Annotated in this window: 82 protein-coding genes and 1 riboswitch; of the genes, 34 read left to right on the top strand and 48 right to left on the bottom strand. The window is 48.2% G+C overall.

Annotated elements, in window-relative coordinates; all coding sequences use genetic code 11:
- Window positions 1-64: 64 nt before the first annotated feature.
- Both helD and ACFOGI_RS06275 read right to left on the bottom strand, forming a co-directional pair.
- Window positions 65-2,341 carry an RNA polymerase recycling motor HelD gene (gene helD / locus ACFOGI_RS06280; RefSeq protein ID WP_390270107.1) on the bottom strand — a complete coding sequence of 759 codons (2,277 nt, stop codon included), beginning with the start codon at window positions 2,339-2,341 and terminating at the stop codon, window positions 65-67.
- 1 nt (window position 2,342) lies between these two features.
- Window positions 2,343-2,516 carry a hypothetical protein gene (locus ACFOGI_RS06275; RefSeq protein ID WP_390270104.1) on the bottom strand — a complete coding sequence of 58 codons (174 nt, stop codon included), beginning with the start codon at window positions 2,514-2,516 and terminating at the stop codon, window positions 2,343-2,345.
- Window positions 2,517-2,639: 123 nt separating this feature from the next.
- Between ACFOGI_RS06275 and ACFOGI_RS06270 the strand changes: the two genes are divergently transcribed.
- Window positions 2,640-3,269 carry a class I SAM-dependent methyltransferase gene (locus ACFOGI_RS06270; RefSeq protein ID WP_390270101.1) on the top strand — a complete coding sequence of 210 codons (630 nt, stop codon included), beginning with the start codon at window positions 2,640-2,642 and terminating at the stop codon, window positions 3,267-3,269.
- A 180-nt stretch (window positions 3,270-3,449) separates the two neighbouring features.
- The gene (locus tag ACFOGI_RS06265) at window positions 3,450-4,505 is read left to right on the top strand and encodes an FUSC family protein (RefSeq protein WP_390270099.1); all 1,056 of its coding nucleotides are present in this window, start codon (window positions 3,450-3,452) and stop codon (window positions 4,503-4,505) included.
- 128 nt (window positions 4,506-4,633) lie between these two features.
- Here the strand turns inward: ACFOGI_RS06265 and ACFOGI_RS06260 are convergent, their stop codons facing one another.
- On the bottom strand, window positions 4,634-5,908 hold the full coding sequence (locus ACFOGI_RS06260; RefSeq protein WP_390270096.1) for an MFS transporter: 1,275 nt from the start codon (window positions 5,906-5,908) through the stop codon (window positions 4,634-4,636).
- Between the two features lie 219 nt (window positions 5,909-6,127).
- Window positions 6,128-7,549: an argininosuccinate lyase gene (gene argH, locus ACFOGI_RS06255; protein WP_390270093.1), complete on the bottom strand. Its 1,422-nt coding sequence runs from the start codon at window positions 7,547-7,549 to the stop codon at window positions 6,128-6,130.
- 274 nt (window positions 7,550-7,823) lie between these two features.
- On the opposite strand from argH, the gene ACFOGI_RS06250 reads away from it, so the two are divergent.
- The 4 genes from ACFOGI_RS06250 to ACFOGI_RS06235 all read left to right on the top strand — a co-directional run bounded on the left by ACFOGI_RS06250 (window position 7,824) and on the right by ACFOGI_RS06235 (window position 12,214).
- On the top strand, window positions 7,824-8,984 hold the full coding sequence (locus ACFOGI_RS06250; protein WP_390270091.1) for an ROK family transcriptional regulator: 1,161 nt from the start codon (window positions 7,824-7,826) through the stop codon (window positions 8,982-8,984).
- 50 nt (window positions 8,985-9,034) lie between these two features.
- The gene (locus ACFOGI_RS06245; protein WP_390270088.1) at window positions 9,035-10,357 is read left to right on the top strand and encodes an extracellular solute-binding protein; all 1,323 of its coding nucleotides are present in this window, start codon (window positions 9,035-9,037) and stop codon (window positions 10,355-10,357) included.
- A 64-nt stretch (window positions 10,358-10,421) separates the two neighbouring features.
- On the top strand, window positions 10,422-11,387 hold the full coding sequence (locus ACFOGI_RS06240) for a carbohydrate ABC transporter permease (protein WP_390270085.1): 966 nt from the start codon (window positions 10,422-10,424) through the stop codon (window positions 11,385-11,387).
- 17 nt (window positions 11,388-11,404) lie between these two features.
- Complete coding sequence (locus ACFOGI_RS06235) at window positions 11,405-12,214, top strand: carbohydrate ABC transporter permease (RefSeq protein ID WP_390270082.1); 810 nt, start codon at window positions 11,405-11,407, stop codon at window positions 12,212-12,214.
- 60 nt (window positions 12,215-12,274) lie between these two features.
- On the opposite strand, the gene ACFOGI_RS06230 is transcribed toward ACFOGI_RS06235, so the two are convergent.
- The 3 genes from ACFOGI_RS06230 to ACFOGI_RS06220 form a co-directional block, all read right to left on the bottom strand.
- A complete protein-coding gene (locus ACFOGI_RS06230) occupies window positions 12,275-14,776 on the bottom strand; it encodes an NEW3 domain-containing protein (protein WP_390270079.1) in 2,502 nt (833 codons plus the stop codon).
- Between the two features lie 298 nt (window positions 14,777-15,074).
- The gene (locus tag ACFOGI_RS06225; RefSeq protein ID WP_390270076.1) at window positions 15,075-16,223 is read right to left on the bottom strand and encodes a M20 family metallopeptidase; all 1,149 of its coding nucleotides are present in this window, start codon (window positions 16,221-16,223) and stop codon (window positions 15,075-15,077) included.
- Between the two features lie 24 nt (window positions 16,224-16,247).
- On the bottom strand, window positions 16,248-17,222 hold the full coding sequence (locus ACFOGI_RS06220) for an ATP-grasp domain-containing protein (protein WP_390270073.1): 975 nt from the start codon (window positions 17,220-17,222) through the stop codon (window positions 16,248-16,250).
- 161 nt (window positions 17,223-17,383) lie between these two features.
- On the opposite strand from ACFOGI_RS06220, the gene tatA (ACFOGI_RS06215) reads away from it, so the two are divergent.
- Window positions 17,384-17,575, top strand: a complete 192-nt coding sequence (gene tatA, locus ACFOGI_RS06215) for a twin-arginine translocase TatA/TatE family subunit (RefSeq protein ID WP_390270070.1) — start codon at window positions 17,384-17,386, stop codon at window positions 17,573-17,575.
- Window positions 17,576-17,724: 149 nt separating this feature from the next.
- Window positions 17,725-17,904, top strand: a complete 180-nt coding sequence (gene tatA / locus ACFOGI_RS06210) for a twin-arginine translocase TatA/TatE family subunit (protein ID WP_390270067.1) — start codon at window positions 17,725-17,727, stop codon at window positions 17,902-17,904.
- Between the two features lie 70 nt (window positions 17,905-17,974).
- Here the strand turns inward: tatA (ACFOGI_RS06210) and ACFOGI_RS06205 are convergent, their stop codons facing one another.
- On the bottom strand, window positions 17,975-18,229 hold the full coding sequence (locus tag ACFOGI_RS06205; RefSeq protein WP_390270064.1) for a DUF2164 domain-containing protein: 255 nt from the start codon (window positions 18,227-18,229) through the stop codon (window positions 17,975-17,977).
- A 100-nt stretch (window positions 18,230-18,329) separates the two neighbouring features.
- On the bottom strand, window positions 18,330-19,229 hold the full coding sequence (gene purU / locus ACFOGI_RS06200) for a formyltetrahydrofolate deformylase (RefSeq protein WP_390270061.1): 900 nt from the start codon (window positions 19,227-19,229) through the stop codon (window positions 18,330-18,332).
- A 179-nt stretch (window positions 19,230-19,408) separates the two neighbouring features.
- Between purU and ACFOGI_RS06195 the strand changes: the two genes are divergently transcribed.
- A complete protein-coding gene (locus ACFOGI_RS06195) occupies window positions 19,409-19,642 on the top strand; it encodes a TM2 domain-containing protein (RefSeq protein ID WP_390270112.1) in 234 nt (77 codons plus the stop codon).
- 633 nt (window positions 19,643-20,275) lie between these two features.
- On the opposite strand, the gene ACFOGI_RS06190 is transcribed toward ACFOGI_RS06195, so the two are convergent.
- The 6 genes from ACFOGI_RS06190 to ACFOGI_RS06165 all read right to left on the bottom strand — a co-directional run bounded on the left by ACFOGI_RS06190 (window position 20,276) and on the right by ACFOGI_RS06165 (window position 27,356).
- Window positions 20,276-21,811 carry a Na+/H+ antiporter NhaC family protein gene (locus ACFOGI_RS06190; RefSeq protein ID WP_390270058.1) on the bottom strand — a complete coding sequence of 512 codons (1,536 nt, stop codon included), beginning with the start codon at window positions 21,809-21,811 and terminating at the stop codon, window positions 20,276-20,278.
- 253 nt (window positions 21,812-22,064) lie between these two features.
- The gene (locus tag ACFOGI_RS06185; RefSeq protein WP_390270054.1) at window positions 22,065-22,334 is read right to left on the bottom strand and encodes a hypothetical protein; all 270 of its coding nucleotides are present in this window, start codon (window positions 22,332-22,334) and stop codon (window positions 22,065-22,067) included.
- A 147-nt stretch (window positions 22,335-22,481) separates the two neighbouring features.
- A complete protein-coding gene (locus ACFOGI_RS06180) occupies window positions 22,482-24,005 on the bottom strand; it encodes a hypothetical protein (RefSeq protein ID WP_390270052.1) in 1,524 nt (507 codons plus the stop codon).
- 102 nt (window positions 24,006-24,107) lie between these two features.
- Window positions 24,108-25,352, bottom strand: a complete 1,245-nt coding sequence (locus tag ACFOGI_RS06175) for a metal-dependent hydrolase family protein (RefSeq protein WP_390270049.1) — start codon at window positions 25,350-25,352, stop codon at window positions 24,108-24,110.
- A gap of 12 nt (window positions 25,353-25,364) precedes the next feature.
- Window positions 25,365-26,537 (bottom strand): hypothetical protein, encoded by a 1,173-nt coding sequence (locus tag ACFOGI_RS06170; protein ID WP_390270046.1) that lies wholly within the window; start codon window positions 26,535-26,537, stop codon window positions 25,365-25,367.
- A gap of 318 nt (window positions 26,538-26,855) precedes the next feature.
- Window positions 26,856-27,356 carry a cupin domain-containing protein gene (locus tag ACFOGI_RS06165; RefSeq protein ID WP_390270043.1) on the bottom strand — a complete coding sequence of 167 codons (501 nt, stop codon included), beginning with the start codon at window positions 27,354-27,356 and terminating at the stop codon, window positions 26,856-26,858.
- Window positions 27,357-27,508: 152 nt separating this feature from the next.
- Between ACFOGI_RS06165 and ACFOGI_RS06160 the strand changes: the two genes are divergently transcribed.
- Both ACFOGI_RS06160 and ACFOGI_RS06155 read left to right on the top strand, forming a co-directional pair.
- Entirely contained in the window at window positions 27,509-28,363 is an 855-nt protein-coding gene (locus ACFOGI_RS06160; RefSeq protein ID WP_390270040.1) for a YitT family protein, read from the top strand.
- Window positions 28,364-28,556: 193 nt separating this feature from the next.
- The gene (locus tag ACFOGI_RS06155; RefSeq protein WP_390270038.1) at window positions 28,557-29,588 is read left to right on the top strand and encodes a M14 family zinc carboxypeptidase; all 1,032 of its coding nucleotides are present in this window, start codon (window positions 28,557-28,559) and stop codon (window positions 29,586-29,588) included.
- A 44-nt stretch (window positions 29,589-29,632) separates the two neighbouring features.
- On the opposite strand, the gene ACFOGI_RS06150 is transcribed toward ACFOGI_RS06155, so the two are convergent.
- Window positions 29,633-29,974 carry a DUF4363 family protein gene (locus tag ACFOGI_RS06150; protein WP_390270035.1) on the bottom strand — a complete coding sequence of 114 codons (342 nt, stop codon included), beginning with the start codon at window positions 29,972-29,974 and terminating at the stop codon, window positions 29,633-29,635.
- Between the two features lie 84 nt (window positions 29,975-30,058).
- Here ACFOGI_RS06150 and ACFOGI_RS06145 point away from each other — a divergent pair, with 84 nt between their 5' ends.
- Together ACFOGI_RS06145 and ACFOGI_RS06140 are read left to right on the top strand one after the other, a co-directional pair.
- Window positions 30,059-30,925, top strand: coding sequence for a DUF421 domain-containing protein (locus ACFOGI_RS06145; protein WP_390270032.1), 867 nt, complete (start codon window positions 30,059-30,061; stop codon window positions 30,923-30,925).
- 169 nt (window positions 30,926-31,094) lie between these two features.
- Window positions 31,095-32,315 carry an EAL domain-containing protein gene (locus tag ACFOGI_RS06140; RefSeq protein ID WP_390270028.1) on the top strand — a complete coding sequence of 407 codons (1,221 nt, stop codon included), beginning with the start codon at window positions 31,095-31,097 and terminating at the stop codon, window positions 32,313-32,315.
- A 127-nt stretch (window positions 32,316-32,442) separates the two neighbouring features.
- Here ACFOGI_RS06140 and ACFOGI_RS06135 read toward each other — a convergent pair whose 3' ends face one another.
- The 5 genes from ACFOGI_RS06135 to ACFOGI_RS06115 all read right to left on the bottom strand — a co-directional run bounded on the left by ACFOGI_RS06135 (window position 32,443) and on the right by ACFOGI_RS06115 (window position 35,816).
- Window positions 32,443-33,636 (bottom strand): M14 family zinc carboxypeptidase, encoded by a 1,194-nt coding sequence (locus tag ACFOGI_RS06135; RefSeq protein ID WP_390270025.1) that lies wholly within the window; start codon window positions 33,634-33,636, stop codon window positions 32,443-32,445.
- Between the two features lie 257 nt (window positions 33,637-33,893).
- Window positions 33,894-34,520: a metal-dependent hydrolase gene (locus tag ACFOGI_RS06130; RefSeq protein ID WP_390270022.1), complete on the bottom strand. Its 627-nt coding sequence runs from the start codon at window positions 34,518-34,520 to the stop codon at window positions 33,894-33,896.
- Between the two features lie 26 nt (window positions 34,521-34,546).
- Window positions 34,547-34,807 carry a hypothetical protein gene (locus tag ACFOGI_RS06125; protein ID WP_390270018.1) on the bottom strand — a complete coding sequence of 87 codons (261 nt, stop codon included), beginning with the start codon at window positions 34,805-34,807 and terminating at the stop codon, window positions 34,547-34,549.
- A gap of 16 nt (window positions 34,808-34,823) precedes the next feature.
- Window positions 34,824-34,967, bottom strand: a complete 144-nt coding sequence (locus ACFOGI_RS06120; protein ID WP_390270014.1) for a hypothetical protein — start codon at window positions 34,965-34,967, stop codon at window positions 34,824-34,826.
- Between the two features lie 414 nt (window positions 34,968-35,381).
- A complete protein-coding gene (locus tag ACFOGI_RS06115) occupies window positions 35,382-35,816 on the bottom strand; it encodes a VanZ family protein (RefSeq protein WP_390270011.1) in 435 nt (144 codons plus the stop codon).
- A gap of 330 nt (window positions 35,817-36,146) precedes the next feature.
- On the opposite strand from ACFOGI_RS06115, the gene ACFOGI_RS06110 reads away from it, so the two are divergent.
- Window positions 36,147-37,478 carry a short-chain fatty acid transporter gene (locus ACFOGI_RS06110; protein ID WP_390270008.1) on the top strand — a complete coding sequence of 444 codons (1,332 nt, stop codon included), beginning with the start codon at window positions 36,147-36,149 and terminating at the stop codon, window positions 37,476-37,478.
- 58 nt (window positions 37,479-37,536) lie between these two features.
- Here the strand turns inward: ACFOGI_RS06110 and ACFOGI_RS06105 are convergent, their stop codons facing one another.
- Both ACFOGI_RS06105 and ACFOGI_RS06100 read right to left on the bottom strand, forming a co-directional pair.
- On the bottom strand, window positions 37,537-38,838 hold the full coding sequence (locus ACFOGI_RS06105) for a M20 family metallo-hydrolase (protein WP_390270005.1): 1,302 nt from the start codon (window positions 38,836-38,838) through the stop codon (window positions 37,537-37,539).
- 246 nt (window positions 38,839-39,084) lie between these two features.
- The gene (locus ACFOGI_RS06100) at window positions 39,085-40,992 is read right to left on the bottom strand and encodes an FUSC family protein (protein ID WP_390270002.1); all 1,908 of its coding nucleotides are present in this window, start codon (window positions 40,990-40,992) and stop codon (window positions 39,085-39,087) included.
- A gap of 307 nt (window positions 40,993-41,299) precedes the next feature.
- Here ACFOGI_RS06100 and ACFOGI_RS06095 point away from each other — a divergent pair, with 307 nt between their 5' ends.
- Window positions 41,300-42,358, top strand: a complete 1,059-nt coding sequence (locus ACFOGI_RS06095; RefSeq protein WP_390269998.1) for a metal ABC transporter solute-binding protein, Zn/Mn family — start codon at window positions 41,300-41,302, stop codon at window positions 42,356-42,358.
- 97 nt (window positions 42,359-42,455) lie between these two features.
- On the opposite strand, the gene ACFOGI_RS06090 is transcribed toward ACFOGI_RS06095, so the two are convergent.
- A complete protein-coding gene (locus tag ACFOGI_RS06090) occupies window positions 42,456-43,445 on the bottom strand; it encodes an ornithine cyclodeaminase family protein (RefSeq protein ID WP_390269995.1) in 990 nt (329 codons plus the stop codon).
- Window positions 43,446-43,465: 20 nt separating this feature from the next.
- Complete coding sequence (locus ACFOGI_RS06085) at window positions 43,466-44,785, bottom strand: MFS transporter (RefSeq protein ID WP_390269992.1); 1,320 nt, start codon at window positions 44,783-44,785, stop codon at window positions 43,466-43,468.
- 286 nt (window positions 44,786-45,071) lie between these two features.
- Here ACFOGI_RS06085 and ACFOGI_RS06080 point away from each other — a divergent pair, with 286 nt between their 5' ends.
- Together ACFOGI_RS06080 and ACFOGI_RS06075 are read left to right on the top strand one after the other, a co-directional pair.
- A complete protein-coding gene (locus ACFOGI_RS06080; protein ID WP_390269989.1) occupies window positions 45,072-45,614 on the top strand; it encodes a helix-turn-helix domain-containing protein in 543 nt (180 codons plus the stop codon).
- A 66-nt stretch (window positions 45,615-45,680) separates the two neighbouring features.
- Window positions 45,681-45,863 carry a hypothetical protein gene (locus ACFOGI_RS06075; RefSeq protein WP_390269986.1) on the top strand — a complete coding sequence of 61 codons (183 nt, stop codon included), beginning with the start codon at window positions 45,681-45,683 and terminating at the stop codon, window positions 45,861-45,863.
- A 51-nt stretch (window positions 45,864-45,914) separates the two neighbouring features.
- Here the strand turns inward: ACFOGI_RS06075 and ACFOGI_RS06070 are convergent, their stop codons facing one another.
- Window positions 45,915-46,763, bottom strand: coding sequence for a glycerophosphodiester phosphodiesterase (locus ACFOGI_RS06070; RefSeq protein ID WP_390269983.1), 849 nt, complete (start codon window positions 46,761-46,763; stop codon window positions 45,915-45,917).
- A gap of 211 nt (window positions 46,764-46,974) precedes the next feature.
- Between ACFOGI_RS06070 and ACFOGI_RS06065 the strand changes: the two genes are divergently transcribed.
- Window positions 46,975-47,427 carry a nucleoside deaminase gene (locus ACFOGI_RS06065; RefSeq protein ID WP_390269980.1) on the top strand — a complete coding sequence of 151 codons (453 nt, stop codon included), beginning with the start codon at window positions 46,975-46,977 and terminating at the stop codon, window positions 47,425-47,427.
- On the opposite strand, the gene ACFOGI_RS06060 is transcribed toward ACFOGI_RS06065, so the two are convergent.
- Window positions 47,319-47,804, bottom strand: coding sequence for a hypothetical protein (locus ACFOGI_RS06060; RefSeq protein ID WP_390269977.1), 486 nt, complete (start codon window positions 47,802-47,804; stop codon window positions 47,319-47,321). The two genes, ACFOGI_RS06065 and ACFOGI_RS06060, sit on opposite strands and share 109 nt — an antisense overlap.
- 142 nt (window positions 47,805-47,946) lie before the next feature.
- Here ACFOGI_RS06060 and ACFOGI_RS06055 point away from each other — a divergent pair, with 142 nt between their 5' ends.
- A complete protein-coding gene (locus tag ACFOGI_RS06055; protein WP_390269974.1) occupies window positions 47,947-48,336 on the top strand; it encodes a VOC family protein in 390 nt (129 codons plus the stop codon).
- Window positions 48,337-48,532: 196 nt separating this feature from the next.
- Entirely contained in the window at window positions 48,533-49,525 is a 993-nt protein-coding gene (locus ACFOGI_RS06050) for a DUF3231 family protein (RefSeq protein WP_390269971.1), read from the top strand.
- Between the two features lie 149 nt (window positions 49,526-49,674).
- Here ACFOGI_RS06050 and ACFOGI_RS06045 read toward each other — a convergent pair whose 3' ends face one another.
- The 5 genes from ACFOGI_RS06045 to ACFOGI_RS06025 all read right to left on the bottom strand — a co-directional run bounded on the left by ACFOGI_RS06045 (window position 49,675) and on the right by ACFOGI_RS06025 (window position 54,516).
- Entirely contained in the window at window positions 49,675-50,454 is a 780-nt protein-coding gene (locus tag ACFOGI_RS06045; RefSeq protein WP_390269969.1) for an energy-coupling factor transporter transmembrane component T family protein, read from the bottom strand.
- Window positions 50,438-52,000, bottom strand: a complete 1,563-nt coding sequence (locus tag ACFOGI_RS06040) for an ABC transporter ATP-binding protein (RefSeq protein WP_390269966.1) — start codon at window positions 51,998-52,000, stop codon at window positions 50,438-50,440. The genes ACFOGI_RS06045 and ACFOGI_RS06040 overlap by 17 nt, the downstream gene beginning before the upstream one ends.
- 16 nt (window positions 52,001-52,016) lie before the next feature.
- Complete coding sequence (locus tag ACFOGI_RS06035; protein WP_390269964.1) at window positions 52,017-52,622, bottom strand: ECF transporter S component; 606 nt, start codon at window positions 52,620-52,622, stop codon at window positions 52,017-52,019.
- Window positions 52,623-52,634: 12 nt separating this feature from the next.
- Complete coding sequence (locus ACFOGI_RS06030; RefSeq protein WP_390269961.1) at window positions 52,635-53,228, bottom strand: YkoF family thiamine/hydroxymethylpyrimidine-binding protein; 594 nt, start codon at window positions 53,226-53,228, stop codon at window positions 52,635-52,637.
- 90 nt (window positions 53,229-53,318) lie between these two features.
- A riboswitch (TPP riboswitch) is annotated at window positions 53,319-53,425 on the bottom strand.
- A gap of 212 nt (window positions 53,426-53,637) precedes the next feature.
- Complete coding sequence (locus tag ACFOGI_RS06025; RefSeq protein ID WP_390269957.1) at window positions 53,638-54,516, bottom strand: DMT family transporter; 879 nt, start codon at window positions 54,514-54,516, stop codon at window positions 53,638-53,640.
- 433 nt (window positions 54,517-54,949) lie between these two features.
- On the opposite strand from ACFOGI_RS06025, the gene ACFOGI_RS06020 reads away from it, so the two are divergent.
- A complete protein-coding gene (locus ACFOGI_RS06020) occupies window positions 54,950-55,132 on the top strand; it encodes a hypothetical protein (protein WP_390269954.1) in 183 nt (60 codons plus the stop codon).
- Between the two features lie 699 nt (window positions 55,133-55,831).
- Here the strand turns inward: ACFOGI_RS06020 and ACFOGI_RS06015 are convergent.
- The 8 genes from ACFOGI_RS06015 to ACFOGI_RS05980 all read right to left on the bottom strand — a co-directional run bounded on the left by ACFOGI_RS06015 (window position 55,832) and on the right by ACFOGI_RS05980 (window position 65,718).
- Window positions 55,832-56,362 (bottom strand): Rid family hydrolase, encoded by a 531-nt coding sequence (locus ACFOGI_RS06015; RefSeq protein ID WP_390269951.1) that lies wholly within the window; start codon window positions 56,360-56,362, stop codon window positions 55,832-55,834.
- A gap of 279 nt (window positions 56,363-56,641) precedes the next feature.
- Window positions 56,642-57,739, bottom strand: a complete 1,098-nt coding sequence (locus ACFOGI_RS06010; RefSeq protein WP_390269948.1) for an acetyl-CoA C-acyltransferase — start codon at window positions 57,737-57,739, stop codon at window positions 56,642-56,644.
- Window positions 57,736-59,175 carry an AMP-binding protein gene (locus tag ACFOGI_RS06005; RefSeq protein WP_390269946.1) on the bottom strand — a complete coding sequence of 480 codons (1,440 nt, stop codon included), beginning with the start codon at window positions 59,173-59,175 and terminating at the stop codon, window positions 57,736-57,738. Before ACFOGI_RS06005 ends, ACFOGI_RS06010 begins: the two co-directional genes overlap by 4 nt.
- Entirely contained in the window at window positions 59,172-59,738 is a 567-nt protein-coding gene (locus ACFOGI_RS06000; RefSeq protein ID WP_390269943.1) for a biotin transporter BioY, read from the bottom strand. Before ACFOGI_RS06000 ends, ACFOGI_RS06005 begins: the two co-directional genes overlap by 4 nt.
- A 337-nt stretch (window positions 59,739-60,075) precedes the next feature.
- Window positions 60,076-61,359 carry a GntP family permease gene (locus ACFOGI_RS05995; RefSeq protein WP_390269940.1) on the bottom strand — a complete coding sequence of 428 codons (1,284 nt, stop codon included), beginning with the start codon at window positions 61,357-61,359 and terminating at the stop codon, window positions 60,076-60,078.
- A gap of 41 nt (window positions 61,360-61,400) precedes the next feature.
- Entirely contained in the window at window positions 61,401-62,579 is a 1,179-nt protein-coding gene (locus tag ACFOGI_RS05990; protein WP_390269937.1) for an acetyl-CoA C-acetyltransferase, read from the bottom strand.
- Between the two features lie 649 nt (window positions 62,580-63,228).
- Window positions 63,229-64,005, bottom strand: coding sequence for a 3-hydroxybutyrate dehydrogenase (locus ACFOGI_RS05985; RefSeq protein WP_390269934.1), 777 nt, complete (start codon window positions 64,003-64,005; stop codon window positions 63,229-63,231).
- A 321-nt stretch (window positions 64,006-64,326) separates the two neighbouring features.
- The gene (locus tag ACFOGI_RS05980; protein WP_390269931.1) at window positions 64,327-65,718 is read right to left on the bottom strand and encodes a purine-cytosine permease family protein; all 1,392 of its coding nucleotides are present in this window, start codon (window positions 65,716-65,718) and stop codon (window positions 64,327-64,329) included.
- Window positions 65,719-66,052: 334 nt separating this feature from the next.
- Between ACFOGI_RS05980 and ACFOGI_RS05975 the strand changes: the two genes are divergently transcribed.
- Together ACFOGI_RS05975 and ACFOGI_RS05970 are read left to right on the top strand one after the other, a co-directional pair.
- Window positions 66,053-66,811, top strand: coding sequence for a sporulation protein (locus ACFOGI_RS05975; protein ID WP_390269928.1), 759 nt, complete (start codon window positions 66,053-66,055; stop codon window positions 66,809-66,811).
- Between the two features lie 442 nt (window positions 66,812-67,253).
- Complete coding sequence (locus ACFOGI_RS05970; RefSeq protein WP_390269925.1) at window positions 67,254-67,403, top strand: hypothetical protein; 150 nt, start codon at window positions 67,254-67,256, stop codon at window positions 67,401-67,403.
- A gap of 197 nt (window positions 67,404-67,600) precedes the next feature.
- Here the strand turns inward: ACFOGI_RS05970 and ACFOGI_RS05965 are convergent, their stop codons facing one another.
- From ACFOGI_RS05965 to ACFOGI_RS05940, 6 genes are all read right to left on the bottom strand, one after another.
- The gene (locus ACFOGI_RS05965) at window positions 67,601-68,962 is read right to left on the bottom strand and encodes a DUF2254 domain-containing protein (protein ID WP_390269922.1); all 1,362 of its coding nucleotides are present in this window, start codon (window positions 68,960-68,962) and stop codon (window positions 67,601-67,603) included.
- Window positions 68,963-69,347: 385 nt separating this feature from the next.
- The gene (locus ACFOGI_RS05960; RefSeq protein WP_390269919.1) at window positions 69,348-69,926 is read right to left on the bottom strand and encodes a hypothetical protein; all 579 of its coding nucleotides are present in this window, start codon (window positions 69,924-69,926) and stop codon (window positions 69,348-69,350) included.
- Window positions 69,927-69,992: 66 nt separating this feature from the next.
- On the bottom strand, window positions 69,993-70,241 hold the full coding sequence (locus ACFOGI_RS05955; RefSeq protein ID WP_390269916.1) for a DUF3953 domain-containing protein: 249 nt from the start codon (window positions 70,239-70,241) through the stop codon (window positions 69,993-69,995).
- Window positions 70,242-70,350: 109 nt separating this feature from the next.
- Entirely contained in the window at window positions 70,351-70,791 is a 441-nt protein-coding gene (locus ACFOGI_RS05950; RefSeq protein WP_390269913.1) for a VOC family protein, read from the bottom strand.
- Window positions 70,792-70,980: 189 nt separating this feature from the next.
- The gene (locus ACFOGI_RS05945; protein ID WP_390269910.1) at window positions 70,981-74,073 is read right to left on the bottom strand and encodes an AAA family ATPase; all 3,093 of its coding nucleotides are present in this window, start codon (window positions 74,071-74,073) and stop codon (window positions 70,981-70,983) included.
- Window positions 74,074-74,090: 17 nt separating this feature from the next.
- Window positions 74,091-75,290 (bottom strand): exonuclease SbcCD subunit D, encoded by a 1,200-nt coding sequence (locus ACFOGI_RS05940; protein ID WP_390269907.1) that lies wholly within the window; start codon window positions 75,288-75,290, stop codon window positions 74,091-74,093.
- Window positions 75,291-75,600: 310 nt separating this feature from the next.
- Here ACFOGI_RS05940 and ACFOGI_RS05935 point away from each other — a divergent pair, with 310 nt between their 5' ends.
- The 11 genes from ACFOGI_RS05935 (at window position 75,601) to ACFOGI_RS05885 (ending at window position 82,434) form a co-directional block, all read left to right on the top strand.
- The gene (locus ACFOGI_RS05935) at window positions 75,601-75,903 is read left to right on the top strand and encodes an urease subunit gamma (RefSeq protein ID WP_390269904.1); all 303 of its coding nucleotides are present in this window, start codon (window positions 75,601-75,603) and stop codon (window positions 75,901-75,903) included.
- An 11-nt stretch (window positions 75,904-75,914) separates the two neighbouring features.
- Window positions 75,915-76,247 (top strand): urease subunit beta, encoded by a 333-nt coding sequence (locus ACFOGI_RS05930; RefSeq protein ID WP_390269901.1) that lies wholly within the window; start codon window positions 75,915-75,917, stop codon window positions 76,245-76,247.
- Window positions 76,237-77,946, top strand: a complete 1,710-nt coding sequence (gene ureC / locus ACFOGI_RS05925) for an urease subunit alpha (RefSeq protein ID WP_390269898.1) — start codon at window positions 76,237-76,239, stop codon at window positions 77,944-77,946. The genes ACFOGI_RS05930 and ureC overlap by 11 nt, the downstream gene beginning before the upstream one ends.
- A gap of 11 nt (window positions 77,947-77,957) precedes the next feature.
- Complete coding sequence (locus tag ACFOGI_RS05920; protein WP_390269895.1) at window positions 77,958-78,413, top strand: urease accessory protein UreE; 456 nt, start codon at window positions 77,958-77,960, stop codon at window positions 78,411-78,413.
- Window positions 78,406-79,092 (top strand): urease accessory protein UreF, encoded by a 687-nt coding sequence (locus ACFOGI_RS05915; protein ID WP_390269892.1) that lies wholly within the window; start codon window positions 78,406-78,408, stop codon window positions 79,090-79,092. Before ACFOGI_RS05920 ends, ACFOGI_RS05915 begins: the two co-directional genes overlap by 8 nt.
- 12 nt (window positions 79,093-79,104) lie before the next feature.
- A complete protein-coding gene (gene ureG / locus ACFOGI_RS05910) occupies window positions 79,105-79,719 on the top strand; it encodes an urease accessory protein UreG (protein WP_390270110.1) in 615 nt (204 codons plus the stop codon).
- Window positions 79,667-80,557, top strand: coding sequence for an urease accessory protein UreD (locus ACFOGI_RS05905; protein ID WP_390269889.1), 891 nt, complete (start codon window positions 79,667-79,669; stop codon window positions 80,555-80,557). Before ureG ends, ACFOGI_RS05905 begins: the two co-directional genes overlap by 53 nt.
- A gap of 80 nt (window positions 80,558-80,637) precedes the next feature.
- On the top strand, window positions 80,638-81,561 hold the full coding sequence (locus tag ACFOGI_RS05900; protein ID WP_390269886.1) for an urea transporter: 924 nt from the start codon (window positions 80,638-80,640) through the stop codon (window positions 81,559-81,561).
- 119 nt (window positions 81,562-81,680) lie between these two features.
- On the top strand, window positions 81,681-81,812 hold the full coding sequence (locus ACFOGI_RS05895) for a hypothetical protein (RefSeq protein WP_390269883.1): 132 nt from the start codon (window positions 81,681-81,683) through the stop codon (window positions 81,810-81,812).
- Entirely contained in the window at window positions 81,812-81,994 is a 183-nt protein-coding gene (locus ACFOGI_RS05890) for a hypothetical protein (RefSeq protein ID WP_390269880.1), read from the top strand. Before ACFOGI_RS05895 ends, ACFOGI_RS05890 begins: the two co-directional genes overlap by 1 nt.
- Before the next feature lie 155 nt (window positions 81,995-82,149).
- On the top strand, window positions 82,150-82,434 hold the full coding sequence (locus ACFOGI_RS05885) for a hypothetical protein (RefSeq protein WP_390269877.1): 285 nt from the start codon (window positions 82,150-82,152) through the stop codon (window positions 82,432-82,434).
- Here the strand turns inward: ACFOGI_RS05885 and ACFOGI_RS05880 are convergent.
- Together ACFOGI_RS05880 and ACFOGI_RS05875 are read right to left on the bottom strand one after the other, a co-directional pair.
- A complete protein-coding gene (locus ACFOGI_RS05880) occupies window positions 82,429-83,268 on the bottom strand; it encodes a hypothetical protein (RefSeq protein WP_390269874.1) in 840 nt (279 codons plus the stop codon). The genes ACFOGI_RS05885 and ACFOGI_RS05880 overlap by 6 nt on opposite strands.
- A 21-nt stretch (window positions 83,269-83,289) precedes the next feature.
- Complete coding sequence (locus ACFOGI_RS05875) at window positions 83,290-84,858, bottom strand: TcaA NTF2-like domain-containing protein (RefSeq protein WP_390269871.1); 1,569 nt, start codon at window positions 84,856-84,858, stop codon at window positions 83,290-83,292.
- Window positions 84,859-85,300 lie beyond the last annotated feature (442 nt).

Below are 85,300 nucleotides of genomic sequence, written 5' to 3'. Positions count from 1 at the left end.
CGTATACGGGTCCGTACGTACGGTGGTGTGAGAGGACGGAGGTTAGTCACCTCCTCCTACTCGATTAATCTTGCAGGTAGATGGTATCTTGTTCATCCAGGCGGAAGGCAGAACGATGCCGTCCAATCAGGCTCAGACTATGCATACCGCGGGTTATAGTTACGTAAAGTAATTTCAGATCTAGTTCATGATCGGAATAAGTTTCGTCAAAAGAAGTAATGATGACCGCATCGAATTCCAGCCCTTTGGCCAGATATGAAGGAACAATGACCAAGCTGTGTTCAAGTTCATCGGTGTCTTTTAGAAGCTGCACATCCATCTGCTTCTTCAACTGTTGATAGATCCACTTGCATTCCTTTTCGGTTTTACCAATCACAGCTATAGACCTGAAACCCTTCTCCTGCTCCTGGTGTATCTTCTCAGCTAATTCTTCCAACAGCTGTTTCTTTGTATCAACAAGAATTATGGAAGGTTTTTCTCCATGCCGCACCACCGGTTCTGCAGCCGGAAGGTCCTTACCCAGCTTCCCTAATAATGCATTCGCCAAGTCCATAATCTCTACTGTTGTCCGATAGCTTTTCTGCAGTGTCAGATAATTGGCGTTCGGAAGAGCATGGGAAATAAATGAGGCCCAGTCTTCTGTTCCACGATAGGCATGAATTCCTTGGGAGAGGTCTCCGAGAATGGTGAAAAGATTTGTTCCGGTCGCCCGGCGCAATGCACGGATTTGCAGAAGATTATAATCCTGTCCTTCATCAATAACAACATATTTCATTTTCAGCTCTTTCGGAATGCCTTTGATATATGTATGCAGATATAAAATGGGAGCCAGATCTTCCAGGTCAAATACATTCTGCTTTAAGCCGGCGGATTGTATGGTCAGTTTTTCAATTTCCTGTGCACTAAAATCATCTCCCGCATATTTTTCTAATAGCTTACGGTCGGTCAGGAGTTCCTTGTAATAATCAATCCCGTGTTTTTTCGGGAACTTTTTCATATAATCGGCAACCATCTTTTTTGTGACACCCTTTACTTCCGCCGTACGCTTTTCCTTATTGTCCAGCAGCCGTACCATCTTTTCCCGGCGTTCTTCCCCTTTATAACGGGAGTTAATTTGGTCATACCTCTCTTCAAAGCTTTCTTCAATCTGTTGAAGAATTTTCTTTTTCCGTTGTTGGAAATTGGACTTCAACAGTTCTTGGATCTTCTCCTTCCGCTTTTCAAACGGAAGATATTGGTAATCCTTGATGAACAATTGCCTCAGTCTTTTAGACGGATAGAGACGGAATCTGCTGATAAACACATCATCTTCCGGTACATAATTGTTGCGGATATCCTTCAGGTAACGCTTCAGGATATTTTCAAACCGGATGGACCCTTTCAGCTGAGAGACCCATTTAATATCTTCCTTCCCTTCAGTTTCCGGAGATATCAAAGCCTTGAGCTTTTCATTCGCATCCGTTAATTTCAACCGTTTCCCTAGACAGGCAAATACATAATCCGAAAAAGTCGTCTGCCTTATTTTCTCCACTCCGAGTTCTGGCAGTGATTCCGCAATAAAATTGATGAACATCTTATTCGGAGCGAGAATCATCATCTCCTCCGGTGCTACTTTTCCGGAATAAATATAGATGAAATAGGATAGCCGATGCAGGGCAATGGTCGTTTTCCCACTTCCTGCAACTCCCTGAACAATCATCGGCTTCTGCAAATCAGCCCGAATCACGTTGTTCTGTTCCTCTTGAATGGTTGCTACAATATCATTGAGCCGCTTATCGGATGTCTCCGACAGGGAGCGCTGCAGAAGCTCATCACGTGTCGTTACATCGATATCCCTAATTTCTTCCAGTTCGCCATGCTCAATCAAATATTGGCGCTTAAGTGCCAATTGCCCCCTCTGTTCCCCTTCTTCCGAGTCATAGGAGACTTCCCCAAGCCGTCCGTCATAGTAAATGTTAGCAATCGGAGACCTCCAGTCGACGATGACCGGTTCTTGGTTATCACGCCGATATAGGGAAACTTTTCCGATATAATAGGTTTCCGTCTGATGGGCACCGTCCCGGTCGAAGTCCACCCTTCCGAAATAAGGCTTGTGCTTAATGTTGCTGAGATTCCGTATATCCCCCTGTATCAGTTCCAATAGCCTAGCATTTGTAAGTATATTGATATAACTCAGACTGCTGTCCAAATGATCAAGATTGACAAAAGCATCTTTGATATTCTCCTTGTATCCTCCCTGTGTAGTAGAAGCCACTTCCAAGATGGACTGAATGTAATCTTTCGTGTATTCCAGCCGATTTTTCTCATTTTTGTAATCCGGGTGATCCTTCGGTGAACTCACTCTACCTTCCCCTTTCCTGTTTCTTCCATGCAACTCTTGCCTTTTCCTTCAATATTGCAAGCTTGGTGATATAATTTTTCCGTTCCTCGATGTCTTCTATTTTCTTTATTTCCCTGGATAATTCTTTATACAAAGCCTGGTCATCCTCTGGTAAAGCTGTAATATATTCTTCCATGTTACGATGCCTCCGTTCTGCATACCGATTACTTCTGAAACATCCTTTCTATTATAACTGAGTATAATCTGTTATAATTCAATTATACCTCAACCTAACTATTGAACAAAAGCGGTGAAGAACATGTTAGCAGATACAGGAGAAAGAGTCATTCCTGAACAGATGAAAATTACCAACGGCCTGCTCCTGGAACATCTGGCCAGATATCATTTTGCTGCAGACTTTGTAAAAGGACGAGTCCTGGATATGGCCTGTGGCAGCGGTTATGGAACCCATATTACGACAAAGCTGTGCAAGAAGCGGGTAACGGAAGTGATCGGTGTTGATATAGCCGATGATGCACTCGAATATGCCAAAAAGACTTACTATCATCCATTATCCAGCTATGTGAAGGGGGATGTGACCGATCCCGGTTTGCCGGATGATTTAGGTCTGTACGATACCATTCTCAGTTTTGAAACCATTGAACATGTAAAAGAAGAAGAACAGTTTCTGAAGAATATTCATCAGATGTTGAAACCAGGTGGAATTCTGGTTTTATCCACCCCCTTTGGCAAAGGAAGAGGGATTGAATGCGGCTCTCCCTTCCACGTCCACCAATTGACAGTCGAGGAATTTAAAGGGCTCTTTGATGATTTTCCGGATCTGTCACCTTCCTTTTATTTTCAAAAAGGGGTGCTGATTGAACCGGATACTGTTGAGCTGAACAGATATTACCCACTCGGTTTGGCAGTCTGCCGGAAAGATGGGTAACCGTCCATGTACAGAATGAAAAGCAAGCTGAACCTTCCGATGTTTTCGGGAGGTTTTTTTACGGGAAAAGAGTGGGGTAGAGTTAACCAAAGCTGCAAAAAACGTGTATAATCAAATACGTGTTACAATCGCTCTTTGAGAAAGAAAAAGAGTGATCATCAACTCAGAGGTGAAACATACATGGATTTTACAATCGGGCCAAGAATGGTGAAAACCGGATTGGCTGTAGCTCTAACATTAATGATTACTTCCCTTCTCTCGCTAGAGTTGGGATTCATCGGAGCCATTGCCTCCATCATGGCCATGCGGCCGTCGATCATGCGCTCGTTTACTTACATCAAGGATGTTGCTCTAGCTAATACGGTCGGTATTGTCTTCGCTATTCTCGGAGCGATCTTGATCGGTACAGAACCAATTGCCATCGGTTTTGTAGTGATTATTTCGATTGCAGTTATCATTAAACTCGACTTGGAGAACACCGTAAACCTGGTAGTGCTGATGGTTGTCACACTGATGGCTTCCAGTACCGGAAATGAAATTGACATGGTTTACGCACTGCAGCGGGTCAGCCTGGTGGCAATCGGGGTATTGTCGGCATTTGTTGTCAATGCCGTCATTTTCCCGCCAAACCATAAGAAGATGCTGTATAAAATGATCAAAACATCCAGTGACCGTTCCCATCTTCTGCTGCGTGCGATTCCGAACAAGAAAATGAGCATCCCGCAGATGAAGGAAGATGAGGATACACTGGAAGAGCAAATCAAGAAAGCAAGGGATTATTACCAAATAATTTATGATGAGCGGAACCGCATGTTTATTCGGAATAGGCTCAGCTTTCTGCGGACAATTATTGTTTATAAACAAATGATTACTGTGCTTGAGAGGCAGTACACACTGATCGAGAGCCTTGACAGAAAGCTCAGTGAAATTGAGGATATGTCGGAAAATAAGTCCTTTCTTATTAAGAAGCTGATGGAAGAGATCAATAACTACAGCGAGAATATTATGATGATGTTTGAGGGGAAAATTATTCTGGATAAAGACCTGCAGCGGGAGACGAAGTCAGCGATGCGGCTGACCATCAATGATTTGATCACCGAGCTGCAGGGATCGGATTTTCAGAAGTGGACGAAAGTCTTCCCTGTCGCTAACAGTATCATTGATTTGTTCACTGAACTGGAAAGACTGGAGAAACTGGTGCGTGTGCATCAGACGAAAGAAGAAAAGCGAAAATAGATGAGTTGTGGCGGGGATGCTGGGGACCGAGTGAGTGTGCATGTGGCATGAGTTGAAGTGCTGGCGCCCGCCTAAAATAAATGGGGTCCGGATGTAAATCCGGGCCCCATTTATTTTAGTGGTCAGGTTCAACCTTCTTGGGTATTCTCTTTTTGGGGTTTTTTAGCAAGCAATGCGCTGATGATTCCGATGCATGGGAAGACTAGAGACAGTAAGAGAACCTGGTTGTAGCTTTGGAACAAGTCATAGCCAACACCGAATGGCAGCGGTCCTAATGAAGAGCCGATCACTACGATGGTCATGCCGACCCCGTTGATGCTTCCAATGTATTTTCTGCCAAAATAATCGGGCCAGATGACATTGGTGCCAATGCGCTCGAAGCCATTTCCCATCCCCCAGACGACCCCGAACAGGATGGCCATCCAGAAGGAATTCATCACTACCAGCAGCAGTAAGAGAATTACCTCAATGATGAAGATGAAGACGAGCAGATAATTCGTGCGTATTTTTTCTGTAATGAAGCCCGATACAAAGGACATCGGAATGCCGACAAGCGCCATCAGGCTCAGCACCATCGCTGCCGTGCCTGCAGAGAGATCATTCGTTGAGAAAATGGAAACAATATGGAAAGTGATTCCGGTATTGACCATGGAAGGAATGCCTACACAAATCAGGATCAACCAAAAAGCACGTGTCCGGGTCGCTTCCTTGAGTGTAAAGTCCACTTCCGCTTGAGGGAGCGGCGCAGACATGGACGGCCCCTTATTTTCTGTTGTTTTCTCCAAATCACCATCAGGGGTCAATCCCATTTCCTCCGGCCGATTGCGGACGCCGAACAGGGCAATCGGTACAAACAGTACAAGCAAAGCAATGCCCCAGAACCTCCAGGCAAACTGCCAGTCCCATGTCTGAATCAGCCATGCATTGATGATCGGAAACATGGAGGCACTGGCGAAGCTGCCCAATGTCATAAAACTGAATGCCCGTCCCCTCTTCTTTATGAACCATTGGGAAACCAATGTATTCGGGATCAATGACATACTTCCCTGACCCAGCAGACGGATCAGGAAGAATCCCACCGCAAGCATGAAAACATTCGTGACGATACTGTTGTAAAAACAAGCAATCGCCAACAGCGACCCAATCAGCACCATCATCAGCCTCTGTCCTAAACGGTCAATGAACCGCCCCACGAACAGCATCAATAATCCGGCACACAGGGTAGCTCCAGAATAGATGCCGGAGACCTGGGATCGAGACCATCCGAACTCCTGTATATACTCGTCGATAAAAATAGAATTGGAGTAGGTCTGACCAGGTCCGGAGAAAAATACCCCCATTCCGGCAATAAACACAATCACCCAACCATAATAGAATTTCTGTCCTGCTTTCCTGAAAGCCATTTGCTGCACACCTCTTCAAATGTAAAATCATTAATCATAATAGATGAAATAATTCGATATCCGAACGACTTTACTATTATATCAACAGAAAGTAGCTAACTAAAGTAAATAGCTGGGGACTGGTTTGAAGAGCACTGTATTTCACATGCTCCACGCCGGGACGGTTTTCCTCTTGAACTCATAGAAAAACCCCGGCTGAAAAACCGGGGTACTAGCAATCTATCTAACAGATGTTTTTAGCTGCTGCTTTCTGCGATGGATCATTTCCCGGACGACATCGGGATTCGGTCCGCCGGTAATACTCCTCCTTCGTACGAAAGCTTTCGGATCAATAATAGCCTGCCAGTCTTCTTCAGCCAACTGGATATCATCCAACCACTGGTTAACCAGGGATAGCGGCAGTTCGTACAGCTCCATTCTTTTTTCATCTGCCTGCTTGGCAATGATGCTCGCCTTATGATGAGCTTTGCGGAATGATAGGCTGTAATCCCTTGCCAGGACGTCGGCAAGCTCCGTTATGGTAATCATATTTTCCCTTGCCTGCTGCTGGGCCCGTTCCTTATCGAAGTCCAGCGTAAGAATCACCGCACGCATGAGACGCAGCACTCGAATCGCTTTACGGTAGCCACCATACAAATGGGGCTGCATATCATCTTCGGTATCATTGATATCCCCATATGGGGTGTTATGAATCATATGCAGGACGGCCATTCCCTCCGCTGCTGCACTGCTGGCAATCGCCCGCGAATGTTCGATGGAGACAGGATTCCGTTTCTGCGGCATAATGCTGCTGATTTGTACATAGGAATCCGACACCTTGATCAATCCGACTTCCTTGGAGGCCATCCGGAGGAATTCCTGCAGCCATCTGCCCATATTGGTCATCAGACTGACCAGTGCCTGGGCAGCTTCTATCAGGTAATCCCCCGCCCCAATCGCATCATAGGAGTTTTCAACCATCCCGTCGAATTCAAGGAGTTCCACCATTCTTTCCCGATTGATTGGAAAGCCGGTCGTTGTGATAGCCGCTGCTCCCATTGGTGACTGGTTGACCGTTCGATAGGCATTTTTCAATCGATCGATATCCCTTGAAAGGTTGTCATAAATGGCTGTCAAATAGTGGCCGAATGTCGTCGGTTGGGCGGGCTGTGTATGAGTGTGTGCCGGCATGATCGACTCCACATGGTGCTCCGCCTGGAAGAGTATGACCTCCCTCAGTTTTTCCCCTTCGACCATCGCCTGCTTCAGGTAATTACGGATAACGATCCGGTACATCGCTTCCCCCATGTCATTCCTGCTTTTAGCAATATGCATCTTCCCGGCAAGCTCATCACCAACATGCTCACCGATACGCGACTCTACAAGGAAAAACAAATCTTCATACTGGGCTGAATAGACCAGTTCGCTGCGGTCCATCTGCTCTACTTTATCGACACCCTCCAGGATGGCATTCCGTTCTTCCTGAGTCAGAATTCCCTGCTCTGCCAGCATGGTAGTATGTGCCCGGTGAATCAGAAACATCGCTTCAAACAAATGCTCCCTCTGATCCTCGAACACCGGTTTGAGGAGTTCCTCTACATAGGTTTTGCCAGGAAAAGCCGTTCCATCGGTCTGTTCAAATTCTTCTCTCAGCTTACGCATCCAATCAGCACCTTTAGACGAATATTGGTTAGTAAATCTTACTTACTAATTACAAAAGTTAGAACCATTGTATATAAAAGCCTTTACATTTGTAAAGTACTAATTTTCACAAAAAATAAATAAAATAGCACTAGGGACTCAGTACTCAATTCAGAAAGCGTTGACATATTAAAATTTTCTTAGTATTATGTTATCTAATTAATAAGTAAAGTTTACTAACTTAGTCAGTTGGAAGGGGAAGGAGTGAGAAATCATATCTATCCATAACATTCAAGTGAATGCCAATTCCATCAAGCAGCTGAATAAGCGGAGAGTGTTGCAATATATCCAGCGTCATCAAGGGCACTCCCGCGCTGATATTGCCAAGTCCTTGGAAATCAGCAAGCCTACCATTTCCAATCTGGTGGATGAACTGCTTGCGGAAGGCTGGATCAGAGAGAAAGAGAGTTTGAAGGCAAGCTCTTCCGGCGGGAGAAAACCGTACCAGATTTTTTTCATCCAGGACGCCGCCTATCTCATCGGAGTGGATATCGGCGGTACATCTGTGGAAATGGCTGTGATGGACCTTGCCGGCAACGTCCAGAAGAAGTCCTGCTTCCCTACCCAGGGTTTCACAGGAGAGAAACTGACCCCTAAAATTGCTGAGGCAATCAGACAGCTGATCCAGCAATGCGGGTTGCAAGAGAATCAGGTATTCGGTGCAGGTGTCGGCGTACCAGGAATTACGGACGTCAGCAAGGGGATGGTAATCGATGCTCCAAGTGTCGGCTGGAAAAACGTCCCACTTAAATCTGCTCTCGAAAGCCTCCTTCCCTTCCCCATCTACATAGACAATGATGTGAATGTAGCTGTTTTGGGCGAACTGTGGAAAGGAACCAGCGCAGACAAAGATAATATGCTGATGATCACCCTTGGCACGGGGATCGGCTGCGGCATCATCATCCATGGAGAGCTGTATCGTGGTGCGACGTATGCTGCAGGAGAAATCGGCTATATGGTCACAGACAAGAACATGGCCGAAAAGCATTATGAACAGACATTTGCCGGCTATGGCTTTCTAGACAGCCATGTCGGAGGACCAGCCATTGCCAACAGAATGAAAATGGTGGAGAAACAGGCAGCAGCACCCACCGCCAAGCAGATTTTTCAACAGGCTGCCGATGGAAACGAAAAAGCAGTGGAAATCCTAGAGGAGTCCCTGTCCCATCTCGCATTTGCCCTGATCAACGTCATTTCCATCATTAACCCGGGCAGGATCATACTTGGCGGCGGGATTTCCAAATCGATGCACCGTTTCCTTCCGATATTACAATCAACCATAGAAAGGCATGTACCAGTGCAAACCGCCATTGCAATTACGGAAGTGGAGGATGTCTCTCTCATTGGAGCAGGATACCTGCTTCTTAAGGAGCATGACTCCGTCCTGAAGGTTTAGTCTTAAAGTGACTTAGGTCCTTTAAAATAATTTTTATTGGGGGTTTTTATATGTTTAGAAAATGGCATTATGCACTCTTGTCCGCATTCCTGCTGGGGATGCTCGCTGCGTGTTCTGGAAGCGGCGAGGAATCGTCCGGGGAGGAAGGTTCTGATGGATCAGACGGTTCTAGGGATTCCGGGGATGAAATCACCCTGGAATACTGGCAGTATGCTTTCGATTCCAAAGTGGATCTAATGGATGAACTGATTGAAGAGTTTGAAGCGGATAACCCGGGAATCAATGTAGAACAGACCAATTTCCCATATGACCAATATAACGAGCAGGTCGCCGCACAGGTGCCTGCAGGCAGGGGACCGGATGTGATCAACTTGTTCTACGGCTGGGTTCCTACTTATGTGGATGCCGGTTATTTGCAGCCGCTCCCACAGGATGCTTTCCCGCATGACGAAATTGAAGATGAATTCTTCCCGCTTGTAGAAGCGACCAAAATGGATGATGAATACTGGACGATTCCGACAGCGGTCAGGACGTTGGCTCTGTTCTATAATAAGGACCTCTATGAAGAAGCAGGATTGGATCCTAATTCTCCACCAGAAACATGGGGGGAACTGGAAGAGTATGCTGTAGAGCTGACCAAATCGGAAAATGGGCGCCTCGAGCAGTCAGGTCTTGCCTGGGAACCTGCCCAGCAGGGACACCACTGGCTAAGAGACGGGCTGACACATCAAGCTGGCGGCCAAGTACTTAGTGAGGATCGTCGTGACGTTGTATGGGCAGATGACCCGGCAGGACTGGAAGCTTTTGAATACTGGCTCAGCTTCCCTACGGAACTAGGGACATCCGAACAAGGTTTCTATACGGATGATGTCACTGCTTTTGTCACCGAAAAAGCCGCTATGAATATTGATGGCTCTTTCCGGGTAGGTACGTTGCAAAATGATGCACCTGATTTGAATTATGCAATTGCACCACTTCCGGCAAAGGATGAGCAGTCCACCAATGCTTCCTTCTGGACCAATGGCATCACTGCTGGTGTCGAGGGAGAAAAACTGGATGCTTCTATTAAGTTCCTTGAATTTCTGACAAGTGAAGATGTTATGGAAAGATGGCTGGACGCTACCGGGGAACTTCCTGCCAAGGAAGCTGTCGCCATGCAAGACAAATATGTAGAAGATGAAATCTATGGACCATTCATTGAATCTCTTCCATATGCGAACGCTCATTTCTTTGTAGATGAAACAAGGGAAAGGGATATCGTCATTGACGCAGCCAACCGTGTTCTTTTGGAAGGTGCTGACACGGAAGAGGCCTTCAATGAAATGGTAGAAAAGACGCAGGAACTCTATGACGAGTACTGGAGCGATAAATAGGTCTGTTTGGACGGGGATCAAGGGCATCATGCCTTTGGTCCCTATCAACTAAAGGAGGTGCATCATGGAACAACTCAAACCAACACCCGGGAAAGAAGATAAAAAGCCGGAGAAGAAACCCGGATTTTTCCATAAGCTGAAGAACAACCATAAATATCAAAAATACTTATTCATCTATGTCTCCCTTCTGCTTCCGATCATTTTCTATCTCGGCATCCGGATTCTGCCGACTTTATATACATTCAACGTGGGGTTCCGGGATTGGAATCTATTGTCTACCGGTGAGCAACCTTTTGTGGGACTGGATAATTATGCAACATTGTTTCAGGATGAAGTATTCATTCGGTCCATTTTCAATACATTGATCTACATTGTCCTTGGTGTTTCAGGACAGCTGCTGTTCGGTGTGATTGTCGCCCTGCTGCTCCATAAAATCAACCGGTTTGTCGGCTTTTTCCGGGTCATCTATTTCATTCCGTATGTTACCAGTATCGTTGCCATCAGTTGGGTCTTCCAATGGATTTTGATGGGGAACGGTTTTATTAATGACATGCTGATCAATCTCGGTCTGTCGCCGCAGCCATTCTTGCAATCACCAGACCAGGCCATTTATGTGATTACTGCTGCAATGATTTGGCAGTCGATCGGTTTCCAGATGGTCTTGTTCCTTGCCGGTCTGGAAAACATCCCGGAAATGCTGTACGAAGCAGCAGACATTGACGGTGCCACTGGCTGGCAGAAGTTCTGGCATGTAACCGTACCGTTGCTCAACCCGACGATTGTATTTTCAGCCGTCATCGGAACCATCACCTTCATACAAGTTTCCTTTACGCAGGTGGTGAATATGAGTGTCGATGGCAGTGGAGGTCCATTAAATTCTACGGTATCTGTGGTCGTCTACATCTATCAGCTGGCCTTCCGTCAATTTGATATGGGACTTGCTTCCGCGGCCACCGTGATTCTGTTCCTTTTCATCATGGCATTGACCATTTTCCAAATGAAGGTACTGACCAAGAAATTTGATTACTAGGAAGGAGGCTGGTCACAATGAAAACGAGGAAAATACTTCCATATCTGTTGCTTATTATCGGGGCCGTCGTGATGCTCTTTCCATTCATCTGGATGGTATCGACTTCTCTTAAAGCGCCTGTTGATATATTCAACCTGAATATTATTCCGGAGAACCCGACCTTGGAAAACTATATCCAAGTGATTGAAGAAAGCATGTTCATCCGCTGGTTCATTAATAGTATCATCATTGCCTTGATTACCACCCTCAGCGTCGTCTTCTTCGATACACTGGTCGGTTATATCATCGCCAAATTTTCGTTTATTGGTCGTAATATCCTGTTCATACTGATTCTGAGTACCTTGATGGTACCGACGGAAATGTTGATCATCCCATGGTATATGATGAGTTCAGAGCTCGGTTGGACTGATACATATTGGGGAATCTTGTTCCCTGGATTGATGACCGGGTTCGGCGTGTTCCTTATGAAGCAGTTCATGGAGCAGATCCCGGAGGATCTTCTGAACGCTGCGCGGATTGACGGAATGAATGAATTCGCCATCTTCTTCAAGATAGCCATTCCACAAGTATGGCCGGCCATTTCAGCGCTTGCCATCTTCAGTTTCCTGAGCAACTGGAATGCCTTTCTCTGGCCGCTTATTGTCATTGAATCTTCAAGCTTGCGCACACTTCCTGTCGGGCTGTCGTACTTCTCTTCCGGGGAAGCAGAATCCCAATGGCATCTGATCATGACAGGGGCGACTATCTCCGTCATCCCGTTGATCCTTGTCTTTATCTTGCTGCAGCGCCATATCATCAAAGGAATCACTCTGACAGGCATGAAATGATGATGTCTCAGAAATCAGAAAGCCCTATCCCACCTTGGGATAGGGCTTTCTCTATGCCAATTACTGTGCTCCATAGCTGATCATGTTGGTGAATATCCGGTAGCCGCCCGGCACTTGATTATCGATCTGGCGATAGAATACCAGATTTGAATACATGTAGGTGCCTTCACCATATTCCGTGAGCAAAATGCCCCCGTCAAAAGGCTCTTCTCCTGGGTCGGCCATGCTAACGAATGTCTCATAGTTCTCATCCCAGTTCATCGGGTAGTAAAGACCACGTTCCTGTACCCAATTATCCCAATCATTGTCCGTAATTTTGTTCGGGAAGTTGAATAGCGCATGGTCAGGCTGTGTCATCGTCACTTCCGCATCTTCATCCGTCACCCGCCATTCAATCGATGGCTGGCCGATTTCCAGAGGATATGGTGCCGTCCCTTCTGTTTTCCAGTTGTCCCAAGGCTTGTTGTATTGGACGACGAAATGGCCGCCATTTTCCGTGTACTCCAAGAGACGGTCATTATGTTCACGTAGGTCTTCACGGGATAAATACGCCCGGATGCCAGTCACAATCGTATCATACTGGGACAGATTCCCAGTCGCTAAATCTTCTTCCGATAATTTGGTGATGTCCATGCCTGCATTGGCCAAGTAATCAGCAACTTTGTCAAAGCCACTTTCAATATAGCCGACTTTCAATCCTTCCGGCATCAAAAGTTCGAATGCGACCGTATCGATTGTTGCCGGATACTGAAGATAGGCATCATTGATATGATCGTATTTGATTTCCTGTACCGTGGTATCATATACTTCCCCATCAGCTTCTGCCTGGGCAGTGAGAGACAGTTCTTCCGCCTGTAGATCCTGTGGCGGGGAGACTTGGAATGTTACACGCTGCTCTTCATAACGATCCGAAAATGTGACTTCCTTTTCAGCTGGATCACTTTCCCACCCATCCGGCAGATTCAGAGAGACTACTGCATTTTTTGCTTCCTCATCGTAGTTTTTCACTTGGACTGCCACAGGGATTTCCTCTTGAACATCGGCTGTGTTGATGACCAGGTTCTCCGGGTCTGTCGTGACACTCAGTTCCGGTAATACGGATACTGTATTGTCCAACTCAGAAATGTTCTCCGTAATAACTCCTTTCTCTTTAAAGGCCACTTTCGCCTGTACAACCGCTTCTTCATATGGATGGTAATATGCTGCATCTTCCGGTACAGTCACGGAAAAGGAGACAGCAGCCGTTTCACCCGGCTTTAGATGTTTCAGCGATTGCACGCCTTCATGCTGCCAACTCTCTGGTGTTACCAGCGATGCTTCCACATGTTTGATTTTTGTAGTTCCCTCATTGGTGACCGTCATAGTGACTTCCGTCTCTTCTCCTTGCGTAAGCACATGGCTGTCAATGGATGTCTCTACGGTCAGGCTGGAAGATATGAAGCTGACTTCCTGCAACTGTTCTTCTTTCAGCTCCAGTTTATGCAGCAAATCATTTTCCAAAGCTTCCCCTAGCTTTGCCTTCTCTGCTTTATCAGCCAACTTCTTTACCGTCTTCTGAGCTTGTTGGGATAGCGGAAGAATGGCTTCCCTGTCCGGATAGGATGCAATGATATGATCCAATTCTGCCTGCAGCTTCTCCAGCTGTTTGCTCAACCCTTTTTCCTGTACGAGATCAGCCCAATCGTTGAAATCATATGGGATACCGGAAAACAGCTGTTCTTCTTCTCCATCTACAACTGATTTCACCAGCTCCAACTGATATTCTTTCGGTTCTGCCGGAATGTCATTCCCCATCCCCTGGCTCTTGTGCATGTACCTGGATTCCTCCCCGAGCTGCGGGTAGGTCATGCCATATACTGGATCCGGTTTTCCGTCACTGACTTCCACCGTGGTAGTGGCAGTGTCACCATCGGCTGGAAGGTAGAATTTCTTAGTTTGCCATACGGACAGCCCTTCTTCCAACTGTTCCGGAAAGACTGTAGGATCGGCAGCATCCTCGAATGCTTTTTCACTCAGTACGGAGATCGCCCGGTGATGGCCATGCTGGCTGTCCACGTTACGGAAAGACGGCATCACAATGTCTGGTTGATAGGTTCGAATGAAACGGATCAACCGCTCATATGTGACCTCCTCTCCCCATTTATCCAATGTCTCTTCCGGCGATTTGGAGAAACCGAAATCATAGATGGCATCAGAGGTGGTTTCACTTAAATGATAGGCCTTCACTCCCGTTATTTCTGACGCTTCTATCATTTCATTGGACCGGATGACTCCCAGTCCGTTCCCCAGCTCACTGCCGATCTCATTCTGACCTCCTTCCCCTCGGTTGGCAATCAGACTTGCCGTTTTCACACCAAGCCCCCTCGACAAATAAGCAAGCAGGTCGCTTCTCTCATCGTCCGGATGTGCTCCTGTGTTCAGGAAGGTTACGGTCGTCTCGAGTGGTTTCACTGCATTCCATAGTTCCACATCGTGTTTTTCATTGTCCGACGCAGTGATGGAAACAGGAATTAGTGAAACAACCAACAAGGCAGAAAGCAATACATATAACGCCTTTTTCATCAACTGGAACCCCTTTCATTATTTAGTTGGACAAAGTAATGAACCTGTACACCGTCCTCCTTTCTTTTTATCTAGTTAGTTAGTAATAATTATTAACTAACTATTCAAAATATTACTTTGTAACTGAATATTAGCACGGGTATTTAGAAGGGTAAACTGTAGGAAAGTCTTATTTTCACCGCCAATGTAGCCATTTAGTATGAGGTAATATATCCCACACTCCGGTGATGAGGATGATAAGTGGTAAGATTCCTTCCATATAAAACCCCGGGGTGTGCCTGTCACCCCGGGGTTTTATCTATGATTTCTTCCCACCACATTCAGCAAGCAACATGGCGAATAAGGCACTCCGCACCGGCATCTGGCTCAGCACGACCTGTTCATGGTTGGCATGAGCGCCATCGCCGACAGGTCCGAGGCCATCCAAGGTCGGTGCATGTGGGGCAGTATAGTTGCCATCACTTGCCCCACCGCTGGCCATTTCCGTCAACTCGAAACCAAGATATTCGTCAGCCAGCTGCTTTGCCGTTGCAAACAGGTCTGCCACCTGATCTGTACGTTCCAGCGGCGGGCGGTTGATGCCGCCTTCCACCTGAATTTTCACCCCATCCAGTTTCGGTTTCAGTTGGCGAATGAGTGGCAGGGCCCTGTTCATTTCTTCCTCCGATTCCACACGTAAATCCACTTCGGCACGCGCCTTTTCTGCAATTACATTACTTGCACTGCCACCTTCGATTTTCCCCACATTAAATGTGGTTCCTGTCTTGAGATTGCTCTGGGAGTGGAGGTAAAGGGTCTGATGAGCCAATTCTTCAATAGCACTTACCCCTTTCGCTGGATCCATCCCAGCATGGGACGGCTTGCCGGTCACTTCGATATGGAAGACACCCAGGCCTTTCCTGGTCGTTTTCAAGCTGCCTTTTTCCGACATTCCTGGCTCAAGCACAAACACTAACTCACTTTTTTTCGCTTCCTCTTCAATCATTTTTTTTGACGAAGGATTACCAATCTCTTCATCGGCATCGAACAGGAAGACCACCTTTTTTTGCAGCTTGATGCCTAAATCTTTCAGGGCTTTAACGGCAAACAGTCCTTGAATCAGACCACCTTTCATATCAAATACTCCAGGACCATAGGCGATTCCGTCTTGGATGGTAAACGGCATCTTTTTGATGGTATCACGCGGCCAAACAGTATCCATATGGGCAAGGACAAGAATCTGTTCCTCTCCCTCGCCCCATTCTGCTCTCACATGGTTGCCGTAGAGCGCATTCTCAATGACGGTGCTCTGCCCACCCGTTAACTGCTCAAAGGTTCTCGCCACCCAATCGGCAACCTGGTCGACCAGTTCTTTATCGAGGGATGGAGATTCCTTCTCGATGATTTCTTTCAAGTAATCCACCATCATATCCTCGTCCTGTTTTATTGCATGATAAATGTCCCTCAAACATTTGCCTCCTTTGCCAATAGACTATTCGATTCTGCGAAGCATTACGTCGGTATATTTCATCATGGCTATGCCATCTTCATAGCTGCTTCCCTGGTAGGATGGATTCGTTTCTTCTTTCAGATTGCGCACAATATATGTCATGAAATCACATCCTGCTTCATAGGCATGGACATATCCTGCACCGAAACGCGGGTTGACTTCGGAAAGATAGAACTTCCCATTGTATTCAAAGCAATCAATATCGATTGGCCCGGCAAAATCTGCTTGTGAGATGAAGTCACGAACAAGTCCTTCCAATTCATCATTTCTTACGGAAATTGATTTGCTGGTGGCTCCGCCGCTCATCTCGAACTTTTCTTTTACGAACAAGTCCACCAATTCTCCGCTGTTCATATCGATATATACATCTACACCATATTCGCGGTCTTTTAGATGCGGCTGGATGATATACTCTCCGTCATTTGCCACAGCCTCTTCCAACTCCGATTCCGTTTCAACGACCTGGACACCTTGACTTGCTTTTCCATCTTCCGGTTTTACCACCAGCGGAAAGTCCAACTCCCCTCTCTCCAGACCGGCTTGTGCTTCGGAGAGCAGGTTATATGTCGGCACACCAGGTAAGCTGCGTTCTTTCACATATTCATAGGTTTTCAGCTTGTCACAGCATATTTCTACCATATCACGGTTGGAGAGTACCAGAGCCACCCCCAGTTCGTCAAACGTATCCTTATGCTCGGCAAGCATCGGCACTTCCTCATCAAGCACTGGCACAATGCCAGCAATCTCATGCTTGCGGCATAGATCTGCGATTGCTTCGATATATCCTTCTTCATCCACACGTGGGATCACTTCCCCCTCATCCGCTGCATAGAGGGATGGAGAATATTTATCCCAGTCGGCAGCAATCACTTTTCCGCCACCTTCATTTACGAGTGCTTTTTTCAAGTATTGAACAAATTTCACTCTGCTTCCTGTACTGCATATTAGAATATTCATGGTAGCCTCATCATCCTTATCTTCAGATTTTTAACTAATCAACCGGAACCTTTATCTCTTTCTTGTTATATATAACTCTTTTGGTTAAAAACAAAACATTCGGGGTAAAAGAAAACAAAGGAATAGTTGATTTCAAAGAATATACAGGAAGGAGGATGAACATGGGACTTTCCAACATAGGGGTACCTGGCCTGATTCTTATTTTAGTTATCGCCTTGATCATCTTCGGACCAAAAAAGCTGCCGGAAATCGGCAGAGCGGTTGGTGAAACGCTCTACTCCTTTAAAAAGGCAGCAGTTGACCTAGTGGAAGATGATACGGACAAACAAGAACCAAAAAAGGAACAATCCTGATCCTTGATAAATAGGATCATCCGTCATGGACCTATGGTATTCCTATAGGCAACGATATCTAAGTTGAAAGGTATGGACGGAGATCATCCGGTTATACTATAATCACAGCAAATTATGTCTTTGCATCACGATATAAAGGAGCCAGTGCCATGGGACTATCCAATATAGGAATACCTGGTTTCATTCTCATCCTGCTCATCTCTCTCATCATTTTTGGACCGAAGAAACTCCCGGAGATTGGCAGAGCATTCGGCGAAACCCTCTCCTCGTTCAAGCAAGCAGCCACAGAGATGATCGACGATGAGTCGGCGAAAGATCCGAAAAAATAAACAGAACCACAGGCCCTATGTGGTCTGTGGACCCTATTGAATGTCATATTTACAAGTTATATAGTTTTTTTCAATCCCTGTTATGATGAACGGGCTTTTCCAATGATTGGACATCCTCATCCAAATTCATCAACTTCTGTTCAAGCATGTCTCTAGCATCATGGATTCCCTCATTGTATAAATAAGGACCAATTTCTTTCACCATAAAGTCTAGAAAATTACCTGCTGCAAGTTCACCGATTTCCTCTGCATGCTCTTCAAAAAAGTAGTCTTTTATGTCACGGATGATTCTCTCTTTTTGTTCCTGTGAAAGCCTAAGATACATCGGTTTCTTCCTCCTTTTTCCCTTATTAAAACAGGGATACGAAATCAATGCTGACTCGTATCCCTGTAATAGAAAGTATATTAGATAGTCTATCATTCACTTAGAATACAATGGTTTTATTACCGTGTACGATGATCCGGTCATCCAAGTGCCATTTCACTGCACGAGCCAGAACGCTCCGCTCGATCTTTTGGCCGATTTTCTTCATGTCCTCGACATCGTCATGATGGTCGACCCTTCCAATATCCTGTTCAATGATCGGGCCTTCATCGAGATCATTGGTTACATAATGGGAGGTGGCACCAATCATTTTCACCCCACGCTGATAGGCACGTTCATAAGGTTTCGCTCCTACGAAGGCAGGCAGGAAGGAGTGATGGATATTGATGATGCGGTTTTCAAAGCTCTGCACGAAATCCGGGGTCAAGATCTGCATATAACGTGCCAATACGATGACATCAATTTCGTGTGCAGCCAACAGCTCCTTCTGCTTCTCTTCCACTTGCTTCCGGATGTCTTTGTTCGCAGGTATGTAATAGAAAGGTATACCAAGCGACTCTACCATTTCCCGTGCATCTTCATGGTTGCTGATTACCAGACTGATGTTTGCCATCAAATCACCAGACTGCCATTCCCACAGAAGTTCCAGTAGGGCGTGAGGTTCCTTGGAGACAAAAATGGCCATATTTTTGATGTCGCTCACATACATAATCTTCCAGTCCATTTGGAACTCTTCCGCGATCGGCTGGAAATCTGCTTCCAATTTATCTGCTATCTCTTTCAGATTCGGACATTCGAATTCGATGCGGATAAAAAATTCTCCACCCATTGGATCCATCGTATACTGATCGGATTCTACAATATTCGCGCCATGTCCCTGTAGAAATTGTGACACCGCTGCAACAATGCCTGGGCGATCCGGACAGTTAATTAAGAACCTCGCTCGGTCAGCGTTTTTCTGTTGGTAATTCTGTAATGTTTCTGTTGCATAACTAGTCATAGCTCTTCCCTCTTCATTTTTTCATTTATTTTCTACTTTATGTGATTTGTCTGGCTTGGTCAAGGATTGGGATGCTTTCATTCCCTGAAAATCTCCACGAACAGGGACAAATAGATATGATCCGTAGATTCACCATTCCTTTTTCCGGTTATATATATAGAAGCAGGAGGTGACAGTTTATCTATCAGAAAAGTTTAGCTATTACCTATATCTTATGGTTTTTCCTGGGTCAAATTGGTATTCACCGTTTCTATACGGGAAGGGTTGGCACTGGTATTTTGCAATTGTTGCTGGGGATCAGTGGCTGGGCGACAACTGCCATATTGATTGGATGGATTCCATTGGGATTCCTGTGGATTTGGCTCTTTATCGATATCTTTTTGATCCCTGGCATGTGCCGGCACCCTAAATAGGAGAAACGGTAGCTCTCGATGGATTTCGCAGAGCTACCGTTTCTTTTGTCATTATCTGATTTATTTCCCGGGAAATGAGTGGAATTTGTCTAGTTTACGCTTACCCTTTATCCAACCGTGTCGGCAGACCTCACTTGCTTCTCTTCCACTCATAGAAACGATGAGGGCTGTCACCGCTGCGACAAAATACTTCGCTTTCTGTGGGCCCAGTCTCCTCAGAAGAAAAGCACTTCTTCCGGGGCCTTCGGACTCGTGCTGTTCCCACAGGAGTCTACGTATTTTGTCTCCGCTAGAGATAGTTTTCTGGTTTCCGGATGAAAGTGGCTCATAGAAGCAACGCAATGCGTAGTGAAGCTTTCTCACTAAAGATAAACTTTGTGAGAATCCCTACTTATTCCATATGATGCATAAAGATCCCCTACTAGCGAAGGAAATACACGGAGACTCCTACGGGAACAGTGGCCAAAGTGAGACCCCACAGAACATTAGTTCGAGGAAGCTCACGGGTCACCCGCGGAAAGCGTAGTGGAATTTTCCGCAGCGGTGAGTTAAGCACACTCATTGCTTACCACACAGCATGGCAATATTGTATTTTGCTTCTGCTGTTTCGAACTGAAATTTCTCGCTATAATTCTACCCTACTTTCCCATACCGCCGTTCATGCCGGTTGCCAAGATACCTGAGCACGAAATATTGGATAATGATTCCGGCAATCAGCAACACGATGCTGCTACCTATTACCGTATATAACAAGTACAGAACACCGGCAATCCCAGCAGGAACCATGGCATAAGGGATCTGGGTATTCACATGGGCAATGTGATCGGATTCCGAGAAGATGGATGCCATGACCGTCGTATCGGAAATCGGGGAAACGTGATCACCAAAAATCGCACCAGCAAATATAGCACCGATCACAATCGGGATCACTTCTTCTCCGCCCATTGTATAACCGAGCGGAACAGCGATTGGTGTCAAAATGGACATGGTTCCCCAAGATGTACCGGTGGCAAACGAAATGAACATGGCGATAACAAACACCAAGAATGGTAGAAGCGCTGCGGTCATCCAGCCCTGCGTGGCTTCCACGACGAATTCCGCAGTGCCAAGCTCCGAAGTAACCGTTCCAATCGACCAGGCCAGGACAATGATGATCAGTGCTGGCAGCATGGTGCGTATACCGCCAAGAAGGGTATCTTCACAGGCCCTCAAGCTCATTCCCTGAACGACTGCCATAATAATGCCCACCGTGGTCATCGCAAACGCACCCCATGTGAGGGCAACAGAAACATCCGTATCTGCAAGAGCATTCATCATGGATTTTCCTTCTGCTCCTCCACCGGAGAACCACAGTCCCCAGATACTTACAGAGATGAGCGCAACTAAAGGCAGGATGAAGTTCCAGACACTGCCTTCTCTCTTGTGCGGTTCTCCTAAATCTTGATCAACCGAGGACAATGGCGTAGACCCGTCCGGAATAAGCTTTCCCGTGGTATGAGCCCGATGCTCCGCTTTTGCCATCGGTCCGAAATCCTTGCCAGCGATGATCATCGGTACCGCAAGGAGACATAGGATGGCATAGAAATTCCATGGGATCGACTGCAAAAATGCAAAGTAAGGCTCGACCCCGACCAGGCTCATGCTTGCAAACGCAGCTGCGACCAAGGAAACTTGAAAACCGATCCAGTCGGAAACAGGGCCAATCGTAGCAATTGGTGATGCAGTGGAGTCGATTACATAGGCAAGCTTCTCTCTGGACACTCTGTACTTGGCGGCAATGTCCTTGGTGGCATTCCCGATGATGACCGAATTGACATAATCATTGAAGAAAATCAACAGACCCAAAAAGTATGGAAGGAAAAGGACCCGTTTTTTCGTCGTCAACCGTTTCTGCAGTACCTTGATCAATCCTTCCGAACCGCCCGTCTTGAACATGAAAGCGGCCCCGGTACCAAGCAAGGCTGTCATGACCAGAAAGCGGGCATTCCATGGATCTACCATGACATCCTTCATCCAGGTGAACGTCAACCCGACAGCAGCGAAAGGATTCCCTCCAGCTGCGATCAAGCCTCCCACCCAAATACTGATAAACAATGAAAACAATACACGTTTCGTTAAAATGGCCAGTACCACAGCAACAATCGGCGGTATTACAGATAAAAAGTCCACTTACTAAAACCCCCTTTTTTCTGATTGGTGCATGTCCATACCAAAAAATGTAAAGGAATAGATTGTTATCATCCTATGTTCTATAGCAGGGAAATAGTACCTGTGGCTCACCTCAAGCAAAATATGTAATAATGCGTGAGGACCCGGTGAGGGGGAAATCATTCCTGTAGTTGAAAATATGGAAAGCTATGCATGCAAACAAAAAAAGCCTCCCCTTTTTCAAGGAGAGACACTTCCACCCTTATGATTGTTTTCATTCCTCATGATCAAGCATTTTATACAACCCGAGTATAATAGTAGCTAATCCCAGTCCGAACAAAATGCTGCCCATGACTAGAAAGTTGGTGGTATAGCTCTGCTCTCTCCGGTCAAATGCGGATGTCTCCACCGAGCCGCCCTGTGCAATCAGCCAACTTTCTGCAAATGCAGTTCCCAAGTCGATACTGAACACAATCAGTAGAATTCCTGTGATACCCAAACATGCTCCCACCGTATACAATCTGTTGGTTTTTTCCCGTTTCACCTGACCCACCTCCGCTACCATGCTGCTCATCTGAATATACACAATATTTTAACATGATGGATTGCTCATCGATAACCCCTACCCCCAAGAAAGTTCAATCCTCCTAGTTAAAGGAAAACCCCGCCTGTACAGACGGGGCTCTTACGTTTAGATAAGAAATAGTGCTACACCAATTCCGATAGCACCGTACACGAAGGTGAAGGCCAGATTAGCTAGCGTGATCTTGTATGGATTCTGTTGTGTGTTGATGGATGTCATTGTCACCGTTATCCCATAGGTGCCTGCAGCGGCCGTTGCCATAGCAGCAACGATGAGTACGAGTCCGATAGCGACGGGGTTAAACACATTGAACAGCGGATTCAGTACTTCAAGCAAGATGGCGATCGTACCTACCGGATGAATCCCGATCATCGCCAATATGAAATACGTGATCAAAATCAGGAACAGCACAACTGCAGGGTATTCTTCCATCGCCAGGAACGGCCCTTGTATAACACCGACAATATCCGTCTGATTTAATGCCCCGGAGAACAGAGAGAGTGATATAAACAGAATAATAAAGTTCTGCATGTGGTTGGTCTGCTGCTTCCAGGCCGGCCAACCGGTTTGCCGGTATTTTTTCCATTTCTTGATCAACAAGGCCCAAACCGCCGAGAAAACCGGTATGACCAGGGTGACGGTCAGAATGAAATTCAAGCCGAAATAGTGATTCACCAGCAAAATCACCGCCAGGAACAACACCAAGGCAAACATCAGCTTCATTATTTCCTTGATAACTTTCCCTATTTGAAGTTCAGATCCTCCCGAATCACTTTCTATGTAAGGTGTCGTGCGGAAGTTTTTCCAGCCGAATAACATATCCACCCCAAGCGCGAGAAAGGAGATCAGCAATAGCCACGGCAGATACGTGAGATAGCTGACACCCGTTCCCTCAATCGCAAGGGCGACGATAATTTCCATAGGACTCCAAATGAGTGCCAGGGCAAACGCTCGGATCGTGGTTTTATTGATAATCGCATTGCGTACTACCCTATCCATTTTCTTCAAATTCTCCATCAGCAGCTGCTGAGTCAGATTGATGGCCGACAGGTTGAGAAAAGTCATCAGTATGTAGGTAGTCAGCTGACTGCGCATATAAAGACTCCCGAGGTTACTGACATTCCCCTCCATCAGACCTTTAATCTGCTGATCATAGCCCCCGGCTTTGACAACACTGTTGATCCACGGCAATACGGAGAGAAAAGCCAGCATCTGCAGGTTGGAGGTCAGATACAGTGGCAGCTCGGCAGGCGGCAGTCCGGCCATCGTGTACATGACCAGACCGGTAATGATGAATGTCCCACCGAGAATCCGGAAAAGTTTGCTTGCCCAAATAAAAGAAATTCCAAGCATCGGGATGGCCAGAATTCCTACCATATACTGCAGCCAGTGGATGTCCAGAAACACATTGATCATATGTAAGCCTAAAACAGTAAAATAAAAGATATATAGTTTTTCCCTGATCCGCTCCTTCATCGAATGAACCCCTCTTTCTACTATTATATTAATGATAGAGAGGTTTCCAAAATGTGTCAAACTGCCGCAGGATATGGAATGCTGCCTCTCCCCTTTGACATACTCCCCTCTACGTTCTACAGCCGGCCGGTAATCCAAGAAGATTTTTACCTTCATGATTATCCTGCTTGGCAAGCAACAGCAATGAAAAAAGCTTAGAATGAATTCTAAGCTTTTTCCGATTCTATGATGGAAATGGATCACGTTGAAGCTGGGCAATTATGCCAGTGTGTTCTTTTCAATCTTTCCATTTTTGACAACTACCTGGATGCTATCGTTGTCGGAAAGGGAATGAATATCATCCAATGGGTTGCCCTTCGCAATGATAATGTCAGCCAGTTTTCCTTCTTCAAGTGTCCCGACCTGATCTTCCCAACCAAGGCACTCTGCTGCTGTCTTGGTGGAAGCCGTAATAGTTTCCAATGGGGTCATACCGCCTTCTGCCATCAGGCCGAGCTCCCGCAGGTTGGTGCCATGCTTCATGACACCTGCATCGGTTCCCATGGCAATTTTGACACCTGCTTTATAAGCCTTTGCAAAGCTTTCCTTATGCTGTTCGATGACTTCCCTGGACTGCTGGACCGAGGCTTCCGGCATTCCGGTTTCTTCTGCCGTTTCCAGAACCGCTACAGGTGCAAGCAGTGTCGGTACAAGATAGGTGCCATTCTCAAGCATGAGTTCAATTGCCTCGTCATCAATGAAGATTCCATGTTCGATGGAATGGATGCCCGCACGGACGGCATTCTTGATGCCTTCTGCTCCCTGTGCATGGGCCATGACCTTCACGCCTTTGCGGAAGCGCCCTTCCTCGACAATTGTCCGCAGTTCTTCCTCGGAGAATTGGGTGAACTCTGGATGGTCGGTCGCGCTGAGGACTCCACCGGTTGCGTGGACTTTGATGACCTCGGCACCGGCACGCAGCATTTCCCTTGTCTTTTTGCGGACTTCCGCCACACCGTCACAACGTCCATTAGGCATGCCTGGATAATCGTTTGGAAGCAGATCAATGGAATTTCCGGAGACGGTATAGCCGTCACCATGGCCGCCGGTGATGGTCAAGGCATTAATGCTCAATTGCAGTCTAGGACCGGAAATCAACCCCTCATCTACCGCTTTTTTTACACCCAGATCTGTTCCCAGTGCATCACGTACTGAAGTGATTCCCGCCTTCAACGTTGTTTCCAGATATTTAGCTGCTTGGTAATACATGAAGGAAAATGGAGTTTCCAGGCGCTTGGCAATCGGGGAAAATTCCATCATCATATGCACATGGGAATCAATAAGTCCAGGCATGATGGTTCCTCCCTGTGCATCGATGACTGCTTCGTCGCCGTTCGCGGCATACCCGCTTTCCGCTCCGACATAGAAAATTTTTTCACCATCTGTCACGACAACCTGGCCTTGCTTTGGTTCACCGCCGTTTCCATCTATCAACTGTCCGTTTTTGATTATTTTTTTACTCATGCTATCTACCTCCTATAATGTTTGTACCAGAATTCCGGCTACCACTACCGAGGCGATGGTCACCGTGGTAAACCCGCCGATCAACATCGGAGTCATCAGCTCATCAAAGATGATTTTCTCTTCTTTCTTATCTCTGGCGACACTTCTGCTCACTTCCTCGCAAAGGATGTAATCTCCCGGGAAGCCGAACAGGGCTGTCAGTGCAACCGGCATTCCTTTGTATGGATGCCATTTGACCAGCTTGGACATGACGAACCCGCCAAGCGCAATGCCGAATGTACCGAGCAGCAGAATCACCAGAATGCTCGGCAGATTATTCCATACATCCATCGGCGTAACATCTGCCATGGTTCCGATTACGACGAAAATGATACCAACCATTGTGAGGGTGAAAGAATTCGCCTTTTCCAGTGTCCTTGCTTCGAATACGCCCAGTTGCAAGCCGGCAATACCAATTGCCAGACACCAAAGCGTGTAATGAATCGGTGTCACTTCACCAAGCATGATACCGACCGAAGCACCAACGAACACGAAGAAGAGTTTCATCGTCGCACTGGAACGGATCGGGCCAGCCGGTTCGGGCTCGCTGGTTGCAGCCACTTCTTCCGTAGCGTTGTCGGTGATTGAAACAAAGCTGCCGTTGTCCATATCTTTCTGAAGTTTATGAGCATAACGCCGCATAAAGTTCAGCGCCATCGGCATTCCCAGCAATCCTTGAAAGGCGACAACCAATGCAGGAATGACTACCAGACTGGATAATCCGATTTCGGTCAAACGTTCAGATGTGACAAGCAAGGCGACAACTCCGCCACTCAGCGGTCCTACACCGGCTACTGCTGTTGGATAATCAAAAACCAAGGAAACTACAATCAGTACAATTCCACCACCGATTACAATCCCGCCTAGCGCAATCAGTACTGCCTTGAATTGGCTTTTCAAGAGAGACAGTGGAATCATCGTCCCCATATGCAGAATAGCCGGGCCGATCAACAGCGCTCCCACCGCCGCGAATGTCGAAACTTCCAATATATCTGTAGGGAAAATTCCCGTCCATACACAAATCAGATATCCCACCATCGCTGTCAGAAGCATCGGTACCCGTGCACGCGTGATGATGGAAATATACTCACCAAGGGCAATCAAAGCAAAGATCAATGTTGTTGCCACAAGCGGATTACTTATCATTGTTCCTACCCCCTAGTTCTAAAGACTCAGTCATTTTGAAAGAATAATATTCAATATATCACCGCATTCGACAATTGTCTACGTTTTTTTTAGATAATTGTATACAGTTTCTCTATTTCAATCATTTAATAAAAGGGTGAATCGCCAGACATTTGCAATCATGCCTGGAAGCAAGCCGTTTCTGAGCTGGTAAGCCCCTCTTCTTGTGGTAGAAATTGGCATAGGGACTTACATACCCTCGTTGGTAACCCGTCATTGCTTTCTCTCCAAAAAACCGCCAGGACATATATCCTGACGAGTTTTTTCCAACAATTTGGTCTATTTCCACTCCTCCACTAAGGGGCCTGTATTCCCATATACCGGGTCACGCAGAGGAACTGGCTGTTTGATCGAACGGATTTCCTCCAAATCTTTGTCATGCTCGGCGGGGTCTCCTGTTTTCAGGTTCGGACTGCGGCCTTCCGGATAGGCGCCGCATACTTGAAAGTCACCACTTCCTCCGAGTTTTTTATGTCCGGTGCCTGCTGGCAGAACAACCACATCTCCCTCCTTTACACGGTAGGTTTCTCCCTGCTCACCGCCAAGCTGTATGTCTGCATGGCCTGACACCACACCGACAACTTCATGGGTATTAGTGTGATAGTGATGATAATCGAATACATCGCCTATCCAGCTGCCTGTCCACCCATGTCGATGGAAGGCATCCTCCAGCTGGTCAGGATGGTCCTTGAAGGCATTCGGGCAAATTAGTACGGGAAGCACCGGGTTATTCGGGATCCTACCATCACTTTCAAACTGTACCGTCTTCACCTCTGCCATACCTGCATTCCTCCTATCCTTATTTTTTCTTATGTACATATACCCGCTGCTCCCCTGCTATATCCGTCTTCCCTCCACTTGTATGGTTCCCATTTTGCCTGAAGTGAGATAGACTGTTGTATGGAATTCACAAATAGAATGGGGGAATGACTGTGTATCATCATGTAAGAGATATCATCCTTATTATTATCGGTTCATTCATTTTTGCCTGTGGAGTCAATTACTTCGTCATCCCCAATCAGCTTTCTGAAGGCGGGATTATTGGTATCACCATTGTCACCTACTATTTGTTCGGTTGGTCGCCCGGCGTGGTCAACTTCGTCTTGAATGCTACTCTTTTATTATTCGGGTATCGTTTTTTCACCAAACGGACCACCATCTATACGATTTTGTCCATCGTCCTCTCCTCCGTATTTCTGCATATCACCGTAGGATGGGGTGAACTGCTGGAAGATAAGCTTCTTGCCGCCCTGTTCGCGGGTCTGGCGGTAGGAATCGGCCTCGGTCTCATCTTCCGTGCCGGCGGGACTTCCGGTGGTACGACGATCCTTGCACGTCTGTTCAATCGGTTCTTTGGCTGGACGGTCGGCAATGCCATGCTGTTCATCGATATTGCCGTCATTGCCATGTCGGCGTTCATTATCGGTCGGGAACGTGCCATGTACACGTTGATATCTGTCTATGTCGGCGCCAAGGTGATTGATGCCCTATTGGAAGGTGCCGAGGAACGGAGCGCGGTCATGATCATGTCCGAGAAGCATGACGATATACGAAAAAGCATCACCGACAAGCTCTCCCGTGGTGTAACCGTGCTTGAGGCCCATGGAGGATATACCGGGGCGGAAAAGGATGTGTTATATGTGGTCATAAACAAGCGGGAGATTGTCCAGCTCAAGAAGCTGATTGAAAGCATCGATGAAAATTCCTATGTGACTCTCCATAAGGTCCAGGAGATATTTGGAAAAGGGTATAAGGGCACACATCCAGGCAAAGCATTGAAATGGTGAGGGTCAACCCTCGCCTTTTTTATTGGCTTTTTACAATCATCCCCCCCCCTACTTCCTTCCTGCATCCATCCTCCTTCTAAATAAGACATGGGTGAGTATATTACCTCATTTTCCAGAATTATGAAGGGATAAGTATTTCGGCCACCGAATGATTGTAGTAAGCGCTTTAAAAAATAGGGGAGGTATATTATTGATGAAGAGAAAACTGCTTACGTACACAGTCGCTGGTACATTGGTATTCGGTGGGATCACCGCTGGTTCCATGGGTGTAAGTGCCGCTGGAGAAGGACCCAACTATAATGGCAACGAAACAATCAACACCTCGATTCTGCATGACCATGAAGAACTGGTGAGCTTCCTGGAGACTCAAGATGCCAAACAGGAACAGATGGAACTGGAAGTAATCGGCCAATCGGTCAAAGATAGGGACATCCATCTGGTCAAGTATATTTCTGACCCAGATAATCCGACCATCCTCTATCTCACCCAGCAGCATGGGAATGAATCATTGACGACGGAGGGTGCTCTGGAATTCATCAAGCACCTGGGCACCGGAAAGACGAAAGGCATTCTCGATAACGTCAATATCCTGATTGTGCCCCGTCTCAATGTGGACGGTGCAGTGGGGGATGTAAACTTCTCTTTGGAAGACTATGTAGGGGACGGTGAGTATAACCTGACCCGCTATAATGCAGAAGGAGTCGACTTGAACCGGGACCATGTGGATAAAATCCAGCCGGAAACAAAAGCACTCCATGAGAATGTCATGCAACAATACGATATCGATTATATGATCGACTTGCACCACCAGGGGGCTCAAAGAGAGCGGGATGGTGAACTGGTATCCGGATCCATCCTGTACCCTACCACACCGAATGCCGATCCGGAAGTGGTGGAGAAGTCCAAACAACTGGGAGCTGTGGTATTTGAAGAAATCGACCGTACGGGCTGGGGCCACTTGGGCAAATATGTCGGAGGTTCAGCAGAGACGATCAGCCGTAACGGTATTGCCGTTGAATATGGCATTTCTACCTTGTTGTTTGAAATGCGCGGAATGATGGATCATACGAATGACCGCTATGTCCTTGGCCAGAAAAGCAACGGTTATTTGATCAAACAAACCGTCAACACCCTGCATGCAACTGCCGAGGCCATTTCAAACGGTTCGATTGAAGATCAGGATATTTCTTTCTGGGACAGCCTGTCAGAACAGGAATATAGATAGCATATACATGGGAGGGCCTGGCGTATACTACATTAGGCCCTCCCTTACAATGAATATATATCCTCCAGCAATCGGTGAACATTGGCCAGCTCGACCCTTGTTTCCGTTGTATCTTCTTCTTTTGCTGCAGCAATCAATTTGCTGATGGCTTCATATAACCCTTCATATTCCCCTTCATCCCCGATCAGCTGGATTTTCCAGCGGTGTTTTTTATACAGCTTCTTGAGCTCTTCAGCCTGCCCTCGTAATTCCTCCCATTCACCGTCATCCAGGGAGCTTTCCATGGTCTCCACTTGATCAAAGAAAACCTCTCCGCCCAGGATTCCTGCGCATCCAGAAAGCAGGATCAGAATCCAGGCAATAGCCAGTATCCGCTTCCCTGCCATACTCTCTCCTCCGTTCATTTGCATGGTTATTCCTATATTGCCCAATAATATAAAAAGCTTCCATTATGTTGGGGGGAAATTCCTATGCCTGAAATCATACTGATTCTGATCCGCTCTATCTGGTCCTTCCTTGTATTGTTGCTGATGGCACGATTGATGGGCAAGAAACAGATTGCCCAACTGACATTCTTCGATTATGTCGTCGGCATTACCATCGGTTCTATTGCAGCCACCATGTCCGTCGACCAGAACGTAAAAATTTCCAATGGAATAGGCGCCCTTGTCATCTGGGGACTCTTCCCCATCATCCTCGCCTATTTCGGGATGAAGAATCGGACATTTTCCCAATTGACTGATGGCAAACCGACTGTTGTCATTGAACAAGGGAAAGTTCTGGATAAAAATATGAGGAAAAATAGAATGACAATCGATGAGTTGATGCTGCAGCTTCGGGAGAAGGGGATTTTTAAGATTTCCGATATAGAAATGGCTATGCTTGAAACCAATGGGGAAATAAGCATTATGAAAAAGACAGAAAAACAGCCGATTACGCCTAGCACTTTAGGAATTCCGGTCGAAAGTGAACATGGTCCGACGATCGTCATCATGGATGGCCGGGTACTGAATAAAAGTCTATTAAAGCTTGGGTACTCCACCTCTTGGCTGCTGGGAGAAATCCAGAAACAGGGAGCACAGGAACTGAAGGACGTATTTATCGCACAAATTGATTCCAAAGGGCAAATGTATGTAGACCTTTATAAAGATATGGAGAAAAAGCAGACTGTCAATGAACGGTCCTTGCTGGCGGCATCCTTGAAGAAGATACAGGCAGACTTGGAGAGCTATGCCCTCCAGACAGAGAACCACCAGGCAAAGGCCATGTACGCTAACCAAGCGGAAAAGCTACAGAGAGTACTTGATGAGGTGGAGGGGTATATGAAGGGCGGGTAAGCATGTTTCTACTGCGCGGCCATTCGTGTACCGTTCCGTAAATGCACCATGAATTTTTCTTCTCCGACATGCCTGCTCTCTCTCCCAGCAAAACACAGTCCCGCTCCGTGAACCCTGTGATATAATTGATATAATACAGGATGAATAGTTAATCGCGGAGGTGGATGATTTGGACCCATTGGATATCATGCTGCATCAGGAAAAGGCGGTGCCCCATTACGAACCTATCATCAGCGCGGACACACAGCTTGTCGTCGGCTATGAGGTGAAGCCCTATTTCCAGATGCAGGAAGGAGATATACGAAGTCTTGACTGGTTTTTCGAAGATCCTTCCATCCCGGACGAGTTTCAGCTGGAGTTGAATTCCACCATTCAGCAGAAAGCGCTCGAGACCTATATGAAGACGGACCAGTCGTTGTACTTATTTTTCAACTATGATGCAAAGCTCCTTGCCAGAGATAATGGCGAGACATTAATGGACCAGCTGGAATCCTACATAGATATGGGGTTGGACATCAATAAAATCTATCTGGAGTTGAAAGAAGAATTGATTGTGAACCGGCTAGAGGAGCTGCGGGCGATGTTCAATTATATGAAGGCTCTCGGCCTGAAGATTGCGGTAGATGATGTAGGCCAGCGAAGTGGCAATCTGGAGTGGATGGCAAAGGTGCGGCCGAATGTAGTGAAAGTGGATGCAAGTTTCTTGAAGGACGACCTGGTCCCACACCTTTACCGGGAAGTGCATCAGTCTCTTGCATCGTTGTCCCGAAAAATTGGTTCCACCCTCTTATTCAAAAATGTTTCCAGTTTCCAGCAGCTGAATTACGCTTGGCGGAACGGCGGGCAGTTCTATCAAGGAAGCTATTTGAAGCGTGCAGATGCTTCGTATGTGGTGAAAGATTGCGCCCAGGAGCGGATGCAGGAGGATTTCCATCACTTTGTCACGTTTGAGAAAAGGAAAGTGAAGGCCCAAATGGAACTGACCGATCTGATCAGCGAGATATTCCAAAAGACGCTGAGCAATGTGTCTGCCGATGCAGCCTATGATGACACGATCATCTCTGTCGGAGAGGCATGCAGCCGCTATGCCTTCCGGGTGTATATTTGTAATGATGAAGGGATCCAGTTGTCGTCCAACGCGGAGAAGATGGAGGATGGAGAATGGAAACTCTATCAAGAAAGCCGGCACAAGAACTGGAGCTGGCGTCCATACTTCTTTGAAAATATCATGCGGATGAATATCGAAAAAAGAGGCATTCTTTCCGATCTTTATACGGATATTGAGCGGGATGAACAAATCCGTACTTATTCCCACCCTCTTTCCGATCATTTATACATCTTCCTGGATGTGCCATATGAGTATCTGTATGAACAGGAAGGTCTTTTATAGGGAGGGGGACGAATCTAGTTTAGCAGGGAAAGCCGCTCTGGATATCCTATTCCATAGGCGGCTAATAAGCTAACCCTTCTAAAAGCATAAGAAAAGAGCAGCCGAAACTGCTCTTTTCTTATGCCTCTTACCGTTCGGTCAGCGGAATGTCATCATACTCATCCACATCCAGCTCATGGACCTTGCCGGTCGCTACGCTGTCCAGGATGCCGTACAAGCCGGTTTCTACTGCTTTGGTCAACTGTCCCAGCTTTTTCTGGCCGAAACTCTGCGTCTGACCGGTCACCTCGAATAAGACGGCTCCGCTGCCATTCATGGCAAAGGATCCAAGTGCTGTTCCAGGCAGATCAAGGTCCTGCGGATACAGTGTAATGTTACCGAATGGGGAATTGCCCATCTGCTGGAGCGCATCGTATGCAGCAATATTCAACTGCTTGGAAAAATCTACGTTGTATTCATCCGCATATTCTTCGTATTTGCCCCCTGCTTCCGTCTCCGATTCAGGAATGAACACACCGGATAAGGAGAGTGTCACCGGATCATCTGTCCCCTCTACGACATACTCCCCTTGATGGTGAAGATCGACGAATACATCGACATTTCCATATTCCTCCTGCAATCCTTTATAGACATCCCGGATAGTCTGGGCTTCTGGAGTGATGAACCAGCCAGGCAGAGAGGAATCGTTAGGGAAATCATCTGCCTGTGGAGTGTAATCCAGATCTGGATTAAAATCCCGATTGACATCAAACCCTGGATTCACCCCATAATTCCAGTATTGATTTTCATAAGTATAGTAGTTCCAAGAAGGCTCTGTCCCTTCCAATTGCGGGAAGTCTTCCACTACTTCTTCCCATGTCATATCATTTCCACGCCGGTTACGCTCTGTAGCATCCGGATTGACCATCGGCATGGCAACAATCGTCAACTCCTCCCGAAGTGCCTGCATATCAGGGGAATTGTTGGAGCCTATCTGCTTGATCATCTTCAGCAATGCCTTGGTGCCTACTTTTTCATTTCCGTGAATTTCACTTTCAATCAGCACGACCTTGTCACCAGTACCGACAGTAGCCGTAAAAATTTCCCGGCCCTGATTGGAATAGCCTGCAACGTCCACTTCCACTCGTCCGTTACTAGTTTGTTTGATGAGATCAAGTTCCCTAGTCAATTCATCATGACTGATGAAACCTGAGATTGCAGGCATTTTATACTCCTGCGCCTTTTCAGCTTGGACAGGCGTATCCAATACAGGTGCTGCTAGAATCCCTGCACCAAGCAATAGGGAGCTGCATGTGACAGCAAGTGCTCTTCTTCGCTTCATTCCATCCCCTCCTATTTTTTGAATTATCTGCTTGTTATACATTCTTGGTTTCTAAGCGCAAAACCTTCTGAAATTCACAAATTGAACAATATGTCCCTGAACCCGCAGTGTGTATAGTCCCACTTCATTTCAAAAACATGTCTATATGCCCAGTTTGTGAATGGATCCAGGTGGGAGAACAGGAGGAGATTTTCTACTAAAAAAGCGGTCATCTGTAATGAATAGAATCATACAGATGACCGCTTCCTATGTACTAGTTAAAATTGATAGTCTGTTAACGGTGCGAGCAGTTTCACGCCTTTTCTATTTCCCGGGATCCACCTGGAATCACCAACCAAATGGGAGCTGTAGCCGAGTATGCAGGCATAGAACATTCCCTGGATATCTACATCCACTGTAAACAAGTAACTGATATAACTGAAAAAAGCCAGACCGAGCACCGAATGGGTATAGGACCTGTGCGGCACAAGCGACGCCAACACGACATATGCTCCTAGCAACAGAAGCCACAGTACGTTCATCGCCGCTCCCAGCAAAATGACACCGGCACCGGTCACGGAAAGCATCATCTTTTCGGACAACTTCCGGGAAAAGAAAAACAGCAGCATCCCTACGCCGATTCCAATAGCCCGGTCGACGCCAACCCCTTCTATCCAAGAATAATAGACAAGCCATAAGGCAACAAAGCTCATGACGACTTTCAACGGTTCCGACGGGAGCGTGATCCGATTCGATAGTCTGCCTCCCGTATCAAGATCCGGAAACAGCCCCGCAATCATGCCGGCACTGATCAAGGCAATGCTGTCCAGCGGTTCCACCCCGTAATAGGCAGCCACTCCGAATCCTGCAGCACCTCCGAGCATGGCATGTGTGCTTCCCTTCATGTTGACCCCCCTTCCTGCTTTCCATATTATACAGGAAGAAGGGGGAACGTGGTAAACATACGTTCTATTTTGATAGATGCGGGCCCTCGCGCTCCGGCGGATTTCCCGCGTGTGATGCCGATAAAGCTGAGCTCCGGCGGATTTCCTGCGGGTGCTGCTGATATCCTCGCGCTCCGGCCGATTTCACGCGCGTGTTGCTGATATCCTCGCGCTCCGGCGGATTTCACGCGTGTGCTGCCGATATCATCACGCTCCGGCGGATTTCCCGCGTGTGCTGCTGATATCATAGCGCTTCGGCGGATTTCACGCATGTGCTGCTGATATCATCGCGCTCCGGCAGATTTCCTGCGTCTGCTGCCGATAAACTCGCGCTCCGGCGGATTTCACGCATGTGCTGCTGATATCATCGCGCTTCGGCGGATTTCCCGCTTGTGCTGCTGATATCATAGCGCTCCGGCAGATTTTCTGCGTCTGCTGCCGATAAACTCGCGCTCCGGCGGATTTCCCGCGTGTGCTGCCGATAAACTCGCGCTCCGGCGGATTTCACGCGTGTGCTGCCGATATCCTCGCGCTCCGGCGGATTTCCTGCGCGTGCTGCTGATAAACCGACGCTTCGGCCGATTTCACGCGTGTGCTGCTGATATCATCGCGCTTCGGCCGATTTCACGGGTGTGCTGCCGATATCATCGCGCTCCGGCCGATTTCACACGTGTGCTGCTGATATCATCGCGCTCCGGCGGATTTCCTGCGCGTGTTGCTGATATCCTCGCGCTCCGGCCGATTTCACGCGTGTGCTGCCGATATCCTCGCGCTCCACTCGAATGCTCCTTTCCATATAATCTTTCTAATGCTTCATCCCTTCTATGATAACTGCCCTAGAAATCTGACACCATAGACAAGTCCAACGGCGATCAAAATGCCCATCACATTTGCCAGCAGGTCATACAAATCCGCTCCACGTCCGACATAACCCTGAAGAAATTCCGTGGTGATTGCTATCATCAAACTTATCAAAATGATCCATCCAACCCGTCCTAATACCATGGCCAATAACAATGTCAATACAAAAAACATGATGAAATGGCCTGCAAGCTCAAAGACACTTACCTGCTCAAGCGGGTACAGGACAGCGATGTTCTGCCAATCAGGTTCCTTTGACAGCCGGAAACTCACTTCCCCATAGGATAGAAATGCATGGACATCCTGGGTACATGTCCCTATGAAAATAAAGACGATCCAGATCATCAATAAAAACCGCATCAAATCCCCACACCCTTCCCTTTCAACGGTATTCATCAACAGTACTTCTGCAAAAAAGAGACTAAGAACTCGCATCACTAGTTGAGCTAAGGAACTGGCCATGCTTTCCAGAAGTATGTTGAATGGCATCCTTCAGATTTTATGTAACGCTAAACAACAGAAGGTCACTGCCAATGTTAACCAGTCTCGACCTATATAAGGGGAGAGTATTCACCGCTATCACCCAGATGCCAACATTTTTTCTTTCTATGAAAAAAGGGCTATTCCATACGGCCCGTACATATAATTTGAATATTAAGAGTTTTATGTTACTATTTCATGGTACTGCTTACGGTATTTGTCGAAATTTGATTAAGGGGGAGTATGATGAAAACACTCACTAGTTTTTTTGACCGGATGGTGCAACGGTATTTGCCTGATGCTTTTCTGTTTGCCATCATCCTGACGATTGTCGTCTATGTGGCCGGTGTCCTGTTTACAGCCAGTGGACCGGTAGAAATGGTAGAGCATTGGGGCAGTGGATTCTGGGACCTGCTGGCTTTTGCCATGCAGATGTCCCTTGTGGTGGTGACTGGATATATTCTGGCAAGTGCGCCGGTCATCCGCCGGGCACTGGGAAGATTGAGCATGCTGGCAAACACGCCGGTACAGGCAATCATGCTTGTTACCTTCGTTGCCCTCGTTGCTTGTTTGATCAATTATGGATTCGGTTTGGTGGTCGGCGCCCTGTTTGCCATTCACGTAGCGAAGCGGGTTCCATCCGTGGATTATCGTCTGCTGATTGCCAGTGCTTATAGCGGGATGCTTGTATGGCATGGGGGCTTCTCCGCTTCGATTCCTTTATTGCTGGCGACTCCCGGCCATTTTCTGGAAGACACCATCGGGACGATTGCTGTTACCGAAACATTGTTCAGCCCGTTCAACATGTTCATCGTCCTGTTCTTGCTGGTGACTCTTCCATTCTTCAACAGATTTTTAATGAATGGAAGCGACCCGCTTAAGAACACAGATGCCGCTTTGTGGAAAGAGGATGAGGAGGAAGAAGCTGATCGAAGCCAGGTGAAAATCCAACCGTTGACCCCGGCGGAGCGGCTGGAGAATAGTCAAATCCTATCCCTTCTCATCGGGGTGATGGGTCTTGTCTATATAGTCTATCATTTTTCCGTCAATGGGTTCGATTTGAATATCAACATTGTCAATTTCATTTTCCTGTTTCTCGGCATCTTGTTCCACCGGACCCCGAAGCGGTTCTTGGATACCGTCATGAAAGGTGTCAAGAACGCGGCAGGCATCATTGTACAGTTTCCATTTTATGCCGGCATCATGGGCATGATGGTAGCTTCCGGACTGTCCCAGCAAATGTCCGAATGGTTCATCAGCTTTTCCACTGAGTTTACGTATCCGCTGTTTGCCTTTCTGAGTGCAGGCATTGTCAATTTCTTTGTCCCTTCCGGCGGCGGACAATGGGCCGTACAGGGGCCGATCATGATCCCAGCCGCCATGGAAATCGGCGTCAGCTCTGCAAAGACTGCCATGGCCGTTGCCTGGGGAGATGCATGGACCAATATGATCCAACCGTTTTGGGCATTGCCCGTTCTGGCAATAGCCGGCTTGAAGGTCCGGGATATCATGGGCTTCTGTGTGATGATCCTGTTCTACAGTTTCATCCCGATCGTCATTGGCCTGCTATTTTTGTAAAAAAACAGCCCCTCGTGAGATTTCCACTCTCTCACAGAGGGGCTGTTTTGATGGGCACCTATGATCCTGATACTTTGCTCTCCAGAAATGTTTTCAAGACATGTACCGTTTCTACACAATCCTTCAAGTCAGACCATTCGTCGGGATTGTGGCTGATACCGTCCTTGCTTTTCGTGAACAACATGGCAATCGGCAGCTTGGTTCCGATAATCATGGAGTCATGGCCGGCTCCGCTCGGCAAGCGGTATGGGCGGATGTCATTCGACTCCACGGCCTTTTCCAGCAGCTGCTGTGTCTCCTCTTCTATCGGTACAGGAGTGATTCGCATTTTCTCCTCACATTCCAAACCGATGCCATGTTTACCGGAAATGCTGTTTGCCAGTCCTTCCACTTGGCTGAGCAAAGTATCCCGTGTATTCTCGGCAATATCCCGAACGTCGACGAATACGGTGACCTTGCCAGGGATGACATTGATGCCGTTTGGCTCAACATGCATCTTTCCAACCGTCGCAACGGCGGACTCACTTACTTTTCGTGGCAGCTGGTTCACCTGGTAGATGAACTCACTGGCAGCCACCAGCGGATCCTGCCGGTCATTCATCGGGGTGTTGCCAGCATGGCCAGCCTGACCGGTAAATGTCAATTCCAGAAAAGACGGACCGGCAATTCCGGTGACAATCCCACAGGGCAGGTTTTCCTTCTCCAGGCGTTTTCCCTGCTCGATATGCACCTCGACAAACATGTCGATCTCCTCTGGACTGCGTTTTGCTTCTAGGAAGCCTTCCGGGGTGAGGCCGACATCTGCGAGAACTTCTTCAAAGCTTCTGCCTTCCGTGTCGTTCAGCTTCTTTTTCTCCTCGAGATCAATATAGCCCATCATCGCTTCACTTCCGTTGAAGCCCCCTTGGAAGCGGGAACCTTCTTCATCACTGAAAATCACCACTTCATACGGCTTTTCCGGCTGGTAACCGGCATCCTTCCAAGCCTGCGCAACTTCCAGTGCAGCAAGGACACCAAGCGGACCGTCGAAATGGCCCCCATTCGGTACACTATCGACATGCGACCCGCTCAAAACTGCCGGCAATGAATCATTTTTCCCGACAAGCCGGCCGAACACATTGCCTGCGCCGTCCTGTTTCACTTCAAGGCCTGCTTCCCGCATCCAGTCCATCACGAGATCCTTTGCCGCTTTTTCCTCAAGCGAAAAGCCGGGCCGCTTGGAACCATTATCCTCTGTACGTCCAATCTGGGACAACTCGCCAAGCCTCTTTGCCAGGCGCGAGCCAGAGATGCCATCCCGATCGGCACTGCCGTCATAAACCTGCATTAATTTCTTTTCCAATTGAAAGTTCTCCGCCAATCCCAATTCCTCCCTATGTATGACACACCTATATGTGTAACGGTTCAGATCGTTTTGAGCACGTACATTATAACATGGGATGGAAGGACACCGCACGAGTGGGGGAGGCTGTGTGGCCCGAGTGAGAGGTGGCGCGGCACGAGTGCGGAGCAGTGGCGCCCGAGCGAGAGGCTGCGCGGCACGAGTTCGGGAGGCTGACGCCCGGGTGAGGTGGCGCGGCACGAGTGTGACGGGGCCCCAGCTGCCTTATTTCCTCAGCTGCATTGCTGTCTGCAGATCGGCAATTTCCTTTTCAATATGGGGGTGGCTCGGCAGCCGTGGTATTTCTCTCCTACTGAGCGGCTGCTCCTGTTTGGCAGCTTGGGCCATTTTCTCAAAAGTCAACAGCAAATGGGCCATTTCTTCGTCAGATAAAATGGTACGGTTCGGTTCTTTGGCCGCTGCTTCCAACAAGTATCCGAGCTGATCCGTTGAGAAGATGATCGGCCAGAGATTATGAAGAGCCGGTTTATTTCGCGGTATCTCTCCCAAGGCCGTGGAATATACCAGGTTGAGGTTGTTCAAGTTGGTCTGCATTTTCCGCATGTCCCCGCTTTCTCCTACAGCTGTACCGGTGTTATCGGAAAACAGTTGAGCAAGCACTTGCATCTCGCTGCGGATTGTTTTGGACAGCAAATGCGGGAGACGGCTGGATGCAGATCTTCTGCCGATCAAGTATGTGCCGGCAAGGCCGATGGTACAGCCAATCAGGACATCCGTAGCCCTTATGGCGGCGAAATAGCCCACATCAAAAATTTGGGTAGCATTTTCTGCCATGAAAATTGCCGTTGAGGTGAAGAAAAATGCGGCGAGTGCGTAATTCCTCGGTATGAACATTTCCGCTCCGAATGTGAGCACGGTAATGATGACTGCAATCATCCACCCCTCTGGCTGGGATGCCAATAACATGCTGGCGATCAGTACACCGATGATGGTTCCCACGGAACGCTGGATGGCCCGGTGGAAAGTCGTCATGACGGTGGTTCCCATCATCACTGCTGCACAGGAAAGTGGAATCCAGTATGCACGGTCAAAGTCGAACGAAAAGGCGATCAGCGCGGCAATGACCATGATGAAGCCATTCCTGAGCGAGGAGATGAATACGATGGAATTTTTATGAAGTGCCCCTGCAAATAAGGAACGGACCGGCGGCTTTCGGATATGAATGTCATGTTTCGCGGCTTTCTCCGGGTCAGTCAGTACCTCATCCACCTCCCTGATCCGGGTGCTAAGCCGTATGAGCATCGGGTGGTCATCGACCTTGGGAAGGGCAGAAGCAGATGACTTCCCACCTTCGAGAGACTTCACAAATTCTCGAATTGCTTGTCCGAAGTCCTCGGGAATCCGGCTACCTTCCTTGGCATGATACTCGACCACTTCGGAAAAGATATGGTTCGCCTGCTCATATAAATAGTATAACTTCCTGGATTCCATGGATTTATCCCATGATATATAGCCGGCAGACAACGTATCACCAGCGACCTTGATCTGCTGGAGCGCCTTTTCCCTGGCCACACTGAATGTATCGGTACTTGCAGAATCGATCAGCGAAGCCAGCTGGTTGTAAACAGCTTTCAATGCTTTCGTTTCAGACCCTCTTCGATTAATGAACCAGCCGGACATGGCGACTGTCCAGGAAAGCATCCCACCTAGAAAAACCAGTCCCGCCCGTATCGGGGCTTCCGATGGATTGATATTCATGGCAGAAGTCAAGGTGACAGCCAGAACAAAAAAGATCGCAGCAGGCCCTGGAAATTTCAGGGTCCCGAAAATGAAGGTGACAAATGCACCAATAAAGCCGACAGCCACTGCCATTGCCAATGGATACGGGGCCAGCAGTGTACCTATTCCGACAGCGGCAGCCAGGCCGACGGCAACAAAGAACAGCTTCTTCGCTCGCTGGGCAAGTGGTTCATTGAACATGTAGAGAAACGTGAAGCTTCCGATACTGCCGTACATCCCATATTGGAAATTGCCGAATAGCAGTCCAAGAAATATAGGTATCCCTGCACAGATCCCTGCGAGTAAAGACTTAATCCAGGGGAATGGAACATTTTTTATTTCAAATGCCTGTTTCACGGTGGTCCAGAATGTATGATTGCTGTTGTTATTCATCTAATAGCGCCTCTTTCTTTACTTACCTTTATACCATTCATGCACCCTTCCTATTTTACGCCTTTTCATCCATTCTATCAAAATAGCTGCAGTATCAGATGCTGCTGCATCGGCATACAGAAATAGATGTTTCTTCTAAAGTTCAGCGTAGACAAGCAGGTTTCTTCTCTTACAGGCAGGTCTCAAGCTGTTGGAATCATTCTTGATATAAACCGTAACCGTTACTATTTACAAAACGTAATCATTACGGTATTATTTTATTCATAACTATAAACAGTAAAGAAAAGATGCGGAGAGGAAGTTGACGTTGAAAAGCTTAAAAGCACTGATCTTATTCATTTTGATTGCCCTTGTGGTGGCGGGTTGCAGTTCTGCTGAGCAAGCTTCACCAAATAAAGAAACGGAAGGGCTAACGATTTATACCACACTTTATCCCATCCAGTATGCAGCAGAGCGGATAGGCGGGGATACCATTTCCGTTGAATCGGTCTTCCCTCCCGGGGTGGATGCCCATACATTTGAACCGACGACACGTGATATGACAACCATCGCAGACGGAGATGCGTTCATTTATATGGGAGCCGGCATGGAAGGCTTTGCCGAAACCGCTGCAGAGGCATTGTCCTCCCAAGAGGTGGAGATGGTGGAACTCGGACAGAATGAGGAGCTGTTCCAGCCAAGCGAGGGTTCCGCAGAAGACGAGCATAACGACGAAGCGCATGAGCACCATGATGGCGATGAACATCATGAAGATGAGCAACATGATGAGGGTGAACATCAAGATGCTCACGGCGAAAACCAAGATTCTCATGGCCATGAAGGGGATGATGGGCACAACCACGGCGACCATAACCCACATGTTTGGCTCGATCCAGTGAGAATGATAGAAATGGCAGAGATGGTAAAAGAGGAGCTTATCGAGCTGAATCCAGAGGCAGAACAAACGTACGAGGAAAACTTCACTTCTCTAAAAGATGACCTGCATCAGCTGGATGAGGAGTTTGTTAGTTCTATTGGAAACAAGGAAGACAAGCATATTCTCGTGTCCCATGCAGCATATGGCTATTGGGAAGAACGCTATGGGATCGAGCAAATATCTGTGAACGGCCTCTCTTCCAGCAGCGAACCTTCCCAGAAGGAATTGACGCAAATCATTGACCTGGCTGATGAATATGACCTGGAATACATGATCTATGAACAAAACAGTTCCAATCGTGTATCGGAAATCATTCAGGAACAGCTCGGTATGAAAAAAGCACAAATTCATAACGTGTCCGTTTTGACGGAAGAGGATATCGATAACGGTGAGGACTATCTGTCTTTGATGAAACAAAATATCGAAGTATTGGATGAAGTGACAAACTAATGGCCAATGAAATAGACCGAGCGGGTTGCCCGGTCTATTTTCGTCATATAAGGTTGATGCCGGTTCATGCGTCTGCCGGCCTGGCAATCTACATAGCTTATAACTCTGCCTCTACTCCAATATCCATGTCCTTCAATTTTTTGTAGATTCCAATGGCTACTACTAGATCGAAATAGGCGGCACCGACGGATTTGAAAAAAGTGATGCCCTCTTTCGATTCCCTCAGTGGCCTGTCATCCTCGCCAAGATCGCTGAGTTCGGCATCGATAGAAGAAAAATCCCAGTTGAATTGCTCATCCGCATCGGCGTGGATCAGCTCTCCGGCCTCGTCTTTGACACCGGCCAGGTCATCAACCACTATTTTTTCTGCTCTTCTGATGGTGGCCTGGTCCACTTCTCGCATCGATGGCAGAAAGGAGCCGACTCCGTTGACATGGGTGCCTTCCTTCAACAGGTCTCCGTTAAATACGGGTTCTTTCGAACGGGTGGCACAGCAGAGGATGTCCGCTTCAGCCAGCACGTCCTCGGAGTGGTCGCAGACATCCATATCCACTTCCACCCCGAAATCCTGCAGCTTCTTCTTGAAAGCTTCGGCCTTTTCCTTGGTGCGATTGTACAGTTTCAGGGAAGATATGTTGCGGACCTCCAACATTCCAAGCACTTGTTCAAAAGCCATGGCACCTGTTCCGATTACCCCAACTACTTTGGCATCTTCCCTGGCCAGCTTTTCTGTCGCAATGGCGCTGAGTGCCCCTGTCCGGAGCCTGGTTAAGTAGGAGGCATCCATCATGCAAATATGCTCCCCTGTTTCTGCTTCCGTCAGCATCAGCACCCCCTGGGTCGTCGGTTTCCCCTTTGCCGGGTTCTGTGGGAAGATGGACACGACTTTCACCGATGCCATCTCTTGTGCCAGGTCGGCACTCGGCATATACAATGCAGAACCATCATGCTGCGGGACGTCAAGAACCGTGCGATGCGGACTAGTGATCGAGCCGCCTTTTTTCGAATTGAGCCCCTGCTTCACATCTGCAATGGCGTCCCCCATACGATAATGTTGCTGTATATCTTTACCTGATAGAATAAGCATGTCATACTCCCTTTCTCTCTCTATGTTGTCGCTTTGGCTTCACTCGTCTGAAGTACTTCTTCTTCCTCATCCAAATCTTGTGCCTTACGGTCTTTCACAGCCGAAACAGCTACAAGGGAGATCACAGCGGTGAGGATGATGTACAATGCTACCGGCACATAGGAATTATCGAAGCGGATCAGCAAGGCAGTCGCAACAAGTGGTGCAGTACCACCGGCAAGTGCTGCGCCTATCTGATAACCGAGTGAAATTCCGGTGTAGCGTACCTTGGCACTGAAAATCTCCGAAAACATGGTACCGAGCACAGCGGTAATCGGTGCCCAGATGATACCAAGCCCGATGATGGTCGCCAACATCAGCATGGCTACCGAACCTTGGTGGATCAGCCAGAAATAAGGGAAAGCATACAGTGCCATCAGGATGGTTCCCCCAATGTACAGCGGCTTCCGCCCGATTTTATCCGATAGAGCACCCATGATCGGCATCATGATGGTCGTGATGATCGTACCAATGGTTACGGCATTCAATGCATTTGTTTCCGTGAAACTCAAATTGGATGTGGCATAGGAAACGATGAAAGTACCGAAAATATAGAATGGAGCGGTCTCCACCACTTTCGCCCCGATGGCGATCAGCACTTCTTTCCAATGGTAGCGCAGGGTATCAGCAATCGGCAGCTTGGCCACGGTTCCCTGCTCCTGATTCTTTTTGAAGGATGGTGTTTCGTCGATTCCCTTACGGATCCACAGACCGAAGATGACCAGCATTGCACTCAGTAGGAATGGCACCCTCCAGCCCCAAGTCATGAAGGAACCTTCCGGCAGCAAGGTCATGATCGACAGGGCAATGGTTCCCATCAGCATCCCGAGGGTAACCCCCATCTGGGGAACACTTCCGAACAGGCCGCGCTTCTCTTTTGGTGCATATTCCACCGCCAACAGCAACGCTCCTCCCCATTCACCGCCAAGGCCGATCCCCTGGATCAGTCGCAAAGTAATCAACAGGATGGGTGCCCAGATGCCAATGACTTGATACGTCGGCAGAACCCCCATCAAGAAAGTGGAAATTCCCATCAGACTGAGCGTCAGGACCAAGGTCTTCTTCCGTCCGATCCGGTCGCCGATATGACTGAAGATGATTCCTCCGAACGGGCGGATCAAAAAGGCCAGCGCGAATGTCGCAAAGGCATACAACGTACCGAATGCCGGGTCCTCGGTTACAAAGAACAGCTGATTGAAGACCAAAGCGGCAACAGTCCCATATAAAAAGTAGTCAAACCATTCAATGGCACTTCCGACAATACTCGCGACAAGCACCCGGCGCATTTTTTTCTTCTCCATTGTCTATCACTCCTATATTTGTGTTTGAAAAGCTTCCACCTAAAGAAATCGCTTACAAAAAAGATATAGAATGAATAGCAAGTTCTTCCCTTCTTCTCCCCTCCTGTCACCAGAATTTAAGTGTCACTTAAACTTTCTAATCGAATTATACGGTAATTTTCTATAAATTGTCAACAATCTATTCAATTAACCATACTTCATCCTATAGAATATTAGATAACAAGATTCCCGGGGACCATGCTATAATGAACATTCAATTTGGTTGTCGGCACGAGGTGAACAACATATGCAGGAAGCGTTAGGAGCAAATATAAAACAGCTGCGGAAGAGGAAAAAGCTGACCTTGAAACAGATTTCCCAGCAGACAGGTTTGTCGATCAGTTTCCTGTCGCAATTGGAAAACGGAAAATCATCGGCTACGTTAGAGTCACTCAAGAAAATTTCCGATACACTCGGGGTGAATCCGAGCCACTTTTTCGATGAGCCGGAAAAAGATCCGGAAGAAGCGATTGCCCGTAACACATCCGATGTGGATGACTTGGGCGAGAATACATTCATTTACAGAGATCTTACTGGGAAGATGCAAAACCCGCTATTCACACCGATTCTTGTGGTATTGAATCCAGGTGATAATCAAGGCAACAATATCACGCACAGCGGGCAGGAATTCCTCTATGTATTGGAAGGGACACTGACAGTCATGATCAATCAGACGGAATACACCCTGGAACCGTACGACAGCATCTTTGTCGATTCCTCCAAGCCGCACTATTGGCTGAACCGGACAGAGGAGACGGTGAAATTCCTTTGTGTGTCTGCGGAAGGGTGAGCACTTTCCGTGTGATGGGCATGTTACCTTGCCTATGGAATCTATTAATTGCAGGGGGGATGGAAAATGATTATATCAGCAACTGTGGGAGCTTTACAGACGGGTGATATGATTTTTCAATTGGTATTGTTTTTACTGATGATGCTTGTAATAGTAGGCATTGTCCTTGTTGTGGTCCGTAGAAACCGCCGCATGAAAAGGGTGGAAGAAAAATTGGACAAGCTTCTGGAGGAAAAAGAGAAGCACTGACATGGAAAGCGCTCCGATTGACCTAAGGCTGCCGGAGCGCTTTCTATGTTTCTATTGATTTTTTACCGGATGATGATAAACATGCTCTGGATAGTCGGTCACAATGCCATCTACATTCAAATCGAATAGATGATAAGCCTGCTCCTGCGATCTGGAGGTATATGGATAGATCTCCAAGCCGGCAGTATGTACCATATCGACTAGTTCAGGTGTCACGATGTTCATATTCGGATTGAAATAATCGGCATAGGATGCAAATTCATTCAGTTCTTCCATGCTGACATCGGCCCAACTCATGCCAGCCAACACGGCATGCGGCAATTCTGGCAACAGTTCCTTGGACTTCTTCACCGACTCATGATTGAAGGATTGGATGACAATCTTGCCATTGGCTGTATGGTCCATGTTCCGTTCTTTCAGAGCTTCCGCAACCTTTTCTTCTATGCCCGGGTACAGCTCCGGTGCTTTCAGCTCTACCAGGATACCAGTTTTGCCGCGAAAAGCATCCAGCATCTCTTCAAAAGTCGGCACTTTTTCTCCACTAAATTCCTCACCGAACCAGCTTCCAGCATCCAGTTGACGGATTTCCTCCAAGGTATAGTCACTTACCTTCCCGGTGCCATCCGTGGTACGGTCGACTGTCGTATCATGGATCAGCACGAGTTCTCCGTCCTTGGTCATCTGCACATCGATTTCGACATAATCAGCCTTCATCTCCACTCCTTTGTGAAAAGCCGCCATCGTGTTCTCCGGCGCATGGGCGGACGCTCCACGGTGTGCAACATTGACGATCTGCTGCTGCTCCCTCATAGAGACCTCCCCTTTTGCGGCCATCACGGGCATAGCAAACATAGACATCGCCACACAAATGATAGAAAATACAATACCTGTTCGTTTCATAGGCTTCTGCACTCCTTTCTACTAGGTTCACCTCTATTATAAGGAGCCAGTATGAAGAAGACTTAAAGTGAAGTTAAAGAGACTGTAAGAAAAACAGCGGCATATGTCCCGGTTCATTCGTCCTGTACACTGGAAGAGCTGCATTGTTTTTGGCTGGGTCACCCGCTATATTCTATAATTGATGAAACAGATAATTGGAGGAGGAACAGAAATGGACCGATTTATGAGACGGGCGGTGGAGCTGGCTGCCAATAATGTAAAGGAGGGTGGTCAGCCATTTGGTGCCGTCCTCGTAAAAGACGGGGACATTTTCACAGAGGGTGTCAATGAATTGCATAAACATTACGACATCAGCGGCCATGCAGAAATGCTGGCATTACGGCGTGCACAACAACAACTGAAAACCAATGACTTGTCAGGGATGATCATGTATGCAAGCGGTGAACCATGCCCCATGTGCCTTTCTGCCATGTATTTCGCCGGGATTGAACAAATTATCTACTGCGCCTCTGTGGAGGATGCCTACGAAGCCGGCCTGGAAAAATCGAAGATCATCTATGAAGACCTGCAGAAGCCGAAAGAAGCAAGGAGCATTTCCATGAAACAAATGCCCTTGACCAACGAACAAGAGGACCCAATGAAGCTGTGGCAGGAGCGGAGGTGAGAGTGTATCGCGCTCCTGCCGATTTCCGCGGTGTCCGGCGGATATCCTCGCGCTTCCGCTGATTTCCTCGGTGTCCGGCGGATATCCCCACGCTCCTGCCGATTCCCGCGGTGTCCGGCAGATATCCTCGCGCTTCGGCTGATTTCCTCGGTGTCCGGCGGATATCCTCGCGCTCCTGCCGATTCCCGCGGTGTGCGGCGGATATCCTCGCGCTTCCGCTGATTTCCTCGGTGTCCGGCCGATATCCTGGCGCTCCTGCTGATTTCCGCGGTGTCCGGCGGATATCCTCGCGCTTCGGCTGATTTCCTCGGTGTCCGGCCGATATCCTGGTGCTCCTGCCGATTCCCGCGGTGTGCGGCGGATAATCCGTCCACCATCCCGTAAAAAAACGTCTTTTACCTGCTTCAGACAAAATTCTTGTGCTTTAATCTTCAACTATTCACTGAAAAGTCATTGTTAAATCCTACTTCTACTGTTAAGTTTAAGAAACAGGCATAAATTTGGAGGAGGAAGTCACGGATGAAAAGTGCAAATCCTTACTTATTCATCGAGAACTGCAGACAAGAAATGGATCACTATCAGAAAATATTGGGTGGAGAGATAAAAAATGTCCAATTTGCAGATGGAATCGCTATATTCAAAGGACATGAAGGAAAAGTGCTGCATGGGGAACTCCATCTCGGGGACAGTATCATCCATTTTTCGGATATATTTGAACCTGTTAGCAAGGGAGAGCATGTGAAAATCACCCTGGATTTCGATACGGAGGAAGAAATACGCAAGGTGTACAGTGCCCTGCTGGATGGCGGGCATGCTTCTCCTGCACTACAGTCGACCTTCTGGGGGGCATTACATGCCAATGTTACAGACAGGAACGGTGTCGGCTGGTTGCTGAATTTTCAGAAGTAACCCTGTATCCACGGTGGTGAAAGAACCAACAACATACGTTGACCCAAAACCCGGACGGTGATATACACCCCCGGGTTTTGTATTTATTTAAAGCAAGCGCTCTCCCTTACAGATGGCAGTCATACTTGACGCTGCATGATTTTCCCATGAATGGACATAATAGGAACTATCTATGATGAGTAAAGGTGGATATCAAATGGAAAATGAATATCATGTCAGGCTGTCCTCTGCAGAAATCGCTAATCTATGGACAACCTATCAGGGGGACACCATGTCCATCTGTGTCTTCAACTATTTTCTGAAGCATGTGGATGATGAGGAAGTGAAGCAATTAATGGCACATGCGCTCGATGTCTCGCAACAGCATGTGGAGATGATACGGAAAATCATGAAAGTCGAGGAAATCCATATTCCCCAAGGCTTCGGAGAACAGGATGTGAATCTCGGTGCAGGCCGTCTCTTCACGGATGTTTTCTATCTGCATTATATGAAGCAAATGGCGAAAGGCGGTCTGGAAACCTATTCCCGGCTGTTGCCGGATATCTATCGGAAGGACATCCGCTCCTTTTTCTCCAAGTGCCTCGCTACCACGATAGAACTACATGAGAAAGTGACCAAACTGATGCTGGATAAGGGCATCGCTGTCCGTCCCCCACATATACCGGAACCGAAAAAAGTGGAGTTTGTAGAAAAACAATCATTCATGCTGGAGGGACTAGGAAAAGGCCGGCCACTGACAGGTCTGGAAATCTCCAACCTTTACAAAAATGTAAAGACGAATGAATTGGGCTCGGCCTTGGCAACAGGCTTCAGCCAGGTGGTCGAATCGAAAAAATTGGCGAAGTACATCCTGCGGGGAAAAGAAATTGCCACCAAACATGTAAGGATATTCAGCGATTATCTTGGCAATGACTCCCTCCCTGTTCCGACTTCCATTGATGAGACCGTCACGGATTCAACAGAAGCCCCCTTTTCCGACAAACTGATTTCCTATCATTTCAACCTGATGACTTATTCTGGTATCGGCAACTACGGTTCCGCCATTGCTCAGAGCCAGCGAAGTGATCTGGCCATCGACTATTCCCGGCTCATGGCAGAGATCTTAAAGTACGGCGAAGATGGCTTAAACATCATGATCAACAATGGGTGGCTGGAAAAACCGCCGATGGCTGCCGAACGGAAAAGCTGACCGTGAAAGGGTAAACAATGCTTTCTTCGCTTACCGAACCACACAATTAGAATCGAGTTTTCCAATAGGTTAGCAGCCGAGCCTATCACATGGTATAGCCGCAAATCATAATCAAAGGCCGAAGGGGCATCCCTCCGGCCTTTTGCCTTTCAATAACGTTTTCCGAATATATTCAAATATTCAAGATGATACGACAACCAGAACACGGCAGCCAGCATGCCGATCATCAGTATGAAGAACATCCAGTCACGTTTACCGACGGTCATTTGATGATAATGCGTGCGATCAGGATCTCCGGTGAATCCCTTCGATTCCATCGCAATAGCTACACGTTCCGCCTTGCGGATGCCATTGGCCAAAAGAGGGATGGCATAACGGCGGAATTGGTTGATGCGGCCCTTTATGCCGCGAGCCCGTCCGATCCCCCGGATATGGTGGGCCTGTTTGAGCACTTGCAGTTCATGCCGGAAAATCGGCAGGAACCTGTAGCCGGCCAGGATGCCGAACGTGATTTTCGGGGGAAGCTTGCACTGTTGCATGAAGCTCAGCATCAGTTTGGTCGAATCGGTTGTCAGAATGAATAATAAGGAAAGGGCTCCGAAACAGAGAGAGCGGAGCGCGAGGCTGATTCCGGTCTGAATGCTGCCTGTGGTGATTTCCAGGTTCCACAAGGTGAATACCACTTCCCCATAAGAAAACGTCTGATTGGCGTACAACACCGTCATCCAGGCAAAGCCAAGGGCAACCAATACAAAGGGGCTGAATAGCTTCAGCCAGCGGAGCACAGGAATATCGGACATGGTAAAAGTAATGCCGAGAATAAAGACGAAATACAACAGCGGCGTGAACACATCAAACGTAAAACCAAGCAGAATACCAGGCAGCAGGACGGCGAATGCCTTGATGCTCGGATTAATGGACGAGATCATACCGTTCACCTACTCTCGATCTGTTTCTCAGCCTTGACGGCAGGGTCAACCTTGCCTCCTGCAGAAGACGGGTCTTCTCCCATAAGTCCTCCGGCTTTCCAGCAAAAGCCATTTCCCCATGCTGCAGTACAAACGCACGGTCTGCGGCATCGACGATATCCATGTCATGGGTCACGAACACGATGGCTGTACCCTTCCTCCGCAAATCCATGATATAGGTCATCAATTCAGCAGTAGTCGCTGCGTCCTGGCCGAATGTCGGCTCATCGAACAATAGGATGTCTGGTGTCTCATCGAGCACCGTTGCGACACTCAACCGTCGCTTCTGGCCGCCGCTCAATGAAAAAGGATTGCTGTGACGATGGCTTTTGAGGTGGAACTGTTCCATCCGTTCTGCTGCCGCTCTTTCCATTTCCTCCTCGGTACATCCATTCAGCTTCATTCCGAAGGTCAGCTCCTCATAGACCGTATCGGTAATGAACTGATGCTCTGGATTCTGAAAGACAAAGCCCAGCCGCCTGCGGAGCTCATTTTCCTCCCATTTCTCCAGTGAGCGGCCGGACATGGAAACATCTCCCCTCTTCGGTGTCAGGAGTCCTGCCATCAATTGAAGCAGGGTCGACTTTCCTGCCCCATTCTCACCGATGATTGCTACGAATTCTCCGCCATGGATGTCCATACTCACATCCTTCAGTATTTCCCGTCTCTTCCGGGAAAAAACAAGCCCGTTCACGGAAAGAATTTTTTCCTGTGAAGGGGATGATTCCGGAAGGAGGTCGCGCAAATCCTTTTGATGGGAATATTCTCTTGGCAGGAATACACCAATCTGTTCGAGCAGCTGTTTCTGATTGGTGAAAAGCTGATCAGGTCCATTATCGGCAATCAACTGCCCACCGTTGCCGATCACCAGCACACGGTCCAGCAATTCAAGCCAGTCATCGGCTTGGTGTTCAATGATCAGTACCGACATCCCCCGTTCCTTTTGAATGCTTTCCACCAGTTCTACGAATTCCTGGCTTGAGACCGGATCCAGATTGGCGGTCGGTTCATCAAGAATCAGCATTTCCGGCTCCAGTAAGAGTACGGCCGCTAGTGCAACCTTTTGTTTTTGCCCGCCGGACAGCTCATGAATTTTGTTTTTCTCATAGCCTTCCATGCCGACTGCTTGAAGAATGGCAGGTATCCGCTCTTTCATCTCTGAACGAGGGATTTTCCGGTTTTCCAAAGTGAAGGCCAACTCATCCTCCACGGTTATCATGCAAAACTGGCTTTCCGGATCTTGGAAGACGATGCCGATCTCCTGATTCAGCTCTCCCTTCTCAAACTCGCGGATGTTTTTCCCGTGAAAAAAGATATCCCCGGAGGCAACTCCTTCTACTGCATCAGGATAAAGCCCATTCAGACAAAGGGCGAGGCTGCTCTTCCCGGCACCGCTCGCCCCCATCAGAAGTGTCACCTCATTTGGATAAAGGTTGAAGGTTAGCTGGTCAAACAAGGGCTGCCCATCCTCCTCATAGGAAAAGGAGTAATCACGCACTTCGATCATCGGTCTCCCTCTTCCCTTATGCCACTCCATATTTCCGCTTCCTTTGCAATTCCTTCCCTAAAGCATAGCCTCGCAGGACCCCGGTTTTGGCCAGCTGGTCACTGAGCCACTTGCCAAGTACACCTGCAAGCAGCGCACCGCTGATCATCCTTACAATCAGTGTAGAAACAATCAGCCATGGTGCGAGAGCAATATTACCGGCAGAAAACAGGTTCCAGACAAAGCTGAAAATGGCGGCGGAAACTCCCGACAGCACCAATATACGCAGGCGATAATCCTTCCATTTCGTTGCCGCAAATGCAGCTTCTGCACCCAAACCTTGGATGGCGGCAGCAAGAATCAAACCGGGACCTGCTGCAGAACCGAGCAGGACCTCGACAACACCGGCAATCACCTCTGCCGTAAAAGCGACGCCAGGCTTGCGCAGGATATAGGCTGCCATGATCGACACAATGAACCAGATGCCGAAGATGATCTCGTAGCCGAACGGTGCCAATCCAAACGGAACCAGCACATTTCGGATCCCCTGCCCGACAAGGAAAAAAGCCAAATAGATGACACCGAAAACAACACCCAATACGGACATCAGGACAATTTCTTTCAATTTCCAATGCTTGGTCATATTTTCAACTCCTTATGCTTGATTTGATGGGCTGTTCGCTGAAATCGCAAACGTCATGGTCACATGGGAGACCTTTTCCTGCACGCTGTCAAAAGACTGATGCAGCGCCTGGAAAATATCCTTCACATCACCGTCCAGACGGGTGGCGTAATGGGCATGGCTGACTTCTACGTTGCGGTGTTTGGATAGATCGATCTGTTTATAGATTGCGTCCATATAATCCTCTCTGCCCATTGGATATAGGGAAAACTTGCACCCTGCCTGTTGGGAGATCTGTTGTGATTTTTCCTCATTCAATGGCTCATCCGCTTCATCCATATAAGCATCGGCTTCCGTGTCTCCTGGACAGCCGATGGAGAATGTCCCATTCATTGCCACATGGTCCCCTGTTTTAGCTGCATGCAAGAAGATCGCCTTGGTCACATCGAATACATGTGTCATCTTGCCGCGTACACAGGTGCTCACGTCATCGGTATCCTTCCATACCTTCGATGTATCCACCTCTTCCAACGCCCCGAGAATGATATCGACGAATTTGTCGCTCATCGGATACAGGGTGAATTGACACCCCGCGATTCTGCTTGTCCCACAACTTTTATTGCTCATGTTTTTTCCTCCTTTTTTTGGATATGTACAAAAAAACTGCACTCCCGCGGGAATGCAGTTTGCACGTATCGATTCATCATCTCATGTATCATACAGTGAACTGCACTTCCCCACGCTGGTATTATCCAGATCGGGTTCCAAGGGTCAGACATGTATCCTCTCAGCCGCCTTTTCGGACAGCTCCCCTAGTGCTTGTTGTCGGTTATGCAGTTTTCATGTGTCTTTATGGTATACAATCTTTCGAATTTTGTAAAGGGGATTTAGAATGGAAAAAAATACAGCTTGTTGCATACTGCTGGAGTGTCTGCGAATACTGATCCTGCCCAAACAGCAGAAAACGCCCACGGCTTTACGCCGAGGGCACTTTCTTTTTTAAGTGGCTTTGCATGTTGGACTTCGGGTATAGGATTTAGGAACTCCGAGCGTGGCTGTCTCCGACCCGGGGGTGTTTCCATCTGACGGTAGCAATGATGATTCCTGTAATGATCATCGCGGAGCCTGCCAGAATCCCTATTGTCATGGTTTCCCCTAATAGAATACTGCTGAACAGGAGGCCGAAAATCGGAACAAGAAGTGTTGATATGGTCGCGCTCACCATATCCAGCCTGCTCATGATGATGAACCAGACGGTGAAACATAGGGCTGATGCGAGAACCCCGGAGAACAGAATATAATAGATGAGGTCAAGGTTCCAACTCACCGGTTCGCCCGATTCTGTAAAAACTGTCACCAGGATGATAGCGATGGCCCCGAACAGCATTTGATAAGCGGACGACTGGATTTTTGGCAGATCCTGCACGTGCAGGCGGAAATATGTATTCGATACCGCCCAAGAAAAAGCGCCAATAATGATCAAAACTTCACCGAAGATCACTTCAGCGGGCTGACCAATCCAGATGTCCCATCCTAAAATCGTCAGCAGTCCGATCATGCCGATAGCCAAACCGATTGATTTGGCTGGTGTCAGTTTTTCATGGAGGAACCTCACTGCCAACAGGCTGCTGAACATCGGCATGGAATATAGCAGAACCGACGACTTTCCGGCATCGACAAACATGAGGCCGTACATGACCAGCAGGAAAACGATAGCCGTCTGCAGGATCCCGACGATGATGAGATGCTTCCAATATTCTTTCGGCGGCAGGCCGATTTTCATGATCCAGACGACGAGCAACAGAGTGACCGCACCTGTCCCGAAACGGAAAGAGGAAAACATGAAAGGACCCATGTATTCGAGGGCTGCCTTCATCACTACCCAGGCATAGCCCCATAATAACGTGATAAGCAATACAAGCAGCCAGACAGCCGCTTTATGTTCGGTGATCCATTTCTTTCATTTCATCAACACGGACCCTCCCTTTCTTCAAGCAATTTACCATTTATCATAGCAGTTCCTATGAGAGTAGCCAATGGAACCATTCTGTCCATTGGCAACGACAAGCCGACGGCAGCAATCTTGAGCCTCTATTATTACAAATAGATTACAAAACCTATTAACTTTCTAAAAATGATTAACAACCGCTTTACAGAATCTAAGTCATTTCGACAAAAACTATTATTATTCTCTCTTTCCATTCTACAAAAGCCGAGTGATTCCAGAGATTTCTCAAGCTAATTTTATATTTACATTACACTTCTGTTAAATCTCTCTTCTCCCTCCCCTTTTATGAGATAATACTTGTACAGCTAGGTGTGGCTGAACCAGGAAGGGAGTTAATGCTATGTTTATTCTTGTAAGAAGGATAAATGGTGCTACTGAAATTCTGACGAAATCCAACAGCGACTTGGCTAAGACATTCCCTGACTCCCAGTCGGCAGAATCGTTTGCCCAGAAACTGAATTCCAGTATCCAGCCGAATAAGCAATGGAAAGTAGAGGCTGCCAAGGAAGCGGTAACGGAATAATAACGGATGAATATAAGAAATGAGACCCCTCTCCGTGATGAATGGAAAGGGGTTTTTGAGTGGAATGGTTTTTAGCAGATATTTATAAAGTGAATTTTTCCGAGCATCGGTTGCTAATCTATACCACCGCTACGCCAACATACTTCGCTTTCCGTGGGCACGGCCTCAGTCTCCTCAGAAGAAATGCACTTCTTCCGGGGCCTTCAGACTCGTGCTGTTCCCACTGGAGTCTACGTATTTTGTCTCCGCTGGATTATATTTACTGGTTCTAGTGAGCGATTCACCATATATTCTCTTGCTAGGAAAAAGACTTAATGCTAGATAAAAAGGTTGTAACCACTACAACCAGCGGAGGAAATCCATGGAGACTCCCTCAGGAAAAGTGGCCAACGTGAGATCCTGGAGAACGATAGTTCGAGGAAGCTCACGGGTCACCCGTGGAAAGCGTAGTGGAATTTCCGCAGCGGTGTGGGATGCACACACAAGGCTTGGTAGGCAGTTCTAAAGGATTCATTTGAACTCAATGACGATGCGAGGAGACTTACGAGGCTCCCACGGAAAGCGCAGTGGAATTTCCGCAGCGGTGCAGAAGGCTCACGCAAGGCTTACTATGCTACTAGTATGAAGTACGCATTTAGCGTCCAGCATCTCCACCTACTCAAAGAAAGCCGCAGCATGACACTGCGGCAGCACTAGGGTTTAGGAGGAGGAGGAAATGACCGCCTCGATCTCGATCAGCCATTCCGGGTCGATGAGACGATCCACGCCGACGACTGTGTGGGTTGGACTCAGCTCCTTTTCTTCCGCATCAAAGAATTCCTCATAGGCAGCGAAAAACCCGTCAAAATCAGGCTCTCCTCCATTATTGGAGTCGGAAACGATATAGACACGGAGGTGGGTCACATCCGATAAAGAAAGGTCCCTTTCTTCCAGTTGGGCTTCCAGATTTTCAAAAATGCCTTTGGCCTGTGTCTCTGTATCTCCATACCTTTCATACGTGTTTTCACCATCTCCAACCATCAACGGAGGAGCTATCGTACTGAACCTCAGTTGATCATTCTTTTCCGGCAGCTCTACAGGATTGGAAATCACGGGAGAGGACAGTTCCATGAAATCCACCTCTCCAGAAGTGAAGCCTTCCTTCTCCTTGCCGGCATAGGTGAAGGAACCAACAAGCATAAACAAAGCGGACCCATATAGAAAAATAGCGGCCATGTATTTCTTTTTCATCCAATGATCATCTCCTTTGTTCCCATGTGGACCTCCTTCTCCAGTAAGCCATTCAGATTGGTTATTATTATTAATATAATTGAATATTCACAGAATATAAACCATTTCGACATACATTTTAACGAAATACAATGAAATTAGTGATTAAGCCTGTATCCTCTACGTTTTAATAGTTCCATCGCCTCAGAGATAGTAAAACAGCCCACTCAAGGGGCTGTTGGCTTTTTGTAGATATTTCTCAGATTAATGGACGGATGTTAATCAGATGACGGATCTATCCTACTTACTCATCACTTCCAATAACACGGAAATTCCGAGCCCGCCTCCGATGCCAATGGCGGACAGACAATATTTGGCCCTATGGGGCTGGGCTTCATGAAACAGCCGCGTCAGCAATATGGCACCTGATGCACCATAGGGATGGCCGAACGCAATAGCGCCGCCTCCCACATTCATTTTCTCATAGGGAATGGAGAGTTCTCGTGAAAACAGCACCGGCTTTACGGCGAATGCTTCGTTCAATTCGACCAAGTCGATGTCTGTAGGATTTAATCCTTCCTTTTCCAACAATCGTGAGGTAGCCTCTATAGCACCGATCACCGGATAATTGGGATCAACTCCAGCCACTGCGCTGTTCTTGAACCGAAGAACCGGCTCATACCCAAGTTGATCGGCTTTTTCCTCGGACATGATCAAGACAGCTGCTGCTCCATCATTGATACCGCAGCAATTCCCCATAGTTACCGTCCCATTTGCCGTGAAGCAAGGAGAAAGCCGCGCAAGCATCCGTTCATAATCTAGTCTCGGATGAATGCTTTCATCTTTCATCGGAATTCCCGGCAGTGATACAAGCTCTTCCATAAAACAGCCCTTTTTCAAGGAATCAACGGCCCGCCGGTAGCTGAGCAATGCATAGTCATCCTGCATCTCTTTGGTGATTCCGTATCTTTCGGCTATCCGATCAGCAGCCCACCCCATATCCGGATCACCGATGGATTCGGGAGAGAAGCGAGCCCGTTTCTTATATGGTGACTGGCTGCTGCTTTCCACACCACCGGCAATAAAGATTTCTCCTGCACCACCTTGGATGAGATGACATGCCAGCCGGATGGCTTCCAAGCCTGACCCACATTGCCGGTCGATTGTCAGGCCGGGAACGGAGGTAGGCTGCCCGCTCTCAAGGGCAGATAACCTTGCAACATTCCCACCTGGACCGACTGCATTGCCAAACAGGATGTCATCCACGGGTTGATCCAGCCCCTGAACCAGCTCTTGGATCACCGATGCGGCAAGTGTCTCAGGCGGCAGGGCTTTGAGCATTCCATTCTGTTTACCGATGGGTGTCCGTTTCGCTTGGACAATCACTGCTCTCTTCATGAAGTAATCTCAGTCTCCAGCCAGTTTCTGGCCTCCCGGCGTGAAACCTTTCCACCGGTGGTATGAGGCAGCTGTTCCATCTTCCTCCATACTCTTGGGATTTTATAGGTGGACAGGTGTTTCAGACAATGGGCTTTCAGTTCACGAATACTTATATTGCCCTGATAGACAGCGGCTACTTTCTCTCCCCAATACTTATCCTTCACACCGAATACAACAGCTTCCTCGACACCAGGGATTTTTTTCAACACCTGTTCAATTTCTTGAGGATAAATGTTCATGCCGCCATATAAAATCATTTCATTCTTTCTGCCCACTATGTAAACAAACCCGTCTTCATCCTGTCTGGCAATGTCATGGACGGTTGCCCATTCACCGGCAAACACTTCGGCGGTTGCCTCTTCATTATCCATATAGCCATCGAAAATCATCCGGCTCCGGGCATATAGTACACCTTCTTCTCCCGGTTCCGCCTCTTCTCCATCTTCACGGCGGATCGTCACTTCTACATTGTGAAAAGGCCTGCCGACCGAATCACCATGTTCCGCTTGCTCCTCATCCTTCAAATAAGTGATATAGCTCAGCTCGGAGGAACCATAGAACTCATAGAAGGACGCATAAGGGAACCTCCGCCGCATCTCCTGTTTCAAGGAGGGAAGCCATTTGGCACCAGTTGAAATGAATGTACAATCCTCCTTCCCCTTGTACCCTGCATCCACCAAGGCTTGCAGCATGGTGGGCACCACATAGACATGGGTAATCGGCTCTGCTTGGATGGACTGTATCATCTGCGAAGGAGAGAACTTTTTCAATAGATGAACCGTCCCTCCGAGATACAAGGTACTGATCGCCCCATAGAGGAAGGTAGAATTTACAAACGAACCTGGAATCAGAACATGATTTTCCCGAGTCATACCGAGATCCACTTGATTGCATCGGAAAGTTTCCACCCAGGATGCATGAGAACGGACGAATGTTTTAGGCTCTCCTGTCGACCCTGAGGTGAAGCCGATATAAAACGACGGATTTCCTTCTGTAAGCTTGCTATAGGTCCCTTTCATCCATTTCTGTAATTCCTCCACTGCCAGGAACTTCTGATCAGTAAAGAGATGTTCCATGCTAGCAGCAGCAATAACCAGGTCAGGTTCCGACTGCCTCAGACGGTCCCTTATTTCCCGTTCTTTCCAGCGTATATCGCAAACAATACTTGCCCAGCCGGCAGCACTTGCTCCCGCAAAAACTTGTAAAAATTCCAGGCCATTGGGGAGAAAAATCGCCACCCGGTGATGGGTGGCATTCTCCTGTTGGAAGACTGCGGCCGCCCGCTGTACAAGCATATGCCACTCATGGTAGGAAATAACTTCCTTCCCGATGATGAGTGCGGGCTTATCCGGACAGCTTATCGCATGTGTCTGATAGTTCTCTGTTATATTCATCTCGCTGCCTGTGCCTCCCTTTTGAAAGGCACTACATGATATAGCCGCACGGCAATCAGCGATGCCATCACGACTTTCAATAGATCGCCCGGTAAGAATGCCAGACTGAGGACTGCTGCTTCACTGAGAGCAATTTGCATCATCCAGGCCTGTACCGGCACACCAAATAGATAAATGATGAGCACACCGCCGAGGACGTTAGCCGCAATCATCTTCATTGTGGACACGTTTTTCATGCGCTGGCAAAGCAAAGCGATGACAAATGCGCCTACTACCCAGCCGATAAAGTAGCCTGCTGATGGCGTGAAAAATACTCCCAATCCCCCACGCCCGCCGGAAAGCAATGGAGCTCCAGCCGCTACCAGCAAGAGGAAAAGTATTTGACTGAGCGCCGCGTACCTTGCTCCCAAATGCGCCCCCAGCACACTGCCCGCCAACATAACCCCAAGCGTCTGCATGGTAATCGGCACTGGCGAGAATCCCAGTGGGATGGGCGGCAGGATACCCAGTGCACCCATAATTGCCGCAAACATAGATACATAGATTAAATGGTTCAGCTTCATACTAATGTCAACCTCCGTTATGTATGGGTTAACGTCATTATAGGTGGATGTTCTTGATTTGTAAATGGGTTTGTATAAATTTTCTGTTAAATGGTGGGGGCGAGTGCGAGGTGGCCGGGCCCGAGTGCGGGGCTGTGCCGCCCGAGTGTGAGGTGGCCGGGCCCGAGTGCGGGGCGTGGGGACCGAGTGGGAAGCTGTGAGGACCGAGTGGGAAGCTGTGAGGACCGAGTGGGAAGCTGTGAGGACCGAGTGGGGGGCTGTGCCGCCCGTATGAGAGGTGTCAGAGCCCAAGTGAAAAGCCGCTGCCCCATTGATGCGGGACAGCGGCTTCCTGAGATTAATAGATCCCCATCGAAGCGATCAATATAGCAACTGCTACTGATACGACTGGAATCGCTACAGCTACAATAAAGATATCTTTATAGCTGTCTTTGTGGGTCATGCCTGTGATGGTAAGAAGTGTAAGCACGGCACCGTTATGCGGCAGGGCATCGAGACCACCGGAGGACAGGGAGGCTACCCGGTGGAATGCCTCCGGGTCAATGCCTGTCTGTTGGGCAATCTCGTAATAGCGTGAGCCGAGGGCTTCCAGGGCGATGCCCATCCCGCCGGACGCAGAACCGGTTGCACCGGCGAGCAAATTCACGGCTACTGCTTCGGATATGAGCGGGTTGCCTCTAATGCCCATCAAGATCTCGGTGAGCCGGTCAAATCCGGGCACGGACTGAACGACGGTACCGAAGCCGACCGCTGCACTTGTGTTGATGATGGCTGTAACCGACCCGGTCGCACCGTTGTTGATCGCTTGGACGAAGCGCTTGAATTTTGCCAGGTTCAACAAGAGAATCAGCACAATCCCTGACAGCAGTGCCACTACAATATCCCAGCCTAATAGATTCAGTGTAAGGAGCACAGTCAATAGCGGTAGAATCGACAGCAGGAAATTCGGGGTATCCCCTTCCTCATTGACGATGTTCTTATTCTTCGGCTCGGTATAAGTTTCCCCGGCTGCAGCTAGCTTCTTTTCCCGCCAGCGCAGGTAGAAATAACCGCCGACCGCCATCACGATTGTCGCAGCAATACCCATCACTGGGGCTGCCATTGCATTGGTGGGAAAATACTCGGTCGGGATGAGGTTCTGGATTTGTGGTGTCCCTGGTACCGCCGTCATCGTGAACGTGAAGGCTCCGAGTGCGACGGTTCCCGGGATGAGACGCCGGCTGATATTGGCCTCTCTAAACAAGGTAAGTGCCAACGGATAGACCGCGAACACGACAACAAACAGACTGACCCCACCATAGGTCAGAACGGCCGCAGATGAGAGGACACCTAGGATGGCTCGCTTTGTGCCGATCACCTTGGTCAAGGCGACCGCCACTGAACGGGCCATCCCGGTATCCTCCATCAATTTCCCAAAGATCGCCCCGAGCATGAAGACGGGGAACCAGCTTTTGGCAAAGTCGACGAAGCCACTCATGTAAGTATCCGTATATGCTTCCAATAAATCAAGACCACCGGTGAGCGCGACTACACCGGCAGCAATAGGCGCCACCCAGAGGATGGACCAGTCCAAATAGGCCAGCACCATCAATACGATGAGCCCGAGAATTATGCCGAACATGAAACATCCTCCTCAAAGTCTTAGCTTTTTCTTTGGATCGATCAGACCATCTCGACAACCATGGCAATGCCCTGGCCGCCGCCGATACAAAGGGAGGCAATGCCATACCGCTGATTCCGCCGCTTCAATTCGCGGATGAGGGAATAAAGGACACGTGTCCCGCTTGCGCCGACTGGATGCCCAAGCGCAATAGCACCGCCATTGACATTGACTTTGTCACGATTCAGGCCCAATTCCTTTTCCACGGCAATATACTGGGAAGCGAAGGCTTCATTTACTTCCACAAGATCTATGTCATCAAGAGCGAGGCCGGCTTTTTCCAAGGCTGTTCTGATGGCTGGTGCCGGGCCAATGCCCATGTAGGCAGGGTCGACCCCCTGGATGCCGTATGAGACGATCTTCGCCAAGGGCTGCAGTCCCTTCTCCTGGACAAAGCTTTCTCCAGCGACAACAACAGCTCCCGCACCATCATTAATCCCGCTCGCGTTGCCGCCGGTGACACTTCCGTCTTTTTTGAAGGATGGCTTCAAGCCTGCCAGCTTCTCGGCGGTCGTGCCCTCACGGATATGTTCGTCTGTGTCGACGTTCACCGTACCCTTTCTGGACTTCACCTCGACCGGTACAATCTCCTCAGCAAATTTCCCTGCTTCTCTAGCAGCAGTTGCCCGCTGGTGGCTGAGTGCCGCGTATTCATCCTGTTCTTCCCGGGTAATGGCGAATTTTTCTGCCAGGTTTTCTGCGGTCATGCCCATGCCTGCACCGACATATTCATCGGTCAGCGTATCCCAGAGCATGTCTCCCATTTCTGGGGCTTTCATTTTCGTGCCAAACCGGGCGCCCCGGAGGACATGTGGGGCTTGGCTCATATTTTCCGCACCACCAGCTAGTGCTGCCCGGCCATCGCCCAGCATGATGGACTGGGCTGCTGAAACGACCGACTGCAGACCTGACCCGCATAAGCGGTTCACCGTCAAAGCGGGACTGGACTGGGGCACACCACTGTATAGGGCCACATGCCGCGACAGATATGGAGCATTTTTTGCCGACTGGATGACATTGCCCATCACCGTAAAGTCTATATCCTCCGGTTTCACCCCGCTGCGGCGCATCGCTTCCTTACTTGCTGTTGCTCCGAGATCTGTCGGCCCGACATCTTTCAGACTTCCTCCAAACGTTCCAAACGGTGTTCTAGCTCCTTCTAAAATATATACATTCTCCATACCTTCACCCCTCCATTTTTTTATGTCGATGGATATTGTCGTGTGTTGCTTGGTAAGCGTTTTGTGTGCCTCTCATACCGCTGCGGAGATTCCACTTCGCTTTCCGCGGGGGACCCGTGAGCTTCGTCTACGGTCATTCAGAGCAAATAATCTTTTTCAGGTTGCACAATAAGCCTTGCGTGTGCTGCTCACACCGCTGTGTAAATTCCACTACGCTTTCCACGGGTGACCCGTGAGCCTCCTCGAACTGACGTTCTCCGGGGTCTCACTCCGGTCACGGTTCCCGCAGGAGTCTCCGTGGATTTCCTCCGCTAGTTGTGGTGGTGCGATTTCATCAAACAATTATTACTGTAGGAGGAATAAACAATCGGTCTCTCTCCCTTACGAACCATATTATAACTGAAATTGATAAAACGTTGATGTTACGAACTATAACCACTAAAAATCAGAGAAACTCAACCAGCGGTGGCAGAATGCGTAGACTCCTGTGGGCGCAGCACGAGTCCGAAGGCCCCACAGGAAGCGTTCGTTGCTTCCGAGGAGACTGAGGCCGTGCCCACGGAAAGCGAAGCGTTCTGCCGCAGCGATGGCATTCCCAATCATTACATCACCGTTCATTACACAGGACATTCTAGTGTAGAATACTGCGTTACTGGGCCGTGTAACCGCCGTCCAGGACAACAGCTTGTCCGGTCACACCTTTTGCCTTGTCACTTGCGAGAAACACTACATAATCCGCGACCTCCTGTACCTCCAGGAGGCGTTTCTGCGGGACCAAGGGATACAGGACCTCTTCCAGCACCTTCTCGACCGGTACACCCCGGTTCTTCGCCAGATCCTCAAACTGGCCGCGGACGAGCGGTGTATCGACATACCCCGGACACATCGCATTCACCGTAATCCCGTCCTCTGCACCCTCAAGGGCAGCCACCTTGGTCAAGCCGATCAGGCCGTGTTTCGCGCTATTATAGGCAGCTTTTCCGGCGAAACCGATCAGGCCATTGATCGAAGCCATATTGATGATCCGCCCGCTCCCCTGCTTTTTCATGATCGGAAATACATGCTTGGTCGCCATGAATGGAGCGACTTGCATGACCTTGATGATCTGCTCGTACTTCTCCGTTGGGAAATCTTCCAGCGCGGCCACATGCTGCAGTCCCGCATTGTTTACCAGAACATCAAGCCTACCATAGGTTTTCACAGTTTGGTCGATGGTCTGTTTCAATTCCTGTTCCTTGGTCACATCGCAAGTCAGGCCGATACAGTCAAAGCCCTCCTGCTTCAAATTCTCGGCAGCTTCCTTCACTTTCTCTCCATTCATATCGGACAGGGCCACCTTTGCCCCATCCCCGGCAAACTCTTTGGCAATTTCCAAACCGATTCCGCTTGCTGCGCCGGTGATGTATACAACTTTGTCCTCTACCATTTCTTATTCCATCTCCCTTCTTGATATGCCTTACTCATTATCTGCTAATCTGTCGATCTTTGTATTTTTGCTTCGGCCGCCCGATATCATCGCACAGACCGATATCTTCTATTTTAAGTATACTATTGCGTCGGGGGCCATAGGAACTGTTTTGTTCCATCCTGTCCATCTAAAAAAACCTTCATCCATTCCAGATGAAGGTTTTCCACATCGTGACACTAAATATCCTACCTCCTTTGCAGGAAATGGATAAAATACCCACATTCCCTGGGAAGCTTTTCCGTAAAAAAACCTGCCCCTTCCATAGGGGCAGGTCGTTCATTAGGCGATATAATCTTCTGTTTCTATATCTTTCGCATCTTGTTTGATATAATACTTCCCTTTTGTAGCAATGGCCAGACCAACCGTCAGGAGTGCAGCTAAGATGGCGGCGAAGAACGCGGCAGTACTTTGCAGGAATTCGCCCATCAGCCCTACTGCTGCAATTGTTCCTAGACTGCTTGCGATCAGCAGGGAAGCGACCCCGACCGGATTCCACTTGAACAGGTTATCCTGTCTGGCTTCATAGTATCTTGGTCCGATTTTCAACATTTTCTTAACGATTACTGCATCAGCAACCAGAATGGCTGCCCATGTCATGAGGAACACCCCTTGGAATGTCATGACCAATTCCAGGTGATTGACAATTCCTCCCAGCATGAGAATCATTGCAGAGACGCCTGTAATCACTACCCAGAAGCGACGTCCTGGGACAAATTTAAAGACATTTTCAAAGAAAGTGGACAGTGACAAGGAGCCGCTGTAGATATTGGTGATATTAATCCGGATTTGGGTAAGCATGGTGAACAGCGCACCCCAGATGCCTAGAAGCATGACGATGTACACACCAGGATTCGGTTCTCCCAGACGTACACCAAACCAGATGCCTAGTCCGCCCATCACACCGAAACAGAAAATCTGTGGAATGAATCCGATGGCGAAAATGCCAATTTTCATATCTTTCGGTTTCAGAAAACGGGCATAGTCAGATGCAAGCAATGGGGTAAGCCCCATGATTCCATGCTGCATTCCAATACACAGAAGCAATGCAGTTCCACCTACTTGTACTCCTTCCGGCATATAGGACCAGAAGCTTCCTTCATATACTGAAGGTGTCATTGCTGCCATGACGATAGCGGCAACCAAAAATACGAAAAACAGTGGCAGCGACCATTTCTGCAGTTTATCCAATTGTTTGATCCCGAACCAGTTGAGGGGGATGACTGCTGTACCAAAGATGATGATCAGCACCCATTCCGGGATGGCAGGAAAGAATTCATGTACGGCAGCAACAAGGATCATTCCCTCGAGCGCACAATACATAATGAAATTTGTAGCATAGATGAAGGAGGTCAAAGATGCACCAATATATCCGAAGCCGCCGCCCCTGGATAATAGATTGACGTTCATCCCTGATTTTGCGGAAAGATATGCAATGAATGTTCCTAGTATTCCGGCAACGATGATGGCATAAATAGCTGATATGATAGCATTAACCGCTCCAAATTGAAGTGCCATGACACTACCCATTTGAAAATAGAAAATAGCTGTAGCAATACCGAAAGTGATATTGGTAATACTCAGCCACCCCATATTCCTTTTGTCACGGGGCACTCGATCCAATGAGTAGTCATCGCCCGTGTTTGCCTGATTTGCAGACTGAACAGATCCCATAATTATCAACTTCCTTTCTATTATGTTTTCAACAGGCTGCCGACAGCTTAACAGCTGATTTTTTCGAACTGCTTTCTAATATATCAATTTCATCATGAAACCTACAACCGCCAAAAACGTACACAAATCGCCAAAATAAGGTGAATGTACGGGTTTAACTCAGTTTAACTGCATATAACATAGGGATAAGGTGCTGTTTGCTCAATAAAACGCTTTCTTTAGGCACAATGTCATGCCTTATATAGGTATGTGGTGCTTCCAACAGGTCTCTAATATATTGAAACCAATTTTGCCCAACCATCGTATATAATGGGAGATATAGGGAGGGAAAAAGATGTTCAAAAAAATCTTGGCAAGTGTGGGGATAGGGAATGCGAAGGTAGATACGCAGCTGGAACATACCGAGCTGGTGCCCGGCGGCCCTGTGCGGGGGAAAATCATCGTACAAGGTGGAAATACTGAACAACATGTGGAAAAGATCCAATTATTCCTCATGACCGAAGTGGTGCAGGAAAAGGATGGACGCAGCTACCATGAAGATATGGTCCTTGATTTCTTCGTGATCGGCAGCTCGTTCACGATCGGGGAAGGCGACTGGAAAGAAATCGATTTTCATTTCACGCTTCCGATACATACGCCCCCTACAATGGGCAAAACAAAGGTATGGATCCAGACAGGGATGGATGTGCCTAATGCAATCGATCCGACAGATCGTGACTTCATTAAAATTAGCCCACATCCGTATATGGAGACGGCCCTGCTTGCGGTGACGGATCATTTAGGGTTCGGCCTGCGGGAAGTGGAGATGGAGTATTCTCGCAGATACCGTTATATCCAGGAATTTGAGTTTCTGCCAATGAACGAATTCCGGCAGGACCTGGATGAATTGGAGGCAATGTTCTTCGTCAAGCCGAATGGCCTGGACATCATTCTCCAGATAGACCGGCGTGCAAAAGGTCTTGGCGGATTATTTGCAGAGGCATTGGAAATCGACGAGAAATTTGTGCGGATAAGGTTCTCCTCAGCCGAGCTGGATAAAGGGCCAGCCTATATTGCAGATAGATTGAGAGAGACCATTGAACAATATTGTTAGGAATTGGCTCACCTATGAAAAGTAAGAAAGAGGATTTCGCGTCAATACTGCGCGAAATCCTCTTTGCTGCCAAAGTCACTTGATTTACCTGTCCATCAAGAAACCGTAGTAAGAAAGCCTGGTCGACAGGCTCTTTCATCGTTTCCACTTCATTCGGCGTGATGGACTTATCGGCAGGCCGCGATCGGTATCTGGAGCGCAGATTTATCCGCAGATGGCGCGCGATTTCCGCTGGAGCTCCAATTTATCAGCAGGTCGCTCCTGATTTCCGCTGAAGCACGGACTTATCCGCAGGTCACGCACGATATCACCAGGTGCGCGGCTTTATCGGCAGATTACACGCAAGATATCTGCTGAGCCACCCCACATTTTTTGAATAGGTCAATGGATGTTGCAGAAGCTTATAATAACAACCCATTACGTGGGAAAAGGAGGTAACAGCATGGCAGAGGATGAGCAACGTCTTCCATATGCAGCAGAGAAGCGGGAAAACTTTTATAAAAAACCTGCTCCTTCCATGGCAGATGAAGATAGAAGGCAATCCAGAAAGAGAAACGAAGGGGATGGCATTTCCACGAAGCGGCCACAATAAGTTGCCGGCTGGTTTGAGGTCGGACTTTATGCAAATTTGGAAGCGGAATGCCTAGAGTACTATGCACTAGTTATTACCAACTACTGAAACACAAGCATAACAGACAAGACGCTCAGCAATTTTTCTGAGCGTTTCGCCTGTGCTTGGGTTAATTGAAGAACCAGCATGCAGCATGGACTTACCTATGCATCTTCTACTTAAAGAGAAGGCTGCACCTTGGAGGCACTCTTCGAACTGACTCTTTGCAGCATATATTCAAGCAGGAAAAGGTAATCCTCCTGATTGCCCGTGTTTTTAGCGAGCTCGGATAATTGCTCCAAAATATACAGGCAGTCATTTTCGTAGAGGCTGTAGTTATCAAAGCCAAAAATGGTCTGTCGGGCAAATTCCCATAAATCTTGATGTACTTCCTTGTCCATCGTTTTACTCAACAAGGATACCATGGTGATCAGCTCCGTTATGACGATGGAGTTCTGGTTGGCATACTCACGGATGGAAGCGAATCCTCTATGAAGATAATACTGGAAATCCTTCAGATTCAAGATTACACGAAGCTGCTGATTCTGGTCGAACAGGTAGGGAGAGAAATTCGTTGACTGGCCAATGCTTTTCAACAAATCAGCAATTTGATGGATGGTGTTGGTAACCGTGAGAGGGTCATTATGACCGAAAGCCTTGATGGCTACTTCGGCAAGCTTGATCAGCCCATACTCCAGATCTTGAATTTCTGTTTGTTTGATCCCTATCTCTATGGATTTATAATAACGGTCGGGGTTGATGGTTCTTCCGTATTCCCAATAAGTGAGCAGTGGCGTTCCTTCAACGACGAATTCTCCAATCCGCACCTCGAATCTAAGAAGGATATCGTCCCTGCTCGCCTGTTTGACCAATCTTGAAAAGTTGGCGACTTGAAGGTATCCTGATTCCTTGGCTTTTATAACCTTTCCATCTGAATTGGAAGGCAGGGATTCCCTATACATCTCCTTATCGAGGTGATAGGGCCTCAATTCTTTTTCCAAGGAAGCCTGTACCTGTTTGGATTTGGCATTCATATTGAAGCTGATATTATGAACCTGCATCCAGGTCGCTGTATGGTTGATAAAATATACAAATGTCACAGCTGCGGTTATTGCTGTAAGAATGGATAAGATCGGCGTTGCGACAATATACTCCTCTTCTTCATGGGTCACATACAAGAAGTTCAATAGCACATAGATGAAGCTGCCGTTAAAAATACCAAGCACATGCTGGGTTGCTCGATCACTGACAAAGTTTACGAGCATTTTGGATGAGAACTGTCCGCTGAACGTCGTCAGGGCGACGAGCAGGGAGTTGATGGTAAAAGCGCTCAAGGTCAGCACCCCTCCTACCAGTGCACTCAAAAGCACCTGCAGGGTCTGACCACTGAAACCGATCGCAGCCGGCAGATACATGCCCACATCCACCACATAATCGAGATAAAAGGTAAATGCCGATAAACCGACCGCACCAATAATATATCGAAGCGGCATGAACCAAAGGGTTGATTTCAACTCACTTTTCCGCTGACGTCTCGACATTTTAAAATATTTCTTAACATAGTAGAGCCCCATATGATCACCATCTTATTCGTAAAGGTTGAATTCTCCTATTTCCTACCCTGAAATAGAAGCAAGCTAACCTGAATTTTGATGATTTCCTCCAAAATAGGTGAAATGGGAAAAAATACCTCAACTCGTTGGCCTGGAAGGTTTCCAATGAATTTCCATGATGGTGTTACAAATCAACTCTCTTTATCAACGGATTTGTTATGGAAACTTTGCCCCGTGACGCACGGTATCAGTTCTGCTGTTTCCATTCGATTCTTCGTTAGTCAACCTTGCTTCATTAATAAAACTGCGACTGCAGCACTTTCAGCAATAGCACCCCACTTGTTCACATATATTTATCCCATGCTGCCTCTCATTAGGGGGTGAATTTGTCCAAATCAAATCTTGCTATTTCGTGATTTTCTGCGGTTACAACCAGAAAGGCATTAAATGAATACTTCTCCAGTATATCCAGTTTTTCTTGGGAAGGTACAAGAAGTGGAACTTGAACATTTTCCTCGCTTACCCCTAATTCATAGTAGAGAGTATACGCACCCTTTTGGTCAGATCGTAGAACAGATACAAAACTTTGACCGAAACCTACGCCACTTTCATAATAATCTTCAGGATGATAGATATTGAAGCCTATGATATCTTCTGACACTGATTTCAGTTTTTCTTTAGGTTCAATCTTCAGTCGGATTCCTCTATCGACTTCTCGGGTACCTACTGTTTTATTACTGGTATTTTCCATCGTGAATTCGTAATACAAAGCTGTCGGTATTAACTCCTCTCCCTTCCTCTCCCCTTCTGTTATCCCAATTGACCCAAGCAGATTTTTATCTTTAACAATATCAACCTTGGCGTCTACTAGTTTAAGAGAGGGCTCTGAAGAACAAGCTGATAAAGAGGATAAGGCCATAAATAAACCAATAACAAGAAACCATTTCCTCAAGTAATCGCCTCCAATTATTTCTTGTTGAACTAGCCACCCTGATTGAACAACAGTCCTCTCCAACTTTCAGCTGGTAAGATTATATAAGAAACCTTCTACGGCAACAGAGAAAACCAAAAATGAAACAATGACACTACTATAGCCTATGAGCCTTTTTTCCTTTTTGATCTCCGATGTCCCCATAGCCAAAAGCATTACTCCCAGAAAAAACATCATATATGGCATGAGATGTGTATTTCCTGTGGCCAGCCCGTAAATGGCTAAAGCGCCTCCGATGAGTGCTGATATGATTCTGGTAATGTTTAACAAATTCATCCCCCATTTCATACTATTCCGCAAAGTCAATGATTTGTTAAGAAAAATGCTCTTCTGGATTTTCCAGAAACGCATCGTGTTGTTTGGGAAGGTTGGCCTTTAGCGCCCACTACTCTTTCTTCTCTTTTCTTTCCTCCCAAAGCTGTAAACGTTCTTCATGACTGACCTTTTTATGTATTTGATGAAGCATCCATACATATCCGAAAGGGTCCATGAATATGGCATTCGACAACCCATAGTCAGGAATTTCTGTCACTGGTTGAATCTCTGTACAGCCCAACTCCATCGCCTTTGCGTAAGTGTCCTTGATGTCTGGGACTGTAACATTGACCCAGCTGGTCTTAGGGTCGTCCGGGCTTGGTGCGATCAAATGGAAGTCCGGGTTTTCATCCAACATATGAAAATGGACGTCGTATAGGGTGAAAACCGCCTCATTTTCCCCACGAGGAAAGTTTGAGACCTCCACCCGCTCGATATCAAATATATTCTCGTACAATTCCAATGCTTTCAAGCTGTCTTTTACCACCATATCCAATTCTACTCCAACCATCTTGAACACACTCCTTTTGCAGTTTAATCCTACACTTCTCCTCACCATTCTCTCCGTCTTGCCAAAAGAAGTATACCACTCCCTTTGAACAGACGGCAGGTATGGCTTTATTTTGATTCCTTGCTGCTCTATGATCTCCCTTGTTTACCGTATCACTCTGTAATCCAAGTGAGCCATCAAGCTCCCCAACTACTTCAACACAAACTTCGTCTCACTGAACCCTTCTTTTGTCTTCTCTACTTCCAGGACTGCCGGAAAGATGGATTTGAGTTCCTGGACATGGGAGATGACACCGATCATGCGGCCCGACTGCTGCAGGTCGACAAGGGCATCGATTGCTTTGTTGAGTGCTTCCTCATCCAAGGTGCCGAAGCCTTCGTCGATGAACATCGTTTCCATGGAGATGTTCCCCTGGAAGCTTTGGATGACATCGGACATTCCGAGCGCAAGGCATAAGGATGCATTGAACTTTTCCCCGCCGGACAGGGTCTTCACGTCTCTGGTCTGCCCGGTGTATGCGTCATAGACATCAAGTGCCAATCCGCTCTGCCGGCCATTTGCTTCCTGGCGGTCACTGCGGCTCAGATAGAACTGCCCATTGGACAGGCGATTGAGCCGATGGTTGGCCGCATCGATGATCTGCTCCAAGTATTCCATCTGCAGGTAACGTTCGAACGAAATCTTGCGGCTGTTCTGTCCACGGATCATATCATATAGATCGCTGATCGTGCCGAGCTTTTTCTCTGCTTCCCGTACCTGTGCGCCTGCCTCCATGATTTTTTCTTTTAAGGCAGCCGCTTCTTTGTGGTGTTCCATGGACTGGTTCCATGTCTTCCAAGCCGATTCATATGCTTGTTTCAACTGTTCCAGCTGCTCCTGGATGGCTGTCAGATCCATGCGCGTCTTCTCTTTCAGACTTTCCTCGAGCTCTTTCACCTGCTGTTCCAACGTAGAACGGTTCTGTTTGAACTCTTCTATCCGCTTGGAAAGCTGCTCACGATCAGCCGCGGAGAGTTTTGCTTCTTGATAGGCTTGCATATCGGGGAACCCGACCCTTTTCAGCTCTTCATCCAGCTGTGAAACCGCGTGGGCATGTTTTTCTTCCGCTTCCTTCTTCTGGCTCTCGGCATGCTCCAAATTGGACATTGCTTTGGTCTGCTGTTCCTTGGCCTGCTGCATTTCCGTTTGGACTCGTTCCCAGGCCTGTTCCAGCTCTGTTTTCGCTTTTTCCGTTTCCGCTATCTGCTTTTCCAGCACAGACAAGGTACGTATTTCTTCGGGAATGCTCTGGAGCCTGTCCTCATATACCGCTTTCTCTGTCTGATAGGCGGTGGTGGCTTCCTGGCTGGCCTTCGCCAGACTTTCCTCCTGCCCCTCGAGCTTGCGCACTGCTTCATTCAGCTTCTCATGGGCCTCTTTCAACTGGCTGAGCTGCTGCCGCTTCTCCTGAAGGCCTTTCACCTCCTGGTCCAGCTTCTTGCCATCCTCGACCAGCTGATGATAGACGATGTTGGCCTCCTGCTTTTCAACGCCATAATCCAGTGCTTCCTGTGCATGCTCTTCCATCTGCCGCTCATTCATCTGCAAGGAGGCAGCCGCATCGCGATACACACGCTCCTTTTCACTGAGCTCTTTCCGTCGTTGTTCCAGCTCTTCCTTTGTCACACTTGCCGTTGCGGCGGATGCTTTGGCTGGATGTTCGGTACTGCCACAGACCGGGCACGCCTCCCCGTCATGGAGGTGTCCTGCCAGGATGCTTGCCTGGTCTTCCAGCCAGCGGCTTTCCAGTTCTTTATAAGCTTTATCCGCCTGTTCAAAAACCGACTGCTTCTGCTCCACCTCTTTTTGCCATTTCTGATGCTCTTTGCCTGTTTTCAGCAATGCCTGTACAACACGGACTTTCTCCCTCATACCATTCAGCGTCTGCTGCTTGTCCGGCAATTCGTTTACGGCCCGGTCCAGCTGGTTGATCTGCTCCTGCTGCTGGTCTGCCTGCTGCTTCTTCTCCTGCTTATCTTTCTGAAGCTTGTGCAAATCTGCTTCCTGCTTCTCGGCGGTCTTCTGCAGTTGTTCCATCTTCCGTTTGCGTTCATCCATCTCTTTGACCATCGGCATGAATTCCTGCAGCTGGTCGAGCTTCTTTCTCAACGCCTCCCGGTCCTTTTCCTTCGCCTCTTCTTCACGGTAGCGCTGTTCCACTTTTTCCAACATCTCTACGGCCGTCTTCTTCGCTGCTTCTGCGTTGGTCCATGCATCTATTTTCGCCTTTTCTTCCTGGCGACGTTCCTCGGCCTGCTTTTCATATGGTGAAATGCCTTCCGCCCGTTCCGCTTCTGCCAGCTGTTTTTCCTTTTGTTGAAAAAGAGGAACCTGTTCGTTCATCTCTTTCAGCTGCTGGCTTTTCTTCTCCAGGTTGTCAAAACTCTCATTCAAGGCTTTGGCTTGATGGAACTCATTCTGCTTCTGATCATGCTGCTGATAGGCCTTTTCATAGGTCTCCTTGTCCACAGCAACCCGTTTCTCATAATAGGCAATCTCTGTTTCGAGACCTGCCAGCAGCTGATTTTCGTTATAATGCTCACCCGCAAGCAGTTGGAAAAGCTCAGAATCCTCACGCTCTGGCAAAGCTGCCTTCAAACGGCTCACAAACTGATCCCGCTGCTGTTCTGCCTTCTGGAAGACTTTTTCTGCTGCAGCCTTCTTCTCCCGGAGACCTTCACCGATTTTTTTGTATGGTTCGGTCTTGAACAAGCGCCTCAGTATCTCTTCCTTGTTCTCTGTTTGAGAGGTCAACAACTTGCGGAATTCCCCCTGTGGCAGCATCACAATTTGGCGGAACTGCTCCTTGGTGAGCCCGATCAGCGCCTCTACCTTCTTATCAATCTCTGAAACAATCTGCCTGTCCACACATGGCTTTTCTCCGTCCGGCAGTTTCTCATAGAATTCGTACTTTTCCCCGGTCTTGGACTTGTTCCCTTTTTTCACATGGCCAAGCTGCCGCAGCACCCGGTAGATTCTGCTACCAAGCTCAAACTCCAGCTCGACCGCTGTATGTACGGCATCATCGGCAAAATCACTCCGGAGCATCATGGTCTGGTCACGGTCTTGGCCACTGGCTGAGCCGTACAGGGCGAAACAGATTCCGTCAAAGATCGTCGTCTTGCCGGCGCCGGTGTTTCCGGAAATGACAAACAGGCGGTTCTCCTTCAGATCGGAGAAATCCACCGTCTCGGTATCCTTATACGGCCCGAATGCCGTCATGGTCAGTTTTAATGGTTTCACTGCAATTTCTCCTCCCCTTAGGCTTCATTGGTAACAGATTTTTCCCTGCCTGCATCCTTTGTCTCATTCTCTTCCTTCAACAGATCATCCAGCACTTCCCGGAAAATCTCCTCTGTTTCGGCACTCGCTTCCTCGCCTTTCACTTCCTGATAGAAAGCACGGAACAACTCCATGTCACTCATTTTCGTCCGCTCGACTTTTTCCATGCCGTCTTCTGTTTGCTTGGCTATGGACTGGAAGTGCTTCCGCTCCACATGCATCGCGTTCGGGAAAACCGACCGGATTTTTTCCATCGGTGACAGGACCGGTGTCTCGTCCGTCAGGCGGACAAACACATAATCCTCACTCACCGGATAGGTCAAAATTTCCTCGAGATCCGCTTCGACCGTGCGCATATCCCGGCTCGGGAAGAGGAACCGTTTCTCCGTCGTGACATTTCCTTTTTCATCCATCTCTACGACAAAGTAGCCCTTCCGATGATGCTCCTCGGAGATGGAATATTTCAGCGGCGACCCGGCATAGCGGACCGTCTCGTTCAGGACATAATGGGCCTGATGCAGGTGTCCGAGTGCCGTGTAATGGAAGTCTTCAAAATGATGGGCGTCCACGTACTCGGATCCGCCGATGGACAGCGGCCGCTCTGACTCACTCGTATTCTCTTCCTCTTCCCCGTAAGGCGTCACAAACGCATGCCCGACGAACACATGCCGCGCTTCCGGGTCCATCTTCGGCCTGATTCGCCCGATGATCGCGTTCATTGCGTCATTATGGCTGCGCACTGCTTCATCACCGAGTACATTCCGTACAACACTCGGATCACAATATGGCACCAGATGGAAATGCACCTCGCCATGCTCGTCCGCCAACCGGACGGGCTCCAAATCCTCTGTCAGATTTCCGACGACATGATAGCCATTATCCTTCATGATCCTGCTGCCGAAATTCAATCGGCTCGGGCTGTCATGGTTCCCCGCAACCGCCAGTACCGGCACGTTCAGCTTTAGCACCAGCTTCTCCAGCACCTCATCCAGCAAATGCACCGCCTCAATCGGAGGCACTGCCCGGTCGTAAAGATCACCGGCTACAATCACTGCGTCCGGTTTCTCTTCCTCCACCGCTTCGACGAACTGCCTCAGGACCTCACCCTGATCCTCTGTCATATAAACTCCCTGTACCAGCTTGCCCAAATGCCAATCTGCCGTATGGAAAATTTTCATCTTTCGCCCCTCCCTTTCTGGACCGTCATTCTCTATAAAAAGCAACATCTGCTGCGACTCTTGCATACTAAAAATCTACTCCTATTGTACCACGCAGGGAAGGTGTTAGGGAATGCGCGCTTGGTGGCCTTAAGGCCCTGTCGCTTAGCTTACATCTCTCCCCACTCATTCCGGCCTCTCCCCAGTCCTTTTCCCAAGTGAACCGAAAGTTTTTGTAACTTTTAATACATTTTATGTTACATAACCTGACATTATATGGTAAACTACCTGATATAGTTAATAATCTGAAAAATCAAAAGGGAGGGATAATATGAATCTGCTGCCTAGAGAACAAGAAAAACTCATGGTTGTAGTCGCTGCTGATCTGGCCCGAAGACGGATGGAAAGAGGATTGAAATTGAACCATCCCGAAAGTGTAGCGCTGATCACGTATGAGCTGCTGGAAGGTGCGAGGAATGGAAGTAGTGTAGCTGAACTGATGCAATATGGGACCACTATCCTTTCACGAGAAGATGTGATGGACGGGGTGCCGGAGATGGTAAAAGATGTGCAAGTGGAAGCGACGTTTCCTGATGGAACGAAGCTGGTGACCGTTCATAGTCCAATTAAATAGGAGGTGCCGCTGTGATACCAGGTGAAATTTTTCCAAAAGAAGCAGACGGAATAAGGATTAATGAAGGAAGAGACGTCACTCATGTTAGTGTAACTAACACAGGAGACCGGCCAGTGCAGGTCGGATCCCATTTTCATTTCTATGAGATCAACCCTATGGTCCTATTTGATCGCGAAGATGCTTTCGGCAAACGGCTCAATATCCCAGCAGGCACTGCGGTACGGCTGGAACCAGGGGATGAAAAGACAGTCGAGCTGGTCGACTATGTTGGGGAGCGGAAGGTATATGGGTTCAACAATCGGACAGATGGCTCTATTGAGAGGATGGTGCTGAATGAGTTATAACATGGCCCGGAGACAATATGCAGAAATGTATGGACCAACCACCGGAGATCGCGTTCGCCTCGCAGATACGGGCCTGATCGTGGAGATTGAAAAGGACTATACGTCCTACGGGGATGAAGTGGTCTTCGGGGGTGGGAAGGTGATTCGCGACGGTATGGGGCAGCACCCGCTTGCTACCGAGGAAGAAGCAGCGGACACGGTTCTGACAAATGCTGTCATCATCGACTATACAGGGATCTATAAGGCGGATATCGGCATCAAGGACGGAAACATCTGTGGCATTGGCAAAAGCGGCAACAGCCTGATCATGGATGATGTCGATATTACCATTGGAGCATCCACCGAAATCATCGGAGCAGAAGGCAAAATTGTCACGGCCGGCGGGATTGATGCCCATGTGCATTTCATCACTCCCCAACAGATCGAGACGGCGCTCGCTTCCGGATTGACTACAATGATCGGCGGCGGCACTGGTCCATCCACCGGATCGAAAGCGACAACCGTAACACCCGGAAAGTGGCATATCCAGAGAATGATCGAGGCCGCAGAGGACTATCCGGTAAATATCGGTTTCTTAGGAAAAGGACAAGCAGCAACCTTGCAGCCGCTCGCCGAACAGATCGAAGCTGGCGCAGTCGGGTTGAAAATTCATGAAGACTGGGGGGCAACATCCTCGGCCATCGACCATGCACTCACGATTGCTGACAAGTACGATATCCAGGTTGCCCTGCATGCCGATACGCTGAATGAGGGTGGTTTTGTGGAAAATACCGTCAGCGCCCTGAAAGATCGCGTCATCCATATGTATCATACGGAAGGAGCAGGCGGCGGGCATGCGCCTGACATCATCAAGACCGCTCAATACCCGAATGTCATCCCATCCTCGACCAATCCGACCATGCCATACACCGTTAATACGATTGCCGAGCATGTGGATATGCTGATGGTCTGCCACCACTTGAGCCCTTCTATTCCGGAGGACGTGGCCTTCGCTGATTCCCGGATCAGGAAAGAGACTATTGCCGCAGAAGACATCCTGCATGACATGGGCGTATTCAGCATCATCAGTTCAGATGCCCAGGCAATGGGGCGCGTCGGAGAAGTTGTTCTGAGAACGTGGCAAGCAGCAGATAAAATGAAGCAACAACGCGGAATTTTGGAGGGTGATACGGAACAGGCGGATAATAACCGCGTCAAACGCTATGTAGCTAAATACACCATCAATCCTGCCATCACCCATGGAATTTCCGACTATGTCGGCTCCGTCGAAGTCGGAAAAATGGCGGATCTCGTGTTATGGCCGGCGGACTTTTTCGGAGTCAAACCGGAACTGGTCATCAAAGGAGGAGCTATCGTGGAGAGCCTGATGGGGGATGCCAACGCATCCATCCCCACACCCCAACCGGTCATCTACCGCCCGATGTATGCGGCGGACGGGAAAGCAGTCAAGCGAACCTCTGCTACGTTCGTCTCCAAAATCGCTTATGACCGAGGATTGAAGGAAGAGCTGCAATTGGAGAAGGAGCTGCTGCCAGTGAAAGATATCCGGCAGATCACTAAAAAGGATATGAAGCTCAACAATGATACACCGAAAATCGAGGTCGACCCTGAAACCTATGAAGTGAAAGTGGACGGCGAACTCGTTTCATGTGAACCACTAGAAGAAATTTCAATGGGACAAAGATACTTTTTATTTTAGAGGTGAAGGATATGCTAGTGGAAAAAATTGATAAGAATATCCAGGACATCGAACCCGCTGAACTGGATGCGTTGCATAAGGAAAAGGTGTACCTGGAAAGCGATGACCTGCTGAAACGGATTCAACGTGTGCAGACGGATCATGGAAAGGAGATCGGCATTTCGTTGAACGAACGGAAACCGCTCCAACAGGGAGACGTACTGTTCCACGATGAACGGAATATCATCTATATCGACCTGTTCCGGGATGACGTGATTGCCATCCAGCCGAACGGCATCCATGAGATGGGTGTTATCGCCCACCAGCTGGGAAACCGCCATCTGCCGGCTCAATTCGAAGGAGATGAGATGATTGTCCAATATGATTATCTCGTGGAGGAACTGCTAAAGGACATGGGTATTTCCTACATACGGGAAGAGCGCAAGCTGAAAGAAGCCTTCAAGCATATAGGACACAGCCATGACTGAGCGGCTGCTGACCTTCTTCCAGTTATGTGATTCCAATTTTCCTATTGGAGGATTCAGCCATTCTTACGGATTGGAAACCTATATCCAGGAAGGCGTCGTATCCGATAAAAATAGTTTCCAGCAGTGGCTCTTCACCTATTTTACTGAACAGGTTAAATATAACGAGGGGCTGGCATTCAAACTTGTCACAGAAGCACTGGAATTGAACGATTTGGAACAAGTATGGTATGCAGACCGTCTCCTGCATGCCCAGAACCTCCCGAAGGAAACAAGGGAAGGAAATATGCAGATGGGTGACCGGATGCTTAAGCTTGCCCGCTCCCTTTATGATGATCAAACATTGGAAATCTATCAACAGCGGCTGAGGGAGAAAACCTCCTTCGGCCATGGAGCGGTCGTATTCGCCATGATTGCACACCACTTTGGGGCGAGGCAGCAAGAGGGGCTGGCATTCTATCTCTACTCCCTCCTTTCCAACCTTGTCCAGAATGCTGTCCGTTCCATTCCGCTGGGGCAGACTGCGGGGCAATTGATCATGCATGAGAACCGGGAACAGCTGGTAGAGCTGGCTAATGAAATAGGAGACTTGTCGATGGATGAATTCGGCATTGTCTCTCCTGGTCTCGAAATCTCCCAGATGAAACATGAACATGTGAAAGTACGAATCTTTATGTCTTAGAAAGGGGCAAAAATAATGGAACCAATCAAAATAGGCATTGGCGGCCCGGTCGGGGCTGGAAAAACCATGCTGGTTGAAAAAGTGGTAAAGGAACTGACGGGGAAAGTCGAGATGGCAGCAATCACCAATGATATCTATACAAAAGAAGATGCGAAAATCCTGATGAAAAGCGGTGTAATGGATTCCGACCGGATCATCGGTGTAGAGACTGGGGGCTGTCCACATACGGCTATTCGTGAGGACGCTTCGATGAACTTTTCAGCGATTGATGAGCTGACGGAAAGGTTCACTGACCTGGAACTGATCTTCATAGAAAGTGGAGGCGATAATCTCGCAGCAACTTTCAGTCCGGAGCTTGTCGACTTCTCCATCTATATCATTGATGTGGCCCAAGGGGAAAAAATTCCGAGGAAGGGCGGCCAAGGTATGATTAAATCCGACCTGTTCATTATCAATAAGACGGACCTGGCGCCTTTCGTCGGAGCCGACCTCGAGGTGATGGCCAGTGATACCAATGAATTCCGCGGGAAGAAACCATTCGTCTTTGCGAATTTGAAGGATGGAGAAGGACTGGGTGAAATCATTGACTGGATCAAAAACGACGTCCTGCTTCAAGGGATTGTCTGATATGGAAGTATTGGACAGAAATAGGGCGTGGACGGGTGAGCTCCAACTGGAATTGAGTCAGAAACAAAACAGAACTGTCTCGGAGAATGTGTTTTTCGAGGGTGCATTCAAAGTGATGCAGCCAATTTATCTGGATCATACTGGACAGCTGACCTATTACCTGTTGAACCCAGGCGGCGGATATCTGGGTGGTGATACCTATTCGATGGATATCCGATTGAATGAGGAGGCATACGCCATCCTCACTACCCAGTCCGCCACAAAGGTGTATAAAACACCAGGGGACCATGCCTACCAATATGGGCGGTTCTCATTGGGGCCCGGCAGTCTGCTGGAATACACGCCCGACCCGCTGATCGTCTACCGGGAGGGTGTGTACCAACAACACCAGCAGTTCTATATGGACCCTCGCGCCACCCTGCTTTCGACCGACATCATCACACCAGGTTGGTCGCCAAGTGGTAAGCATTTCAGCTATGACAAGGTCGATGTCCTCAATGAGGTGTTTATTGACGGTCAGCTGGAGGTGATGGACAGGTTCGTCCTGGAACCGAATAAAAAGAATGTGGCAAGCTACGGTCATATGGAAGGCTACAGCCATCTCGGGTCGATGATGATGATCAGTCCGTTTGTGACAGACGGAATCATCGAAAGTCTCCATGACTTGGTGGACCACAAGGAAATAAACTTCGGCCTCTCAAGGACGCCTGTACCAGGCCTGTCCTTAAGGGTGCTTGCCAACCGCACACAGGACATCGAGGAAGTATTCACGGCCTGTCAGAACTATATACGCCGTACATTATTCGACGCTTCCCCTGTGTTCCTTAGAAAATACTAGTGTCCATATAGAAAGCATCCCTTCGCTTAAGCTTTCTATTCGTTGCCTCAGGTCCATATTCCGACGGAAAGGTAGATTACATGCAGAAACCAATCTCCACAAGGTATTTATTTCGTAGTTTCCTACATAGCTTTTCCCAGGTCATCCTCCTGGACAATTGGAAAACCGGCCTGTTCATCTTCCTGGGAATTCTGACAGTCTCCTGGCAGTATGCAGCCGTTTCCGGCCTTGGTGTTGTAATTGCCATGGGGATTGGCCTGCTACTGACCAAGGACCGCGAGTTTATTGAAAGCGGGCTGATGGGATATAATGCGGTGCTTACCAGTATAGCAATCCTTATTTTTCTCGACGGTCCTTCCATTTGGTTGTTGGCACTGTTCGGCGCAGGATTGTCGACAATGGTGACAATCGCACTGAACAGGTATTTCATCCATCTGCCGGTGCTGACCCTCCCATTCAATATCACGGCATGGGTGATCCTGCTGTTCCCTTATAAGCTTGAGGCCGTCAAGATGAGTGATCAACTGTTGCCGCAGAGCCTGATGAACTGGCAAGCTGCACCTGATAGGAGTATTGACTGGATGGCTGCATTTTTCAAAAGCATCAGTGAAATCTTCCTGCTGGACTCTACCACTGCCGGCATGCTGATTCTTCTTGGCATCATCCTTGCAGGCAAACGGGCAAGTACCAGTACGGTGATATCCATCTTTGTCGCTCTCATTACGGCACTCCTGCTCGGTGCAGAGGCTGAACAGATTCACCTTGGTATGTATGGATACAATGCTGTCCTTGCAGCGCTTGCTGTCTGCCACACATTCAACCAGATCCCATCCAACTTCCTGTTCGTCTACGGTCTGATCGGTGCAGCACTCACTGTCCCAATCACTGCTGCATTTTCCATCATGCTCGCACCGTACGGCCTGCCGGCATTGACCATTCCATTCGTCATTACCACCTGGCTGATGCTGTTGTCATCGAAGAGCGTGATTGCAGAGGAGAGCTGAGAAATGAAATTCCCTATAATGGATATTATAGTAGACTTGATGGTGATTCGGCTTTTCTCCCCCCTTTCCATAAACAGAAGCATATAGGAGAAATTCGAATCAAACAGGAGGATATAAGAATGCAGCAACAGGGACAGAAGAATATGCTGGATGAACTGCCCCATCTCTTTAAAAAAATGGTTGATAAATCATGCACCGCTCTATACAATAGATTGGAATTGTTTTTCAAACCACAAAAGGAGAGGTCATAGTGAAAAAGTGGGAATGGATGGCATATCATCCAGCATCATCAATACCTGTATACGTGGAGACAGTGGACACCGATCAAGAGAAGGCTCGGGAGAAGGCGTGCCTGGAGTTGGATGAAAGAGAATTTCACGGCTGGAACAAGATCAAACTTTCGAAAGTGGTTGAGTTGGAAGAAGCCATATAAGAGTAACCAACATGTCTGGTCGGTTTTACAATAATAGAGAAATCCCTAAAAATAAGGTGCGCAGACGAACGTCATTCTGCGCACCTTTTTCTTGTACCAAATGGTCCAGTTTCCCCGTACAATAATATGACGAAGTATAGGAGAGGAGGATACCTGTGAACTTAATCAAAAAGATTTCCTTCTATATAGGGAATGCCGTTATCGGTGTCTTTACGTTTTATGCTTATCTGTATTTCTGGGTGATGTTCAGCTGGGGGGATGCTTTTCTGATCAATTTCCATGCAGCTGTGATCAGTTTGTTCCTCTGTGCTGTCGTATTCATCACCTTCAATCATTCTCTGCTGCGTAATGAGCCGGATGCCAACAACTATTGGTGGATTGGATTGTCGGTGCTCCTCGGGACCATCATGACGATCCTGCTGGTCTTAGCTTTTTTATAGCATTCCTCCCATGAACATTTCTCCCCATTGACTCAATCCCTCCATAGCCCCTAAAATATAATTCCTCACAACAATATAAGATAAAATCATGGCGATTAGGGAGGAACCAAGGCTGAGGTAGACACCCTGGTCTGTGGTGCCTCTCCCTTTCTCTGCTACCATAACCACCGGGACGATGAAGGTGATGAAGGTCAGAGCGAGTAGAAGAAGTGTCAAGGTAACGGTAATGGACCCTGCCAAACCGGACAAGATGGCCACAACCCCGACGACCGCAAATGGCACAAACAAACCGCCAAACTGGGCAGTGAACTCCTTGAACGTGGCTTGGCTTCTTGCAAGCTTCGCAATGACGACGGAACTCACAAACGAAATAGCTGCAAAAATAAGGCCAACCCATGCTACACGGAACATGACACCAAAGAACGGAACTTCCATCGCAGCCATGTCACTCTCAAAGATGCCGACAAAGCCGGACATGGATTGGACCAAGGAACTGATCAGAAAATAGACGGCCAGCGAAAAGGTGACCAGGAACAAGGCAATATTAATCAACCCGTAGGCAAGATGGCTCTCCCCCGATCGGAAGGCAGTGGTCGGGTTCTTGAGTACATCAAGAAAATAATAACCATAGCCGCTGGGCGCATATTTCACCTGGCTGGAAGCGGCTGAAGGCTGTACCTCTGCAGCAGAACCTGTCACGGCAGCACTCTGCACCGTCTGAGATGGTGAAACTGGGGCATCTTGCTGCTGTGGCCCTTGTTCCATATTCGCGCCGCACGCCCCGCAGAATCTACCAGTCTCTTGTTGATGCTGACATGATGGACAACTAATCATGATGGCAAAACTCCTTTTCTATTATTGTCGGTCCCGGTTCGTCTCCAGGTATTCAATGTCAGTGATTCGATATGTTCCGTTTTCCCGAGTAAGCGTGTACTCTTTATCCCGGTCATAGTCAATCACTTCCCCCTCATGATTGGTGAAAGTGAACTGCTCATTCGTGGTGACGGCCACCGTTTCCCCATCAACCTCCTCTACTTCCAGCACTTGATTGGAGGTGAAATCGTAATGGAAAGCCGTATTTTCGAGATCGGCGATATAGGTTCGCAGATCACTGTCCGCCTGGCTTCCACCTTGGATGTATGGTTCGATAAAGCTGAAGCTCTTCTGATTCAGCGCATTTTCATAGGCATCACGGAAAACGAGCACAATATCCCCTGCATCAACGGACTCTAGCTCCATGGTTGCAGTTTCTGTTTCTTTCGCTTCCCGTTCCTCTTCCTGCCCTTCCTCATTTTCAGCCTCTAATTCATCAGTAGATCCATCCTCCTCGGCTTCACGCTCTTCCGCTTCCCCAGACACCTCTTCTCCCTCTTCACTCATGTCTGCAAAGGCCGTCTCCTCTTCTGCCATTCCACTTTCTTCAAACGCAAACGAATAGCTGTTGCCCCAGCCCGCTTCTGCTTCTGCACGGAGCGCCTCCCCTTCCGGATTGACCCACTCGGCATGCAGTTCAAGTTCCTGATCGGCAGGCACCGGCCCGATTTCCTCCAGGTCCTCCAAACGCTTGCCTGTATCCTCTCCATCGACAAACAATGTCGCCTCGGGCACATTCGTGTTCAGTGTATAAGTCACCGTCTGAAACTCGATCGGCATTGGAAGAACTGCTTCAGCTGTCACTTCCACTGTGTCTTCATAGGTGAACACGCCATAATCATTCTCTGAGGTGGCTTTAATTGGATAGGTTCCAGGATAAACAGCTATCTCCTCTGCCGGCCCGCCAGAATTCAGGGTGTCTGTATGATCACCAATATGGACTTCTGTTTCATCCATAAACACTTCAAGACTAATGCCACCCGGTACTGCCTCCAAGGAATATCTAGGATACAAGTTGAAAATCAGCGGATCCTTCTTCACGATGAACAGCTTCTCCCCATCATCGGTGGTAAGCACCTGATCCAGCGGGGATGGGTTCTCCTTCTCTACTTCCAGCAGCTCCAGATACCGATCCCTGACCTCATCCCACTCCTGCTCCTTTATGTAGGCGAAATAACTGGCCTCATCCAGCAGAGTGCCGTCCTCGAAGTCGATATAACGCAGAAATTCCTCCACATTACTGGAACGGACCGCTTCATCCATCGCCTGCAGATCCTTTACCGGGTCAACATAATGTTGCAGGAATTGATGGGTACCAAATAACAAAAGTAAAAGCAGCGCCGCCGCACCAAGCAGGAGCTTCTGCTTCTTCGTCATCGGTTTCCGTGGCGGACGTTCCGGCGGTTGCCTGTTTACCGACCGGGACTCCCGCCCCTGCCGAGCACCCGGTGTCCCATCAACTTTCTCATCCGCTCCCTTTTTCGCCCCACATTCCGTACAATAGCCCAACTCCGGGCTCATGGCACTGCCGCATTCCGTGCAATATCTCATCCTTCTCCCCCCTTCTTTACCAATTGGAATCATCAATTGTTGCGATGCATTACCATAGGACGGACCTCAGCGTCCTACTCTTAAACCTATGAACAGGGATGTCTGATTTATAACAAAAAAGTGGATGGGATGGATGAGGGGTGCGGTGGGCATGGCCCGAGTGGGGCGGTGTGTGGCCCGAGTGCGGTGGCGGGTGGCCTGAGTAGAGCGGGCTGGCGACCGAGTACGGTGGCAGGTGGCACGAGTGGTGCGGGGTGGCGACCGAGTGCGGTGGCGGGCGGACCGAGTGGTGCGGGCTGGCGACCGAGTACGGTGGGGCGTGGCACGAGTGGTGCAGGATGGCGACCGAGTACGGTGGCGGGTGGCACGAGTAGAGGTAGTGTCAAGAAGTCTGTGTAATCCACTCTCCCTGATAAGGAAACCAAGTTGGTTTTATATGGAG

The organism is Virgibacillus xinjiangensis, from assembly GCF_042643145.1.
GTDB classification, from domain to species: Bacteria; Bacillota; Bacilli; order Bacillales; family Amphibacillaceae; genus Virgibacillus_O; species Virgibacillus_O xinjiangensis.
Note: the sequence above shows the minus strand (reverse complement) of the source record. Positions and strands in the feature narration are given on the sequence as shown.

What these genes read in the sequence shown, in the direction of transcription:
- ACFOGI_RS06275 (WP_390270104.1), bottom strand. Translation starts at nt 2,516, where the DNA reads ATGGAAGAATATATTACAGCTTTACCAGAGGATGACCAGGCTTTGTAT.
- ACFOGI_RS06270 (WP_390270101.1), top strand. Translation starts at nt 2,640, where the DNA reads ATGTTAGCAGATACAGGAGAAAGAGTCATTCCTGAACAGATGAAAATT.
- ACFOGI_RS06265 (WP_390270099.1), top strand. Translation starts at nt 3,450, where the DNA reads ATGGATTTTACAATCGGGCCAAGAATGGTGAAAACCGGATTGGCTGTA.
- ACFOGI_RS06260 (WP_390270096.1), bottom strand. Translation starts at nt 5,908, where the DNA reads ATGGCTTTCAGGAAAGCAGGACAGAAATTCTATTATGGTTGGGTGATT.
- argH (WP_390270093.1), bottom strand. Translation starts at nt 7,549, where the DNA reads ATGCGTAAGCTGAGAGAAGAATTTGAACAGACCGATGGAACGGCTTTT.
- ACFOGI_RS06245 (WP_390270088.1), top strand. Translation starts at nt 9,035, where the DNA reads ATGTTTAGAAAATGGCATTATGCACTCTTGTCCGCATTCCTGCTGGGG.
- ACFOGI_RS06240 (WP_390270085.1), top strand. Translation starts at nt 10,422, where the DNA reads ATGGAACAACTCAAACCAACACCCGGGAAAGAAGATAAAAAGCCGGAG.
- ACFOGI_RS06235 (WP_390270082.1), top strand. Translation starts at nt 11,405, where the DNA reads ATGAAAACGAGGAAAATACTTCCATATCTGTTGCTTATTATCGGGGCC.
- ACFOGI_RS06230 (WP_390270079.1), bottom strand. Translation starts at nt 14,776, where the DNA reads ATGAAAAAGGCGTTATATGTATTGCTTTCTGCCTTGTTGGTTGTTTCA.
- ACFOGI_RS06220 (WP_390270073.1), bottom strand. Translation starts at nt 17,222, where the DNA reads ATGAATATTCTAATATGCAGTACAGGAAGCAGAGTGAAATTTGTTCAA.
- tatA (WP_390270070.1), top strand. Translation starts at nt 17,384, where the DNA reads ATGGGACTTTCCAACATAGGGGTACCTGGCCTGATTCTTATTTTAGTT.
- tatA (WP_390270067.1), top strand. Translation starts at nt 17,725, where the DNA reads ATGGGACTATCCAATATAGGAATACCTGGTTTCATTCTCATCCTGCTC.
- ACFOGI_RS06205 (WP_390270064.1), bottom strand. Translation starts at nt 18,229, where the DNA reads ATGTATCTTAGGCTTTCACAGGAACAAAAAGAGAGAATCATCCGTGAC.
- purU (WP_390270061.1), bottom strand. Translation starts at nt 19,229, where the DNA reads ATGACTAGTTATGCAACAGAAACATTACAGAATTACCAACAGAAAAAC.
- ACFOGI_RS06180 (WP_390270052.1), bottom strand. Translation starts at nt 24,005, where the DNA reads ATGAAGGTAAAAATCTTCTTGGATTACCGGCCGGCTGTAGAACGTAGA.
- ACFOGI_RS06175 (WP_390270049.1), bottom strand. Translation starts at nt 25,352, where the DNA reads ATGAGTAAAAAAATAATCAAAAACGGACAGTTGATAGATGGAAACGGC.
- ACFOGI_RS06170 (WP_390270046.1), bottom strand. Translation starts at nt 26,537, where the DNA reads ATGATAAGTAATCCGCTTGTGGCAACAACATTGATCTTTGCTTTGATT.
- ACFOGI_RS06165 (WP_390270043.1), bottom strand. Translation starts at nt 27,356, where the DNA reads ATGGCAGAGGTGAAGACGGTACAGTTTGAAAGTGATGGTAGGATCCCG.
- ACFOGI_RS06155 (WP_390270038.1), top strand. Translation starts at nt 28,557, where the DNA reads ATGAAGAGAAAACTGCTTACGTACACAGTCGCTGGTACATTGGTATTC.
- ACFOGI_RS06150 (WP_390270035.1), bottom strand. Translation starts at nt 29,974, where the DNA reads ATGGCAGGGAAGCGGATACTGGCTATTGCCTGGATTCTGATCCTGCTT.
- ACFOGI_RS06145 (WP_390270032.1), top strand. Translation starts at nt 30,059, where the DNA reads ATGCCTGAAATCATACTGATTCTGATCCGCTCTATCTGGTCCTTCCTT.
- ACFOGI_RS06135 (WP_390270025.1), bottom strand. Translation starts at nt 33,636, where the DNA reads ATGAAGCGAAGAAGAGCACTTGCTGTCACATGCAGCTCCCTATTGCTT.
- ACFOGI_RS06130 (WP_390270022.1), bottom strand. Translation starts at nt 34,520, where the DNA reads ATGAAGGGAAGCACACATGCCATGCTCGGAGGTGCTGCAGGATTCGGA.
- ACFOGI_RS06125 (WP_390270018.1), bottom strand. Translation starts at nt 34,807, where the DNA reads ATGATATCAGCAGCACACGCGGGAAATCCGCCGGAGCGTGATGATATC.
- ACFOGI_RS06120 (WP_390270014.1), bottom strand. Translation starts at nt 34,967, where the DNA reads ATGATATCAGCAGCACAAGCGGGAAATCCGCCGAAGCGCGATGATATC.
- ACFOGI_RS06115 (WP_390270011.1), bottom strand. Translation starts at nt 35,816, where the DNA reads ATGAATACCGTTGAAAGGGAAGGGTGTGGGGATTTGATGCGGTTTTTA.
- ACFOGI_RS06110 (WP_390270008.1), top strand. Translation starts at nt 36,147, where the DNA reads ATGAAAACACTCACTAGTTTTTTTGACCGGATGGTGCAACGGTATTTG.
- ACFOGI_RS06100 (WP_390270002.1), bottom strand. Translation starts at nt 40,992, where the DNA reads ATGAATAACAACAGCAATCATACATTCTGGACCACCGTGAAACAGGCA.
- ACFOGI_RS06090 (WP_390269995.1), bottom strand. Translation starts at nt 43,445, where the DNA reads ATGCTTATTCTATCAGGTAAAGATATACAGCAACATTATCGTATGGGG.
- ACFOGI_RS06085 (WP_390269992.1), bottom strand. Translation starts at nt 44,785, where the DNA reads ATGGAGAAGAAAAAAATGCGCCGGGTGCTTGTCGCGAGTATTGTCGGA.
- ACFOGI_RS06080 (WP_390269989.1), top strand. Translation starts at nt 45,072, where the DNA reads ATGCAGGAAGCGTTAGGAGCAAATATAAAACAGCTGCGGAAGAGGAAA.
- ACFOGI_RS06075 (WP_390269986.1), top strand. Translation starts at nt 45,681, where the DNA reads ATGATTATATCAGCAACTGTGGGAGCTTTACAGACGGGTGATATGATT.
- ACFOGI_RS06070 (WP_390269983.1), bottom strand. Translation starts at nt 46,763, where the DNA reads ATGAAACGAACAGGTATTGTATTTTCTATCATTTGTGTGGCGATGTCT.
- ACFOGI_RS06065 (WP_390269980.1), top strand. Translation starts at nt 46,975, where the DNA reads ATGGACCGATTTATGAGACGGGCGGTGGAGCTGGCTGCCAATAATGTA.
- ACFOGI_RS06060 (WP_390269977.1), bottom strand. Translation starts at nt 47,804, where the DNA reads ATGGTGGACGGATTATCCGCCGCACACCGCGGGAATCGGCAGGAGCAC.
- ACFOGI_RS06055 (WP_390269974.1), top strand. Translation starts at nt 47,947, where the DNA reads ATGAAAAGTGCAAATCCTTACTTATTCATCGAGAACTGCAGACAAGAA.
- ACFOGI_RS06050 (WP_390269971.1), top strand. Translation starts at nt 48,533, where the DNA reads ATGGAAAATGAATATCATGTCAGGCTGTCCTCTGCAGAAATCGCTAAT.
- ACFOGI_RS06045 (WP_390269969.1), bottom strand. Translation starts at nt 50,454, where the DNA reads ATGATCTCGTCCATTAATCCGAGCATCAAGGCATTCGCCGTCCTGCTG.
- ACFOGI_RS06040 (WP_390269966.1), bottom strand. Translation starts at nt 52,000, where the DNA reads ATGATCGAAGTGCGTGATTACTCCTTTTCCTATGAGGAGGATGGGCAG.
- ACFOGI_RS06035 (WP_390269964.1), bottom strand. Translation starts at nt 52,622, where the DNA reads ATGACCAAGCATTGGAAATTGAAAGAAATTGTCCTGATGTCCGTATTG.
- ACFOGI_RS06030 (WP_390269961.1), bottom strand. Translation starts at nt 53,228, where the DNA reads ATGAGCAATAAAAGTTGTGGGACAAGCAGAATCGCGGGGTGTCAATTC.
- ACFOGI_RS06020 (WP_390269954.1), top strand. Translation starts at nt 54,950, where the DNA reads ATGTTTATTCTTGTAAGAAGGATAAATGGTGCTACTGAAATTCTGACG.
- ACFOGI_RS06015 (WP_390269951.1), bottom strand. Translation starts at nt 56,362, where the DNA reads ATGAAAAAGAAATACATGGCCGCTATTTTTCTATATGGGTCCGCTTTG.
- ACFOGI_RS06010 (WP_390269948.1), bottom strand. Translation starts at nt 57,739, where the DNA reads ATGAAGAGAGCAGTGATTGTCCAAGCGAAACGGACACCCATCGGTAAA.
- ACFOGI_RS06005 (WP_390269946.1), bottom strand. Translation starts at nt 59,175, where the DNA reads ATGAATATAACAGAGAACTATCAGACACATGCGATAAGCTGTCCGGAT.
- ACFOGI_RS06000 (WP_390269943.1), bottom strand. Translation starts at nt 59,738, where the DNA reads ATGAAGCTGAACCATTTAATCTATGTATCTATGTTTGCGGCAATTATG.
- ACFOGI_RS05995 (WP_390269940.1), bottom strand. Translation starts at nt 61,359, where the DNA reads ATGTTCGGCATAATTCTCGGGCTCATCGTATTGATGGTGCTGGCCTAT.
- ACFOGI_RS05990 (WP_390269937.1), bottom strand. Translation starts at nt 62,579, where the DNA reads ATGGAGAATGTATATATTTTAGAAGGAGCTAGAACACCGTTTGGAACG.
- ACFOGI_RS05985 (WP_390269934.1), bottom strand. Translation starts at nt 64,005, where the DNA reads ATGGTAGAGGACAAAGTTGTATACATCACCGGCGCAGCAAGCGGAATC.
- ACFOGI_RS05980 (WP_390269931.1), bottom strand. Translation starts at nt 65,718, where the DNA reads ATGGGATCTGTTCAGTCTGCAAATCAGGCAAACACGGGCGATGACTAC.
- ACFOGI_RS05975 (WP_390269928.1), top strand. Translation starts at nt 66,053, where the DNA reads ATGTTCAAAAAAATCTTGGCAAGTGTGGGGATAGGGAATGCGAAGGTA.
- ACFOGI_RS05970 (WP_390269925.1), top strand. Translation starts at nt 67,254, where the DNA reads ATGGCAGAGGATGAGCAACGTCTTCCATATGCAGCAGAGAAGCGGGAA.
- ACFOGI_RS05965 (WP_390269922.1), bottom strand. Translation starts at nt 68,962, where the DNA reads ATGTCGAGACGTCAGCGGAAAAGTGAGTTGAAATCAACCCTTTGGTTC.
- ACFOGI_RS05955 (WP_390269916.1), bottom strand. Translation starts at nt 70,241, where the DNA reads ATGAATTTGTTAAACATTACCAGAATCATATCAGCACTCATCGGAGGC.
- ACFOGI_RS05950 (WP_390269913.1), bottom strand. Translation starts at nt 70,791, where the DNA reads ATGGTTGGAGTAGAATTGGATATGGTGGTAAAAGACAGCTTGAAAGCA.
- ACFOGI_RS05940 (WP_390269907.1), bottom strand. Translation starts at nt 75,290, where the DNA reads ATGAAAATTTTCCATACGGCAGATTGGCATTTGGGCAAGCTGGTACAG.
- ACFOGI_RS05935 (WP_390269904.1), top strand. Translation starts at nt 75,601, where the DNA reads ATGAATCTGCTGCCTAGAGAACAAGAAAAACTCATGGTTGTAGTCGCT.
- ureC (WP_390269898.1), top strand. Translation starts at nt 76,237, where the DNA reads ATGAGTTATAACATGGCCCGGAGACAATATGCAGAAATGTATGGACCA.
- ACFOGI_RS05920 (WP_390269895.1), top strand. Translation starts at nt 77,958, where the DNA reads ATGCTAGTGGAAAAAATTGATAAGAATATCCAGGACATCGAACCCGCT.
- ACFOGI_RS05915 (WP_390269892.1), top strand. Translation starts at nt 78,406, where the DNA reads ATGACTGAGCGGCTGCTGACCTTCTTCCAGTTATGTGATTCCAATTTT.
- ACFOGI_RS05900 (WP_390269886.1), top strand. Translation starts at nt 80,638, where the DNA reads ATGCAGAAACCAATCTCCACAAGGTATTTATTTCGTAGTTTCCTACAT.
- ACFOGI_RS05895 (WP_390269883.1), top strand. Translation starts at nt 81,681, where the DNA reads ATGCAGCAACAGGGACAGAAGAATATGCTGGATGAACTGCCCCATCTC.
- ACFOGI_RS05880 (WP_390269874.1), bottom strand. Translation starts at nt 83,268, where the DNA reads ATGATTAGTTGTCCATCATGTCAGCATCAACAAGAGACTGGTAGATTC.
- ACFOGI_RS05875 (WP_390269871.1), bottom strand. Translation starts at nt 84,858, where the DNA reads ATGAGATATTGCACGGAATGCGGCAGTGCCATGAGCCCGGAGTTGGGC.